Consider the following 115343-nt stretch of genomic DNA (forward strand, 5'->3'; position numbering starts at 1 on the left):
GCCTGTATCGAATCATTTCACAGTATTCTTAAGAAGGAATATGTTTACTGCACGACATTTAAGACCAAGAAGCAAGCATATGATGGAATCTTTCAGTATATTGAATTCTTTTATAACCGTAAACGAATCCACAGTAAACTTGGTTATTTATCGCCGGTTCGCTTTGCTGCGCTCTTTCAAAAGAAGAAGAATGCATAATAAATTTCTTAACGGAGTGTCTACTTTCTTGACGGTGGTCCAAATTCCAGTTAATTGCTCAACTATACGTGTACAAGTCACAATTAACAGGAGGATTTCCTGTTAATTGTCTTCCATTACGTCCGTTACCTTCACTTGTTCATACCCGATGACGATCCATTACATTACATTCCTTCACTCGTTCATACTCGATTACGTTCCACCTGCATTCCATTACCTTCACTCGTTCATATCCGATTACATTCCGTCACCTCTGCTTCTTCATCTTCCATTTCACACCGCCACCTTTCGCACCACACGTAGCTCCTAGCGCGGCTGTGGCGTAACAATATGGCTGGCAATCACATCGTTTCTTCCTCATTCCTCTTTGTTTTCTGTGAGCACTGATGATGACTTAGAGCTAAAAATACTTCACTGTATTATCAGCACTAGCCCATACCCTATATTAACTTCCATCATACGTTATAGGGAACCTGCCTAATCTGTTCGTGTTAAGCAATGGAAGTTAATCTCATTAATTCATAAGGAGTGGATAGATCGGTGAAATCAGATGTTAAACTAACAGGGCGAGTCATTTTTAAGGGTGATCCAGGCTATGATGCCGCGCGTAAGAATTGGGACCCACATACAGATAGATTTCCTAAAGTTTTTGTATTCGCGCAGAAAACACAGGATGTTGCAAATGCCATAAGATGGGCCCGCAAAAATAATGTCCCTATTCGTCCGAGAAGCGGGAGGCACGCTCTTGAGGGTAACCTTTCACAAGTCAATGGAGGCATTGTCATCGACGTTAGTGAAATGAAGAACATTAAGTTGAATAAGACTAATGGAACGGTTGTTGTGGAGACAGGTAATCGGGTAGGAAGAATCGTAGATGCGCTTGCTCGCCAAGGATTTATTGCTCCATTTGGCGACAGTCCAACGGTTGGGATCGGCGGGATTACGCTTGGCGGAGGAATAGGGCCATTGCAAAGGACGATTGGCCTCATCAGTGATAATCTTCTTGAGCTTGAAATGGTTGATGCTAAGGGGAGAATCATTAAGGCGAACAAAAAGCAAAATTCCGATCTCCTGTGGGCTTCCCGCGGTGGAGGTGGCGGTAACTTTGGCGTATATACCAAATATAAATTCAAAGTACTTCGCGCTCCAGCCAGAGCAACCGTATTCCGCATTACCTGGCCATGGGCTCAGTTCGAAAAAGTCGTGAAAAAATGGCAAGTATGGGCCCCACATGCTAGCACCAAATTAGGTAGCGAATTAAGCGTTGGACCCAAAAAAGGTGGGAATGTAAGTATGTTGGGTATGTTCCTTGGAACTAAAAGCGATGCCCTCCGCCAGTTGGAACCTATCCTTAGTGTGGGTACACCTACTCAAAAAATCATCCGCTCCCTGCCATACACAGAAGCTACGAAGTTTATGTTAGCTCCCGATCCAATACTTCCGCAAAAGTTCAGTAACCAGTTCTCCAGCGGCTTTGGCAGACAACCATTCCCGGATAAAGCATTCAAACCCATGCGTGAATTTCTGGAAAAAGCAGAAGGAGGCACTCCAGCCGGATTCTATTTCCTTAACTGGGGTGGTGCCATAAGTCGTATCGCACCTACAGCCACCGCATTCTACTGGCGGAAAGCTCAATTTTATGTCGAATGGAACACTTCATGGGTGAAACCTTCTAATGCCGCGAGAAATATTGCCTTAACTCGAAATACTAGGAAGAAGCTTCAACCATATATTGTAGGCTCCTATATTAACGTACCAGACCAAGGCATTAAACCTTCAGGTCCGGTTTATTACGGAAAGAACTACGCTAGATTGAAGAAAGTAAAAGCGAAATACGATCCACAAAATGTGTTTAACAATCCGCAAAGTATTCCTCCTGCTTAATGGAAAAGAAGTAGCAACCATTGCATCTCGGTAATGGTCATTCTGACAATGAATAACATGTAAACCATTCTGTATAGTTGTCATTGACTGAGCAACGTAGAAGTCGCGGAAATCGCGACTTTTTTTTTTGAAAAGCACCGTAAGTTTCTGCACGGGTTCGTAAGTTTTTAATTGTAATACACTAGACAAACAAATTGTTTTAAACATATTGATTAACACCTTTGGCAAGGTTAAACTAGCTTTGTTATATTTTTCACAAATACAAGTTGAAAAGTTCTTTATCGAAAATCTTGCAACCATACATGTATGGAATTTGGGGGGATTTGTATGAAATCATTACAGCCTATTCGTATTGGACATTTAACGCTTAAAAACAGATTTATTATGGCAGCTATAGGACCCGAGTTAGGTGATTTTGATGAAAGAACGGTCGATTATTATGTTCGAAGAGCTCAAGGTGGTGCATCCATGATCTTAACGAATGTCATCGCGACTGAAGCGATTGATGGACATGGCCCTTCCGCTACGTTAACAGAAGAAAGTTTCGAAGGATTTAAGAGTCTCGTAGAACAAGCACATCAACATGATTGCAAGATATGTATTCAGATCATGCCGGGTGTTGGACTAGGTGGAAAAGCTCCAGATCGTACCATGCCTGCAAGCGTATCTGCAACTCCCTTTGTATCCAGAATCTGAAAACAATTATGATGAATTAACAAAAGAGGAAATCAAGTTTATTCAGGCTGAAGTGTTTAAGACTGTTAATCTTGCTAAAAAGGCAGGAGCAGATGCGGTTGAAGTTCATGCCTATGGTGGATATTTAACTGATAAATTTATGTCTCACAAGTGGAACACACGTACAGATGAATATGGGGGAAGCTTTGAGAATAGAATGCGATTTTTGAATGAGATTATTGCAGGAATACAAGGTAAATTGGGAAGGGATTTTCCACTGATTGTTAAATTTACACCTTCACATTTCCTACCAACAGAACTCGGATACAGGGGAATGGATGAGGGGCTTGATTCTGTGATCACTAATGGTAGATTGGGAGATATCGGGAAGGCTGAGGTAGCACTTCAAAACGGATGGATTGATATTGTTGGGGTGGCCAGAGCCTTTCTTGCCGATCCGGATTTCCCTAATAAAGTCATGAATAACAAAACGGATGAGATTCGCTCCTGCATATACTGTAATGAAGGTTGCATCAAAAGCGTCGTAGAAGGTGAAAGCATCAAATGTGCCGTAAATCCACTTGCAGGTTACGAGAGAATTAAAAACGTGAAGAAGGCCGTTAAAGCGAAAAAAGTCCTCGTCATCGGTGCGGGTCCAGGCGGATGTCAGGCCGCAATTACAGCCTTCCTCTATTCTTATTTCTTCCTCATCTTAGTTGATAATAGTTAAGTGATAGAATATAGTCAAAATAGAAAATTATTCATATCCTAGCTCAAGCTTACTGTGATGAACGGAGAGTGAACAGAATTGAAAATAAAGGTCATAATTGCCGATGACAATTCCTTTATCCGAGAAGGCATGAGGATCATATTGACCACCTTCGATGAATTTGAGGTGATGGCAACCGTTCAGGATGGTCTAGAAGCCGTGGATTTCTGCTTGCGGAATGAAGTAGATGTAGCTCTGCTCGATGTGCAGATGCCCAATATGAATGGTGTGGAAGCGACCAAGCAGATCTCCGAGCAGACAGGAACCAAAGCGCTGATTCTGACCACATTCGATGATGAGTCTTTTATTATCGATGCGATCCGTAACGGGGCAAAAGGGTATCTGCTCAAGAATAACGATCCGGAGCGGATCCGGGATGCCATCATTACCGTCTACAACGGACATAATGTGCTGCAAGATGCTGTACTAGATAAGCTGAAATCTAATTTGCTAGCGGACAAGGATGTAGATAAGAAAGAAGATAGAGTAAGTAAGATCGATAGAAACTTGTTCACTGATAGGGAGCACGACATTATGTCACTGATCGCGAAGGGGCTTTCCAATCGTGAAATCTCCAAGAAACTGTTCATATCAGAAGGCACTATTGCCAACCATATAACTTCTATTCTAAGCAAGACGGGTCATACGCACCGAACGCAAATTGCGATTTATTTTCTGACCGGGGAAGTGAATAAATGAGGAAGAGAGAAACCCCTTTAGAATTCTGGAGAATGGGCTTCAAAGCGGTTCTCTTGAGCTATGTTGTCATCCAATCCTATTTATCTGGAGCTGTGATATCACCATGGTATATGCTGTCCATCCTCCTCTACCTGTGTTTGAATATAGCTATCCATATCGCTAAGAAGGTTAGTATCACTTCGATCCTACTTCTGTTGTCCGTACTGATTATTGCTGCTTCTTCGTTATACACACAACCTTTGTTTATACTCCTGCTCCCTCAGAACATATATGAACTGTTCACGATACACCTGCGTAAACGTGGTATCATTCTACTTCTCATGCTGGCTCCGTTCTTGGTGCTGTCTCAAGGACCTCAAGCTATCTCGGTGACATACGGTCTTATTGCTATGCTTAGCTTCCTTTACTACCTCTTGCTTAACACTTACATACATAGAATTAGAGGTCTCAAAGAGGACATAGAAAATAGGCATGAGCATATCCAGCAACTGACTAAGAGTCTGAATGAAAATAAAGAATACATAAGACAGTCCGAATATACGTTTAAGCTGGAGGAGCGTAATCGGCTGTCCCAGGAAATTCATGATAAGATCGGACATTCGATGACGGGTGCATTAATTCAGATGGAAGCATCAAAACGCTTGCTCACCTACGATCCGGACAAGTCGGCAGAGTTATTACAGAATGCAATCCATATCTCCAAGGACGGAATCGAGAGTATTCGCCTTGTACTTAAGAATATGAAGCCACCAATCGAGCAGCTTGGGATTAATCGGATGAAACTATTCGTTGATGAATTTTCCGCTAAGCGTTCGGTTAGAACTTCGCTCACCCATGAAGGAAATGTAGATATTATTTCGCCAATTCAGTGGAAAGTCATTCAGGAAAACACCCAGGAAGCACTGACCAATGCCATGAAACACTCAAATGCGACCTACATCTCCATACATATCGAAGTGCTGAGAACTTTGATCAAGGTCGAGGTGTCGGACAACGGTAAAGGGGAGCATAAGGTGATAAAAGGCTTGGGATTAATCGGATTAGAAGAGCGGGCAGCAAGTGTGAATGGAACGATTATCGTTGATGGCTCAAAAGGTTTTAAAGTCACGACATTAATTCCTCATGGTCCATAATGAGAATTACAAAGCTGAATCAGGAGGATTCTCAGGGGTTAAGGGTGAACTTGTGCACTGTCACAGGGGCATCCTTTTTTAATACAATTACATTATCCTAAAAACGAAATGGAAGTGTGACGAATGAATGTCCTAGAAATGAAGCAGCTAACGAAGAAATTCGGGGATTTTATAGCGGTCGACAATATCACGATGTCTGTGAAGGAAGGCGAGATCTTCGGATTTCTAGGTGCTAATGGGGCAGGTAAGAGCACGGCCATTAACATGATTGCCTCACTGCTTCGGGTTACTAAGGGAGAGATCGAAGTGCTGGGTAAGAACATCGCTAAGCACGGTAAATTTGCTAAGATGAACATCGGGATTGTTCCGCAGGAAATGGCCATCTATGAAGACATGACCACCTACGAGAATGTTCATTTCTTCGCGGGATTGTATGGACTCCGGGGAGCGGAGTTAAAGGAGCGGGTAATTGAGGCATTAGCGTTCGTAGGGCTAGACGACAAGCACAAGAGCTATCCGAAAAATTTCTCGGGCGGTATGAAACGAAGATTGAACATTGCCTGTGCGATCGCACATCGGCCTAAGTTACTTATCATGGATGAGCCAACAGTAGGGATTGATCCGCAATCTCGCAATTATATTCTGGGATCCGTGAAGAAGCTGAATGAGATGGGATGTACGATCATTTACACCAGTCATTATATGGAGGAAGTCGAGGAGATTTGTACAAGAATCGCCATTATCGATCACGGTAAGATCATCGCAGAAGGGACCAAAGGTCAATTGAAATCCATCATTACGAATCAGAAAAATATAGGAATAGAGGTCCGTTCGGCAGAAAACCTGGATCGGAGTAAGCTTGCGGGAATCGTTGGTGTAAACCAGGTTGAAGTGGAGGAGCATATCATTAAAATCACCTCCGATTCCGAGGTTAATAATCTGAGCAGGATCATCCAGCAACTGATGGCCGACGATATTGAGATTCGTTCCGTAGAAGAGCATGAGCCTAGCCTGGAAACGGTGTTCCTGACACTGACAGGCAGAAGCTTGCGAGACTAATAGGGGCAGAAGGAAAAAGGAGGTCAACGAATCATGAATATAATCAGAATAGCGCTCAAAGAAATAAGGGTCATTCGTGACCCCAAGATGCTCTTATTCTTGTTAGTATCACCATTGTTAACCATGCTCATTCTGGGAACGGCACTTACGAATGCTTTTAACGGCAGTTTAACGGTTGGAGAGATTAATGTTCTCTATAAGAATACCAGTACATCAAGTGAGCTCTCTAAGTACTGGGACGATTTCACAGGGCAGATGCATCAAGTTGGCATTCATCTTGAGGGAGCGATTGATAACACAGACGGAAAACTCGCGGTGCAGAACAACCTGTATACGGGTTACGTTGAGCTTACGGATAGCGGCCTTACCTATTATGCCAACAGTCAGAGTCTCATTGAAAGTGATATTGCACAAAGTGTGATTACAGCGTTTACCGATCGATATCGCTTGGCGACTGAAGTGAATAAGACGGACTCCATGCAAGCGGATGCAGTCATGACGGGAAACGGCGGTGCAAGCTATGTAGTGGAGGAGTCACTGAATGCGACAAGGAAACCTGGTGCTATGGACTATTTCGCTATAGCAATGACGACCATGATTATTCTATATAGTGCCATGACGGCAGCTGATTTAATAGACGGTGAACGCAAGAGAAGAACGGTTGTCCGACTGCTTGCAGCGCCGGTGACAAAGCTAGAGATTTTCATAGGGAAAATAGCAGGTCTTGTCGTGCTTAACGCTATACTCACCCTTGTTGTAGTGCTCACTAGTAAATACATGTTTAACGCCTATTGGGGAGAACACTTAGGTCTAGCGTTTCTGGTGCTGTTTACTGAAATTCTGTTCGCTGTAAGCTTGGGAATTGGGTTCAGCTATGTGTTAAAAGGGAATGCGGCGGGCACTGTTGTTATGATTATTATCCAAATAGCAGCATTTCTTGGCGGCTCCTACTTCCCAGTCGCGGAAGCTACAGGAGTCATGGCGACCCTGTCATCTCTCTCTCCGCTGCAATGGTCCAACGCTGCACTTCTTGAAATAATCTATGCAGGCAGTTTTACTGCGGCGGCTAACGCGATGATATTAAATATAGGCTTCTCGGTCGTATTGCTTGGTATCGCAATAATTATGATGCGCAGAAGGGAGGGGCTATAAGGATGAAAGACACGTTATGGCTGATCCGGAAGACATTCCTAACTACCTTAAAGAAGCCGATGAATCTCTTGTTATATTTCGTCTTTCCTGTATTGGGGATTCTGCTCGCGACCTTGGTCCAAGGCGGTTCCGGCGATACTGAATTGAGAATGGGCATCGTTAATCAAGATAGAGGTCAGAAGATTACCCAGGGTGTTATCGATTCAGTTGGTAGACTGGAATCCATGCTTGTAAATGAGATTGAGGAGAATGAGGTAAAGGATCTAATCGCCTCAGGAGAGCTGGATGCCGCGATTATTCTTCCTGCCGGTTTCGCACAGAGCTTGATTGCTGGTAATCCTTCTAGTGTTCAGATCATATCCATTAAAGGCGCTCAGGTCACCGGACAATTGAAAGCTTACTTGGATCAGCATATTAACAATCTGGTCTCGGTGGGCCGGGCAGCTCAAGGGAATGAAGTTAAGTTTAATACCCTTTATGAGAATTATCAAAAGAATAGCTTCGGATTTGCAACAGAGAAAATTGATGACCAATCTATCAATCACAACAAGACAAATCAGTCGATAGGCTACCTGCTCATTCTCATGCTGGTGTCCGCCTCGAGTTTATCGGGAATCCTTATTAAGGAGAGAGAGAACAGGACCTATTATCGCCTATTATCCTCACCGGTAAATGCAAGAACCTATGTCCTATCTAATGTCATTGTTAATTTGACTATGATGATACTGCAGATCGCAGTGACTCTATGGATAATGATTGGTATTTTCCATGTTGATCCGGGTATTCCCTATTGGAGCATGTTCTTAATACTAGTGTTATTTGCCCTCGTGGCGATAAGTCTTTCCCTGGCAATCGTGGCATTCTCCAGTAGCTCTTCCACGGCGAGTGGAATACAAAATATGATCCTTATTCCTACTAGCCTACTCGCGGGGTGTATGTTCCCGCTTGCCTTAATGCCAGCAACAATGCAGCAGATCGCACACTTTCTTCCGCAATATTGGCTACTGAATACCTTGGACCATCTGCAACAAGGGGTATCCATGGGAGAATTATCCTTGAACCTGATCATTCTAATTGTTTTTGCCGTGGTTTTTTCTTTAATCGCTATCTATAAGTTTGGCAGGAACAATGATACTAGAAGCTACATTTAAGGAAATAATCTGGTTCTAATGAGATTTTGGAATTTTCGTTGAGGTTTCCAAGAAATATGGTAATTATAAATGATCAATCAATCTTACGAGACGGATGAGACTATTGAGCAATACCTAAGCAGATTATCCCTTTTTTAGGAGCGGGATTTACCGTGCCGTACTTGAGATCATTGGCAATTAAATAAGCAATATCTGAATAGCCTAATTTATTAGGCTATTTTTTTATACTAGAAGTCGCCATATTGGCGGCTTATTTATTTATTATCATTTGTCTGAAGTTTTAGAGGGACCAGATAAAGGAAAAGGCACAACTTAATTGAATTTAGATTAATTGAATCTTTTACAATCTTTATTAAGGAGTGATTATTGCTTGATCAGTTCAGGGACAAAAGAAATCATTGATAACTATGTTAACGCCTATAATTCGTTCGATATCCAGGGGATGATTAGACTCTTGCATAAGGACATACTGTTCAGAAATTATACGAATGGTGAAGTTGATATGGAGACCAAGGGTATTCAAGAGTTTAGTGAGCTTGCGGAAAAGTCTATTAATATTTTCTCTAGTCGTTGTCAGACAATAATTGAATGTAGTTTTAGAGGCGACAATATAGAAGTCATAATTGATTACGAAGGGATCCTAGGTGTTGATTTGCCAAACGGATTGAAAACAGGAGATAAGTTAGAACTAAAAGGGAAATCAGTATTCAGAATTGAAGATGGGAAAATATCACTCATTGAAGATTTCGGTTAATGAATAAGGACGTGGCTATTGTTGTGGAAGGAAATAGAGAACGAATCCAACAAACAATATAGCATTGGCTGCTGGCTTCGTTCTCTGAAAGATTAAATTCTGATTCACTGCGGATGACCAAATCAATTGTCAGTTATCCAGTAAATTCTTGGACCCATGCATTGTTATAAAAAGAAATACCTATATGGGTATAACCATTATTCAAAATATTGGCTTTATGACCTGGGCTGTTCATCCAATCTTTCATAACCTGGGTAGGGGATGTTTGCCCCTTAGCAATATTTTCTCCAGCAGTATTATATGTGATTCCGAATTCCTTCATCATATCGAAGGGAGATCCATGTGTCGGGGAATTATGATCAAAATAATTGTTGTTATACATGTCTTGTGCCTTAACCATCGCCATGTTTGACAATTCATCACTCATACTCAGGGAACTTAATCCCGCTTTGGATCTTTCTTGATTTACTAAATCCAGAACCTGCTCCGCGAATTGGGATGAATCTTTCTCAATCTCTTGTGTCTGATTTGTTGGCGTTGTCGGGAATTTTTCTCCGGAAGTTTTGTCTTGTGATGGGTTCGATGGATTTGCGGTCGGTGTTTGAATTAGATCCAACAAATTCGAAGGTAATCCGTATTGTGTATCTTTGGTTGTAATCCTTGATGCAGTTGTTGATGATGCCTGTGTTATGACAGGAGTTGGTGCAGCAGTATGAGCATGATTTGAAATTGTTGTTTGTTTAGAATTCACTTGCTTTTGTGTCACTGTATTATCGCTCGTACAACCTGTCACGATTAATAATAATGCTAGTACGATAAACTTTACCATAAGCCAACCTCCATGGTCCGTCAGTTAGTGAAGTTACCGATTTAAGATTTCCTGATCATCCTATATTTATTCACTATTCTTTAGCCTTATTTTTTTAAAATACCAACTATAGTTGTCTATATTTAAAAAGATTCTAAGTGATAGACTAATTTTTATATTTAGTTTTCAAATATCGAATAACAACAATAATATCTCATATAGAGTTAGCACCAGGTAAGATAGTTCAAAGAACCGCTATTTTAGCAAAGGTAATTTTGCAATAATGTTGAATATCAATAATAAGAAATCATCAATTAGGGGGGATAAGGTTCAAGACATCTTCATTTAAGCAGAGTAATTAGAGAGGTTGAGGAAGTGCCATGAATCATGTTCCATTTGATCAACCCATCCGAGAACAACAACAAGTAAAATATACAAGAACAAAATGGGTAAACAGAGTCGTTATACCAATCATCATAGTTGGCGCTATTGTAATAGGCCTAATGCAAATTAAAGCTCCAGAGCCTGCGGATTTAAATGAACCGCTAGATTCGTTCTCGTCGGCACGTGCGATGGAGAAGCTCCAAGTGATCGCTAAGGAACCACATCCTATTGAGACACCTGAGCATGATAAAGTGCGGGATTATCTCATATCAGAGCTTGAAGGGCTTGGCTTAAGTCCTGAAGTTCAGAAGTCCTCTGTAACAAATGAATGGTTTGGGCGAGTGTTTACAGGAAATGTCGAAAATATCATTGCGAGAATTCCAGGGACCGATAACAGTAAAGCGATCATGATTGCAGGTCACTATGATTCTGTACCTACTAGTCCGGGAGCGGCAGATGATGGTGCAGCGATTGCTGCTATGTTGGAGACGGTGCGTATTTTACAAATGTCTGGGCCGTTAAAGAATGATGTCATTTTGCTCATGTCAGATGGTGAAGAAGCAGGATTACTAGGATCAAGAGCCTTTACGGATGAACATCCATGGGCTAAAGATGTTGGACTCGTTCTTAATTTTGAAGCGCGCGGGAACAAAGGTGAGTCATTTATGTTTGAGACGAGTGAGCAGAATGGCTGGATCGTAAAGGAGTTTTTGAATGCAGCTCCACAACCACTGGCGTATTCACTACTGTATAATCTGTATAAACTAATGCCTAACGACACAGACCTGACGATTTTCCGTGAAGGAGGATTAGCAGGACTGAACTTTGCCTTTGGTTCGGGGTTAGACGCTTATCACGATCCAATCGATACACCGGAAAATCTGGATCAAGCCAGCCTGCAACACCATGGGGAATATATGCTTAGCTTGACTCAACACTTTGGTAATTTGGATCTGACTCAAGTGGAACAAGAAGATCGGGTGTATTTTAACGTTATCGGTTGGAATGTGGTTAGTTATCCAGAATCTTTGGCGACATGGTTCATGATCTTTGGTGTATTATTATTTGCCATAACCGTGTGGCACGGCATACGCAGAGGTCGTATTCATCTTAAAGGGATGACAGGTGGATTCCTAATTACATTGCTGAATTTAGGGATTATATACGGTGTTATTACACTTTTATGGAACGGATTAAAGGCAATAATATCCGAAGATGAATACTTCTCGTTACTGTTAGATCCTCAAATTAGTTTGTACTATCTTCTTGGATTATTGATCTTGACGATCACTATTTCTTTCCTCTTCATACGATTACTTTCACGCTATATTCGTACAGAGAATCTTTGGATGGGCTCATTACTTCTATGGCTTATACTCTGTATTGCGACTACACTGTATCTGACTGGCGGTAGCTATTTATTCACATGGCCTCTTATATTTAGCTTGATCGGCATGAACCTGTCCTTCCTGAATCGTGAGGGTTCATGGACATGGATTTCGGCAGTATTTGCGACAGCTGGTTTCATTTTATTAACACCGATGATTCGGCTCGTGAATGATATGATGACGCTAGATTTAGCAGGAATACTAATGACAGTTTCAGCGTTAGCATTCACTTTAATATATCCTGTGTTTTGTAGAAGGAACTCAGTGTTGAATTGTCAGTTTAACGTTTGATGCATTGAAGTAGCAAAATAAACAGAGTAGCGAGTCTCCACAGGGGAGAAACGCTACTCTGTTTATTTTGATAGCTATTAACCACCCAAATTACCCGAAGAAGCGATGCCTGCCTTGTCAAAAATTTGTTTCAACTGTTGCTCTTTCATGTCATCCCAAGGGTTTGACGGTGTATGGCTGAAGGTTGGGACGGAGAGACCGGCCAAGCGAACCGCTTCCTTGATCGTGGGAATGAACGGCTCATCGAGTGCATAAAGTGGCGGAATCTGAATTAGCTTCCGGTGGTACTCAAGCACCTCCTGGAGGTTATTGTTCTGATAACTCTTATATAAACCCAGCATAAGTTGCGGGGCAAAATTGGCACTGGCTGCAATGGCACCAGCTCCGCCTGCCGCTAGGGTAGGCAGTAAGTATTCATCGAAGCCGCAGAATACCGCGAACGCCGGATTAACTTCCTTAACCATCAGAATCATCTGACGGATGTGACTAAGTTGGTCTACTGTTTCTTTGATGCCGACCACATGGGCGTAACGTTCCGCAAGACGTCTAACAAAAGAAGGGCTTAAATCTTGTCCAGTAAGCGCCGGGAAATTATAGAGCATAAGGGGTAACTCTGACGCTTCGGCGATAGCTGCATAATGTGCGAACAGGCTTTCTTCACTTAGCTTGCAGTAGTAAGGGTTAATGACGACAACGCCGATTGCCCCGCTGTGTGCGGCATGCTTAGTAAGACGAATGGCCTCTGCCGTTGTGTTACTGCCTGTTCCAATCCAGACTGGAAGACGTCCATCCGTGCAGCGAATACAGAACTCCGCAATCTCTTCCCGCTCTTCTGCATTGAACTGGTTGAATTCCCCAGCGGTTCCCAGGAAGAACAGGCCGTGAACGCCTTTGTCAATCAAGTTGTTGATTAGAAGTTCCATCCCAGTACGATCAAATTTTTGCTCCTCATTCAAAATAGTAGGGACAGGGGGGATAATGCCTGCATTTGTATGAATAATTTTATTTTTCATTTGTTTTTACCTCCTAGTTTGATATTATAAACTTGTGATTATTATATTGAACCTTATAAAGTTTATCAATTGTTGTTTTTAAGAGAGGGGATTGAAGGGGTGGACCGTAAATATTGGGTTCCCGCGTTAGAACGAGCCGATATGATACTGACGGCGATTGCCCGGAAGCCGGGGGAATATAAAATGACCGATCTGTGCGAGGCCACAGCGATCAACAAAAGCTCAATGTTTTCCTTGTTACGGACGATGGAGGCTTTGAACTGGGTGAGTAAGGATGAAAGGGAAGCCTATGCCCTCGGAGCGGGAATGGCTTATCTTAATTCGGTGTTTATTGAATCGAATAAACAGAATTACAATTTGGTTGAGCAATTTTTGCAGGCTTCAATGGAGAGTGTCAAAAGCATCGGGGAGACCTTCCAGTTGTCCGTTCTGGACAGGAATGAAATCATATATCTAGCTAAACAGGAAGGGCCATCGCTGGTGAAGTTGGAATCAAGTCCAGGCATGCGGTTTCCGGCCCATGCGACAGCGATGGGTAAGATGTTGCTTGCACTGCTACCGCCTGAAGAACTGGAGAAGCGGTATCCAGACAAGATTTTATCTCCTGTAACATCTCATACCGTGACAGACTGGAAGGAATTCATGGTGAAAATGGCTGAAATCCGCTCCAATGGGTATGCGGTAGATGATGAAGAGATTATTCAGGGAATTTGCTGTGTAGCTGCTCCCGTTTTCGATGCTTCCGGGAAAGCCGTTGCGGCAGTGAGCACTTCCATGATGCGACATGCCTACTTGGACAAACAGGACGAAGCACTTAAGGAAGTCATCCAGTTGGGGATTGGCCTATCTCTTGCTTAATATTTCGATGCTTGCTCTACATTACAAGGTAGAAAGAAGGGTTAACAATGGAACTTAGCTTGCCAGAAATTATGAGGGAGAATTCAGGACAGTTCATACCGGTCGATACCGTTGCCGAAGGACCATCCGGCAGCCTCCCGATTACAGGAGATATGCTGCGGAGTGCGCCGAGTGGTGAAATCTTCGGCATGACCCAGAATACGGGGATGGGCTGGAATCCGCTACTTTTAAATGGGTCGCAATATCTCATCTTGGGTACGATGGGGGGGATCCGACGTGAGGACGGCAGTCCGATTGCTCTTGGATACCATACAGGCCATTGGGAAATCGGCTTGATGATGGAAGAGGTTGCTCAGGAGATCACCGCACATCAAGGGATTCCGTTTGCTGGCTATGTCAGCGATCCCTGTGACGGCCGCTCCCAGGGGACAACGGGAATGTTCGATTCCCTACCTTACCGGAACGATGCTGCTATGGTGTTTCGTCGCTTAATCCGCTCTCTGCCTACACGCAAAGGAGTGATTGGCGTAGCTACCTGCGATAAAGGGCTACCCGCGATGATGCTGGCCTTGGCTGGCATGCGTGATCTTCCGGGAATTATTGTGCCAGGAGGTGTTTCTCTGCCGCCTATACACGGGGAAGATGCAGGTAAAGTGCAGAGCATCGGGGCGAGATTCAGTAATGGGGAACTTTCCTTGGAAGAAGCAGCAGATCTCGGGTGCCGTGCTTGCGCAACGCCAGGCGGCGGTTGCCAATTTCTAGGCACGGCTGCTACGGCCCAGGTGGTCGCCGAAGCGCTAGGCATGTCGGTTCCCCATTCCGCTCTGGCCCCTTCGGGACAGCCTGTATGGAAGAACATGGGACGACAGTCTGCCCGCGCACTACTGCAAATGGAGCGCAGTGGAATGGTCATGAAGGATATTCTGACAGACCGAGCAATACGCAATGCCATGGTGGTTCATGCTGCATTCGGAGGATCTACAAATCTGTTGCTTCATTTGCCCGCCATTGCCCATGCCGCAGGACTACGCATTCCGACCGTCGAAGACTGGAATGACGTCAACCGCAAGGTACCTCGTCTGGTCAGCGTGTTGCCGAACGGGCCGGTTCCGCACCCGACGATTCGCGTGTTTCTTGCGGGAGGCGTCCCCGAAGTCATGCTGCATTTGCGCCGACTGGGACTGATTGATGATTCCGTTCTTACGGTAACAGGGAGGACCCTTGGAGAAAACCTCGATTGGTGGGAAACCTCGGAAAGACGTCAGGACATGCGGAACCGCCTGATAGAGGCTGATGGCATCGATCCAGATACCGTCATTATGAGTCCCCAAGAGGCGAAGAAACAGGGAATGGCTTCCACAATGACCTTTCCAACCGGAAATCTGGCTCCGCAGGGCTCAGTCATCAAGTCGGCAGCGATTGATCCCTCTGTCCTGGACAGTGAAGGCATCTATCGGCATACAGGAAGAGTTAAAGTATTTACTGCGGAAAAAGATGCAATCCGAAGCATTAAGCTTGGACTTATCCAGGCGGGAGATATCCTTGCTGTCATCGGTCGTGGACCCAGCGGTACCGGAATGGAAGAAACGTACCAGTTAACATCCGCGTTGAAGCACCTTCCCTTCGGCAAGTACGTTACTCTGATTACGGATGCCCGCTTCTCTGGGGTCTCTACAGGAGCATGCATTGGGCATATCGGTCCGGAAGCACTAGCCGGAGGCCCTCTTGGTAGACTAAGAGACGGTGATTGGATAGAGATTATTGTCGATACAGTTAAGCTTGAAGGAAGTGTGAATCTAGTTGGTGACGGGGAGCAACCGGGCAGTTCGCAAGACGGAGCTGAACTTCTGGCTGTCCGCAGTGAGCATCCGTTCTTGGCCGTTGATCCGGGATTGCCGGACGATACCAGATTATGGGCTGCACTACAGTCCGTGAGTGGCGGAACATGGCAGGGCTGTGTCTATGATACCGATAAAATTATTGCCGCCATAGATGCGGGCCGGCAAGCATTGGGGTGGAAATAATGAATAGAAATATAATTCATAATCCGATTCTCCGCGGCTTTCATCCGGACCCATCGATCTGCAGAGTGGGAGAAGATTATTACATTGCCACATCCACATTCGAATGGTTTCCCGGCGTCCGCATTCACCATTCCCGCGATCTAGTTCATTGGCGTCCACTTACGCATGCGCTTACACGACAATCACAATTGGATATGGAAGGGGATCTGGACTCCGGTGGTGTGTGGGCCCCGTGCCTCAGCTATGACAATGGAACCTTCTACCTCATCTATACGGATGTCAAAAGCAGACAGGGGGCATTCAAAGATACACCGAATTATCTGGTCACCGCTCCGAGTATCGAGGGTCCTTGGTCTGAACCGCTCTATCTGAACAGTAGCGGCTTTGACCCTTCTCTGTTCCACGATACCGATGGGCGTAAATGGCTGATCAATATGTTATGGGATCACCGGACGTACAAGAACAGCTTCGCTGGGATAGTGCTACAAGAATATTCTACAGAGCTGGGGCAACTGGTGGGTCCAGTGCTTCCTATCTATAGAGGGACAGAACTAAGGCTGACGGAAGGCCCTCATTTATACCATAAAGACGGCTGGTATTACCTCATTACAGCAGAAGGAGGCACTCAGTATGACCATGCAGTGACGGTAGCTCGGTCGCGGAATATTGAGGGTCCTTATGAAACTGATCCAAGCAATCCGGTCCTGACCTCTGCCGGCGATAGAGGGTTAGAACTGCAAAAGGCGGGGCATGCCTGTCTTGTTCAGACCCATACCGATGAGTGGTACATGGTCCATTTGTGCGGTCGACCGGTAAAGGACAAGTATTGCAACTTGGGCAGAGAGACTGCGATTCAGCGTTGTCGATTCACGGAGGATGAATGGCTAACACTTGAGGATGGAAGCAACCGACCCTCCATTACCGTACAAGGTCCGAATATTCCAGCCCAGCCTTTTGAGCTACCTGCTGAGAGAGATGACTTTGACTCGCCGGAGTTGGATATTCGCTGGAGCACCCTGCGTATTCCAGCTGATGAAGCCTGGCTCTCACTGAAGGAACGGCAAGGTTTCTTGCGTTTAAGAGGGAGAGATTCAATGAGTTCCTTGCACCGCCAAAGTTTAGTCGCATTACGTCAGCAGGCTTTTAACTGTAGCGCTGAGACTGTTGTTGAATTCGAGCCAGAGCATTTTCAGCAGATGGCTGGACTTATTGTTTATTATGATACGAAGGATTATGTCTATTTGCGGATTACTCATGATGAGGAATTGGGTAAATGCCTGGGCATTGTCCGCTCTAAAGACGGTGTATATGAGGATACTCTGTGTGCCGAGGTTCCCTTACGCTCTGGTGCAAGCTGCAAGTTGAAAGCGCTGATAGAACGGGAGTACATCCAGTTTTATTACAGTGCTTCAGATTCAGATTGGGAGAAGATTGGCCCACGCCTAGACATTTGTCATTTATCTGATGATTATCCGGCTTGTATCAGGTTTACGGGGACGTTTATCGGTATGTGCGTTCAGGACCTCGCTGGAACATACCGTACAGCAGACTTTGCTCATTTTGAGTACAGTGAGATTCCTTATTGAATACTAACATTCACAAAATGAAACTCTTGTTCCCATAAACTGAATGAAGCCATTGATTCGATTATCTTCCACATAGGAATGGAAGATGGTGACAAGAAAGATATCCTTTGGAAAATGGGCAATTACAAGGTTGGTGACGGAACTTTAGACGTTATTGAGTATCGGCCCGTGCTGGCGTCATAGCTTTTTTCAATCTGTCCACTTGAGAGGTATTCCCAAATAGAAAACTTAGTTTTGTGAATAGACTTGATTTTTTATAAATAAAGTTTTATCATTGACCCATCAACTATTGATGGGTCAATGATTTAAAGGAGGTCTTTATTATCTCTACATGTCATACAGAAGATCTATTATACTTGCTAATGCATTTAAACAAGCATATTGCGACCCGGTTTGAACAATGTGCTGGAGTTAGTCCCAATCGGCTCGAACTCCTTTGCAAACTAATGGGTGGGCAAATAAGTCAGTCGGATCTGCAGAAAGCAGTATCTATTGATCCAGCTGCGGTGACCCGTCATGTTCAGCAATTGGAAGCAGAAGGAATACTTCTGCGAACTAGGTCTGAGAGCGACAATCGGGTTACCTTAGTTCAGCTGACCGAAGAAGGCAAACGTAAAGTAGTAATGTTTAAAGCGGAGAAAGATCGTTTTCTTGAGGAAATGCAGGAAGACCTCACGGAATCAGAACGACTTGGGTTTATTCAAGCTCTACAGAAGCTGAACAGCCAGATTCAACGAATGAAAGAAACAAGTAAGACCAATTAATGATAGAGAATAGGAGAGAAATAACATGACTGAAACAACCCTAAACAATGATTATAAAGATATTATCACTTCTCGGCACTCTGTGCGTGTGTACGATCCAACGGTCACAATCAGCCGTGAGGAAATGACTGAAATTTTGGAAGAAGCGACTTTGGCTCCGTCATCCGTTAATCTTCAGCCTTGGAGATTTCTTGTCATTGATAGCCCAGAAGGTAAATTGACGCTTGAAGAGCTAGCACCAGGTAACAAAAACCAAGTTACAACTTCCTCTGCAGTCGTTGCCGTTTTCGGAGATATGAACGCATTTGATAATGCTGACGAAATTATGAGTACTGATGTGGAAAGAGGGTATATGCCGCAAGAGATTAAAGATCAAGTAATGGCTAACTATACGGATCTTTTTGGACGTATACCAGCACAAGCTTTTCGTGAAATGATTCTGATTGATGGCGGTCTAGTATCCATGCAACTTATGCTTTCTGCTCGTGCCCGTGGATATGATACAAATCCGATTGGTGGATATGACAAATCCCGTATTGCGGAAGCGTTTGGTATGGAGAAGGAACGTTATGTACCGGTTATGCTTATTTCTGTAGGCAAAGCTACTAAAGAGCCACGTAGGACTAGCCGTCTTCCTATTGACCGTATTGCAGAGTGGAAGTGAGACTATCTATGATCATTATTCATGCAGAAATGAAGATTAATCGTGAAGTAGAAGCAGAATTTCTGGAGTGCGTACAAGAACTTATTGAATTATCTCGCTCGGAAGCAGGGAATGTGTCATATAAGCTCCTGAAGGATACAGATAAGGATGACACATATCTCATGGTCGAACAGTGGAAAGACCAAGAAGCAGTAGGAGCTCACAATGCAAGTAGCCATTTTCAGGCGTTCGTAGCAAAAGCACCAAAATACTTGACAGCACCGTTACATGCTCAAGCTTTCATAGGTGAACCCATCAGCAAATAATTAAAGATCTAAAGGAAATTAATTGATTTAAAGAAGAAGCCTTAAAAGAGTTTATCCTCTTTTAAGGCTTCTTTATGAGGGATGGATCGGTTATATATATTTATAAGTTCTTGTGCTTTAATCAAGTGAGTTGTCAATAAGAATGATTAAATGTAAGAGAATAAATCGTAATTTTTCCTGTTAATGATGATCCGTCTATTGATCACAATGGTCTGATTAATAAAAAACTTGGAGCTTTTTTATATATCAAATGGAATAATGATGAATTATATATGTATTCGATATCCTATCGAGTATACTATGCTCATATCTCGTTAAATAATAGACATCGTTTGTTTTTACCGCCTTTATTGGTGCTTTTTCAATCGCGACCCTCGTAATCACTTCTCCATCCACACGGTATAAAATAAATTCCTGCGTGTTATAGGCATAATCCAAATAAAAATGGCCAATATCTGTATTAATCCATATATCCCCAAGTTTTATCTCGTATTTATTCTCAATCCATTCCTTTTATCTTTCATTTCGAATCCTCTCAATAATTGATTCTCCAATATATGTATTGTTCATATTGTATACTTTTCCTTCAGATCTTACTATCCCTAATAGGTCATTGTTCTATCGTTACTTCACTAATGAGCAGGGCAAGGTGCTAAACAAGCTGTGCAAATTAATTCGGTTCTGGGCAGTAGATGACGAACGAAAACTAAAAAGCCATCGCATCTCTGTTGAAGAACTGGAATTGCTTCATCTTGATAGCTTAAAGAATGAGGAATACATACGTGTCGTTTTTGTATAGCTAGTTAAAGTTCTGAATAATAAGAACTTCTTACGGAATCGGAATGGATATAACTGAAAATTCAATAGCGTATCCTAATGTGTAATTAATCACTGCAAAAGAGACAACAGTAAACCCTTAACAAAAATATAACCTTATGTTCAAGAGTCAAAAGTACATCCAGATGTGAATCTAGGTGTATAGCTCGCAACGGACATGAGAATCAAACTATAAAAAACACAAAAACGAAAAACACATTGTCTGTGACAATGCGTTATTCGTTTTTGTGTTTCTGTTATAGATAATGTTTTACCGCATTACCAAAGATAGTAACGAACCATTAGGGGTTCGTCGTAGGTATCTCTTAACTACAGCCAAGTTGTTTTCGAATAGATGAAAGCCACAACGAAAGTAATCAAAGTTCCGATGGAAGCAATTGTACGCATATGGTTCCAAGTAGTCCAGTCCACGACATACTTGTTCCAAATTTGGACACCCACGTCACTCCCGGCAGTCACCGCTGCCAAATCGTTATTCATTGGTACGTTAAACGTCACAGTGACAAGGAAAACCCCTATAATGTATAATAAACTCCCTGCCAAAAGCCATTTCGATTCGGTTTGACTCCATCTCATGACGGAGTAAATCGTTGTGATCACACAGCACAAAGTTGTACCCATAAAGAATAATGTGAAGAGTGGAGTTAATATATTCACGTTAATTGATTGCATTGCCTTAATGCCCATTTCATGAGGTATATCTGAAAGCGATTTCATTACAAAATTTGAGAATGCGAAAAAAATACCCGCCATTAAAGCAGAGCCAACAATAACAAAAATTTCGATAGCCCAAACAACACGCATCATTATACCCGTTCACCCCATACTTCTGTAGTAGCAGTAATTTGGGTGTATAGTGAGAAGTCCCGAGGTTCTCTATTAAGTACTTTCTGCACTCCATCGCCCAGGTATGCGTTTCTGCCATCGAGGACTTCTGTGAATAATTCCGTCATTAAGTCGATCGCATCTTCCGGGTAGTTTTGCTCACGCATTCCTGCAACGAAGTCTTCGATCGAGATAGGGATATAGGCGATGTCGCGATTTATGACTTTGGAGATTTCTGAAGTCGCTTCTGCGAAGGTCATTAGTCGTGGGCCGGTAATATCGTAAATTCGGCCAGTGTGACCCTGCTCCGTTAATACTTTAAATGCAACATCCGCAATATCATCAACATCGACAAACGGCTCTTTCACATCGGTAACCGGCAATACAACTGCCCCATCCATCACTTGATCAAGTAAGAAATTTTCACTGAAGTTTTGGCAAAACCAACTGACGCGCAAGACCGTCCAATCAGCACCGGAGTTTCGCAATGCTTCTTCAGCTCGTTCGGCGCCTTCTTCGCCACGTCCCGAAAGCAGCACAAGGCGTTTTACACCTAACTCGACAGCGAGTTTCGAGAATTCCCCTATGTCGTGGGCGGCGCCTGGGACAGCAAGGTCTGGCGAATACGTAATATATGCGACTTCTGTGTTCTGCAATGCATCATGCCATGTTGATGGATCGGTCCAGTCAAACCGAATAGGAGTCGAACGCGCGACGGATCGAAAAGGTAAGCCGGTGTCTTGAAATCTTTTTACTAAGCGTCGTCCAGTTTTACCTGTTCCTCCAATCACCAAATACAGGGTTTCAGTCATAGTTATTCCTCCATAGTTTTAATTAAATAGAAAACCATTAACCCCAATATTTGTATGTGAAAACAAACTATAGCATGCTAAAGTGTTGAAGTCACTATTTAATTATCTACAAAATAGAAAGAATCAAAAGAATTAATAACCGTAAAAATACGTACAATCATGGCTAAAATGGAACTAAACGCAGTGAATGAGGATCAGAATACAACTGCCATTCGTATCAGTGGAAAGATTATACGTGGTTCGGATAATTTTGAAAGAATCGTAGCTTATGTTATTTTTTGGGAGGAACTAGTAATTATTGATAGAATAAATATGAATATGATCAAGTTATAAATTTGTATACATAAGGAGATAAAACTATGGCAACAAACAAATTATTGAGAATGGACAATGTTGGTATCGTTGTAGAATCCCTTGATGACGCAATTTCTTTCTTTGAGGAGATTGGCTTGAAGCTCGAAGGGCGATCTATTGTCGAAGGTGAATGGGCTGGTCGCGTAACTGGGCTGGGTTCACAACGTGTAGAGATTGCTATGATGGTTACCCCAGATGGACTCAGCCGACTTGAACTTTCGCGATTTCTTAACCCACCTACTATCACAGATCACCGAACTGCTCCTGTTAATGCCATAGGTTATCTACGAGTCATGTTCACCGTTGAAGACATTGACGAAATGGTATCCAGACTCACTAAGTATGGTGCTCAACTCGTTGGCGAAGTGGTTCAGTACGAGAACTCATATCGGCTCTGTTACATTCGTGGCCATGAAGGACTTCTAATCGGTTTGGCAGAACAACTAGGTAATAAATAAGTTTTAGCAACGTATTACATAATAAAGGCTATGATAGGCGTTTTATTATGTACTAACCTTCTTTTATCTGAATTAGAAAAGAGGTTCTGAATCAATGAATAACCGTATTATCTGGGGGATAGTATTATTAGCACTGAGTTTGTTTCTTAAGCCAATTTTGGCGATTGTGGGGCTGAATGAAAGGTTGTTCGGATTGCACTGGCAAGGTGAAACAGTGTTTTCATTGAGTCCATTCTTAGTTCGGATTATTATGGCGGTAATTGGGATTGTCATGCTTATCATCGGTGGTATGCAAGTTGTAAAACAGAAGACTAATTAGGAGAAGAATCTGATCTAGAGAACATGGTCGAAGTGAAACGCACCTACTCATTGGGCAATTCTGACATTGACATCTGATAGCTTTTCTAAAATAATAGAGAGTAATTAAATACTGGTACCTTTAATTCAGCCCAGAGAGGCTGGCAAGGACAGCGGATTTTTTATAATCACGCGTGAATCAGGGCATATTCCGTATGGGATGCTCCATGTCTTCACGCGGGTTATGATGAAGAAAAAAGGCTACTTGTCAGTTTTACTAGACGAGTAGCCTTTTTTTCTGCTTTTTTTGGTATCAGAACACTATACTGGAGGTATTCTGATGAGCAAACAAGATCAAGAGTTTTCGTGGCAAGCCGTACCAAAAACGCAGAGGAATCATTTTGGGAAGACATTTTCCGTAATGCTGGCATTCACATTCTTTTCGGCAAGCATGCTAGCAGGGGGGACGCTCGGAGTCAGCTTAAATTTCATGGAGTTTATTGGAATTGTGCTTGCAGGTAATCTAGCGCTTGGTATCTATACGGGAGCACTGGCACATATCGCTTCCAAAACAGGTCTTTCCACCCATTTGCTTGCAAAATATTCGTTCGGCGAGAAGGGATCATACCTTCCTTCTTTCCTGCTGGGTTTCACACAGGTTGGATGGTTCGGAGTAGGGGTGTCTATGTTCGCGATACCCGTCGCCAAAGCGATGGACTGGAATGTATACTTGTTAATCTTCGTGTTTGGTCTCGCAATGACGGCATCAGCAATCTTCGGCATGAAGTCGCTCGTCATTCTGGGTTATATAGCGGTTCCGGCTATTGCCATTCTCGGTGGTTACTCCGTATTTGAAGGAGTACATACGATGGGAGGGCTGCAAGGATTGCTCGATTACACACCGTCACAGTCACTCAGCGCGGCAGCCGCATTGACCATTTGTATTGGATCATTTATTAGCGGGGGAACGTTGACACCCGATTTTGCCCGGTTTGCCAAAACGTCTAAGCAGGCAGTTACCGCAACGGTTATATCGTTCTTTCTAGGGAATTCACTCATGTTCCTGTTCGGTGCAGTCGGCGCAATGGCTTATAAACTAGCAGATATTTCGGAGGTCATGTTCCTTCAAGGTTTGATCGTTCCTGCGATCATCGTTCTGGGATTGAATATTTGGACGACTAACGATAACGCACTTTACGCTTCCGGGCTGGGTTTTGCCAACATCACTAAAATTCCGAAAAAATTCTTTGTCATTGTTAACGGGATCGTTGGTACCCTATTTGCCATGTGGATGTACAACAATTTCGTTGGTTTCCTGAATGTGCTGGGCGCGGCGATCCCGTCCATCGGGGCCATTATCATCGCGGACTACTTCTTCGTGAATCGTAGAAACTATCAACCTTTTGCTCAAATGACCTTTAAGAAGGTAAACTGGATAGCAATGATTGCTTGGGCGATTGGTGTTGCCTTCGCTCAACTGGCTCCAGGTATAACGCCACTCAACGCACTAATAGGAACAGCAGTAGTCTATAGCACATTGATGTTAATCATATCTGCCAAAGAATCCAAAGAAAAGGGGAACATAAATGATTATACAGAACGCAAAATTGCGAGGTAAAGAAGGTCTATGGAATATCGTCGTGAAAGATGGGAAGTTTGAGCAAATCACACAAACACTAGAAATAACTGCAAATGAGGAAGTAATTAACGTAAGGAGTTTGCTTGTATTACCGCCATTCATTGAACCTCATATTCACTTGGATACAACGTTAACGGCTGGAGAGCCGGAATGGAATATAAGCGGAACACTATTCGAGGGCATTCAGCGTTGGTCAGAACGTAAGGCATTCCTCACACATGAAGATGTCAAAACGCGCTCTAAAACGGCTCTAAAGTGGCAAATGGCACAAGGGATTCAGTATGTAAGAACACATGTCGATGTTACGGATCCAAGCTTGACCGCTGTTAAAGCAATGCTTGAAGTGAAGGAAGAAATGGCACCCTACATTGACATCCAGCTTGTCGCTTTTCCACAAGAAGGCATTCACTCCTATCCGAACGGCGTGGAATTACTAGAAGAGGCTTTGAAAATGGGCGTTGATGTGGTCGGTGGCATTCCGCATTTCGAATTCACGAGAGAATATGGCGTAGATTCGATGAAGGTCGCATTTGACCTAGCCGAGAAATACGACCGTCTCATCGACATCCATTGCGATGAAATTGATGACGAGCAGTCCCGTTTCTTGGAAGTGGTTGCTAAAGAAGCATACGAACGAGGGCTTGGTTCCCGAACAACGGCTAGCCACACGACAGCGATGGGATCATATAATGATGCATATACGTACAAATTGTTTAGATTACTGAAAATGGCTGACCTGAACTTCGTCTCTAATCCTCTGGTCAACATCCACCTGCAGGGACGGTTCGATACGTATCCGAAAAGAAGAGGGCTGACCCGCGTCAAAGAGCTACAGGAAGCTGGACTAAATGTGTGCTTCGGTCATGATGACATCTTTGATCCATGGTATCCGCTAGGCACAGGGAATATGCTTCAGGTGCTGCACATGGGAATTCATGCTTCACAGTTGCTCGGTTACGATCAAATTGTGAATTCAATTGATCTCATTACGAAAAATAGCGCGAGAACGTTGCATATCGAGGATGTGTACGGCATTGAAGTAGGTAAGCCTGCGAACTTCATCGTTCTTGAAGCAGAGAACGAGTATGAGTTAATTCGCAAACAGAGCGCAGTGCTTTATTCGTTCAGAGGTGGTCGCAAAATCGCCGAAACCAAGCCACGGAACACTTCTATTATTCTGGAGACCGGTTCGGAGAAGGTCACATTCAATAAATAATGAAATGAAGCGTGCGATGCATCACGTAAAGCTAGTATTTTAGACAAAATATCCCCACATGGTAGACAGGGCAATAAGAGATCACGTGATCGTGAACTCTTCCTGTACATGAGGGGAACTTTGCTATACTTAATTTACGTCGCCTGCCAAATCTATCTCAGAGATGGTCTAGATTCGAGACACTGGACGTAGAGTCCAGAAGGAAAGGATTTAAATAATGGACATTTTCGATGAAATAAAATTAATTGGGAAACATGCTTATATTGCAAGAATAGGAGGATTTCGACCGAAAGATACAGATCGTAATTGGTTTGGCGGGAATTTCTTGTTTGATCCTTCGAAAGAGTGTCCGGAAAATAATGGATCTGTATTTGTGCCACTTATCCAAATCTATGTTCCAGATATTAAAGATGGTCATACAACTTTTGGAGACAATATTTTAGTGCAATATATTAATAGAGAGCATCTACCTACTGATATAAATAGAAATGGAGATGGTTGGAAGCCAATATTATTCAAAAGGTATCATTACCTGGGATAAACACGGAGAGGAAAAAGGTGGATTGTATGAGTACTTATTCGAAGTAGATAAGATTTTAGGAAATGAACCCATACAAAAAACGAGAGAAGGTATTCTCAATTAGAAACAAATGGATTGGATATTGAACCCAAATAACTTAGGAATTGCTGAAATGGTAACTCAGTATTTACCTATTCTCTTAGAAAAAGAGGGTGATTATTTATTTGAGTATAAAGACGGAATAGTAAACATGGTGGTATATGAAAATGGTCTTGTTGGAATTTATAATTCAAATTTCGAAAAATACTATCAAATTGATGTGGTTGTTGAATTGTTTGAGAATAGAATATTGTTTACTGAATTCACTTATTCTTAGGTGTTACTATCGCAGAATTATGTAAAGAAGAAGAGATCCTAGATCAATACGGATTAGAGCCTGATATTAAATATAGGGGGGTAATAAAATATGGCTGAACGATTTCCATGCAAGATGGAAGGCTGCAGCGCAACAATTCTGCCGAACACCGCAGCCAAAACAGACGGTATATGCATGCCCTGCCATCAAGAGCAGGAACGAAAAAAACAACAAGCTTATATTGAGCAGCACCGCAAAACAGTTAATCTGTATGCGCAATTAACAGATCATGTAGACATTCTTAAGGTGATGCATGGACCAAGAAAGCATGACCCACTTATTCAATACGTTCCTTTTCCGTTAAACATGGAGCAGATGTACATATCTTTATCAGATCAGGAAGCTGACCGTATGCTGAAATATGCGATGGAGTTACTTGCTGGTAACAATGAAAGTGAAGCAGAAGAAATTCTTTTGTCTCTGGTATGCTATCGTGATGATAATATATCGGACGTTTTGCCTGAGCTTATTGAGTGCGAGTTATTTTACAATCCGATTCTTTTAAAAAATGCATCACAAGACATTCGAGATCAGATTCTGGAGCGGGTGGAGTGGGATGAGGACAACCGTAACCACCTTCTCCTTGTACTCGGATGGATCGGTGATGCGGTGGTCATAGACCAGGTTCGGGAATGGCAAACGCAGCAACCCAAATGGGCGGAACAGTTATTTGTACCTCCTGAACATTACACTCTTGATGGAGGATGGGAACTTACTCCGGACGGAGTGAGGCGTGACCTAGTTAACCATATATGTTATGCGATCAGGCAAGCAGAACAACAGAATGATGATTTATATGAAGAACATTATGCCCGTTTTCTAGAGACAAGCCTTTCTACATGTCCATGGTGTAAAAGAAAATTAACAAAACTGATGGATGTCGTTACTACTCATCCGGCCTTGCAATATCTCGCTCTGCCGATGGAGAACCTGCAGTTAGTAACCTGTGACTCTTGTGGAGGTTATAACAAGATTTACATGGAGCTGGACAATCTTGGCGTGCCTGTCTGGAGCCGCTATAATCAGGAACCCGAGTATCTCCCGGACTTGGATGACGTAAACAGTACGGAAACCCTAGCTAGTTTAGTCCTTTCAAGTGAACCGCAATCGCCTTTTTATGCTGCAGTTTGGACGTTGTCACAATTGGATTCGCAGATCGGCGGCCATCCAAGTTGGGTGCAGGATCCGGAGTATCCCGTTTGTCCTTGTTGTGAACGAAGAATGCAGTTTATAGGGCAGATCGATTATGCTGATTTCGACGAGTATGGTGAAGGCATTTTTTATATGTTTATATGTCCCAAAGATAGGATTACAGCAACCTTGTATCAGCAAAGCTGAAAAAGGAGCCCGCTTCGAAAGTGGAAGCGAGCTCTTTGTCATTACCTGATCTGCAACTTGCTCTTCAATTAGCCTTCTTTTAACTTATGAATTACTTCTTCTGCAAACCCATCGGTAAAGCGAATAATTCCTTGATCTTGTATGATCCGCCCTTCCTTAATGAGGTGATCAAGCCAATCTGTAATATAAGAGGGCCCATAGCCTCCTATACCAAATTCCCCACCAAAAGCGATTATGTTCATATAGGATGCCAAATATTGATCCCGACTTGTATCCGTATACGACTTGGTATATAACCAAAACTGCACATCATACATGACATATGATAATTCATCTGCATGAAAATGAAAGTAGCCTTTCTCTTCGACAATCCGTGTACAAATGCTGCGAATTTTCTGATCAACCTGCTCCACTTCGGTTACTCGAGAGCAAAGCTCCCCCAGTAGAGTGGAAAACTTGCCGTGTGCTACTTTAGCCAGAGCTTCTTCCTTGTCTTCTTCAGAAGTATCATATTGTTCTTCGCTCACTAAGCCCCTGATAAACGCTTCAAAATTGTCGGCAAGGAAGGTAATCTCATAATCATCTTCTTGATCGACATGAACAACTTCAGGTTCACCATCTTTACCGCATGCTTGATAGTCTAACATCACGACATCATGACCAGCTGAAGGACAATCACAGATCACCACGCCAATGTCTGGATATCCCCATTCCTCAATCATAAACGGACTGCCCAGATCTCCGCACAGGGAATAGCTTTTCTCGCGCCCAATACCCATAATACCCGTTATGGCAATATGACCCTCAGACCATGAAGTTGGCTCCTCTATTGGAAAGCAAGTGTTCCTCGGTACTCCGCCATTCTGCTGTTTCATAAGATAAATATAAGAAGAGGGAAGCTTATAACCAAGCTCTTTCTCTATAGAATCGATTAGTTCATCCGTGGGTGGCTCAGATTGATAAGATGTTCTTGCATACTAGCTATCCTCCCAAATATCAGTTAGAGGTATATCTGAAAATGGAGCCTTTTCCCCTTCAGGATTGGCAAACTCCAGGGACGCTTTCTTCTTGCAGAGCCGGAGTTCTTCTCTTTTCTGCTTGTCCGCTTTTTGAATGCTCCGTCTTAAAAAGAACGCAGTTCTTTGATCAGTACCCTCTAATTGGTCAGACCTGCGGAAAGCCTGAATAGCTTCCTCATATCGATTTAAATGATAAAGAGCAAAACCTACCCGAAAATGCCATAGGGAATCCTGTTCTCCGGCACGGACTATTTTCTCAAATTGATCGAGCGCTTCTTCATAAAGCCCTAAATTATTATAGGCTCTGCCCAAGAGGCTAATCACTTCATAGTCTCGTTCTTCATCAGGAATCGCTGTCAGTGAATCGACAATTTGCTGATGCTCGTCTCTTTCATGCCACTCGTTTAGTTGATTAATAAGCTCTCGTTTCATTTCTACCTCCAAAAGTTTATTTAGAATATAGCTTTATATGTTTTTGGAACCTTCTACCTTAAAAATAGTAACATCTATAATTGAGGGTTTCTACAACGTTTCAATATGTTACTATGAAACTGTATTTATAGTTTGTTCATTTGAGTTTTCACAGATTATCGAAATACATACATTGTGAACAGTACGAAGAGTTATGTTTCGAGTTGAATGATAATAACTCAAGTGATCTGGCTGTGATGTTTGGTTATCCATCTACGCAGCATGGGGATTGTGAATATGAAGCATCTCTTCATCTGTTGACAGGCCAACAATATAACTATTCAACGGATTCAGCGTTGGAACAGATATCAGATTACTTCAAAGGTGATTCTGATAGAGCGAAGCAGGAAGTGCAGGATATGCTATTGTTGCTCGCGCTAGACTCCGATCAGGATGTAGGATTCTGCTGGTGGGACGCTGGAGAATTGCAGTTTTATATTCGAAAGGAAGATCTGCTCGCAGGCAACTTCGCAAATACGTATTGCTCCCTATATTCGAGTTAATTCAGAGAAGTTGAGTACTTCTTAGCTGATTGGAGTGACTGTTTTGAAATATTTAAAAGATGTACAGGAGCCGGGAATGGGAACATGGTATTTTGAAATTGATAACAACAGTGTGGCATACAGACAGATGGTTTATCATGGTGACGGCATCTGGATCACATCGAATCGAAAGCATGATCTATATCATTATATGCTGGCAGAACATCCACTCGATGCGAAGGAATCCTATTACAAGGAAATTAGTCAGGCGGAATTCGAGTATCTCTGGCACGATCAGCTTCAACTTGGTATAGAATACTGGCATCGAACCCAAAGTCTGTTCCCTGTCGGTACTCGAGTGAAAGGGTATATAGAAGGTTTTTTTCCACAAGGTACCTTGATAAACTTACTGGAACCTCAGGCCGTAGGTATAACGGACACTTCCGCTCTGATAACAGAAACCCCTGCTGAATGGATGTACCCACGCTATTGGGTGATCGCCGAAGTATCTGGATACGATGAAGTTAATCAGTGGGTACTCCTTACCCGTGCTGAAGTTATAGGAAGTACGTACGATGAGGAAAGTAATAAAAATTCAGTAAGTTAAGATTGAACAGAATGAGGGATTGGAATGGACAATAAGTTAATGGACCGCATCAAGGGTGGAATGTATGGTGTGGCTGTAGGAGACGCTCTTGGCGGTACAACTGAGTTTATGACGGAGCGGGAGATTAAGGCAAAGTACGGTTATTTGACGGAAATCATCGGCGGCGGGGTATGGAACCTGGAACCGGGAGAAGTAACCGACGATACGATGATGACGCTTAGTGTAGCTGATGGGATACTCGAAAATACGGAGGAGCCTATGGAAGGGATCGGGCGCTTTTTTATGGAATGGTATCTGGAAGTGAATACGAAGAAAATATAGAAGCGCCGCCGGATTGTCCGCCAAGTGGTTTTATCGTACATACTTTCCGATGGGTTCTACATATTTTACTTCATACATCCAATTTTGAAAGCGTCGTACAGAAGGCGGCAAATCTAGGGGTGACTCTGATACGATTGGTGCCATTGCCGGAGGGTAGGCAGGTATTTATTATGGCTATGAAGGCATTCCTGCTCAATATGCAAATGCGATTCTCATTAAAGAAAGACTTAGCACTAGCGAAAGGACTTCACAACGGCAATGTAGTGATGAACCTGCGAGACTGTGCGAACTGGCTGTACAATGGGTAATCAGCAATCCGAATCCAATTGCGCTGGAACAGCCTGATTATAAGACGATAACTTATGTTCAACCCACGAAATAAAATTCTGTGTGGTCTAATAAGGAGGAATTTACTTGCCCTGCGTTTGTTTTTCTGTTAATTTTGATAGTAACATTATGATATTAACACAAAACTACTAACTAGTTCTCGTGATTTTAGTCTATGCATGAGTGAAAAAACGGAGGGATACAAGATGACAAAGGTTGTGGGAGGCTGGAGGCTGTTCGAAATAGCGTGGTTGATGCTGTTTACTTCAATCGCTGTCGGGTTTACGGTTATTTCAAAGGACTCATTATTCGGATTTACGGTATTTATTACTGGGGTGCTTTGCGTGGTTCTTGCGGCGAAGGGTAACCTGATGAGCTATGTCTTTGGTATGTACAATACCATCGGTTATGCTTATTTAGCCTATATCAACGGTTTGTTTGGAGAGGTAATGTTGAATCTGCTATTCTTCGTTCCTATGAATGTCATTGGCTACTACATGTGGAAAAATAACCGCCAAGAAGATGGTAAGCTTACCATGCGACAGATGGATCTAAAAGGACTGCTCCTCGTTGGGGTCGTCTGTGTAATCGGATGTTTACTGCTGGGATATGGGCTTTCATTCATTCCAGAACAGAACTCGCCATACATCGATGCTACTACGACGGTGCTGTCTGTTGTGGCGACCTTCTTAATGGTTCGTAGATTCAAGGAACAATGGTTGGTCTATATCGTGCTAAATCTCTTCACGGTGCTGTTGTGGGTGATTCGTATGTTGGAGGGTAGCGGTGTAGGCTTGCTGATGATCGTGATGTGGAGTGCGTATCTGGTCAACGCGGTTTACGGGTACTATATTTGGAATAAAGGGGTCAAGGAGGTGGTGGCATGAGTACACTTGGACTAACACTGGGGAAGTTTGCCCCGCTGCATAAAGGCCATCAGTTCATGATTGAAACGGCGCTGCAAGAGGTCGATGAGTTGATCGTAGTCATTTATGAGACCACGGTCACTCCGATCACGCTTCATGTTCGGGCAAATTGGATTCGTAGGCTCTATCCAGCCGTCCGGGTAATCGAAGCTTGGGACGGCCCGGATGGGTATTCGGATGACAGGGAGCATGAGATTCGGGAAGAACAGTATATACTCGGGTTGCTGAACGGCGAGCAAGTAACGTATTTTTACTCGAGCGAGTTTTACGGCGGGCATATGAGTCTCGCTTTGGGTTCGGTAGACCGGCGTGTGGATGAAGCCCGCGAGCGGGTTCCGATCTCAGCAACAATGATCCGTTCCGATCCATTTAAGTATCGAGAGTTCGTCAGTGATATCGTGTACAGGGACTTGATCACGAAGGTGGTATTCGTGGGTGCAATGTCCACAGGAAAATCAACGATCACTGAAGCGCTGGCTCGGAGATATGACACGACCTTCGCGAGTGAATACGGACGCGATTATTGGACCGAGCATCAGGTGGACCGCAGAATTGGGCTGGAGGCGTTTAATGAAATCGCGGTAGGTCATATTGAGAGAGAAGAACAGGCATTGCTTGCGGCAAACCAGTATCTGTTCGTTGATACCAATGCAATTACGACGTATATGTTTGCACTGGATTACCACGGACTGGCGCCCGAGCTGTTAACCCGTATCGCTTTGGAGAATGCGCAGCGATACGACCTGTTCTTCCTATGCGACGATGATATTCCTTACGACGATACGTGGGATCGCAGTGGGGATCAGAAACGGCAAGTTTTTCATAAACAGATCACTGCGGACTTAAAGGCACGGCGGATTCCCTACATTACGCTGCGGGGTAGCCTCGAGGAACGCATGTGCAAGGTAGACGAAGTGTTGGCAAATTTCGAGCCCTACCGGAATTATTTCGGGGAGCTATGATGAAATTCGAGAACACTTTAGACTCAAAAATGAAGGAGCGAACACATGTGGATTTGTTGGATAAGGATGGACTTACGGAACGCGAGTTTTTAGAGCAGTACCGGGCAGGAGATTACGAGCGACCTTCGGTAGCGGCAGATATGGTTATTTTCACCGTGACGGATGCGGAGGTGGACAGTTATCGCAAACTACCGGAGAAAGAGCTCCGCGTTCTGCTCATTCGCCGGGGAGGTCATCCCTTCCTCGGCAAATGGGCGTTGCCTGGCGGATTTGTACTGCCGACCGAGACGACTGAGCAGGCCGCGGCAAGGGAACTGCGCGAGGAAACCGGCGTGAAGGATGTTTATCTGGAGCAGTTGTATACGTTCAGTGATATCTGGCGAGATCCCCGAACCTGGGTGATGAGTTGCAGCTATATGGCTCTAATCAACAGCGACAAGTTGGAGCTTAAGGCGGGAGATGATGCGGCCGACGCCACCTGGTTTAAGGTCTCCTATCGGCTGCTGCGGGAGCAGAAAGAGCTGGTTGAGGGTGGATATTTCAAGACGCTGGAGTACGAACTCAACCTAAGCAGTGAAGAAGAAGAGCTATCGGCGATCGTGGCGAGGACGGTGATAACCAACTCTACATCGACTGGCATGGATTTTAAGGTTGTATCAAATGACGGATTGGCCTTTGACCATGCAAAGATCATAGCATGCGCTATCGAGCGGCTACGGGGAAAAGTGAATTATACCGATATTGCACTTCACTTGATGCCAAAGCTATTTACCTTAACGGAACTACAACAGGTGTATGAGGTAATTATGGATAAAGAGCTGTTGAAGGCTGCCTTCCGGCGTAAAGTGGCGGATCTTGTAGTTGAGACCGATCATTATACCGAAAATGCGGGGCATAGGCCATCCCGTTTGTATCGGAGAAATTTGGAGTATTCACTATGATTTACAATCTAGATGAGTTAAGAAAAGATGCAAATAATACATATGGAGGTAATTAAATTTGAACACTCACTACTATCTCAGTTGGTTTAATGATTTTTTTCCAGAGAAGCTGGTCCAATGGTTGCATGAGGATATAAAAGACAGAAAATCACTTGTTATGATTAGCGCTCAACCCTCTAGTTATACAGGTGAACAAATTGACATTGATGATGTTTTTGAAAGGACATGGTTTAATCAGGCCAACATTATGTTTGATGAATATCATTTAATTGATCACCGCATGCAGAAGGAAGATGCTCAGCGATTCATTCAAAACGGTTCTGTCGTTTTTTTGTGCGGTGGCAATCCTGTTTTTATGAACGATTTTTTGGTTGAATATGAGTTGTCGGATGCGATTAAGAACAGTAATGCCCTTATAATGGGTGCCAGCGCCGGTGCGATGAATATGGCTGCAAAATGGTTATGCTCGAAAAACGGTGGCCATAACGTTGAAACAAGTATTATTTATGATGGTATAGGCTTTGATCGTTTTGCCTACGAATCTCATTCTAGACTCGACTACGCAGCGCTCGTTCAAGGTTACCTGTTCCCCCTGTCTGAAGAGATTGATGTTTATGCGGCAGATCAGAAGAGTACTATACGCGTAAAGGACGGCAAACTAGATATCATGGGTGATGTATATTTGATTTCCCACTCAAAGATTCAGAAGTTGGTTGAGACGCTCTAATTAAGGTGAGTGGCGGTGACTTAACAGAATTAATTATTTTTAATGTGTAAAATCATGGATTACAGCAAATCAGTTCAGGGTTCCTCTCTATGATTTGGGCAGAAATGATAAACTTTTTAGACCGCCTTCAATGGTGGTCTTTCTATGTTGGGCGGATGCTAGCTGCTCATTTTATTAAACTAACAGGCAGTTGAGTTCAATTATAGTTCTTAAATTAAGCTTAATTATGTGATCCTAATTATAAAAGTGTATGGTAAAATATAGGCATTAAACTATTTTACAACAAACCATCAATTCGAGGGAGAGGGCAAATGTTAGTACCACAACTATATTTAAATGGTGCTTGTTCTGAAGCTATCGAACTTTATAAAAAGGCATTTAAGTCTGAGATAGATTCAATTATGTACGATTCTGGGAAAGAACCTGAAAAATTTGTTATTCATGCGGAAATGCACATTCTTGGAACTAGGTTCATGCTTAGTGATTTTGGTGGAACTAATGAGTCATCTGTGGATTCCACTATGGAAATGGTCGCCGTATTTGATAATGAAAATGTATTAAGAGAGGCATACCAAGTAATACATAATGGCAGCAAAACAATTACCCCAATGGGTCCAATATTCTTCAGTGATTGTTTAGTCTCATTTGTTGATAAGTTTGGCGTTCGATGGTGTTTCATGGTATAGCCGAGTCCGCTAACAAGAACGGGCCCCTGCTAGGATGAACTTGTCGTGAAAAACAAAGCGATATCTGGGTGAAAGCTCAGCAACATACGCCCCAGTCTAGGATAAAAGCACCTAAGGTTGGGGCTTTTTATTTACACTCTCTGATCCCTTCTGAAAAAGAGTTTGCCAAATTGTCATGGCCTAATCGTGCAGTACCCGGTGAATATTATTTTGAGCTACTTGCCTCAGGGAAGCCTCAAGGGACAGATCACGAGGTTTATAAAGGGAAAGTTGTGATACTAATTATTAGTAATGGTGAGTTTACAACGATGTTGCTAAGAAAAACAGAAAATTCAATAGTTATTGGGAGGCCAACTGCTGGAGCAGATGGTAATGTATTTAGAATAAATCTTCCAGGAAATATAAGAACAAAAATAAGTGGAGTCGGTGTATTTGATCCCGAGAAAAACCAACGCAAAGAATAGGAGTGCTGCCAGATCTTCGTCTTGATCCAACCATTGAAGGAATTATGGAAGGCAAAGACGAGTATGTTGAGAAAGCTGTTAAATTAATTAAAGATGGTTATTAATCTATCTCTTAACGCATCTAGATCGAACATAACAAGACAATCACTTGAGATATGAGAGTGTATTTGATATATAAATGAACAGAGAAGAGCTTGTTAAATCAGGCATTTTTATATAGGCATCGTTGTGTCAAAGAAAATGGCACAACTGTACCTACAATATCCTTAACTAACACAGAGGTTCGAAGCCTATGTATGTTGTTAGCGGACAAATTGTTTTGTGAGTGGATACTAATATATCGTCTCCATTGTTCTAACGGACGGGTTACGTTAACAAAGAAATAAAACCGAGCTGGTAGTGTAGCGTAATGGAATAACTTTTAGAATAATGTAACCTTTATCGTGTGACAACGTTAAAATATTAGCAACATTCAGGGTTATTTCAAAAGAAATTATTAGAAAAGTGGTGTTAAATTTGGTGAGAAGGTTTTCCTTCATTATTATTGTAATAATTATTATTACAGGATGTTCTGTTTCGAACGAAGATGAACTTAACAAGTTAATAGAGAAAACACAGTCCGAAACGTTTGAGTTACTTTATCAAGAAGATGTGGAAAAAGGAATGATCGTTCTGTATAAAGACGAATCGGGATTTCGCCATGCATTCTTCTCTAATAAAAAAGAATACTGGAACACTAGTGGGAATGCCGAACTAAATCCAAAGGATGGTTTTACTTGGGGAATGACTAATGATCCTAACATTCCAATACTGACGTTTGCAGGGTTAATTAATGATGACGAAATACAAAATGTGATGGTAAGACAAAACACATTAAATCAAGAAGTAAAAATTATTTCAACAGAGCAAGGACGATATTGGTTTACCTATTTCGATTATTTGGAAGAAGCCCCTGGACAACCAGATTCCCTCAAAATTGAAGCTCTATCAGGTGATGGTGAGATAGTATGGAAAGATGGTGTATATGATGGGGAATTATATAGAGGGAAAGTTAAAAAATAAAGTAGCAAGTAGAGCTAACAGGACACGAGTTGAATAACTTTAAGAAGACCCCAGCTAGCTAGTGCAAACGGACACCTTTGTTAGTTGTGCAAGAGGATGGTATTTCTTGTTAGCATTAAACAAAATGGAGGGGATGACCGTGGATAAGAAGAAGTATTTTATGCTAATGCCACCAATGTTAATCATTGGGATGTTTATATTTTACTTAATTCCAGCAAATCAGAGACATTAAGGAAAAAATATAATTGGTTGTCATTGAACTCCCTAACGGGGAAACGATAGTTCAATAATGAGCGGGTTACCGAAAGGTATCCTTTTGATTCGACTAGCAGTCAGGATTGCTTAAATGAATATGGAATTACAATTATAATTGGGATTCATTAGGAGGGTATGAATGAAAGTAAGACTAAGCGATTTTAATGAGAATTGGGCAAAATTGTATCAAGATGAAGTTGATTTTCTAAGAACTATATTTACGGATGAAATCGTAAGTTTCGAGCATTTTGGAAGTACTTCAGTACCAGGCTTACAAGCGAAGCCTGTAATTGACATGATGTGTATTGTAAAAGACATTAACCATGTTGATACATATAACGACAAAATGAATCAGCTCGGATATGATGTGGCTGGAGATTGGGGGATCCCTGGAAGAAGGTTATTCCGAAAGGGCGGTGAAGAAAGAACCCATCACATTCATTTTTATCAAACAGATCACCCACAGATTGAACGGCATCTTATATTTAGAGACTATCTGAGATGTCATCCTGAAGAAGTAGCTAGATACAGTCGGTTTAAAGAAAAATTAGCTGAACGTTTTGAAAACACAAGTGAATATAGCCCAGCCAAAAAAACATTTGTTATGGAAATGGAACAACTTGCACTATCTTGGTACAGTAATAACCAAGAAAATGACTAACAGGAAACTTTAGTGAATAAAACACATTGATGTGCAGGAGCTACAGTAGCCTGTTGTGTTCATTGAATTAACGGGTAGGTTAGTTACGTAGGATGATATCTTCATGCGAACCATAATGGTGATCCACTAAAAAAAGGAGGGCAATGCAGAATGGAATTAAAATTTGGGGACGGTGCCATTGTTATCCCCCCTTTTTACATTACGATTATGACAATAATTATTATTTTCTTTTTAGTAAGGTGGAGCAAGCAATTAGAAACCAGACGTTTTACAGTTTTTTTTTACTTTCTGATTAGCACTTTCATTACTCCAATCTATTCTCGTAATACAACAGAAGGTGTCTTTCAGTTATGGATTCCATTGGGATTTATAGTGGTTTTCTTGTACTTGTTTCGCAGAAATCATCCATCTAAAATGAAAGCGAGTATTTTAGGACTTTCCATAGCATTATATCAGTTAATTTTACAATATGTAGGGTAGATTTTGATATTCCACCTAACGGGTGCGTTTGCTTAACAAGAGCAATCACTGCTTATCAAATACAATATATCGATACGTAAAGTAATGAAAAAAAGGATTGTGGGTGGACTTGGACTTATTGCAACTTTAATTGTGTTAATTCTATTACAAGTTCCCAATCACTTGAGATATGAGATATGAGATATGAGATAGAAGATATAATTGGAAATCCCCAAACTTATTTTTATGATGTAAAAATGGGTGTAATGCTTGATGATGTGGAAGGAGAATATGATGAAGAGATAAATTTAGATGAACATGATAATGTTAGTATCAATCTAGCTAAATATAATAAGGACAAAGTGAATGTTTTTCTCTACGGTAGATATGTAAATAATGCGGATCCTCTCGTAGTAGTTTTGAATGAAGTTGCTTATAATGGTCAACCAGAAGGTGAAATATCTAATTTTTATTCCAGTAATTATATTAACAAGCATTTTGTTATTAATATAACTAAGTTCATAAAAAAAGGCGAGAATAGGTTAGAGATCTCAACAGGTAATGTAACAGAAAGATATGATCTGCACTTTGTAAAGTGATCCAATTACGTATCTGTCCAGATTGCCGTTTGAGGCTTCACTCAATCATCTGTCGCTTAATTGGATACCTCAATAGATATCCGGATTTTTTCTGCATATAGTTAAGTAAATCCAATCCACACACATTTCAACTTAATGAACGAAAAGTAGTAAATACACCTGTAAACACACACGCAGAAAATAAGTATATCCCTGTTACGAGACAGGAATATACTTATTTTTGTTCAGGATAAAATATACTTAAACTTATCTTAAGCATTCAACTGTTGCAGGAAATCGTCTGTCGAAATTACATTGGCATACATACCGTTAAGTGCACCAACAAATGCATAATGAACCTGTTCAGCTGGAACGACTTTATCTTGAAACGGTAAGTCTCGTGTCGCACATGCATCTTCAATAAGTGTAGTTTCATAGCCAAGATCTACTGCAGCTCTGACTGTGGCATCAATACACATATGTGTCATCATACCTACAATCACTAACTTAGTTATTCCTTTTTTCTTTTAATTTGCTTTCTAACTCAGTTTTTAAAAAGCTGTTAGCGAAATTTTTGATGATAATGCTTTCTGTTTCTAATGGTTGAACAGTTGCATGTATTTCAGCCCCTACCGTGTCTGGAAGGAAGAATCCTAATGCTGGATCACTTGCGATATGCTGTATATGGCAAATATTATCCTTATAATTCTGTCTAAACCATTCAAGGACTCTCGTAGCATTAACGGCCGCTTTTTCAGGGTTCCTTAATTCCATCTTGCCATTTGGGAAATAGTCATTTTGTATATCTACGATAATTTGATGAAACACTTTTAGCTAAATAAATTCATGGTGAAAGGAATTAATAATGGAATTTGATAATATTGATTTTCAGATACTTCGGTTACTATCCAAAAACTCACGCATTCAATGGAAACACTTGGGTGAACAAATTCATATGACAGGACAAGCAGTTGGGAACCGTATAAAAAAACTAGAGGAAAGTGGCGTAATTAAGGCCTATTCTCTAATAGTTGATGAAATGAAATTAGGGCTTACTTATACAGCGTTTATCATTATTTACATGGAGACAACAAACCATGATTCATTTATACGATTAATGAACGATCGAAATGAGGTAGTGGAGGTTCACCGAGTATCCGGAGAAGGATGTTACCATTTAAAAATTAAAGTAAACTCGCAAGAAAAATTGAATAATTTACTGGATGTAATTCTGGAGTATGGGAATTATAGTGTACATTTATCGATACAAGAGATTAAACAGCAAAATCCGATGACTGCTATTGATGATAAATGATTTTCGCAAGGTCTGACCAAATAATATGAAATGCACCACCAAAAACCATAAATTACACCAGATCGCTAGTGAACCTGACGGAATCATGAATTTCGTCAGGTTCTATTCTATGTGATCTTAATTAGCTAAAAACAGTCAAGATTATTCTTGACTGTTTTTTTATGAACATGACGAATTTGTCATCTACCTATTCAACTCGTCACCCAGAACGTGCGACAAGACGGAGAGTGCAACGTACACTTAAGCTAACTCAAATTTGGGAGGTTCAACATGAATGTGGAATGAACAAGAAACAATTCATAATAAGTCTAGTAATTCCTATGGAGGTAATCAATGAGAAATTTTAATAATACATATAGTGCCATGCTAGTAGGCTCCCTTGTCATTTCGCAGTTACCCGGATACACGGCATCTGCTACATCTGGAGTCTCCGGCTATCCAAGTCCCGCGATTTCGGCTGTGACAGCTAGTACAACAAGTAATTTAGGTTCGATTAAGCTAGGTTCCAATTTTCAAGCTACACTCGAGGATGTCAATATTTGGCCACAAGCGGGGGGCAATATTCTGACATACACGCTTAACTATAACGGAGTCGTTACAAATATACGAATATAACGGTAAGGTATATGCCAAGGTTGGCATAAGTCTGACCAATAAAGGCGATAAAATACTGATAGACCCAGGATATATGGTCTATTTGTTATCTGCAGGTGGGACATCGTTTGAAATGGCACTAGATAACGCTCAAGCGATCTACAAGATTCAGCCCCAAGAGAAAAAGGTAGTCTACTATATAACAGAGATTCCTGCCTATCTCAATACGAATGATATGAAGCTACAATTTGTTCAAAAGGATGAGACATTGAAGATTGCTCTTCCCAAGTCCTCATATAACCTGCCAAGGGCAACGACTCCTGATGTAATCGTTGAGAAGGATGTTGTCAAAAAAATCATGATCAACAACAATATGATCGAAACGCAATTGAACAATGCGACCTTCGAATGAGCAAATGGAACCAATGGATATTCCTCAAACCATCCCTTTTGAAGTGACTCAAGAAACGATAACCAGTTCGGTGCAGATAAAAGGGAAGTCAGAGTACGAGCAGGAAACTCTCGTATATGCCCCCTTCGCTTCCAAGGTAACGGAATGGAAAGTTGACAATGGAGGTCAGGTAAAGAAAGGTGATGTGTTGTATATACTAGATCAATCAACGCTAAAGAATGAAATTGCCATACAAGAAGCAACGAATCGCAAGACGAAGTTGGAAGCGGAACTGAATGAATTCGTAAGCCAACAGAACGATGAGGATGCAGCTCTTGGAGTGACAGAGGCGGAACACTTAAAAGCACTTGCCGCCCAAGAGACAGGACGGTTAAATGATGAGTTAAATAAGCTGAACGCGGATATCCAGAAGCGGGAGATTGCAGAGAAGAAGGATAAGCTAAAAACAGCGGTCTACAAAGCCCCGTCAACCGGTATTTTTCTATATGACAGTACGAGTGAGCGTCCACAATCTGTTACAGACAACCAATATATTGGTAAAATTGTAGATCTAAATAAGCTTGAATTCATTGCGCTTGTGGGGGAACAAGATATTTTTCGTATTAAAGAAGGTTGATGTAACAATGAGCGCGTTGAAAGAATTAGAACTGTCTGGAGAGGTGGGTAAGGTATCTAAATTTGCTGTGACCGCTTCAGGCGAGAATAATCCAAATGCAGTTGCCCAATTTGAAGTCATTATCACCCTTCAACCTAACGAGCATCTTATGGGTGGACTTAGCTTAAATGGTGAAATTGAGACCGTCCGAAAAGAGAAGGCCACCGTTGTATCTAATATTCCAATTATACGTGAGGGAGACTTAACTTACGTTATGCTGGACATGGGCAACGGTCAATATGAGCGTAGAGATATTGAGATTGGACTAGAAACAGCAGACAAGACAGAGATACTCTCAGGTCTAAACGTTGGGGATACGATTGTGTTGCAATAAGTAATCAATCTACATAAAAGAAGAATCTGCACTTATTGCGGGTTCTTCTTGGTTCAATAAGTACTTCCTTATGAAACGCACCTACTAATCAGTAAACAAAATCAAGAGTTTTCGTGGGTTTTGTTTTAACGAAACATATTTATAACCCTCGAAACATGTTCAACATCGGCAAAAGGAACCCATGTAGAACCTTCCTTCGTTCTGATCTTCGCACGACTAGAAGCGGTGAATGCTTCTGCCACTCCAGTTATTATCTCTCCATTATAGAGCTTAACAGCGACTTTCTGATTACTTGCTACAGCTAAAAGCAATTCACCTTTCACATTCATCTAATCCCTCCACTCGTTTATTCATTATCTTATTCTCCATTCCATTAGAATAGCCTTCCTAAGTTAGTATAGTTGTGGAGGTGATTATTATATTGAGTTAGAAGTACTATTAAAGAAAGCAGTTTATACTTTTACTTAAGTGATTTCAGAAATGGGGAATTCTGTGATGGGGTACATTATTAAATACGATGACAGTGATGACAATTTTGAAAGCAAGGAACTTAGATTCAGCATAAGATCCTCTGCTGAGGATGAAGCAGAAAAACTTCGTGAGTATGGACATGCGAATGTAGTCGTAGACAGTAGTTCCGAAGGTAACACTATAGGGTCAATTATACATGTACTTGGTATTTTAGTTATTTTTGTAGGAGTAGTGGTTGGGCTCGTACAAGGTATTACTAGTTCTGAATACACTTTGCTTTTCACTCTGTATTGGTGGATTAGTGCATTGATAGCAGGGATGATGCTGATTGGATTTGCTGAAATCATCAAACTATTAGATCAAATCAATAAGAAGATGAAAAAATATAAGTAAATATTATCCACTTGATCTAATGGGACACGATAGTTCAAGCAATCAAGGAGTAGTTTGCCACGGCACCATCTCGTTAAGCTAACATTGTGGTGGTAATTTCGCTAAATAACGTTTTCAATTCTCATATCATTTCAATTGATTTGAACTACATAGATCATATGGGTTATTCTAATATATGGAATTCATTATTTGATTAAAGATAGAGGAGAGGATACAAAGATGGATATGACTCTTTTGAAACAGCTCACTCTTTGGCATAATAAGAGCCAGTATAAGAAAATTGTTAACAAAATTATGGAAATACCCGAAGCAGACAGGGACTATGACTTAGTTTGCCATTTGGCAAGAGCATTGAATAATCAAGACAGTTATGATGAAGCTATCAAATATTTTTTATCGGTGCATGAGCAAGGCAAGCACGACCCTCTTTGGCATTTCCGAATAGGATATGCTTATTATTACCTTAAACAGTATAAGGAAGCGATCGTTGCTTTTGAACACACGGTAGCATTAGATCCTGAAGATTCACATGGCAGGACGTTTTTAGAAATGAGCCTCAACGCCGCTTCTAGATCAGGAAATGACACCATCCAGTTAGTGAATGTTGAAAAGGAGATGAGGATTGGGACTGACCCCCGCTTGTTAGAAATTGAAGAAAAAATAAACCCATTTGGGCTAGTTGCGCATAATAATGGAAGCATATCTATGATTTTAGGTGTCGGTAAATATAAGCATGAAATTTTTCAAACACGAGCTGAAGAAGGAGTTGAGGGCAATGGCTATGATTGGGGTTCATTAGCAGCCGTGTTTCTTGAAGAAAAAATGCCTCACTTAGTTGATATCATACGATTTGACCCGGAAGCTGATACGTTCTGCATTTATACAGACAATAAAGAAGCCCTATTTAGTTTTGCAATCGCCTTTAAGGAAGCATGTGAAGATGACTCATTAATGAAAGATCTATTTTCACGAGCTGTATTAGATTGATTGGAAATATTAAGGTACAACAGTTTCCTTTGTTGCATCGAAATGACATAACTTCATAAGGAGAGGTCACTGAATAAAATGAGGAATAAATCAAAAATAACTCGGGTAGTATGGATTTTTGCAGTATTTATTATAGTGACTTTAGTTAGTTTGTTAATACATAGATTTGAATCCAATTTAGGCTCTTATACGATATCCTATGGAAATACTATACATGTAGAAATCAATATAGATGGACTTCATAAAGAAAATAGTGTAAACCTTTTGATAATCAACGGTAGTACAATAAGTAAATATCCATTTGATAAAGGAAACAAAGAATACACGTATTCAAAAAACTTGGATATAGGATCAATAGATTTAAAACAATATGAGATATTAGTAGAATGGACTTCAAACAATAAAAGACATATTGAATATCTAAGAACAAAAACAGATTAAAATATATATTAGGTCGTCGGTAATGTGCGAACGTTAGAGGAAGTACTGGCAAACATTTTGAATGGAGAGATAAGATGAATAGATGTTCCATCTGTGATGATCAATTAGCTTTTATTAATTCAAACGATCCGCTTAATTGGCTACTCTTGATAAGATGTAACTTTTGTGGATTTATGAATAACTGATACTGCAATTGGTAATTTAAACAATCCAGAGTATGCTTTTCAAAAACCAAAGATATCAGTATTTATTAGGAGTAGAATGTTACTTGATTTGCCTGTTCTGAGGATCCAATCTAAGAGTATAACAATATAATAACCTTGCAATTAAGTGAGGGATATTTGACTGAAGCGACTTGTAAGTTCAATGAGCCATTGACAGATAAAGAAATTGAGCAATATATACAGAAATTAGGTTATGATCTTCCGAGTGACTACAAAGCTTTCTTAAGAATTTGCAATGGTTGTTATTTGTTTGACCATCCAATCTATGGGGGAGAATCATATTTATATAAACTTGATGACATTATGTCATTTACGTATGAGGAACCATCTGAAGGATATTTGAAAATTGGCTACTTTTATCAAGATAATATAGTTATAGATTTAAAGAAGTATAGGGAAGGACAGAAAAACTATTTATTAGTTAAAGGACATATTGAACATTTTAATGAAGCAAGAGAGTTAAACATGAATTTTGAATTATGGTTCGATAGGTTTATCGTGAGTCAAGGTTCAAAGTTTTGGACATGGTCCATATATACAACTAATTAAGATAGGACTGTTTTTCGAAGAAGCCTGCCACATCTGATAACAAAACATTTCTACTTCCTCGCTAACGCTCCTTGGTCATGATTTTGGAGTTATATAAGTGTAAGGGGATGATTATGTGACTATAGAGATTTCAGTGGAAAAAGCTCACTCGCAAGGAATTGAGACCAGACATGACCTGACCTGGTGGAAAATGGAAAACGAAGATATAGTTTAATATGTAACGACGACGGTAGTGCTTCAATCTGGTTGGATCGCATATGCAGAGTACAGGGAAGGTCAACCGCATGTAGAGATTATTAGGCAGGGTAAAAGCATCAATGTTGTTAAACATCACATTTTTATGCCTTCCAATAGCTTAATACATACGATATACGAAAGGCAGGATAGTTGAGCATTTATATTGAATTTTAATACGGAAGAAAACACTTAGTGAGGTGAAAATATGAATAGCGAAGTGATATTGCGAGACGTGAATAAAGATGACTTGCCGATATTTTTTGAGCAACAATTGGACAACACCTCCAACTATATGGTGCCTTTACTGCCAAAGATCCAACGGACATGATTGCCTTTATGACTCACTGGCAAAAGATATTAGACGACGATCGAATTATAAAAAAGACCGTACTCTTTAACGATCAAGTAGCGTCCTTTATTTGCTCGTGCAGTGAAAGATAATACAGCTTCTATTCGGGTATTGGAAAACTGCGGGTTTAAGATTTGTGGTGAAGACAAGGGGTTTTCCAATGCACGTGCTGAGGAAGTCGAAGAATATGTTTTAAAGTTGAATAGAGACAATCTTTTATGATATTCCAGACACTAGGGACAGAGAAAAGGAATTTGAACGTGGACTCAAATATTCTAAAGAGCAAGTCTACAACATGATAAAAGAAGCATTTGATATAATCATTCAATATCTCGAACACCTTAAATCAAACCCTGAATTGTTGTTATCACAACCGTTTATCAATCGTCCACCTTTTACATATAGCCAAGTAAACAATGAGACAACGGTTCTTAATCTAATGATAGCAATGATCAGAGAAATACATTATCACACCGGGCAAATAATATATGAAGCAAAGATTAGAAAGGGACAACTTGTATGGAATTATGACTAATATAAAAGTGCTTAAATGTGAAAGTGTTTCCAAGAAGGCAGTAACATCCTATAACATCATATCTACACTGCGGGCCATTCGACCCTTGTTCTAAGAATAGAAGTGACTCAGTGCACAACCCTGCGAGGCTAAGTCCGTCGGGTCCGGAGCGTTTGCGCCTTAGTTATAGGATATCGCCGAAAATAATAGAGGTGAAGGTATCCCCATGAAGCGAATAATTGTTATAGGTTCTACTGGATCAGGGAAAACGACCCTGTCTCAATTTTTAAGTCAAAATCTTAATTTGCCAATTTATCATCTGGATTTTTTGTATTGGAAAACGAATTGGTCTCCAACTGATACGGATGAATGGAAAGACATTATTACTAATCTTGTTAAAGAAGAAGAGTGGATCATTGATGGCAACTATACAAGTACATTAGAGATAAGAATCAAAAGAGCAGATACTATTATCCTGCTTAACTTGCCTAGATTACAGAGGGTGTTTCGTGTAATAAAAAGAAGAATAACTAACATCGGTAACCAACGGACTGATATAAGAAATAAAGAGCAGATAAATATTAGTTTATTAAAATCATTATGGATTTTTGATAAGAAGAGGAAACCTGAAAAAATGCAAATTTTGGATAAATATAAAGATGAAAAGGAAATTATAATTATTGAGAACAGTGGTCAACTCAGAGAGTATTATAGAAAATTGGATTGATAACACAAGAAGTCGGCGACATCTTATAACACGGCATATCAAAAAAAGTAGTACAGTAAAACAGCTTCGTGTTTTTCTTCCGGCAATCTGTGCAGGGCTTCGGCAAGCAGCTTGCCGTGATTTCCTTTCCTGCCACACAAAAGGTAGGTTCAGCTTCATCATCAGCAAAGTAGCTGTCATAGGTAGTAAAGCTACTTTTCCTCTTGCGGGGACAGGTCGAATATATTTCCTATCGTGTATCATTCAAACAAATAATTTTACTACCTTTACTTTCATAATAACGTAGCATTTCGTCAATTTTCCTTTTATCATAACTGGTAATGCAATCTGATAGGACATTAACGCCATAAGTTGCTTTGCGTAAGTTGTAACAGGTTGATTTAACACAAGCAACAGCATCTGCCCCTGCAATATAGAAATCACATATTTCATTTTTACTAATAAAGTCTGTAAATTCTTCACAGCTTAATGCGTTTCCTTTGTATTTTGTAAAAACATTTTTTGATACTATTTTCAAGTCTGAAGCTAATTCAGACCCATATGTATTGGGTTTAAGAGTCCTCGTGCCGGTTGATAGATTTTCATGCCTTATATAAATAACATGAATATTATTATTGACTGCCCAATCAATAGCTTCATTGATATTGCCAATAACATCCTTGTAATTCTTTGTTATGTCATTTTGAATATCAATTATTACTAAGGCTTTTTTCTGCATAGTGTTTCCTCCTGATAAGTAGATTGATTTGTTTTCTTTTTTATATTACCTTGTAATTGTTGACAACAGTATGGCAACAATCTAGGATGATAACAAGAATTTTTGGAAGGCGGCTATTAGATGAAAGTTGACAGGCTTGTTAGCATTATTATGATACTCCTTGATAAAAAGCGTATAGGTGCACAGGAGTTAGCAGATATGTTTGAAGTTTCACCCCGCACAATCTATCGAGACATAGACACTATCAACATGGCGGGTATTCCTGTTCGCTCAACATCGGGAGTGGGCGGCGGCTTTGAAATCATGCAGAAATACAAGATTGATAGAAAGGTTTTTTCGGCTACCGACCTTTCAGCGATCTTGATGGGGCTTTCCACTCTTTCCAACATGATACGAGGTGATGAACTGGTAAACGCCCTTGCGAAAGTCAAGAGTTTTATCCCCGCAGACAGGGCGAAAGACATTGAATTAAATGCAAATCAAATACATATAGATTTAAGTCCCTGGATGGGCAACAGAAACATACAACCATATTTAGAAATTATCAAAACAGCTTTACAGGAAAGCAAGCTACTTTCGTTTGAATATGCAGACCGCTATAGAAATAAAACTGCACGAACAGCAGAGCCGTATCAGCTTGTATTGAAAAGTAATCATTGGTATTGGCAAGGGTATTGCCATAAAAGGAATGATTTTCGTTTATTTAAACTATCCCGCACATCAAATCTACAAATACAGGAGGAATTTTTTACGCCACGAGATTATCAAAAACCGGAGTTAGATTTTACTGATATTTTGGCAAATATGCAAACAAAAATCAAAATTCGAATTCATCAATCTGTCATGGACAGGGTACTTGATTATTGCACTTATGAACACTTTTCGCCAGACGGTGATGAGCATTGCATTGTTAGTTTTCCTTTCATAGAGAACGAATACTACTACAATATTCTTATCAGTTTTGGGGATAAATGCGAGTGTTTAGAGCCGTTACATATCCGCACAGAAATGAAGCGTAGAATACATGATATAGCTACCATATACGAAAGTTAATAGATGGAGTAAGCCGAATACATTCAACTAGCTAAGTCTTGACCACATATTTCTCTCCCTCGGAGAGTATGTCGGCTAATTATGGGGAATTTTCAACTGCTGATATTAGGTATTGTACAATTGATGTTCAAAGCTTATGCTATGTACTATGGGATCTTGTTGCTAATGGTAGAACAGGTTAGACTGTCTCGATTATTTATGGAACACTCCCCTTGACAATTTCTTGGTTATGCACTGCGTAGGATCCTTCGTCACTGGTATAGCACCTTCTTCATTATTTATGTAGTCGAGATGAAACTAGCTTCGCAAAAGATAGTTAATGCGGATCTCATATATATTCGCTCCCAAATGTGCAGTGTTAGTGTGGTGAAACAACTAGACTCTATAGATTACTAAATATGATATCCAACAACTAAACCCTTATTGATAAGGGTTTTTCTTATTTCTAGTGTGAAATCCTATAATTAAGAGTTACAAATTTTTAGTAATTAATCATAATATATGTAAAATTATAATTGACCAACATTCAAGCCGAATGGTACGATATGTATAAAAAGGATATAGAAAGGAATCTTACTTTGGGAGATTTAGATCTGAAAGATATTGACAATCTTGACTCACTAACAAAGATGCTTAAAGGGGCATTTGCGATTGATGCTTATAAACACATGATTGAGATAGCTGACAAGCTCTATACTCAGGCTTACAAAGCATTACAAGTGTTAAACGATAAGAGCGTACCACATCTGCACATATTTGAACGAAACATTGTATATTACATTGGTTTTAGTCAGTTGTCGAAAGGGATCGCTCTACAAAAAACTAATAAACTAGAAGAGTCAAAAAGGTGTATTGAGAAGTACAATAATTTAGACTTGGTCAATGGTGTGGAACAGGAAGGACAACAAACGATTGATTATTTCAAGGTACTTGCTAGAGCAAATACATACACAATAGATTTATTGCAGGGAAAAGAAGAGGTGATGGAAGAGTACGTCAACTTTATCAAAGAAGGCAAGAATGATGAGTTGCTCCCAGGCCTTATCACTATTTTAGAATCTGCGATAATGCACAACTTTAATATCTCTCACATTTTAACTGAACTAGGGGAGAAGATCGATAAGAGTATAGACGCTAAGGAAACACGAGAGAATAAACGTTATTATGTAGATTACCTGTATCTCTTATCATTGTACAAGTTTAAAGAAGGAGATCACAAAACTGCCATTAACATCATTCTAGATATTTTGGTAACTTCTGATAGGGTTAAGGATGACACAGGATTCAAAAAAATATGCGTTCTGTTTGAAAATTTTAGATTGCATGCTTCACAAAGTCAGCTACAAGACTATTCATCAATACTAAGACAAATTTTGAAAGGGGATTTTGAAAATGAAAAAAGTATTCAAGGCATTATGTTTGATGGTAGTCGCATTGTTAGTATCTGTCCCTAATCCTGATTTAATTATTACGTTATTAAACCATGGAATGAACTTTTAGAATACTATTACTGCTTAATGAACAATAGTCGCCCTACGGAACCCTTATGTTTTGGAAGGGCGATTTGTGTCACTTATGAGGTGTAAGAGGAAAAGAATATAGCCCGATTAATATCCGCGTTAATCGCGGTTTTTTTGTTTTAATCGCCGTTTGAGGCCAATAATATAGTCCGAATGTCGATAGAGATAAAATGTACTATTACGCTTTATATTTAGAGGCTCCTTCTAGGAAAGCAATTATATTGATCTTTTTATAGCTCATTGCATAAAACCAAAAAAATATTATAGCTATGTCGGATGATAAAACTATGTACCGCTAAACGAATTAGGTCAAGAATGAGTTCCAGTGGTCGTTGATAATTAAGTTAACGGGCAATTTACCTTAATAGTAATGTCCATAGTATGGATTATATGGTAAGTTAAATAGAGATGTTTAGGCGGTAATTTTTTTCCAATTGTAATAAAGTCTGTCGTGAATATAGATACGGTAATAGGGATCTGCGACATGTGTCGCAGATATTACGTTACAAGAAATCAGCGTAAGAGAGTGTCAAAACTAATAACAAATGCTGAAAATTACTCTGAGCATAAGTTGACCAGGCTTAGATAAATTACGAATTGCATTGCATAAACAAGATTGCGATAAAAAATTTATAAGGAGAATAAATTTATGGAAAAAGTCGACTCAATTGAATTAGTTCATTACTCGGAAGAGCATTTAGAAATACTTAATAATTTTGAACTTCCAGAAGAACAAATTCTATTTACTGCTCTCCCTAAAGAGGTTTTAAATATTACGGAAGGACAGTATCCAATAGTTATTCTTAGCGAAGAAGTGCCAGTGGGATTTTTTTTATTGCATTCGACAGATAGAGTGAAAAACTACACAATTAATCCTAATGCAATGTTATTAACTACGTTATCTACTGATCACAAACAACAAGGAAAGGGATATGCAAAAACGGGTATGCTCAAATTATCTCATTTGATTAGAAATGAATTTATATTTTGTGATGAAGTTATTTTGGCTGTAAATCATAAAAATGTCGTAGCTCAAAATCTATACTTGAATGTTAGTTTCATTGATACGGGTGAGAGAAGGATAGGATCGAATGGGGAACAAATTGTAATGAGTTTGAAAATCAAGTGAATAGGATCACTTATTTATACATAGTACATATGTACAAAATACGGGTTTTGTGAATAAGTAGTATGATTTGAAAGGATCCTCTAACCAAATCCTTACTTTTAGGCCTATTTTCTCTTTATAGCTATCTATCATCTTTTGATCATAAATACTTCTTTCTTCTCTTCAAATATTAATAATATTCAATTCATCTGTTTCAATAATAATCTTCAACATTTCAAATTTCTTCTTGAACATAACTCATGAACTTAAACTCTATAAAGAATTACTATTGTAAGTCTCTTTCAGAATTCTACTTTTAATGTCATTAACTATTATAGGGATTTCATTACCTATTTAAACCTACTTATTATATGTCACACACCTCCAAATTTAGTTCGAGTCGCTCTTTAATATGTTGCAGCACCCATTGGATGATTTCATAGATGCTGCTGCAGATGTTGATTTCATTTCGATGTTGATTTCATTTCGTTGATTTCTCAATATCATTTGGATATTTTTTGAAATAATGCTGTCCATAATCCGGATATACCAAAACATTCATTTGGCTGTTCTAGATCCTGCATTCTACGAATTTCAACAACTTCAAAATCTTTGAAAATCAATGTTAATTTTTCAGGAGTATAGCCAAGTCCACCTTTTAGACTACGGTCACGATACACTTCCCAATCCGTCATAACGGATCCACCTTGAATACCATTTTCAATAAAACAGGTAATACCAAAAAATCCACCAGGTTTTAAAGCTTGATTTAGCAAGTTCACATAATCCATTCTTCGATGTGGAGCAGTATGGTGAAAGCATCCGGAATCGTATATTACATCGTATCCTGCATTCTGAATTTCCATTTCAAAAATATTTTTCAAACAAAAATTGATACGGACTCCCTGTTCTTTAGCTCTATCTATCCCCCACTGTAAAGCTTCTTGGGATGAATCTACGGCATCAACATCATACCCTTGCTTGGCAAAATATATAGCATTTCTACCCGGTCCACAACCTAAGTCTAGGACCCTTCCTCCTGATGAGAGTATATTATGCTTAAAATATTGGACCAGGTTTTCATCCGGAGCATTGACGAAAAAGGGAATTGGCTTATCTCTTTCAGAATAGAACGTATTCCAATTAAATTTAGATTGTTCCTTTAATAAGGAATCAAGCATCTTAAGGATATCCTCATTAGAATGAATCATCTCCGTCATAACTCTACCTCCTCCTTCATCAATGTAAACATACAGTGAAGCTTGGATATGACAATGCTAATCTCTCTAATTGTTGCGTAATGGTATCTCTGTCAAAGCCTTTACCGAATAATTCAGGGTCAGGTTTAAAAGTTATACTGGTACCCCTTAATTGTGTAACGCCGACAGTTATTAGATCGGATTGTGGTATACCATGTTTATAATCTTGGCGATAGATATAACCTTCTCTTTGGACCTCAACAGCGAGACTGTAGGTAAGAGCGTTGACGATCGCAATACTTATCCCTTTTTCCGCACCAGGTACTTGGTACGGGGCTTCACTGTTAAATCTTTCGATATCCGTTAATACCGTTTGAACCGTTGATTTATTACTGTTTTCAAATGCTTTTACAGGTATACCTCTACCATTATCGCTAACGGTTGCACCACCATTCGGATGTAAGAAAATATGGACCTCATTGGCATAACCGGCAACGTGTTCGATAACTGAATTCTCTACTACTGCCCACAACAGCAAATTAGCATCATAGCCATCCTTGGCTTTATTTCCTAGGTATGATCCTGCTGAATTTCTTACCTCAACCATATCTAAATAATCGCTAGTGTCTAACATATCTACCACAGCTGATAACAACAAAATGAGAGGTAATTTGCGATGATCAGGTAATGTATAGCGTCCACTTGTGTCCTGAGTCAACAAATCAGCACCTTGTAATGCCTTTAAATGATGATATAACTGCCCAGTAGTTCCTAGACTTAACTTCTCGACGATTTCGGTGCCAGTAAGGGATTCGATAAGAATGGATGTTATGATATCAAGACGCGGTTTACTGCCTAGAGCGGAAAGTATTTTCGAAATTTTCTCGGTGCCAATACTAAGTAACTGCTTTAATTCTCTTTCTTTTGGTTCCCAACGTAATATTTGTCCATTGGATTGATACTGACCTGCGTAATAAACGTAACCCGATGAACCCTCATCATGACCTGCATGAACTTCATTCATCTCGTCAGAGAACCCGACATAGGGACGACCGGTCCCAATACTACGAACAAGTTTTTCAAGTTCTGTCATCTGTGATTTCAAAGCGTTAATCTCCATACGCCAATCTTCATCACTCACCATTTCAGCCTCCAATATTTACGTAATTACGTATTATTTATTTACATAATTACTATACCAATATTCCTGCCATGTGTAAACAATTACCATAAATGCAACTGCAATATTCCCCACCAACCATGAATCATTCTGAATCGATTTTATGATCTTAGAGTCTCTTTTTACAAAAATATACGCCAAGCGTATGATGTCTACGGCTTGGCGTTTCCCATTAAACAATATCTAATTTTTAGTTATATCATTGGAATAGAAAACGCAGCAGATAACCTGATAGTATAGTTCTAAATCGCAGCTTCCTTTTTAGCTAATTTACAACCTCCTTTTATACACCCTCATCGCAAAGAAGTAGGCTATGAGCATAATCCCAATGCACCATGCAAGCGCGACCCATATTTCATTGCCCACCGGCTGACCAGATAGCAACGCACGGATGGCTTCCACGATCGAGGTTACTGGCTGGTTATTGGCAAAGGCGCGAACGATCGATGGCATTGATTCGGTAGGCACAAATGCGGAACTGATGAACGGTAGGAAGATAAGCGGATAGGAAAACGCGCTTGCACCTTCTACCGATTTAGCGGATAGTCCAGCAATCGCTGCGATCCAAGTCAAAGCCAGTGTAAATAGTACGAGTATACCGGCTACAGCAAGCCAAGGCAGTACCCCCGCCGACGAGCGAAAGCCCATTATGAGCGCTACAAGAATGATTACGACGACCGATATAATATTGGATACTACCGAGGTCAGGACATGCCCCCACAGCACAGCGGAACGTGAGATCGGCATGGTGTGGAACCGCTCAAGGATGCCCCGTTGCTTATCCAGAAATAGGCGGTAAGCTGTATAGGATATTCCGCTTGCAATCGCAATCAGCAGGATACCGGGCAACAGGTAGTTCACATAGTTATCTGTACCGGTTTGGATAGCACCGCCAAACACATAGACGAATAGTAGCATCATTGCAATCGGAGTGATGCAGACCGTGACGATGGTGTCCATACTGCGGAAAATATGACGCATGGAACGTCCGAGCATAACACCCATATCGCTGAAAAAGTGGTTCTTTGCTGTCTCCATTTACATAGCCTCCTTTTTGCCGATGATTGAGAGGAAAATCTCTTCCAATGTCGGCTGTTTTTCAACATATTCCACCTTTGCAGATGGGAACAGCTTTTTTAGATCCGCGAGCGTACCACTTGCGATAATTCTACCCTCATGCAGAATAGCAATTCGGTCGGCTAGCTGCTCAGCCTCCTCCAAATACTGCGTGGTCAGGAATACCGTCGTTCCACCGTCGGCAAGCTCCTTGACAATCTTCCAAGTCTCAATGCGAGCCTCGGGGTCAAGCCCAGTGGTTGGCTCGTCGAGGAAAATAAGCTGCGGTTTCCCTACAAGACTCAAGGCGATGTCAAGCCTGCGGCGCATACCGCCCGAATAAGTAGACGCCCTACGATCGGCAGCGTCAGTCAGGCCGAAGCGTTTAAGCAAGTCGTCCGCAACCTGACGTGGATTGTTGAGGTGTCGCAGTTTGGCAATCATGATCAGATTTTCTCGTCCGGTCAGCATTTCGTCCACTGCGGCAAATTGCCCGGTCAGGCTGATCGCCTGACGTACACGGTCGGGCTGTAACGCAACATCGAATCCGTTTACAGTGGCAGTTCCGCTGTCTTGTCTGAGCAGCGTGGTGAGGATTTTGACAACTGTTGTCTTGCCCGCCCCGTTGGAGCCGAGCAGTGCGAAAATACTACCCTTTTCCACCTCGAAATCTACGCCTTTTAGGACTTGTAGCTGTTTGTAGGATTTTTGCAACCCGTTCACCTGAATGGCTATGTTTTTCATATTCATTCCTCCTCATATTGGATTTAAATAACAGTAACCCCCGACAAATCGGCACCCATGCCTTTAAGAGAGGCATATGTCAACTTATCCATCATCGCTCCGTCAAAGCAGACGGTTTTGATGACACGGTAATACTTTTTAGACCACGAAGATGTCGGAAAAGACACGTTCTTGAGTGTCGCACCCTTAAACGAAACTTCATTCAATGCGGATTTGTCAAACTTAACACCGATAAAGGTTTGCCCGTCAAAACACAGCCCTCCCAGAGCGGAAGAATTGAACTCCACGCCGTCAAAGATACAGTTTTCAAAGATTGTTTTACTGAGTAAGGTTGTGTTCAATTTGACGTCGGTCAGTTTTACACCTATGAATTTTGCACCGTCTAGCATCGACGAGCTGAAGTTGGTGCGTACAAGAATCGATTTATGGAAGCTTGCATTCGAAAGATCAAGACCGGACAGGCTGCAATCTGTCAGATTCGCGCCATCAAAGTTTGCTTCGCGAACATCGCTGCTCGCAAACGTGCTGCCGGTCAAATCAGCACCCGAAAAGTCTGAACCATGAAGTGCACTCCCTTTAAACTGTCCTTTATGGGCCGTAACGCCTGCAAAGTCGCTCTTAGCTAGATTGCTTCCGATAAAGTTCGTCACCACCTGCCGCTCCAGCGAGCGGGAAAGGTTGGCGACTTCCTGTACCGTTTGCTCAATGTCGCCGATGCTGTCAATGGTCATCTCAAAGGCGGTTTCATCATCCTTGCCCTCGGCCTTGAGTTCATTAAAGCGCTCCTGCAAATCGGAATGCAAGTCAGTCTTCAATTCGGTGACGCTCTTTACCCCATCGTAAGGTGCGAAAACACCGTTCAAATAGTTGGTTAATTTCTCATTCATAGCTTCAACTCTCCTTATAATAAGTCTTCAAGCACGCGCTTAGCGTATTCCCAGTTGCTTTTGTTACGAGCGTAAGCAGTCTTTCCCTTTTCGGTAATTCTGAAATATTTACGCCGTCCACCCTGAGACTCATCGCCCCAATACCACTCGATATCACCATCCGCCTCAAGCCGTCGGACGCTAGAGTACATCGTGGCTTCCTTCAACTCATACTCGCCACCAGAACGCTCGGCAATCAGCTTGACAATCTCGTACCCGTAGCGATCTGATTCGGATAAGAGCCGTAAAATCATCGTATCGGTATGTCCTCGAAGCAGGTCGGATGTAATTTTGTTGTCGCTCATGTAATCACCCCCGCATTCACATGATACGACACATTACTGTGACTGTCAAGGTAGTATATTAATTATATTACTTTTATGTTCCTACTTCGAATTTAATTTTATAACTTCATCACTGGAACGACCCAAATAAAGTAGGCAACCAAATGTGAATACGGTGGCCTACTCTACACAATTTATTATATTTATTCATCTTTAATGACACTTCACTTGGTATACATAACCTTCCTTAATCGTTAGTAAGATTCACCTTCACATACGCAACTTCTATTCCGTTTACGAGTAGAGAAATTCGATGTTCGCCAGGATAATGACGACGTGTGGTTAGGTCCTTCCAACTATGCTTCCGTAACGCCTTGAGATGTGTTCCACCAGCTACTGTTTTGTCAGATAAAAGGAATGATTTGCGTGATGTATGTCCCTTAGACTTTACGAAGTCGATTGCGTATTCGATACGAATATGTGCTGCTGGTTCACCTTCCTGGACGCGAAGTTCATAGCGTAACTCACTTATCTCGCCGATAGTTAGCACACTTGGTTCTACTGACAATGAGGCATGCGTTGTAATGGATTTGCTACCTGCTGTAGGTTCTGCATATCCGAACAACGACATAATCTCAGGATTAGCCTTACGGATTAACGTTCGACAGCCATGTCTCACGATCCAATCGGTATCTGGATGATACCCTTTCCAGCGTCGAGCAATATCTATCACGACTGAAGGGTTATCCTTCACGATATCATTTAGGTTGTTTGCGACACTTTTGCGTACATACAATGATGAATCAGCCTTCAGTAACTCCAATACAGGGAGAATTGGTGCCGGTTCACGCTTAAACATCGGAAGTGCTTGTCCCCATGGCAGGCGTGGCCGGCATCCCTCAGAAGCAAGTCTCCGAACATGTTCATCTGAATGATCCGCCCACGTTAGCATTTGACACATCATTCGCTCGGGATCACTTATAAGAAATGACCTCACGGCAAATTCAGCGGATGACTTTTGTGTAAATCGCTCTAGTGCCTTCATTGAAATTTCCCAATCTTCTTCTTTCTGTCCATATACCTCAACAAAATCGGGGAAGAACAAATACGGAAATCCAATACAACTCTCATCAATTGCGTACAGTATATCCAGTGCCTCTTCGTAAGAATCCGGCAGATATTGCCCAAGCGTTACGGTGATTCGTCTCATCCGAGCTTTTAGTTCAAGTGCGTGCCATGTATCGTCTATAGCAGTTGCCACAAACCCCTCTGTTTCAAAATCACCATAAACAGTGCGTATTTTCTCTCCAAATCCACGTAGAAATTCTTCATTGTACATATCCTTCAACGGTTCTGCCACTATTTTTCTCCTTGTTGCCATCTGTCATGTTAAAAACATAACATACCGAACTAGACATCTATATGTCTTGTATAATCAGATTAAAAAAAGAAACCTCCATAATTACAAGGTTTCTTCGTTTTGAGACGTATTCTTTTGCCCAGTGTAATTCATCATCCTCCCAAATAGGACATTTCAGGTTTGTTAACATGGCTAATGGTATTAGATAACCGTTCCTCTGAATAGTGATCATCTCGTTTGCTCCACACCTTGCTAATTAGCTCCATCAATTGCTCATCACTAAAGCCCTCTCTCAGCGGTGTCCGAAGATCAGTGCCTTTAGATCCGAATAAACAAGTGAATAGGCGTCCTTCAGCAGATAAACGAGCTCGTGTACAAGTCGAACAGAAAGCTTGAGTTACTGAAGAAATAAGGCCAATCTCTGTATCCGTTCCTACATAACGGTAACGGCTGGCGACTTCTCCATAATAATTAGGTTCAATCGGTTCCAGTGGCATGACTGCATGGATTTGATCAATTATGAATTGATTAGGTACGACTTGATCAAGTTTCCAACCGTTACTATTTCCTACATCCATATATTCGATGAACCGCAGCGTGTGACCTTTTTCTTTGAAGTATTGCGCCATCGGGATAATATCGCTATCATTGGTTCCTTTTTTGACAACCATATTGATCTTAACAGACATACCCGCGCTAGATGCAGCATCTATCCCTTCGAGAATGGGTTTCACTTGGTATCCAACACCATTCATTGCCGCAAATCTATCATGATCTAAACTATCTAAGCTTACCGAGACTCTGTGTAGTCCTGATTCATAAAGGTTCCCTGCTAGCTTAGATAATAAGGACCCATTCGTAGTTAAGGCAATATCTTTGACTCCATCTATCTCGTTAATCATAGATACAAGCTTCGGAATATCTTTTCTAAGCAGTGGTTCTCCTCCGGTAATACGAATTTTCTCCACACCCAGTTGCGTAAAGATGCTAGTTAATCGAGTCAGTTCTTCAAACGTAAGCAATTGCTCATGATCTAAAAATGCATAACCTGAACCAAAAATTTCTGCTGGCATGCAGTATCTGCAACGAAAATTACAACGATCCGTCACCGATATTCTTAAGTCTCGAAGTGGCCTTTGGAGCCGATCCTTAACAGTAATATGCTGGTTCATGTAATATGGCCTCCTCTCCAAGGTGCCTATCCTTCTTTTCTCTATTGTGAGTATTATATCATGTTAGTTTCTTTTTTTATAACGAGATCTTGATCGGTATTGTAATGGCGCTCGTGCTGGGTAACGCGCAGGAAAGGAAAACATATGCACCAACATCGTAAAGGGAATTGACGCGAACAATAGAAAGGCAACAATAATGTGTATTTGGAAAAGGAGCGGAACTTCACTCATCAATTGGTATTCTGGCTGAAAGATGAACAAGCTCCTAAACCATGGACCTATCGTAGTTCGATACTCGTAGGAGGACACGGTGGTGTTATAAATTAGAGTCATATATGTTCCCATCCCAGCAATGATTAGAAGCATGATCACTGCGAAGTAATCGGCAAAACTGGCATGCATGCGAACACGGTTGTTCGTTATTTTCCGAATGAGTAGGAAAATAAGTCCTGCAACAACCATTAAGCCAGCTAGTCCGCCACCTATTATCGCGAACAGGTGATAGAGCTCATCAGATACACCAAGGGCTTGATACACACCGCGGGGGATTAACACTCCCATGACATGACCACCAAAAGCAAATATAATTCCCCAATGGAACATCCTTGAACCGATTCGCAGCCACTTTTTCTCAAAAATCTCTGTGGATGGTGCAGTCCAAGTCATCTGGCGAAAGGCGAATTTGTACAGTAGCCCTACGATCATAATGGCTAAAGTGATATATGGAAAAATGACCCACCAAAAGATATCGGCCATGATAAAGCTCCTTTCATTGACACATTTTCATGTTAGACATAGGATTATTAGGGTTATCCGTTTTGGCCATACCATCCATACCATACAAGATAGGATAAGGCATATCCTCTATATCTGTATGTTCCCTCGATTGCTCCAGCTTCTGTATGTCTTCGGCTGTGGGTTCCCCTAGTACATCACTAACAATTAACTTGTAGGTTGGTGCATAAGGATGATCCTGAGGTAGATTCTTCGCAATCCGATGGGATGCGACGGAGAGGCGAAGCTGAATCGCCTTTAAATGAACATTCTCAGGAGCAACAGCAATTAATTCATAGAGAGCTGGCATATAATCAGCCAACTCTCCAGCAGCTAATTCGAATCCAGCATCAGCGATGATGTGTTGTAGAAGAATGAGGGCCGCTCCTCGATCTCTACTGTCTCCAAGTTCATGTGCCGTTAAGTAAAGTCCTGTACTTTCCGTCCAATCAAATGTCGTTACATATGCTTCTCTAAGCGCTTGGAGAGATAATGTATACAGAGGTTCTAAAGCTTCCAGCAACCGATCTTTGACATCTTCCTGCTGAATTTCATCATGGATCATTTGAAGTAGATCGTCCTTTTCGTCAAAGAAGGAATCGTCTGGGTATCCGACAACTCGCGATACAATGGCTAAGATCAAGCGTTGTTCTTCATTCAAAGGTTACACCCCTCTCTTAAATGGATTAGTGACCAAACCTTCAGGTGGTGCAATGCCCTCGATGCTACAAGCGCCCTGCTTATAATGTAGGTTGTCATCCATTTCTCTTCTTCCAGTTGGAATAACGAACCGTTCATTATATTTAGCAACCGCAAATAAACGGGCCATATCTTCAATGTCTTCGACACTCATACCGGATTCTTCTAGTAACTTGCTGTGCTCAAGTTCATCCATTCCCCCAACGGATTTTTGCCGCATATGCACACGCATGGCCGTCATCTTCAATAAGACTTGACGAATAACTTGGGTATCTCCAGCTGATAACAATGAGGCTAGATATTCCATAGGAATGCGCATTTGATCGACTGCCGGAATATAATGGTCCGTTTGAAGTTCATCTTCTTCGATATGATTCATAATCGGGCTTAACGGTGGCACATACCATACCATCGGAAGTGTCCGATATTCGGGATGTAGCGGGAGTGCAACTTTCCATTTCATAGCTAATTTATATACAGGTGATTGTTGTGCTGCTTCGATCCAGGGATCAGTAATACCAGCTTGTCTTGCAGCTTCGATTACTTTGGGATCGAAGGGATCCTGGAATACAGATAGCTGAGATTCATATAAATCTTTCGGATCTTCCACAGAGGCTGCACTTTTCACTTTATCTGCATCGTAGAGAACGACTCCGATATAGCGAATGCGCCCTACACATGTTTCAGAACATATCGTTGCTAGACCTGCTTCCGTCCGAGGATAACAGAAATTACATTTCTCAGCTTTATGGGTGTTCCAGTTGTAATACACCTTATGATAAGGACAACCATTCATACAGAAACGCCAACCACGACAAGCATCTTGATCTACAAGAACGATACCGTCCTCATCACGTTTATAAAGAGCTCCTGATGGACAGGACGCGACGCAAGATGGATTCAAGCAATGCTCACAAATTCGTGGCAAGTACATCATGAATGTCTTCTCGTATTCCATCGCGATATGTTCATGAAGATTCTTAATATTGGGGTCAAGCGGTACAATTTCACTACCGCCTGCTAAGTCATCGTCCCAGTTCGGGCCCCATGTCGGTTTATCAATAAACTCTCCTGTAATCATCGATTTAGGACGAGCAACAGGAAGGTTCTTCTTTTTTGGACTATTAATTAAATGTTCATAATCATAAGTCCACGGTTCGTAGAAATTATCCAATTGTGCCATGTCAGGATTGTAGAAGAGATTCGCTAACTTCGTAATCGGTCCCCCTGCGCGAAGAGTTAGTTTACCATTACGTAGTACCCAGCCCCCCTTATACTTTTGAGTATCTTCCCATTGCTTCGGGTAACCAGGTCCAGGACGTGTCTCCACATTGTTAAACCACATATATTCTGCTCCGGGTCTATTGGTCCAAGTATTCTTACAGGTGACAGAGCAAGTATGACAACCTATACATTTGTCGAGGTTCATCACCATAGCGACTTGTGCTTTAATCCTCAAGCCAGTCTACCTCCTTCAGTGGTCTGATAATCGTAATGGTATCTCTCTGATTACCTGTAGGCCCATAATAATTAAACCCATAACTAAGTTGTGAATATCCACCAATCATATGCGTTGGTTTCACCGTAATTCTGGTCACACTGTTATGCGTACCGCCTCGCTTCTTATTGATCGCAGTACCGGGAACACCCATGGTTCGATCCTGTGCATGATACATATAAGCAATACCTTCGGGTATGCGATAAGTGGTAACCGCTCTTGCTACGACAACACCATTGCGGTTGTATAATTCGATCCAATCATTATCTTTGATGTCAATCGAAGCTGCATCTTTCTCATTCATCCAGACAACCTGCCAGCCTCGAAATAGTGTAGACATTTGGTTGGTTTCCGTGAACATGGTATGAATTCCCCATTTCTGATGAGGAGTCAAATATCTTATAGCAATTGATTTACCCGTGTTTGGTACTTCGGTTTCTCCTCGGAGGAAAGGTACATGTTCCAAAGGTGGTAAATATAGTGGAAGAGCTTCACCGAAGTCCAACATCATCTCGTGATCTAGATAGAAACTTTGTCTACCCGTTAATGTTCTCCAAGGAATACCATATTCCGTGTTGAGTGTAAATGGAGAATATCGCCGATTATCCTTTTCTAATCCACTCCATACGGGGGTAGATATGGCGTGACGTGGCTGAACCGTTATATCTTGGAGTGTATAAGCTTCTTCTTCGCGTGGCTCTGCAATTTCGGTTAATTTCTTACCCGTCTTTGCCTCCATAGACTTCCATCCTTCAACAGCTCTTTGACCATTCGTGGCACCGGACATGAGTAGAATCGCTTCGATCGCCTGTTTATCCGTATACAAATTAGGATATCCTTTACCAACCCCATCATTTCTTGAGACACCCAACTGTTCAACAAGTTGACCATATACCTTCTCGCCAGGAATGGTAACACCTTTGACGGTATATCCGTTCTTGATGTTCGGACCGATTGTAATCATCTTCTGATAGACGTTTGGATAATCCCGCTGGACAATTTGAAACGTTGGCATCGTTTTTCCTGGAATAGCAGGCGTTTCACCTTTGCGCCAATCCTTTATTTTACCGTTTACTTGTGCTATTTCATTAGGTGTATCATGTGCGAGTGGTGACATGACGACATCCTCTGTTGCGGGTAGATGCTTCTCAGCCATTTCAGTGAATACCTTGGCAATTTCTCGGAAAGTATCCCAATCACTTTTCGCCTGCCATGGAGGAGATATGGCTGGGTTAAAGGGATGAACGAATGGATGCATATCCGTGCTACTCAGATCGAATTTTTCATACCATGTCGCAGCAGGTAATACGATATCCGAGAAGAGTCCAGAACTCGTCATGCGGAAATCCATGCTTACGAAGAGATCTGTTTTCCCTTCTGGCGGAACCTCATCCGTGTGGACATCTTTCGGTTTCCATGAATGTGTCGTATCCGTCATGACTTGGTTATCGGCACCAATTAAATGTTTGGCGAAATATTCATGACCTTTTCCACTGTCACCTAAGAGATTAGAACGCCAGTTAAAGAAGACACGTGGAAAATTGCGCGGGTCATTTGGATGCTCAATAGCCCATTGTATTTCATCCTTCGCAGCCTGATTCGCAATATATTGGGTGGCTTCCTCATCCGTCTTCGCACCATTCTCTCTTGCTTCACGTACGAGATCGATCGAGTTCTGTGAGAATTGAGGGAATGACGGTAACCAACCTAACCGCACTGACATCGCATTGACATCAGCAGGATGCATATGGTTATAACGTCCACCCCATGGTGTCTGTTCTTCCTCATTAACATGTGCTTCGTAACGGAACTGTTCGGTTGCGAAGTAGAAAAATGATGTACCATTCATTAATCTTGATGGTTTAGTCCAATCCCCAGCAAAAGCCACCTGTTGCCAGCCTTCGAGTGGTCGAACCTTCTCTTGTCCAACATAATGGGCCCAACCACCACCATTGACACCTTGTGATCCAGTCAACAGAACCAGATTTAGAATAGAACGGTAAATTTGATCACTGTGGTACCAGTGATTCGTTCCTCCACCCATGGCAATCATGGATTTCCCACCTGTTTTGGCCGCATTCTCGGCAAACTCTCTAGCAACCTGAATAACATGTGCCTTCTTTACACCAGTGATACCTTCTTGCCAAGCAGGTGTGTATGGTTTGACGTCATTATAATCGATTGGATAATCTCCGATTAAGTCTCGGTTTACACCTACATGAGCCAACATTAAATCGTACACAGTAGCTACCTTAAGAATTTCACCTGATTCACTTTGAATATATTTAACTGGAACGCCACGTTGGACGATCTCTCCCTCTTGTTCAGCGAAATATGGGAAATCTACCAACAGGACTTCTTGCGAAGCATCAATAAATGTTAATTCAGGTTGAATAACCGTACCATCATCTTTTTCTAGATCAAGATTCCAATTACTTCCGTTATCCCAGCGAAAACCCTGACTTCCGTTAGGAACATAAGGTGCTTCTGTTACCGAGTCCCACACAAGTGTTTTCCACTCTGCTAAATCCAGATCATCATTAAGATCGGAGGCGCGTAAGAAACGATCTGAACGAATGCTTCCGTTTTCCTCCTTAAGAAGAACTAAGAAGGGGAGATCGGTAAACTTTTTGACATAATCCTGAAAGTAAGGGGTCTGCTGATCTACATAGAATTCCTTAAGAACGACATGGGTCATAGCCATCGCTAATGCTCCATCCGTTCCTGCTTTTGCCGGAAGCCAAATATCAGCGAATTTCTCATATTCCGCATAGTCAGGGCTGACACCTACTACTTTTGTTCCGTTATAACGTGCCTCTACCATGAAATGGGCATCCGGTGTACGCGTTTGAGGTAAATTGGTTCCCCATATGATGAAATACTTAGCATTATACCAGTCCCCACTCTCAGGAACGTCGGTCTGTTCTCCCCATATTTGCGGTGAAGCAGGTGGTAAATCGGCATACCAATCATAGAAACTCAGAATGGTACCCCCGATCAGTGATAAAAAGCGTGTACCTGCAGCATAACTCACCATGGACATAGCAGGGATTGGACTGAATCCAACAATACGGTCAGGGCCATATTTCTTGATCGTATGAATGCTAGACGCGGCAATGATCTGACACGCTTCTTCCCAACTTGCTCTCACAAGTCCTCCTCTACCTCTAGCCTTCACATAAAGCTCTCTCTTACTAGGATTGTTCACAATATTCGACCAAGCTGTTACGGGATCATGACCTTGTTTCATTTCAGATCTCCATAATTCCAAGAGATCTCCACGGATGTAGGGATATTTCACTCTTATAGGACTGTAGGTATACCAAGAAAAGCTGGCACCACGTGGACAGCCACGGGGTTCATACTCGGGGAAGTTAGGGCCTGTTGTTGGATAATCCGTTTGTTGAGTTTCCCAAGTGATAATGCCATCTTTCACAAAAACCTTCCAGCTGCAGGATCCCGTACAGTTAACACCATGAGTTGAGCGAACAACTTTATCATGTTGCCAACGTCCACGATAAAGATCTTCCCATTCTCTTGGTTTAACGGTCTCCTCAGACCAGCCGTCGTTAAATTTCTCTCCACGTTTTAGATGCTTTAAGGATTGCAGTAATTTATTCTGTTTGCTGCTCACTTATTTCACCCTTTCATCGAAGTAATTCCCATAGGATTGAAACGTTCACCTACTAGCTTATTAGCCTGATCATCCTGATACAGTTCCTCCAGAAAGACATTCCATTCAGGGGCGTTACAAGCTACAATGATAAGTCTTTGCAACTGATTAAGGTCTTGTATACTATCGACTTTTTGTGCGATTTGTAATGGGATTTCACCAAACCGCATATCAAGAATGGCGTTCAAATCCTCTCGATCTAAATCAAGATACTGTTCATCATGTGTTATAGACATACGTTACCCCTCCTTCAATCTTCTCATGGTTTCATCATCTTGAAGTAATCCGCAATTAATGCTTTCTTAATATCTTCTCCAGTAGAATGAAAGGTTTCTTTGACCTCTATCTGATTCTCTTTAATCGTCTTCCAAACCCAATAATGTTCCTTCATATGAGAGAGATTCTCTCCGTATCGAAGAAAGACTGTGATTCCATCCTGATTAGAAATAGCCCCAGCTTTTACATCATAGGGGTGCAAATTAAAGTAGTCTAATTCCTTTGTAAGTATAAGATATAGCTCTGGATGAATATATTGGAGTGGCTTCTCTAGCAAATTATCCTTAGAACTAGACAGCTTCATCAGATTCATGTGACGATTCCTCCAGTTCTTCTCCGATCATCTGTAGCTCATCTCGGTTATGAATTAAATCAATTAGCATTAAAGCATGAAATCGTTGAAGGATTTTATCACTAACACCTTCACTAACCAGTAATTCCCTAATCTCACCAGCTAGGTCTCTCATAAGATTATGATCTCTTGTCAAGCTGGTGATCAAATCCCTTAATTCTGGCTTGGCTTCTACCGTTTCTTTATATAAACCTTCCTCTTCACTTGTTGCGTGTTGAAGTGTTCTCGTCTCCCAATGTTCAATGATGATATAGGCGACATCCAAAGCTTTATCCAGTTCATCCTTCATAAGGAATTGACCCAATAACCCGGTTAATTCTTTGGCTTCTTCGAGAGCCGCTTCATGGATCGAAGAATGACTATCTACATTTCTCAAAGCAGGTCCTGACATTGTATATCACTCCTTTTTCTTTGAAATATCACTGAATATGGCTACATAGTTTTTTACCACATCTTGATCATCTTTGATTGCACTAACCGTTAGCCATTCTTGAAATAGATGTCCATCAGCTTGCTTATTTGTGATCTCACCCTGCCACTGCCCTTTCTCTAATAATTCCTTCCAAAAGGATTCATAGAAAGTGTGATCATGTTGACCCGAACTGAGAATCTTAGGTGTCTTTCCCAAGACTTCATCTTGCGAATAACCTGTAACTTGCGTGAAAGCATGGTTCACCGAAACGATGATGCTCTTGTTATTTGTCACCATCACGGCATCAGCAGTTGAATCAATTATGTCATTAGATAATTGTAATTTGTCTTGGAAGGACATCCAGAATACGATCACCAGACTAGCAAGAGCAGCCTCAGAAAGAGCCATGAAGCCAATAGAATAATGTCCAGTTAATCCGTATAGTGAAGTCAACATTAATGGTGGAAAGAACCCACCTAAACCTCCGGCTGCAGCTACAATCCCGTTGACTATACCCATCTGTTTGGAAAAGTATTGTGGGACAAGCTTAAATACGGCTCCATTTCCAATCCCACTAAACACCGCTACAGCCAAGCATCCAATCGTGAATAGCACCATATTCAAGTTGAAAGATAGTAAAATACCAGATAAGGTTAGCCCACCGAACACAACCATGAGCACCTTGAAAGGGTTCAACTTGTCGGAAAGAATGCCTCCCACAGGTCTTAGTAGTGTTGCTAGAACAATAAATCCAGCTGTTCGTAATCCTGCATCCACTTTATCCAGAGCAAATTGATTAACAAAAAAATTCGGTAAATAGACCGTAAAGGCGACAAACGATCCAAATGTGATGAAATAGAACAAACTCAGAAACCACAATTTTTCATTGTGAGACACTTTACTAAACTGTTCCCTGATAGATATATTGACCTTGGTTTCTTGTTTGTCTCCTAACAAAAAATTCAATATTGCAAATACAGCAACAAGTACCAAATAACAGTAGATGGCTGCTCTCCAACCCATTGTATTCGCTAGAATTGGAGCACCGAAGGTAGTGAACGCTGTGCCCATATTTCCTACGCCATAAATTCCGTTAATTGTTCCATGTTTCTCTTTAGGATAATACTTTGGAAGGGAAGTAACACCAATAGTGAATGTCGCTCCACCAATTCCCAAAAATAAGCCACTAATCATCAAATCTAAAAATGAGTCGGAAATCGAAAGATACCAAATCGGAACTAAAAGAGCTATAAAGCTAATAACAAATAACACTCGAGCACCAAATCGATTCGTTAAAAAGCCTATCGGAATACGCAAAATTGAACCCAAAATAACCGGAATAGCGGTAGCCCATGTGGATTGATTAGGGGTTAGTGGTATATCTGTTTGGATGTATGTCATTAATGAAGATATCAGCACCCAGCACATGAATGAGGCTACTAGACTACCCGTCTGTAAGGTTAATTGAATTTTGCGAATCAAACCATTCCCTCCCTCTATAAATAATTTGAAAAAAAGTGTTACTTTATGTATAGCCGAAATCAACCAATTTTAAACATTTTAAATTACTTGTTTTATTCTAATAATAGGTTATTAACCGAGATAGTTTTTACCTGATTATTCGAAAAAAAAAATCTTCCTGAGACAACAGGCAGATTCTTTCTTTGGTAATATTTAATTAATGCTAATATACTTTCACCTTATTCTAATGCTTAACGCTCCCTATTAAACTTACGGGTAGAGTTCCCTCAGCCTTACTTTCCCCTGTTAAAATACTAGCTAGAGCTTCTATAAAGTATGGGGTATTCTCGTAGCAACATACGTATGCAGGAATGTCGGGGATATCGTTTAGATCATAGGGATTACGCGTTGATGCGGCAATTAGGCGCTTATGATGCTGCTGCATCAATTGTTCTACGATTCGACGCTGACCTTCCGGCAAGTCACTTCCAGATGTATACGTCACGATGACCACTTGATCGACCATTCCTGCGGCTTGAACAACGTGGTTAATCTCTACTTGAGAAGGCTCTGCACTAATCCGTATTTCTTCAACCTCTTGCATGTATTGCGATAACGTCTGTCCTAATGTTTTAACATCTGTCCAAGGTTCATCCACTTGTGTCTCCTGTCTTACTTCTGGCCAGATGACTAGAACGGATTCGCTAGTATTCAGAGGAAGCTGACCTTCATCTTTGACAATCGTAATACTTTTACAGGCGACCTCATTTAGTAAGCTGTCAATTTGCGGTTTATGACCTCTTTCCAAAAATAGAGTCGTATCGCCAGATGCTATATGATGTAGACGTTTTTCTTTCAATTTCAATATACGCTCAACGGCTCGATCAATCACACTTTCGTCAATTCGGCCGGTGAGCACGGCTTCTTTAACAGCTTCAATCGCATTTGTCTGATCGTCCCATGTATGACTAACAAGAATGCAATCCGCACCTGCCTCCACTGCTTTAACCGAACCCTCCGCAATTCCAAAGAACTTAGTGATCGCATGCATTTCTAAACAGTCCGTAATAATAACGCCCTCGAATCCTAATTCCTCACGTAGTAAGCCAGTCAATACTGCGTTGGATAAAGTAGCTGGAATAGGCTCTGTTTCAATCGCTGGAAATATAACATGTGCGGTCATGATCATATCTACGCCATCTTGAATGGCCCTAACGAATGGCTTTAGTTCAATAGTATCTAGACGATTCCTATCATGTGAGACTTCTGCTAGCCCATAATGTGAATCGACGCTTGTATCTCCATGCCCAGGGAAATGTTTCGCTCCTGCTGATACGCCTTTCTCTTGAAATGCTCTTATCGCAGCAGAACCGTGCTCAGAAACCTGATCTGCATCCTCTCCGAATGACCGAACCCCTATGATGGGATTACGTGCATTATTATTTATATCAAGACAGGGTGCAAAATTCAGATTGATCCCTAATGAAGTCATCTCGTCAGCACTAATAGCTGATACTTTGTATGTATATTCCGGGTTAGCGGTTGCACCTAAGGCCATATTTCCTGGAATCCGACTCATCCTCTTATGATCAATCCGTGTAACCATTCCGCCTTCCTGGTCAATGGCAATCCACAGCGGTAAATTCTGACTGCTCTTAGCCACTTCCTGAAGTGATGCCGACAGCTTAGCAACCTGTTCCATTTCATCGATGTTACGACGGAAATAAATAACACCACCAATGTGATATTCCTCAATCAGATTGTTAATATGATCATCGGGTACCAAGTCATGAAATCCACAGATAAACATTTGTCCGATTTTCTGTTCCAATGTCAGGTTAGACACTTTCATTTATGATCACACACCTTTGCTCAGGAATTGGGAATTGGGAATAGATAGGCATAATCGAGATTAATTAACAGAGATCTTAACTTGTTCACGATAGTCTGAAGGAGTCATCCCTGTATAACGTTGGAATACTTTCGTGAAATAACGTCTTTCATGATATCCGAGACTAATTCCTATCTGAGTAACACTCTTATCACTATGTGTTAACAGATATTTAGCAGCTTCAATTCGCTGATTGGTTACATATTCAACAAATGTGATACCCAGGTGGTTTTTGAATAGAAGGCAGAAATAACTAGAACTTATCCCTAAATGTCCAGCAAGTTCTTCAATACCTAAATCCTTATCTAACCTGCTCGTTATATATGTAATGGCCTCTGCCATCAGATGTTGTGAAGATTTCTTGGTTGGCTCGCTAAGTTCTTGATTGTGCATATGGGTTGCCGCAAATTGAAGTGGATCTAACTTTCGACTATGGATCAATTGTTCACCAATAAGACGAAGTGTAGTTTCCAAATCCTTATAGTGTATAGGCTTACAAATGTAATCACGTACTTTATATTTAATGGCAAGTCGTGCATATTCAAACTCTTGATACCCGGTAAGAAGAAGCACCTCAGCAGAGCAACCTCTTTTTCTCAATTCTCCAACGAATGTTAGTCCATCCATAAGGGGCATGAGAATATCACTTAAAACAATATCCGGAACTTGCTCCTCATAAAGTGCTAAGGCTTCCTGGCCATTACGAGCAGTACCCATGACTTCCATCCCTAACTCAGACCAAGGAATGACCTTTTTTAGATTATTCAGAATTGGAGCTTCATCATCGACTAGCAGAACTTTAAGCATCCGAGTTCCCCCATTCATCATCGGGTACAATACAGCGAATGATTGTACCTGTGTTATTTGAAGAACAAATGAACAAACCATACATATCACCATAATGAATTCTGATTCGATCAGCGACACTCCGTACGCCTAGCCCTCTACGTTCATGCTCAATTGGACTACGTGGATATGCCATTTCTATCTCTTCACTCTGATCGGAGCGCATATATTCAAAGGCGAGAAGCTGCTCCTGACTAATCCCAACTCCGTTATCCTCAATTTGGAGAATCAATTTTCCTTGTTCAGTCCAACAACTTATGCGTATCATTCCTGTATATGAAATACCTGCAAACCCATGTTGAATACTATTTTCTACCAACGGTTGAAGTGTTAACTTGAGTATACTTCTTTTTAGCAGATCATTGGGAACATCTATTTCATAATCAAAAATATCCTCAAAACGAAATTTCTGTATTTCTAAATAACTTCGTAAATGTTCAATTTCTGTCTCTAAAGGAATAACTTCCTTCCCTTGAATGCTAATTCTAAGAATACTGCCTAGGCGATAGACCATTTCACTGACTTTGGCCCCTTCATTCTGAATGGCTAGCACATTGATCGATTCCAGCGTATTAAATAGAAAATGAGGTTTGATCTGCGCTTGAAGTACACGTAGTTCAGCTTGGTTCTTCTGTTTCTGTTCCTTTTTCACCTGTGTGAACAAAAGATTGATTTTATCTACAAGATCATTAAACCCCTTGGACAACACATGTAATTCATCTTTCCCCTTGTCTTCAACACGAACTTTGAAATCGCCACCCTCTACCCTACGCATAAAGCGCACAATCACAGCAATAGTACCGGTAATTCGATTCATAAATACGACGTTAAAAGTAATAGCAGTCAATAGGCACAGCAATGTTATACCAATAAACCAGCGGGCAAAAACCCACGTTTCCTTAGATAAGGAATTCCATGACGTAACAGATACAATACTCCAAGGGTATTCTTTAAGATGGTACATAGACACGATACTATTATGTTGATTGAAAGATGCCTTAAAACTCTGATACCCATCTCCGAAATGAACAGGTTGATTCATAAGGTTCTGAACTTTCTGACCATCTAACAACTGCATGGGGTCGAATAAGATTAAGCCATCATCGTTCACTAGCATGAAATGTGTGAATCCAACGGTCTGATTTAACGATAGATTTCGAAAAATAGATTCAATATCCCAGCTCTTAATTTGTACAACGAGAATGCCAATGTTCTTGAGCGTACTAACTTCTTTAATAAGTCTGATCTGGGTAAACACCGGCTCCGTACCTGTAATTTCCGGATATTCATGAGGGGCAAGCCATTTAGGCACCGCATTGAGATCCATTACTTCTTTAAATAGAGGTTGTTGTTTGAATTTATCGAATGTCATAGCTTTGAAATCTTCTTTATTAAAAATAGAAACAATATTATTATCTCGATGTAAATTGTAAAGGAAAGCATAACTAATCGATGGATGATTATAGAGCAAATTCCGGAAGCTACGCTGACTTGCATTTAAATGTAACTGTTCCGTAGCGCTGAGATCTTGTTTGTTCGGGTCCTTCCCACTTAATGCCATATGAAAAACAGAAGTACCAATGCCGCTATCCGTAACGTTATCCATCTGTTTAAAAACACTTGATATGCTATAACTGATGGCTTTGAGTGAATATTCCGTCTGGCGGCTGTACTTCTCTTCTATAGAATTAGAGGTTACCATGAAGGTGACAACACCCAAGATACACATAGGAACGATAATGAGTATTACGAATGCTAGTAATAACTTAACGCGCAAATTCATACGCAACTTCCATTCTCTAGAGGATTATCCCTTTACACTTCCTGCTGTAACACCTTCAATAATTTTTTCCTGAAGAATAGCATAGATTACAATGACTGGAACAACACTGAATACGATACCAGCGGACATTTGTGCGTAGTTCATTTGATATTGATCACGGAACTGAACCATCCCCACGGGGAGCGTTCGGAGCGCATCGTCTGATAGAAAATAATTAGCCAACAAGAATTCATTCCAGTTGTCGAGGAAGTTTACGATAAACACAGTAACCATTGCTGGAATGGTAAGAGGAACTATAATCCTACCAAAAATTCCCTTAGCAGACAAGCCATCCATCACTGCAGCTTCTTCAATTTCACTAGGCAAAGACTTCATAAATGCGGACAGAATAATCACAGAGAATGGAAGTGCGTTGGCTATATAAGGAATAATCAGCGCCCAGTGTGTATTAAGAATACCGATTTTTTTGACAAGCAAGTAAATAGGAAGCATCAAGGCATTATTAGGGATCAGCATCCCTACTAGAATCATCGCCGCTAGAATCTGACTAATCTTGAAATGACGCATCCTTGTCACGGCGAAAGCAAACATGGAAGCAATCAGAATGGATACGATAGCAGACACAATAGAGATATACATACTGTTGAAAAAATAAGTGCTAATCTTCGCATTAACCCATGCTTCTACATAATTACCAAATTCAAATTGTTTGGGTATACCAAACGGATTAAGAGCGATCGAGTTATTATCCTTTTTGACCGATGAGAAAACTACAAAGAGGAATGGAAAAAGAATAACTAACAAGTAGGACATAAGAATGAAATGGGGCAACAACCTTTTAGTTAGCCTAAACATTAGTATTCAATCCTTTCAGTACGACGTGCAACAATCAGTTGGTATACAGCAGTTAAGATAAGTGTAAAGATGAAGATTAGAACCGCGATGGTATTCCCGTAGCCATACTTAAAGTTTGTAATCGCATATTTAATCATATACGTTGCTAATACATCGGTAGATCCTGCGGGTCCACCTTTCGTCATAACGATAACAATATCTGCTGCTTTCATAGCACCGGCCATGGAGAGCATAACGACTACCGATATAATAGGTTTGATTAAAGGTAACGTAATCGAAAAAGCACGTTGTATACCGGATGCTCCATCGATTGCTGCAGCCTCATCAAGCTCCCTAGGGATCGAGAGAATAGCTGCCAGAACCATTACGATATAGAATCCTGTCCATTGCCAGGCGTTTGTAATGAGGATAGAGAGCATGGCGTATCTCTCATCGGATAACCAATACAAGGGTTCTATTCCAAAGACGCCTATAACCTTATTCAGAAGTCCAATGTTTGGTTCATAGATGAACCCCCAAAGAATACCGATGACAGCCGTAGACATGATGGATGGTAAAAAGACCGCCGTCTTATATAAACCTTTGAATTTCTTCACATTAGCGATAAGGAGGGAGAAGAAAACAATTAATGGAACCTGAATACACACGGAAAAGAGGATAAAGAATCCGTTATTTCTCGCTGCACTCCAGAATCTCTCCTCTGTTAATGCTTTGGTGAAATTATCAAATCCGATGTATTTCGGAGCCTCTGATACCCCATTCCAATTCGTAAAACTATATTTGACTGCACTAAAGATCGGGTATAAGAAGAACATAAAGAATAAGATTAGACAGGGAAGTATAAACAGAAGGTATAATACAGGACTTCGTAACGCTTTGTTCATGAGGTGCCTCCCAACCCGGAGTTCATCCGGAAAGATGTCATTATATTGGTTATGAGATGATTTCCATTATGTAGAAAGCGTGTGCCCCAGTTCTATCCTGGGGCACACAGATGATTACTATATTTCTATTGTTCAGAAGCGTTAGCTTCTTCTTGAATCTTTTGTAAAGCTTCTCCCATTTTCTCAGGTGTTGTTTGTTGACCAATCAGCTTCTGAATTTGAATATTACTGATTTCAGTCGTTACATCGGCTTGAACTAGAGAGTCAAATGCAGGAAATGAAGTCTCTGCAGCATTCAGAACATCTACAATTTGTTTCATTAAATCATCTTCAATACTTGCAGAAAGTACAGCTGCATCGATCTTCATAGCAGGTAATACGCCATCTTCAACCACACCACGAATTTGCATCTCTTCATTATATAGATTCTTAATAAAGGACTTTACAGCTTCTAACTTACGTGGATCCTTCTCTACTTCTGCAGAGAAACCATAACCATTGTTCACGTCACGCATAAGTGATGTCTGATCCCCAGTACCTCCGTCAACTGGAGGAAGATTGAAGAATCCAACCTTTCCAATCATTTTCTCACCGGACTCCCCTGCTTTGAATACAGACGATTTCCATGTTCCGTCATATAGAAGAATCGCTTCACCACTAGTAAATTGAGTTGTATATTCTGCATATTCAAATCCGAGCTCACCTTTTTTGAAGTAACCTTTGTCTACCCATTCCTTATACTTAGCAAACCCTTGAACGACATTGGGATCGCTCCACTTGGCTTCGCCTGTTGTGAATTTGGATGTTACATCTGCTCCCGCATATCGAGACCATAACTGATTGGCCAGCATTAGTGGTACCCATCCAGCTTTAGAGGCACCTGCCATTGGAACTTTACCATCTGCTTTGATCGTCTCTAGGATCTGATCTAATTCAGCTAATGTTGTAGGTACTTTCAGCTCCTTACTATCAAAGTATTCTTTGTTATAGAAGAATCCCTCACCCGAACCACCGATCGGTAATCCATATATTTTGCCTTCATACGTAAACGGATCCAATGAGCTGAATTTATCCTTAATTCCGAGTTCTTCTAGGATAGGGGTTAGATCAAGCAATTTGCCTTCTTTAGCATAGACCTTGGAATCAGGGCTACCAAATAAATCGAAGATGTCTGGTGGATTGCCTGCTGCCATTTCACCACGAAGTTTCTCCTTACGGTTCACATCCGACTCAACACCGTCTGGTTTAAATTTCAGTCCTTCCACGTCTGCTTCAACCTTTGACAGAACATCTTTAAGTATCGCATAACGTTTTTGTTTGTCTGCACCTACTTGTGTATGCCGAATTGTCATTTCAAGGGGTTCAATCTTCTTCGTCTCTTCCTTTTTCGCCTCTGTTGTTGGCGTTGTACTGGCACTTTCTTCTGCAGTCTTATTGTTACTGTTCCCACAACCGGACACTGTAAGCGATACCACAAAACACAATGACATTAACATCATTAAATTTCTTTTCTTCTTCATTGTCTTATCCCCCCTAGATCATTTCTTAACTACCTCTTTATTCTATAGCACCTCCTAGCGATCTAGGAAGGACGCTATTCTGCTAAACACAGGGATAAATTCATCTAATCATGACAGAGTAGAGAATCCATACACACTTCTACAAGCATAAACGGCATCGCCGTCCTTTAGCGGCGATGAAACGTTTAGCGGTGAAATATAATCCTATTTATAAGCAGAAATACTTATAAATTCTTATATTTTAAAGAAAAGGACCCTTATCTAATAAGGGTCCTTACTTTTGCAAATACTATGAATAGAACAAAACCATATTACTTATGATCGCCTTCAACATCAAGAACGTCTTGAAGTTCAATCTTCGTTAGATCTGCGTTAGCAAATTCTTTTGATTGTGGAAGTTCTACTTCGAATTGACTAATAGAATCGAATTGTACATCCGCAGTATCAAACGCTAGGTTAAGGATATGACCACCAAGGGTTTTATCATCACTGATGAAATGGAAATGGAATCCTGGGACATTGATTGTTGCTGCATAGTTAGGCGTATAGAATCCAACAAAGGTTCCTTTTACATTCTTATATTCAAACTCTGATTGATTCGCTAATACATCTTTAAGTAGAGGGTAAGGACGCTCTTGCTTAGCTTCTGAACGAGTTTTTAGATATGATAACGTTACTGGCATTTTGAATGCATAGAAATTATTCTTATTATCCAATTGCGCCGATAGTTTTTCAGATAAATCTGTTGCATTCGTTACGTTAGTGATCGTTGCAGTCTTATCAATATCGAAGTTTGTACTAACAACAAAAGGAGACTTCGTAGTACCACTCACTTCAGACATTACACCATTATTATCGAAACGATAGAATTTGTTGTCCAGAATGGTTAACTCACCATCTACACCATTAAGAGTACCTAGACCAAGATCTCCGTGTTCAGCAACTTCATTAAGTGTAATGTCTCCATCAAATATACCACTCATAAGCGCATTAATTGTAGAGTACTGGAATAAACTATCTGATTTCACAACGTCCTTATCATGCTTGTGATTCTTATCTTTCTTATCTTTCTTGTCGTTCTTGTTGTTCTTGTCAGAAACAGCTTGCCCTGGTTTCTTATCATCCTGTGTGTTGTAGGAACTGGCGAATACCGTTGCTCCTATGGAACCAACTAGAACTAGTGATGCGAGTGATGCTACTACTGCCTTTTTCTTCATGTGTAAAACCTCCATTGAATTATTTATAGTAAAGGCTTTCGCCGTACTAACTAGTACTAGATTTTAAACTGTTGTACGTCATGTTTTACCTTCTCGGCTGTTTGAATCACCATGTTAACTTGTTCGTTAATACGTGTAATGGAGTTCTTCTGTGTCTGAGTATCTATAAGTGCATTTTGTGAGTTAGATGAGTTAGAACTAGATATACTGGACAATTGCTCTGCTGATGAACTAATCTCTTCAGAGCTAGCTGCAATCTCTTCAGATGTTGCACTTAGCCCTTGGATCTCATGATTTAGTTTGGACATATTCTCCATAATCCCTGAGAATAGTGTGTTTACACTTGTACTCATTGTGATACCACTACTTACTTCTGTTTTCATTTTTATTAGAGAATCAACGGTTATCCTTGTTTTATCGTTTATCTCAGTAATCAATCCACTGATCTGTTTGGATGCCTCTGCGGATTGACCTGATAGTTTCTTAACTTCATTAGCTACGACAGAGAATCCTCTTCCTGACTCACCAGCCCTAGCCGCTTCTATGCTAGCATTTAAGGATAGTAAGTTAGTCTCTGTTGAAATACTATTTATAATAGCTGCTATTGTTCCAATTTCCTTCGCCTTATCCATTAATGACTGGACCGCTTCAGAAGAGCTTTTTAGGGATTCGTCAATAGAATTCATCTGGTACATGGTTTGTACAATGCTTGAGTTTCCCTTATCTGCAGTTCTGAATGTTTGGTCCGATATGTCACTGATTTCAGAAGCACTACAAGCAATGTTATTTATTCCGATCGCACTCTCTTGTACAGCACGTGATATCTCTTTAGTGCTCTCTGCTTGAATAATCGAACCGTCTGTAACTTGCTTATTCATATCATAGATACGAGAAGAAGCACTAGCTGTGGACGTAATTTCTTCATTCAGTACATCAGCAGCGTGGTACAGACCCTGTGTACTTTCCGTTAAATTACTTACGAGTTGTCTGAACTGTACAGTCATCTTTTGAAACGCTCTAGACAAGTCACCGATTTCATCTTTCGTTGTTAGTGGAATGATATTCTGTGAAATATCCCCAGTCGCTAAATTCTCAGCAGTCCGTGTAATGATTTGAATAGGACGAATGATGTGTCTATTTGTAACATTGATTACTATGATTAATAGCACCAACGATCCGATAATAACAATTACGGTGTTCTTGATGATAGGAACCTTCAGTTCATCTAATTCACTATCAAATAGAACACCGATAACTTTCCAACCCGTTAATTCATTCGTTTTGTAGATTAATCTTGCATCTTCACCATCTACTTTAGTCTTTATTGTTCCCGTGGTAGATGTAGACGAAAATATTAATTTATTATTTACATCTTCTGTTAAATCAGTTCCAGCCTCAATTGTTGGATGTGTAAGAATTCTCTCTGTACTATCTACTACGTATGCGTAACCGTGTTGCCCTATTTTCTGCGAATTAATCGTATCCGTTAAATATTTCTTTAGCGATAAATTAACAGCAACAACATTCTTATTATCATTCGTAGTTTTACCTAGAGTAATAACGATGTTGCCCGAGCCGGCAGAAACATAAGGATCAGAAATAATAACTTCCCCTTTATGCTCCATAGCTTTCGTAAACCAGACCCTAGTACGTGTATCGAAATCATCGGCCAACTTAGATTGCGGTTCTAATGCAAATAGCCCTGCAGAAGTTCCGATCCCTATGACCTCTGTATCATCGTTATGTACAGCTTTAAATTCTTTTAAAATAGCTTGTACTTCAGCATTTGTAGCATAATTCATTCCCTGAACTGGAGTCATGTTAGCTGCCGTTGGAGTTGACAACGTTCTGGCCAGTATATCCGTATCTTTCATAACAGGAATTACAACTCTATCTACAATCATGGTTAATTGTTCTAGCTGAGTATCAGATGATGCTAATAATTGAGTTTCCAAAGAACTTACAGAAGTTTTATAAGAAAAAACACCTCCTACTACACTTGATAACAACACCAAGAGTAAAAATACAGCGAATAACTTCTGGCCAATCTTAAATTTAAACTTGAATAGCTCTTTGTTCTTCATCTAGTAACTTCTCCTCTTTTTATATAAATAAAAAAGAGCTACCCAATTTTTAGAGCAGCCCATTAAAAACCGTATCCTATAGTGATGTCTACGTGCTAGTCTGCTAATCTAAAATTACTATCGGCACTATGACCTATATAATAATCTAAAATTATTATCGGCACTATGACCTATATAATTTAGCTTTTTTCTTAAAAGAGTCTACATATCCTAAATATTTCTGTTCTCAATTTAATTCTTTTTTTAAAAAAACCTGCTAAAATAGTGGTTTTGGTCAATTAAAAAACCAAAAATAGTATCTAGTGCAATTAATTACTTTCACAAAACTGTTGATAATTCATTCAGGAACTTTTTCCTATGTATTTGTAAATTATTAATGTCATCCATATTATTACTATCAAGACTGGATCACATGACCTATGCAGTTAGAGATGAATTATGGTAAAAGATATAAATTCAATTAGTCACTCTGAAACCGTCGCGTATCACCATGAAAGAAAAAATACTGATTACAGAAATAATAGCTAAACATAGAGAAAAAGCCGTGAATGAACAATGTTCATTCACGGCTTCTCCAAATCGCTATTCACTAGTAAAAGATTTAACCTATACGTACTCCACCCAGACTAGCTCCTTTAACAAACAACCTCTCGATGTTTCTCTCCACTGTTGGATCCGGTATTAATGGTGGGGCTTGATGTGGCTTAACGCGTGCATCAATAATGACATTATCACAAGCCCAGTGTTTGTTCTCGTAATGACTATTCACACCATACATGTCATGCGAAGGATTACTACGCGTAAATGTTGCCCATAAGAAATTCGCTATTGAGGCACTCAAGAAGGAGCTGTCATCACATAGAATGATCATTGGACAAGAAGAGATCGGTCCATTGGATTGAATCGCTTCACATAACCCTTGAAGCTCCTCTTGCGCTTCAGCATATGTGTTAAATTTAGAGCCTTGAAGTGCTATAATCCCTGGCATCACTAATTGTGCATTGGAATAACCGCGTAACGATTTCAAATGCTTAGGTACTTCTATGCATAGATCCCTTTTCTTATCTCCATAAGCTGCAAAAACAACTTTACTACCACTGTTTAATCCAGTACCTGAATAATCAAGGGTGTCAATCGTCGTATTTGTATGAAAATGAATATCGCGATGTAGATCGATCCGCTCTAATATATACGTTAAGAACTCTACTTCCTTATGCGTATCTAAGGGTTGATTCTCTTCAGCCGTAATAAATAAATACTTAGCCAAACTAAGTTGACCAGTTCCTAAGATCCGATTAGCAATCGTGAGTAGTTCTGTTGGCTGTTTGACTTTCTGGTAAGGCGTATACCTTTCGCTCCCAATAGCAAAAAGGAGCGGGTGTACACCTGCAGCATCTACAGCGTGAACTTCTTTGACACCAGGAACCTCTTGTTTAATCGCATCCCCTGTTAACTCATGAATGAGTTCACCAAATGAAGTATCTTCCTGTGGAGGACGACCTACAACAGTAAATGGCCAGATGGCGTTAGGCTTCGCATATACTTTATGTACTTTCATCACTGGAAACGGATGGGTAAGACTGTAATAGCCCAAATGATCACCAAAAGGACCCTCCGGTTTCGTATCTTCAGGAAAGATTTCTCCAGTGATAACAAAATCAGCATCATTACTTATACAATAGCCATCGACATAGTTATACCGAAAATTACGTCCTGCAAGTAAGCCGGCAACCGTCATCTCACTTAGCCCCTCAGGTAAAGGCATGATCGCAGATAATGTGTGTGCGGGTGGACCACCTATGAAACAACTTACTTTTAAAGGCATACCTAGCTTGTTCGCCTTCTCTTGATGAATTCCGATCCCACGATGGATCTGGTAGTGTACACCAATTTCTTTATTCATTTCATATTCATTGCCACTCAGCTGTATACGGTACATCCCTAGATTAGAGTTCATAATTCCCGGTTTCTCTGGATCTTCGCTATACACTTGAGGTAATGTGACGAAAGCTCCACCATCCATTGGCCAATGTTGTATTTGTGGCAGATCGGATATTTGAATTTCTTGTGCAGTAACATCGAGACTACCCAACTTCTTCAAAGGAAGTGCTTTCACCGCAGCAAGTCCATTACCAATATTTCTAAAAGGTTGCTTCAATGCTTTCATGGGGTCATCACGTATGGCCATAACATTCTGAACCGATTTCCATGTATCTCGGAACATAAACATGCTGCGTTCTAAAGTTCCAAAGAGGTTGGATACTGCTCGAAATTTAGAACCTTTAACATTCTCAAATAACAACGCCGGACCACCGGCTTCATAAACCTTCATATGAATTGCTGCCATTTCAAGATAGGGATCCACTTCTTCTTTAATTCGGACTAAGTGCCCATTCTTCTCCAAATCGATGACACACTCTTCTAAATTACGATACATTATTCTTTAACTCCATTCTCTAGTTATTAAACCTATTAGGATTCATGATAAATTCCATGAAGCTATTGCTATCTTCTAACATAATGGTAACACATTTAGTTGTAATAGACGTATTCTATTCAACTTTCACACAATATACATCATTACCTTTAATACAAAAAAAGCAACCCAGGATCTAGCCTGGATTGCTTCTTATAATAATCTTCACTTAGGGTAGCATATTTAGGTACTTGCTATACACATACGCATCTTTACCTTCAAAACGCACTTTTACCCAACCATACTTCTCAACATTCAACACTTCTAGAATTGAACCCTTCGGAATGGCCTTATAGATCTTAGATGTTGAATACGCATTAGCGCGTACATTCAAGAAATAAGCTGTAACTTTAGCTTGTTTCACCTTCGTAACTACTGGTTCTTTAACCGCTGTAGTTGGTTCTTTGACAGTCGGACTTGGTTGTTCAACCGTCGGACTTGGCTTAGGCTGTTCTTCTTCAACCTCGACTTCAGTCGTTTTTCTTGCTTGATTCAACTTCTGGTAGAATTCACCTTTGGTTGTTAGACCCGAGAACAATGCTGAACTTACATTTGCCTTCTTGGAGAGTTCAGCAACCTCACTGTCTACAATCGGATCTAAAATATTTATAGACGCTATATTTGTATATTTACCATCTTCGGTTGTTGGAACAACAAGAATACCATCATTGATAAGATCTACAACATCCTTACGAGCCGCTGATGTAGTATCCACACCCGTCACTTTCCAATGTTGATTGATTTGAGGTTCATATACGCCATTTTTTTCTTCCTTTAAATATTTAATCGCTAGATTGCGGATCGTACCCCCTACTTCACCAAATACAGTAGCATCTTTAGAAGACCATAGTTGCTCGAACTTACGTCCTTCTAATGCTCCACCTTTAGCTTTCAAGGCATCCATTCGATAAGCATTCATACCTAATTTAATACTATCTTCTGCCTTCACAGCCGTTCCATTCATATACTTTAGATTCGTAATTCTACTACCATACGGTTTAGTTAGATCAATCTCATAGGTTACACCACCGAAGAAATCATCGGTACTATATTTAGAAGCACGTCTTTTCTTATCAAAACTCACCGTCACATCTCCTGGACGGGTAGAATTGAAATAACCTGCTGACCATTCCATATAATCCTTCAGATCTTTCCCTGTAACTTTATAAACCGTAACCTCACCTAATGCGAACTGATAGTTATAAGCGATATCTTTTTTCTTAATAGGTCCAATATCCAACCGTGCTTTATCATTATCAATCTGGTGTGAGACCACATCTGCCTTACTATAATGCAACATCACTTCACTGAAAAAGTCCGATAACGGCGTCTCCTGAATTTGTACCGCAGGAATTCCAGCGATTTCATTATCAGGAACTAGATTCATTCCTTTCAGTGTTGCAACTTCAACGTTAGCATCTGCACGTGCAAATTCATGGTAAGGTTTCAGCGTATCTTCCAATCCAGAATCAGATTTGACGATATTACCATCAGCATCTTTTACAGCTAATACCGATGCTTCTTTACTCTTCAATACCATCTGATCGCCTTGCTTTGTGAATGCAAGATCAATGCGAGATATATGTGAACCGTATTTATTAGGCTCAGAGATAATCACACCATTAACTGTCTCGGATTCAACCAATGTATGCATATGACCTGCAAAAATTGCCGTTAGTTCCGGATTCGCATTCGCAATATCCGTCACACCAGTACCTGGTTTTCCATTCTCGTTATCCAAGCCCATATGCATAAGTCCTACAATAACATCAACTTTGCCTTCTAATTCAGCAATAGCCTTCTTTGTTTCTTCAACAGGATCTTTTACGACAATACCGTCCAAATGATCCGTGCCTTTCTCGAATTCCGTAATCATGGGTGTATTCATCCCGATGACTCCAACCTTAACTCCTGCTTTTTCAATAATGGTATACGCCGGTTTAAACCGATCACCATTCTCTTTATAAATATTGCCTACTAAAGCTTGTCCTTTAAATTGTGATGAAATCTTATCCAATGTATCTAGTCCAAAATTAAATTCATGATTACCCATAACCCATGCATCATATTTCATTTCATTCATTGCAACCATCATAGGAGACTGAGGTTGATCATTGAATAATTCTGCTGAATTATCTTGGATCATATCTCCCGCATCAAGCAGAATCGTATTCGGATTCTCTGCACGTACTTTTTTTATGATCGTGTACAACTGAGACAGACTTCCTGTCGTATTAGGACCATCAAGGGCATAATCCCAAGGCATAAATCGACCATGGATATCAGATGTTCCTAGCAAAGAAATATTAACCTCTGTGTCAGCTTCTGCTGCGTAGACCTTGCTACTCGGGAGAGGACTGATGAGCATAGTTGCCATCATTGTCAATGATAACATTGATCCAACATATCCCTTTAAACCTAATTTTGATTTTCGTTTCATGTGGCGTTTTGCTCCTATTCTATAATTAATGTTATGATATTAAATATAACATTGAGGTTAAATCTATGTAAACGGTAATATTACCATCGTAAGATATAATTGGTTAAAACGCATATGAAATGAATGAATTTTGTATGATCCGAGAGTGATCAAGTGGATTTCAGTACGTAAATATCGCACATATCACTATTTATATTATATAATGTATCATATCTATAATAGAGTGAATCATTAACCAGTACTAAGCTTTGTGCGGCGAACGCTACTCCTTGAGTATTACCATAAAAAAATAAATGCCCTGTATGAGAAAAGGCATTTATTGTTTTGAATTTCATTTATATTCTCTATTGATTAGAAATAGCTTTTAATGATTGAAGCATTAAAGTTTCGATATTATGTTCTCCATAATACTATTGAAATTGATTTTATCTGAAATATGGATTCTTCCCCAAGGTATACTATTAAAAATAGTTTTATAGCTCTGATCTAATACTCTTAAATTATCCAGACTTTCTAGCTGATGTATTGGAGGAACCAACCTAACGGTTAATCTTTCATAGGCATTTTCAGGACTAATATCTATAAAGAAACTTATATCTGGCTCAGGGAAGAATCTTATCATTTCAATCATGGGTTGAATATTAGCCTTATAGTGAAGTCCTTGAGCTAAAATATCATAAACATAACGGTCAAACACAAGGATCTTACCAGTATTATCACGTAATTTTTTATTTAACGTATCTATCCAATCAATCAATATCCCATAAATATATAAGCTGCCGTTTAGATTGGGTATATATGAGAATTCATCACCAAATTCCTCATGGCAAAAGGTTTTAATGATCTCATTAACTACATAATCTGGTTTACAGTATTCAGCAGCATAGCCTCTTTCATTTAATTCAACAGCTACCTTATGTGCTAGAGATGTCTTACCCGAACCGTCGATTCCCGAAAACGATATAATTATGTTATTCACCCCCTATAGAAGCTACTTCCACTGTATTAATCATTAATCGATTGTATCAGCGTCATTTATTCAAATCTTGTTAATACCACTCAAGGAATACTTCAGAAACATCCTTTCCTGCTGTACCGTTAGGATGGGGATCATATGTCGAACTCATATATTCAGATTTAACTAAATGTTCATTAGGTGCCTCTTGAGACAGCACTTCAGCGATATCAAACACACGATCTACGCCTATAATGGATTCATTACGAATAGATGTGTTGACCTCTCGCCAAGCACACTCTTGATCACCAGTGAAGTTAAACGGCGGTACGGTACATAATATAATTTCGATTGAAGGATTGTTGTTCTTGAGAGTAGAGACAATCATGGTTAAATCACCAATAAGTTGCTCAGCTGTACGTTTACCAATATCAAGATCATTGACACCTAATGCGATGACAACTTCATTCGCTTGTTGCGCTTTATACAGCCAAGGACCCTGACCAGCTGCATCATATGCTCTCGCCCACCCTGAACCGAGATTCCATACCCCTACGGACGTACCTAGACCTTCTGCAATTCTTGCAACCCAATATTCATAGCCATCTACCCCAGTTCGCACACCTTGCGTAATTGAATCCCCAAAGAATAGGAGTTTTTTATTTACCTGCTTTTTATAACCTATATAGCTAGGTAAGACTAATTGATTCTCTGACTTTTGAAAAAGAATGGATGATTCCTGATCAGCTACATTTCCAGGAGCATCATATGCCGTGACTAGCATCTGTTCAGTGTTATACGGTATGGTTTTGCCAGATATAGTTGTGGAAATGGTCCATGTAAATGATAGATAGTGTCCATCGGGTATATCTATATGAACCTCATCACTCCAAAATTTCTCATCTGGTAGAACGGTTTTGGTTAATTTTCCGTCAAAAGTAAGAGCAACCTGAGTGCCTTCAACTACATCGCCATTTAACTGGCTGCCCCCGTCACCAATATAAGCCGCTTCTACTCTCCATTCTCCTCCTAGATCACTAGCAGAAGCAATTAATCCAGTATCCCATGTGGAGTCAACAGCATTGCTGTGCCAGAACTTAAAGCTCTGCTGGCCACATTCTCGAATTCGGATATATGTTCGATACGTGTGAGTAAAGGGTTCCGTTCGGTTCATGATAAAATTAGCTGCTGAAGACACAACTGTGGCAGAGGCATAGTCCTCCTGTAGTAATATCTCACTGCTATGATTCATCTCTTTATTTTCCTCTAGATTCATTATTCTTCACGCTCCGATGACAATCATTTTATGTATTTTGGATACCTGTCCCAAAAGTTCAACAATCCTATTTTACCTGAGAAGGTTGAAAGTTTCACATTTTTTTTGTATATGGAATGTTAAAGTCACAAAAAAAACCGACTGGTTATCACCAATCGGTCGCTACTTCTTATATCTTCTGTACGGCAAATGTAATCGATTGACTACGGAACTGCGTTGGTGTATCGTACTTCTCTTCATCAACCGACTGAATGACTGTTTTACGTTCAAGAACATTCCAGCCATCATACACTTTTTCAAGAATGGCATAAGCATTCTCCGTCGGTAAATTGAGTTCGATTAAGGATTCTAGCTTACGTCCCGTATCTTGCTCAACTTCCTCTATCTCTGTGTTCATCGAAATACAATGGATTCCTCCCAATTGCGTACCACGCTTCATTCGCTCTAGAACCTGTATCAAAGCCTCCTCAGAAGACACGTGCTCAAGACAGCCGCAAGCTAGAATATAATCATAATAGTCATTGGACATATCCGCATGTTCAACATCAACTTCTTGTGCTTCAATGATATCAGTAACGCCATATTCTTTCGCATTCTCACGAAGTTTATCGATGGCTCCGTTCAATAGATCTAGACCGACAACCTTACTATCCGTCTCTTTAAGTCGCACAGCCACGGGAATCGTATTTCGACCAGCACCACACCCTAAATCGAGCACATGAAGGTTTTGTTTGTGTTCCATCAGACGATCCAATAGCTCCATGACAATAAGATTAGGTTCAGACATCCATGTTCCTGGTTCTAAGATCTCAAATTCACTATATAGTTCATTATGATAGCTGGCTTCAGCCTCACGAGCTTCCTCAAAATCTGCTTGATTCATAGGATCACCTCCGATGTAAATGACATGTTATTACTCAAATCCTGTCTTATATTTACTTGCAGTTGAAGAGGAATTTTTAGATTCTCCGTTTTTCTGTTTCTCTTCTTGCTTTTCCATATTTAAATCTTCCATAGGTATGGATCAACATATTGCTCATCTTCAAACTTATCGAATAGACTCTCAATCTCTTATGAAGTATTACCTCTGAATGAGTTATTCCAAACCTCACACATATATAATAAAAAAACCTATGGAATACAGATGTAGTGAGTCTGCCTCACTACATCTGTATTCCATAGGTTTGTATCTATTGCCCAATACACCTTATACGCCTCCCTTTGAATTGAATCTATATTATATATAAACATAATATAGGCTCTCTACTCAGCAAGGCTGATATTTACAATCCTGATCATCTTAAGCTTGATCAATAACTGTAATTAGATCCGCAGCTGGAATTCTTGGTTGAGCTGCTGGCATTTGACTAGCGTAACCAACATGAACACTACCAACGACTCTTTCGCCAGGTTGAATTCCTAATGCATTTCGGTATGCTGCTTCATGCATGTGACCATAACTTTTCCATACCGTACCTAACCCTTGTTCCCAAGCAAGTAAACTGAAATTTTGAATGATGCAACTCGCCGAGGAATAATCTTCTTCGCGAATACTGATAACAGGGTTCTCTTGTATGACAAAAGCAATGTACATTGGAACGCTCATCATTTTATTGTAGAAATTCTCGTTAAATGAAGCATCACCAGGTTTTCCTTTTATTTCTGCAATACGCTTACGTGCTTCTCCATGAACAATAATGAAGCGCCATGGTTGAGTCATTCTATGGTTAGGAACCCATACAGCAGTATCCAAAAGATCCTTCACAAGATCAAGTGAAACCTCGCGGTCATCAAAAACTTGTATAGATCTTCTTTCTTTAATCAATTGTGATAATTCCATGGAATGATCCTCCTTAAAATTTAAACTACTATGTTATATATTTATGATTTTGTTCATTATAAATGATAATCTTTATCATTTAATTAGTTTAAATTGTGAGTACTCTCTTGTCAACAGTCTCGTTACTAATTAGTTTCTAAGTTTTATTAACCGTTTATTGGAACTATTCAACATCATCGAGCGTCTTAATAGCGATAAAATTGTATGGAGGAGACTATGAAGCTATGAAGAAAATGTATTACTTACCGAAAACTAAAACGCTGTTGCTAGCACTTGCTATTACAGCTGTACTCGGGACATCTCCGGGACAAGTGAATGCAGAGGTTACCGCTCCTATCTCTGCCGCTACTACAATAAATACTCTACCTACGGTTGAGATTATGCCCGCTCTATGGGAATTTGACACAAAGCATACGAATAACAATTTTTTTATCAAAAACGGCACCAATTATCTGTCGTATAAACAAGCTTCAGTTATGTTTCAAGACTTAGTATGGTCCTATAATCAGAAGTCCGGTATATTGAATGTAAGTGGTCCGAACCGCACTTTAAGCTGGAAAATCAACAGCAAGACTGCTATTCTAAATGGCCATCGCCGCCAGATGTCTTCCCCTTTACTTCAAAGAAATGGTGATATCCATTTGCCACTAAGAGACCTATTGAACTGGGCCGGTGGGACTTTGAAATCAAGTAAGAACAACAAGATCACAGTATCTTATACGATACTTAATGCAGTATCTGGTGATGCGAAAGGCGGCTGGTACTGGGTGCGGAAAGATAATGGGATTGTGTATACGGCTATCGGTTCTGAGATGCCACATAACATTGGGCAGTCAGCCGTAAGGGCTAATGATCTTGCTTACTTGTCTGTGACCCAAGCGGATGTTCACTCAGTAGTCTTACAAGTGAATTATATCCACGGTGAGCCTCACTTTGGTGATGATATTTATAAACTGTATATATATAATGGGAAGATGCTCCCATAACTTTATACAAGGAACTTCTATCTAATGAGGATCAAAATTATTTTGAACAATGGGAACAAACGGTTTTTATGCCGTCTAGCGACGGACTCCAATATGTGAAACGCGACGGCAATCTATTTACGTTCAAACATACCAATCCGACAACTCTTGTATCTGAGGAATTAACATATCGTTTAAATCATTAATATAAGTTCTTTTACTAGAATATAAGCGGAATATTGAACGCTTATACTAGCTGTTCATAAATTCTGTATTCCTCGAAACACGATTCGTCTAACCAAACAAAACCAGACTGCCGACATGGCAATCTGGTTTTGTTTGGTCTATTATACTTTCTCAACCTAGCGATGTTCTTTATACAGAGAGCCTTTACTAAACTCACGAATGGTTGCTATTTCATTTTCGGTTAGTGGTGCTACATCTCCAGCTGCTATATTGTGGCGGATCTGTTCTAGTGAACTTGCACCTGGTATGGTAACCGCGACAGCTGGGTCTGACAACACATATCTTATCGCAGTTTGAGCCATGCTTCTATCATCATGAACGAAAGATTCTAACTTCTCTCTAACTTTTTGTAATTCTTCTGAGTTGTAGTCTAGATAACCCTTAGCTACCTTCTGATCACCACGATCAGAGAGTATACCCTTGGCTACAGGACCTCTAACAATCATGCTAATATCATTCTCAGTTAGTGAGGGAAGTATCTCTTCTTCAGGACGGCGGTCTAGAATACTATATTGGCTCATCACACTTACAATGTTAGCACGAGAGATGTACTCTCTAATCACATTGGGTCTAATAGATGAAATTCCATAATATCGAATAACACCCTCTTGCTTTAATTGTTCAAAAGCTTCAATCGTTTCATCGATTGGATCTTCTAATGTCCCACCATGAAGTTGATATAGATCAATATAATCTGTTTGAAGTCGTCTTAAACTTTCTTTTACAGCCGATAAAATATGTTTCTTGGAAGGATCCCACATCCAACCATCCTGGCCAGGAGCACGACGATTCCCAACTTTCGTTGATAAAATAACTTGATCACGGCGTCCTTGAATCGCCTTACCTACGATTTCTTCATTCAGACCATCATCGTAAAGATCCGATGTATCCAGAAAGTTAACGCCCCGCTCCAAAGCTTCATGAACCAATGAGATGGCTAAAGTCTCTTCCGTCCCTAAAGACATACAACCAAGTCCAATTTCACTTACCCATAAGTCAGATGATCCTAATTTTGATGTCTTCATTGATCGTTTCCCCATTTCATTGATTTAATAGGTCATTCCTAAATTAGACAAGCATATGAAGCACTGTAAGGAGTAGTCCAATGATAAATCCACATAGAGCACCATTTACACGGATCCATTGTAAGTCATTACCCACTTTTTCCTCTAACATCTGCACAAGAGTCTGATCATCCATCTGATCCAAATTATCCTTAACCAATAGACCTAATCTATAATAATTCGTCTCCACAATATCCACAATGAGACTTAATATATTTTGCTCCCATTTCTGCACCAATTGTTCTTGTTTACCTAAGGTTGTCGTAACCCAGCGGAATCCTTTTAAAATAAGATGACCGCCATTATCGTATTCATTATCTAATGTACGAAGGAATTGAACACGTAGCTCTTCCAATTGATTCATAATGAACACTTGTGTACTTGAGCTTGTGAGTTTCGTATCTAACCATGATTTCAGTTGGATCGTTACGTTAGGATTCAGAGCAGCTGTCGTTAGTTGCATTCGTATTTCTTGAAGGATACGCCCCCTATATTCACTATCCGGCTTCTCAAGATCATCCATAGAAGAAATCAATAAATTAGTAAGTAATGAACCTAGCTTCTCTTCACTCATAAATCCTAGAAAAGCCTGAACAGCGAACCCCTTCATTCCACCAAGCTGAATCTCTTGCAGTTTACTATGAACCAAATTGCCAAGTAACACTTCAGTCTCGGGTTTAGATGCCCACCGTTTACCATATCCCAAGGCGTAATCAAATACCTTCTCGTCCGTTCGACTTTCTACAATAGAGACAGCTGTCTGAGCTATCATAGGCTCTAGTTCTTTGTTTCTTACATACCCTGCAAGCATGCTCTGGAGTGAAGTGGCAACTTTATCGAGAGGTAAAGTCACAACAACTGATTTGACGGACGTAATCATCGTTTTTCTGATCTCACGCTTACGAATCAATTTGAACACACCTGTAGCAAGCGCCTTAAATATTTTAGTTTGACTCAATTTGCGCTTTATACTCTCTTTATTTAAGAGTTCCGTTTCCATAGCAGATATCAATGAATTCACAATTTTATCTCGGTTGCTTATGAGCAACGACGTGTGAGGAATCGGAATGCCCATCGGATGACGAAATAATGCCGTGACCGCAAACCAATCGGCGAATCCACCAACAAGCCCGGCTTCAAATCCACCCTGAAGCAGTCGCACCGCGATATTTTGTGGCATGAATAAAGTAATTATGAAGCCAATTCCCATCACGATCAAGGAAGAGCTCGCTATGTATTTTGTTCTCATGATTGTACATTCCCCCAATATATTTTGTCTGTCACTAAGTAGAAATAACTATCTAAACATCGAAAAACAGGAAGTCAGATGACTCCTGCTCTTCTCTAGGATAAAACGGATTCAACCATAAAAGTAAAGTTAACTCTATTTATTATCAATATAGTTAACGAGTTTTAATAAGAAGCTGTACCGCTGATTGAATGCGTTCACGCGATTCTGCCCCTTGTTCTATATCTTCTAATATACAATGTTCAAGGTTCATAGCCACGATATAAGCAAGTGCTGTATCCGACGCATTACGAACTGCAGATAACTGTGCAACTACTTCCTTACAGTCTTTCCCTTCATCCATCATTTTTAACACACCACGAATCTGCCCTTCTAATCTTTTTAAGCGACGGGTAACGTTCTCATCATAAATCATTGGTTTATCCTCCAGTCAATCCTACATACACATATGATGTTCAGTGTCATAGCAACACCTAATTGGCTTAATACAGATGTATATATGCTGGAATCCTTTCTTCTTTAGGATCCGAGCTGCCCTTTTACTCTTCCTATCTTTCTTACCCATAATAATAACCGCTTGTTCAGGAGCTAAATCCACATTCGCTACATAGGGCAGTCTACCGAGGGAGATATTAACACTTCCTGGTACGTGACCCGCTTCGAAATCTAGTGCATCTCTTATATCAAGCAACTTATATGTTGAGTTACTATCCGTTAATGTGTTACATGAGATTTCATGCAAATCTTCTGTATGCCATATGCTTCGAATAACTACCACGACTACCATGAAAATAACGACACTGACCCACCACATATTTCTATCTCCTATCACAATGAATTAACAACATCGAGGATACCCCCATAGGTATTATAGAATTGGGATATTCAACTGTCAAACACGTATAAAACAGCCTCGCCATCCTCTTTAGCGGTGAAGAACGTTTAGCATTGAAATATAAGCCTATTTATAAGCATTAATGCTTATAAATAGGCTTATATTAAAAACAACCGTGTATATGCACGGTTGTTACGTTGCGTGAGTTATTCTTCATCGATTGGTTCTGAATCAACCTCTTCTGTATCAGCTACTTCTGAACCCGCTGGATACATGGTATCAAGAGCCGCATCTAACAAGTGGTCGAATAATGTTTCATCTTCCATCAGAAGAGTATCTACTCTAATTAATTCTTCTTCACTTCCGGGTTCTTTGGCGAAATTAATGCTATAGTCCCAGTTAGTTCCTCTCTTACTGAGAAACGTAACTTCGAATAAATCTTTATTCTCGTCAAGTCTAAATGTCGTGTGACCGATATAATGATCTTCATCATTTTTCATCATATCTACATCTTCAATATGTACATTCATGAATGGTGATCTCCTTTGAGCTTAAATATATTTATACAGTATACCATACAGATGAATAAACCAGAGAATCGAGATAAACTTTTGTTTCAAACTTTACATGTATTTTCATTATGGTAACCAATTTAGTACAATATAAAATGAAGTCACTAATTATATTTGGAGGAATACATATGACAGATTTTCAACAACAGTTGATCAAATATGCCGATTTGGCTGTGAGAATTGGAGTAAACGTACAAAAAGGTCAAACACTCGTTGTGAATGCGCCTATAACTTCAGCTGAATTCGTAAGATTGATTGTAAAACAAGCTTATGAAGCGGGAGCTAAACTTGTTAAGGTGAACTGGAGCGATGAAGTTGTTACTCGTCTACAGTATGAATTGGCTGCAGATGAAGCTTTTACAATATCACCAAAATGGTATGCAGGTGAAATTATTGAACTTGTAGAGAATGGAGCAGCTGTTCTTAGCGTTCTTGCAGAGAATCCTGACCTTCTAAAAGGAATCCCACAAGAGCGAATTGCGACTGCCCAAAAAACTAGAGGGGAAGCCTTAGCAAAATATCGCCAATACGTTCAATCTGACAAATTCAGCTGGAGTATAGTTGCTGTACCTTCCGTAGAATGGGCTGATTCTGTATTCCCTGACGTCGCACCTGAAGAACGAATTCAGAAGTTATGGGATGCTATATTCCACACAGTTCGTGTCGACCAAGAGAATCCTGTGGAAGCATGGCACACCCACTTGGAAGTTCTGGATACTAAATCATCCATTCTTAATTCCAAGAAATATAAAAAACTTCATTACATAGCTCCTGGTACGGATCTCACCATTGAACTACCTAAAGGTCATATCTGGGCTGCAGGTGAAAGCATTAATGAGCAGGGTCATCGTTTCGTGGCCAACATGCCAACTGAAGAAGTCTTCACAGCTCCTCTAAAAACAGGTGTTAATGGTACGGTAAGTAGTACGAAGCCGTTAAGTTATGGCGGTAATATTATTGATAACTTCTCGGTCACTTTTGAGAATGGACGAATTATTAGCGTAAGTGCTGAACAAGGCCAGGAGACACTTGAACATTTAGTTGCTATGGATGAAGGATCTCATTATTTAGGCGAAGTTGCACTTGTGCCACATCAGTCCCCGATCTCTGAATCGAACATTCTTTACTACAATACCTTGTTTGATGAGAATGCATCGAACCATTTAGCTATTGGTAGCGCATATGCTTTCTGTCTTGAAGGTGGCAAAAATATGACCCAAGAACAACTGTCCGAACGTGGTTTGAATACGAGCGTAACACATGTCGATTTCATGATCGGATCTGCACTGATGGATATTAACGGAATTACAGAAGATGGTCAGGAAGAACCAGTCTTCCGCAATGGGAACTGGGCACTTTAAAAATAGAATACACACTGGAGGATTTACATCATGCTAAGTTTTGAACAAAAATTAGATAATTATGCTACTTTAGCGGTAAAGATTGGTGTCAATGTCCAACCAGGACAGACACTTGTCGTTAGCGCTATGATTGACTCAGCTGAGCTGGTACAGCTAATTGTTCGAAAAGCGTATGAAGCGGGTGCTAAGCTTGTTAAAGTAAATTACACGGATGAGGCCGTATCACGGATGCGTTACGATCTAGCATCTGACGAATGTTTCCTTGAACCTCCAACATGGTTCGCTGGGGAAATGATAGAACTTGCTGAGAATAATGCCGCATTCCTTACGGTTATTTCCTCAAATCCTGATCTCTTTAAAGGTGTAAATCCTGAGCGAATCGCTAATCATCAACGTACTTACGGTCAAGCGATGGCTAAATACCGTCAATATCAACAAGCTGATAAGGTGAGTTGGAATGGTCTAGCTGCTCCCTCTCCAGAGTGGGCTGCTAAAGTGTTCCCTGATGCGGTGCCTGAGGCCCAAGTGAATATGCTATGGGATGCTATTTTCGCTGCCGTTCGTGCGGATCAACCTGACCCGATTCAGGCGTGGCATGATCATATTCAGACGCTACAACTCAAGTCAGATGAACTCAACAATCATAAATTACAGAGTCTTCACTTTACTGCCCCAGGTACAGATCTTACGGTTGAATTGCCTGTTGGACATATTTGGGCACAGGCTGGTAGCGTGAATGAACAAGGAACTTCATTCGTAGCTAATATCCCTACGGAAGAAGTATTCACAGCTCCACTAAAGAATGGTGTAAACGGTAAAGTAAGTAGCACGAAACCACTAAGTTATGGTGGAAATATTATTGATCGTTTCTCTCTTACCTTCGAGAACGGTCGCATCATCGATTTCAGTGCTGAAGAAGGTTATGAGACTCTTGAGCGCTTAGTGAACATGGATGAAGGTTCACATTATTTAGGAGAAGTCGCTTTGGTTCCCTTCCACTCTCCTATTTCACAAAGTAATATTCTATATTACACAACCTTGTTCGACGAGAATGCGTCATGTCACCTTGCAATAGGAAGTTCTTACGCATTTAACATCGAAGGTGGAAAAACGATGAGTTCGGAAGATCTCGCTGCCAAAGGGATGAATCAGAGTATTACTCACGTTGACTTTATGATGGGTTCACCAGAGATGAACATCACGGGTCTAACTCATGATGGAGCTAAAGTACAAATCTTCACCAATGGAGACTGGGCAAACTAATAAACGGTTCAATCTAAATAGATAAGCTCTTTGAGAGGAGTTAACAGGATGTTGAACATTGACTTAACGGGAAAGACAGCCCTAATCACTGGGGCTACGGGACAACTTGGAAGAGTGATGGCTCGTACGTTAGCGGAATGTGGAGCAAATATCATTGTCCATTATCATGGTAATGAGGCAAAAGCAAATGAGTTACAACAAGAAATAGAGTCTATCGGAAGACGTTCTATGACTGTTCGAGCAGATATCACCCAATTCGATGATGTGTTGAATATGAAGAGTCGTGTATTAGAGCAATTTAAGACTGTTGATATTGTAGTCGCTAATGCTGTTGTTCAATATGAGTGGAAGTCTATCCTCGAACAACCTCTTGAAGATTATGCTAGCCAGATCGATACTTGTGTCATGCAAAGTGTGTATTTGGCTAAAGCATTCGTGCCTTCTATGATCGATCGCAAAGCTGGACGGTTCATAGGAATTAATACGGAATGTTCTATGCAAAATGCTCCGGGTCAATCAGCTTACGTAGCTGGTAAAAGAGGTATGGACGGCGTATACCGTGTTCTTGCCAAAGAAATAGGCGAACATCAGATTACCGTCAATCAGATTGCGCCTGGATGGACGATTAGTGAGAATGACAGACTCAATAACACGGAGGTTAGCGAGGGTTATAACCAATCTGTTCCGTTGAAACGCCGTGGAACTGATCAGGAAATTGCTAATGTCGTAGCTTTTGTGGCATCAGATCTAGCCAGCTTCATCACAGGTGCATACATTCCTGTGAATGGTGGAAATGTGATGCCTGCGATTTAATTGAAATTCGTCCAGCAGATGGACACGAGCTTCTTCTGAGATCATAAATGAAGACATCATTTCGTGTCGCTTACAGCATCTACGTTAAAAAGGCTGAGTTCTCCCACATCGGGTGACTCAGCCTTTTCATGTGACACAGTCCTATTTTATTCTCGAAGCGTTAGTAACCGATCCACCGTAATCGAACCTCGCCACTCAGCTTCATTCCCTGGACTGATGGCTGCCCATCTGATCGGCCACCCTCCATCCTCTTGTTGCTCATTAGTTAATGCGATTAAATGCTGTGTGACGATGGCTGGCGAGATCCATTTACGACAATAGCTGTTCGATAACGGTGCATAGTCCAATACCTTATGTACATATCCCTCCGCATGAGGATCTAGTTCGATGGTTCCTTCTTGTTGCAGTTGTTCATCTAGCCAGCGTATCAAGGGAGCAGCTTGATCTCGATCAGGCGTATTCACCAAAAATGTAATACATTGAATTAGATCATGATAGTCTTTCGTATTAATCTGTGTCATTGAATCCCATACGAATTGAAGGGATTGTTCGAACCATGGTTCCTTGTAGAAGGAAGTTAGAACCGTTTGTTTATACAATAAGCCTAGTATACTTCCAGTTGGATTCATCGAAGCGATGTGGTCCTCCTTTGTTGTCCACCATGGGGCATGAGGGTCTGTGTTCAGACTACGGAGCGCTCTGGGTAATCCACCGGTATCAGGAATTGTTATTTTAGAAAGATAGGATACGATCCCCTCTATTATGTCCTTATCGAAGACGCCGATTTCATTCATGATCAGGAGAGCCATTTCGGTAGGTATTGGCTGACTACCAGCTGTGCGAATATCTGGTTCCAAAGCATTTCCGAATCCACCATCGACGTTCTGATACATCTTTAATACGTTCAACACAGCAGCAGCTGATCCCGCTTCGAAATGAAATTCATATCTTTTACGATCTAACAACCTAGCATTTGAATATATAAACGTTCTAGCAAGCTCCAATTGATCTGTTGTCAACAATGAACTCAACCCCATTCCTTTTTTAAGATAAATGAAATTGCTTATGAAGATAAGTAAATGCCTCTGGGCTACATACACCTTCTAGTTTAGCTTTCAATTCAGCAGCAGCTTCTTCACGACTAATGGATAGCTCCTTAACCCCTTCATAGGTCATCCAATGTTCTACCGTTTCATAAGAGGTACTATTCCATCCATTGGCTTCTCCCAGCTCATTTACCCTTTGTTTAACCCCCGAGATGACAATATCCAGATTACCTTGTAATTCCATTAGGGCTTGATCAAACGTCGATTTCATTTCTTTCGCTTTCATGCCAGCTTGAGCTCGTAATTCCCGTGTATCAATACCTTCGTTATTCTGAATGCATTGGTATACATCTAATGCCGATTTAGATATTAAACCATCCCTGTAACGAGTTTCTAGCGTGTCTGGATGACCAAGAACCTTAAGTACATATGGAAACCAGTCCCGTGATACCAGAATCGCTTTCTTTTTCAGCATTTTACCGTAGGCGGCTATACCATCTCCCGGAAATCTTACTCTCCACGACCAAGGATCTTGGTCTGTTCCTGAATGCCATTGACTCAGTTCAGTTACACTTGTAAGAGAGGGATGTCCTGGGATCAGCGGTGCAAGCGGGAGAATGCCCACACGCTTTATAAGCTGTGTTGCTTCTTCATACGTATGAATTATTTCATAATCTGTGTTTGGTTCTACCTTCATCTACAATCCCATCTCCTTTAATCTAGGTTAACTCCTATAACGATCGTGTACCTCTTTCGACTTGGCATAGATTTCGTGTCTGAGCGAGGTAGGTTCAATGACTTCTGCATCCATCCCTATGGAATAAAATAATTGAATGACCCAAGGAAACTCTGACGCTGGAAGATCGAATTCAGCAAGCCACTCATCTTCCCCAATAGATGTAATACATTCACCGATATGCTCGTCCTTCTCAACTTGAAGCATTCCTTTGTAAGTCAATTTGACACGTATATGTATATCTGCTAGTTGTTTCTGAACCTCTTGCTGGGTTTGTGAACATGATGGATTGATATCCGATAATTCTAATACCTCTGGAGGCTCCTCCTCCGTTACCTCTTCCATACGATCCACTCTAAAGGTACGGGTCACTCCATGGGTGTGAGAGTACGCTTCACAATACCAGAATCCATGTGCTGCATAAATCTTATGAGGTTGAAGGAGTAATCTTCTGTGATGATTCATGGACTTATAGCGCGTAGAGATCCACTTAGACTCTGCCGTTAATTGAATTAATGATGATAAGTATGGTGTTGAGTATTTTCTAGAGGGAACGTTCATTTCCAAGGTTTGAAGTAAGGGTTGAAGCTGGTCGACCATACTCTTCGGAAGAAGATTATTAATTTTATCTCTTACCGTCCATCGTTCACTGTTAAAAGGTGTATCTGGATATTGAATTAGACCTTCTAACGCGAATAAGACAGTTAGTGCCTCTTGCGAAGTAAGTTGAAGCGGTGAGAGCTGGTATCCCTCCATAAGACGAATTCCACCCTGAGGGCCACTTATTGCATATAGAGGAACACCCATCTCAGACAGAGATTGAATATCTCGCAAAATCGTTCGTCGTGATACCTCCATTTTATCTGCCAAAGATGAAGCCGTCTCTCCACGTTGCTGTAACGCCATAATGATGGCCATTAATCGGTCCATTCGTTTCATTCTTGCCCATCCCTTCAACAAGCTATGCCATGATTATAGCAAAGGATTAGTGACATCTTGTATGTCACCATTATTTAACCAACCAAACGATTCATCTAAGGAATCTTACAAGGTCATACAAGACAAACCAAAGCCATACAATAGAACAACAACCGTAAATTTAAGCTGTTTAAGGGGATTCATACGTATACCCCTAAAAGGAGGATTAGGATGTCACAGTTCTTCAATAAAATGAAACAAGGTGTCTCTGATGCAGGCAAAAAAGCACACAATACCGTTGAAGCAGCTACACTAAAAATTCAAATGACATCGAAGGAAAAAGAAATAGATAAGAATTTTATAGCGATTGGTCGAATAATTCATCAATCCGTAGCTCGCAAAGAAACGATCATCCCAGTCTTGGATATTCAGAAATATCAACAAATCATCGTGAAATTGGAACACGAAATAGCGCATATGCAACGGAAGATGCAGCAGATTCAGAGTCAAAAAGAGTGTGGTTGTGGCAAAATGTTACCTTCTGATGCTACCTATTGCCCTTTTTGCGGACAACAATTTAATATTGTAAAAGTTAGAACAGTCCCTTTGAGTGGGCAGACCCCTTCTAACGCTAACCAATCTCATTGCACACAGTGTGGTTCATCCGTTACCACGTTGGATCATTTCTGTAAAAGTTGTGGACATCAATTATTATCATGATTGGTGGATCATATCGTAACGATGTATACAATTAGACACGGGTGCCGTCTTAGTATTAAGACGGCACCCGTTTTAGTTGAATATATATTATATTAAGCCTCAATGTAATACAAACGGCTTGTTTCTTCCCAACTCTCACCAGGAGCAAGTCCAATTAGGCCGATCTCTTCAGCATCTCTTCCCTGAATGTTTGGAGCATTCACTAGGTTCATCTGAGGTTCAGGGCAGAAGTATTGTCCGCATGCACCATTATTCCAGATCATCCAGTGCTTATAGGATGTACCTACATCATAAATGAGCTTATCCCCTGTTCTTGTATCTGTAAGTTCCATCATATTGCGACCATTCTGAGGAGTGGCTGTATAGTGATTATCCATACCAGCAAAGTAAGGACTAACACCTTCACCCTTCATTAATTCCTCATCGTGGCTTAAAGGTTGAATATGACCTGTTGGTAAGTTACGATCATTCAATTCTTGACGTTCCCCGATCGTAATCTTCACTCGATAATCTGATGCACTACTCTCGGGTACAAAAGGAGCGTTAATTGCAGTATGGAAAGCAAGTAAATTCGGCATCCGTTCCTTACCTTCATTCTTCACCGTCACCTGTTGCTGAAGTCCAGCATCACTAAGCGTATAACGAAGGGTAATGGTGAATTCAAAAGGGAAATATTTTTTATATAAATGGCCTTCACTAACTTTCTGTGTTAGGACCACTTTACTCTCATAATCATCTGAAGAGAAATGCACAACATTCCAAGGTAAAGTATGCATATAGCCATGTAAATGATTGCCCATAGCTTCCTCATTGATCGGTAATATGTATTCCTTCCCTTCCCATAAGAACTTGCCATCCTCAAAGCGATTCGGTGGGAATAACACTGGAATTCCATAAATGCCTGGACTTGCTTTGAAATCTTCCATTTCATTCTCTTTAGGCTCACGTAAAAAATGATACCCTTTCTCTGTGTCACGGAACAAAATTAGATTTCCACCTATCTCAGGTAACACAGCAGCTTCAAAACGACCGTGTTTAAGCCATATCGCTTTTTCTCCCTGGAAGTCGGTTTCGTATGCGGAATATTGAGTAGTCATGATTTCCTCCTAAGATATTGGTTGTAGTAATAAGGTATATCATACCATGTAATAAAGCGTTAACAAAAGAGTATCTATCACATCAGATCATGAAATAAAATAGGCATTTTTCCTGTGAATCATGTAAAATGGATATCATGATGATGTAAATATTACCACTTTTACCTTAGTTAAGGTCTTTGTATAGGGAGGGAAGTATCATGTCGAACAATTTAAGCCTTTTGGTAGCTGCAGAATTCAATCAAATTAGTGAGCTACTTCAAGAAAAAATATACTATGAATACTACGACTATGTGTATGGTATGATCTATTGTATTGTGAAGGACCATGCAACTACAGAAGATATTATACAGGATGCCTTTGTGAAAATTATTACGAAGAAGCCACCTTTTGAGAATGAAATTAAACTCAGAGCTTGGTTAAAGGTAGTTACCCGAAATACTTCTATAAGTTATTTAAGAAAAAATAAAAAACATCGTAACCAAGTTGACATTGACAGCGTTTATACATATATAGATGAGGTATTACAATCTCCAGTCTCAGTTGAAAATTCTGTGGAAAGTAAGATGATGGAGGATTCCATACTTTCCTATATCAATGCATTAAAACCTGAGTTCCGTGTATTAATTGAATACCGCTGGAAACAAGGGTTATCGTATAAAGAAATGTCTGACCTTCTTGATCTTCGGGAAGATGTTATCAAACAAAGACTCTTCCGAGCACGGGAGAACATTAAGAAAATGTTGCATAAGGAATGGGGTGTAAAAGATGAACAACGAAAAATTTGATCAGTGGTTTGATGATGCTTTTGACAACTCGGTTACTTCATCTTCCCTTTCTTCTGATGAATCGAAGCAACAATCATGGAAAAAGGTTCAAGGCCAAATTAACAAACACAATACCTTCAAGAAGAGAATGCGCCATTTCCAACTTGCTGCTGTCGTGGCAGCGTCGGTTGCGGCTGGTGCAATTATATTCAATCCCCCTACGTTAACTCAAGCCGTGTCTCCAATGTACTCTTCCATCAAAGAGTGGGGAGATGGCGTAGTAGAAATTATATTTAGTTCCAATGTTCAAGGATCCAAAGAGAATGCAAAGACTTCTGCACCACCAAATGTTTATCCAGAAGACGAGGATAATCCTTCTGCTGTATTGGATAGAGTAGTTGAGTTTCAATCAAAACTATTAACAATAGAGGAAGTACAGAATGAAATCTCTTTCTCTTATCCAAACATACAACATATTCCCGATCGCTTGAAGTTAGTAAGTTCTGAACTCCCACCGAACACCAGCGTTGAGAAATCGGATCAGGTTACGATGACCTATAGAACGGATAACGAAGAAAGCATGAGAATTATCTTACAGTCGACCCATAATCTGATACGAACGACTTCTCATGGTTCACCGGATACAGAAATCCTAACATTAGATAATGATATAGAGGCCTACTTTACTCCAGGTCGATTTAATGATATACAATTCCTATATAATGGACTGCAGATTCGGATGTATGGTAATGTAACCAAGGAAGAGCTCTTACAAATGGTAGATAGCCTGCCTAAATAGGTCATTATGTAAAATAAATAAAGGGTAGAACCAGTTATACTGGTTCTACCCTTTTGTTTATTCATTCTTATTTTGTAACCAATAAGGAACCTGTGTATGCAACCTGTTCTTCTTTTACAGTTCCTTTTTTGACCCAATGGTTACTTCTACCTCGATAATAGAATCCTTCTGTCGCTGTCCATGTCACACTACCGCTATAATAGTCTGTTAGAGTAGACGATAACGTTGTACTTTGAACGGTAATCCAAGTGGATCCTGTCCAGCGTTCTAGACTAACATCAGCACCTATAGAGTTTACAGTCTCATAAGCCATAGTCATCGCTTGAAGTTTCACCTTCAAGCTACCTACATCCGAAATAGAAAAACTAGCATCATATAGGTATTTGAAATTAGGATTAATTGTTTTGATCTGCATATCTGATTTAGGAGGTGCTGTTGTGAGTGCGCCTGCCTCTTTCACTTCTTTATTAACTACCGCTTTACTCTGAGATTCCAATTGTGGAGGTGGTGTTGTTAGAGCACCTGTCCCTTGCGCATCCGTACTATCAGCGCTCACCTGAATTGAAAACATCATGCTTGCTAACGCGACTAACACAGTTAAAGTTAAGACTTTCTTCGGCTTCATCTTTTTCATACATTAAGTATCCTCTCTGGGTTATCCTGGAATATAATATAAACGCTTCCTATCAGAGAGAAGTTACACATTACCGCGAAATTTTTGTACTTTTTTTATTAAATACAACTAATCGCCATAATTCTTAAATTATTAGTCCGAGAATACCGGTAGAATAGACTTTTTATGCGCCTTCTTCTTCTTGCATCGGTTGTTTTCTAAGCAATTGAATCCGGGAGATACGTTTGTTATCCGTTTCATCCACGATATATATATAATTATCGAATTCCACGGATTGACCTTTCTGAGGAGGTATAGCTTCAAGTCTTGAGTAGAGCCAGCCACCGATCGTATCATAATCGGCCGTATCCATCTCCAGTCCGAAACGTTCATTGATCTCATCAATTAGCATTAAGCCATCAATAGAGAATTCATCTTCTCTTATCATCTCAATCCCTGGTCGCTCTTCATCAAATTCGTCTTGAATTTCGCCTACGATTTCTTCCATGATATCTTCCATTGTGACAAGGCCTGAAGTCCCACCGTACTCATCAATTAATATGGCAATTTGCGACTTACTCCGTTGCATTAATTTCAGCAATGCACTGATCTGGATAGACTCTGGTACAGTAATAATAGGTCGAACAATATTCGGGTATTCTATATCGTTAGCTCTAATTAAATCTTTGATATGAATAAAACCGATGATGTTATCTTTATCTCCATCGCATAGTGGATAACGAGTTCTCATTCCGTCATATGCAATTTCTAAATTTTCTTCTCTTGGAACATGTTTGTACAGGCAGATCATTTCCGTTCTAGGAATCATGATCTCACGCGCGGTCGTCTCCGCAAATCCGAAGATGTTATCTACAAGTGCGAGTTCAGTGTTGTTAATTAATCCACTTTTATTACTTTCTTTCAACAAGATCCGTATTTCTTGCTCCGTGTGAGCAGAATCTTGTTCGGATTCAGGCGCAATGTGTAAAATTCTCAATATTAGATTTGCTAATCCGTTGATCAGCCATATAAACGGTGACATGATTTTATAGAATAGGGTTATAGGCGCCGCGGATAATAAGGTCACTGAATCTGACTTCCGAAGTGCTACTGTCTTGGGTGCTAATTCACCTAATACGATATGAAGGACGGTAACAATAATAAATGCGATAGCTACAGAAATACCACTTACTACAGGATCACTGTACCCCAGTAAGTTAAATAGTGGATATAATAATCGTGCAATAGCTGGCGCACCAATCCATCCAAGACCTAATGATGCTACTGTAATTCCAAGTTGACAGGCTGATAAGTATACATCTACGTTATTCGTAATGTTTCTTGCTAATATCGCACCTTTACGTCCATCTGCTACCATTGTATCTATTCGGCTAATTTTTGCTTTCACCATGGCATATTCAGCAGATACAAAAAAACCATTTAATATAATTAAAACAAAAACCCAAATTAAATTTATCTCACTCGGTAATGGGTTCAATCGTTATCCTATTCGTCGTAATCCTTCACTGACGAATAGGTACACCTCCTTCGTTTTTCTAAAATGTGTTGCTGATTCATTAACCTGTTCTCTCCACATAGCATCAATTTCCCAAGCGACTCTCCTCCGTTCATTCGAAAGTTAAACCTATAATTAATTATATAGTTATACATTACACAGTCAAACAACAAGGTATGACTGAATTTTACAGAAACCATGAGTTTTGATGTAAAAACAGCGATTTACCACGCTAAAAGGGGTGCCTTCGTCAATTGCGACGATAAGGCACCCCTTTTTGATGTTTAAGACCGATTTTAACGTCTTCCTTGGCCCGGATTCCCAATAACTCCAGGATATTGATAGTTAATTGGTTCATCAAATGTAATGTAATCTAAGTAGATCGTTAACAAGATCACTCTACGACCTGTTGCAGGCTCACTAATAATGATATGATCACGTCCCGCAGCTTCAACAATCCCTTTAAATATCTTCGCATTCCATTCTTTATTATTCTCGTAGGTCATATAGAATGTTCCGCATTTTCCCAAATTCATTCTCAAAATATTCTCTACATACGATTGCTCATACACAGGAGCATTGGTTGACACCACATTTCCCGTTGGCGTCATAGGGTTGCCACTGGCTACTTGCGGAGGCATCATATATGATCCTCCCATCATTCCTTGGTTCAACTGAGCGTTCGCCTGTGGACTCATCTGAGCATTCATTTGAGAATTCATCTGAGGACTCATCTGTGAATTCATTTGTGGGCTTACTTGTGATCCATAAGATCCACGTTCATTACCAATTTGATAATTTACCGGTTGAAAGGGTTGCATTAACATAATTAAAATTCCTCCTTATATTGAAAAACATTAAATATTACATGGATGATGTTATTAGCTTACGCTCATTCTAGTAGACTGTCGGACAGTCTTCTGCGGTTGGTGTGAAGAAGCAATGTGCTTTAAATCTTCCTGTATTTTGTTGGTTGTACCATGTGGCAGGACAATCTCCTGTTGGTCTGAAGAACCAAAGCGCGTTACTTGCAGGCCAAGTACGTTCGCCTCTTATAGCTCTTTCAGCAAGTCTGATATCTTTTTCTCGTGCTCGTTGATAAAAATAACCCTTCTGAGGAGCTTCAAATCCTCCTGGACTTTGGTAAACCATATCGTTAATGTTACGAACATTATTGAAATCCAAACAATCCCCTAATATTCGGTTCACACCAACATTGCCTACCATAAGCATGCCTAGTTCTCCATCTTCTTCCGCTTCCGCCCTCATGAGTCGTGCTAACACCTTAATATCTTCCGAATTTGCCTTAACTACTGGCATCCAATACACCTCCTTGCTCGTGAACTTTCTAACTTCACAGTATCTTATGTACATTCGCCTAGATGGTGACAACTAAAAAATAAACAATTATTTTACACCCTCATGACATTCTCCTAATATCCAAGCTTTATGCTCATTGTAGAAATAAGACTATTAGAGAGAGAGGTACTGCCGTTTATGGAAAAAGAAGTCGTCATCCAACCTACACTGAAGCATAATGTTTTCCTATCTACATTCAATACCCGCTCCTTACGTACAAATCGCTTCCTTGAACGCATACTTGCGTTTTTATTCCTTGCACCATCATTATTATTGTTTAGTACTTTTCTCTTTTACCCTCTTATCAAATCCGTATATTTAAGTATGTATTTAACTGATCCACGAGGTCGTATTGCTCAATATGTAGGTCTTCGTAATTTTACAGACTTGCTGACATCGGATCTTTTTTACAAAAGCATGACCGTTACAATAAGCTTCATCCTTTTAACTGTACCCACAGGAATCATTATTGCCCTGGTCCTTGCATGGCTAGCACAGACGCGATTACGGGGAATGTATGTTTTCCGTTTTATTTTCTCACTGCCTATGGCAATCTCCGTAGGAACAGGATCCATCATCTGGATGATTCTTTATCACCCTACGCTAGGAACGCTGAACTACTTCCTTAGCCTACTACATATCGCACCCATTAACTGGCTTACCGATCCTAGCTGGGCGCTCTTATCGATTGCAATCATGACCGTATGGATGAACTTGGGCTTTCAATTCATTGTATTACTAAGTGGTATGCAAGGCGTCTCAGATGATATCTATGATAGTGCACAGATCGATGGAGCGGGTCCACTTAAAACCTTCTTTAGCTTAACGCTTCCTCTAATCACACCTTCCATATTCTTCGTAACGGTTGTGTCTATGATTGGCGCTTTTCAATCGTTCGGGCAGATCAATATTCTAACCAAGGGAGGACCCGTGAACAGTACCAATGTCATGGTGTTCAATATCTATCAAGATGCATTTGTGAATTACCGATTTGGGATAGGTAGCGCACAAGCCCTGATTCTATTCTGTATTGTACTCATCCTCACATTGATTCAGTTCAAGTTCTTAGAGAAGAAGGTGCATTATCAATGATCATGAATCGAACGAATCGAATTCTACTTTATATTGCACTGCTCATGGCATCCTGTCTCATTTTATTTCCGATGCTATATACACTGTCCTCTTCACTTATGACCAATAGTGAATCCGCAACCTATCCACCTAGATTGTTACCAAGTCATCTTAATTGGGAGAATTATATCCAGGTCGTGCAGACGATTCCCGTTTTACGATTCATTGAGAACAGCTTCATTGTGTCCACACTTATTATGCTTGGACAGATCATTACTGCAAGTACGGCTGCCTATGCTTTTGCATTCCTTCGCTTTCCTGGTAAGACTTGTCTATTTGCCTTGTTCCTTGCTACGATGATGATCCCATGGGAGGTCATTATGATTCCCAATTATCTGACTATTAAAAGTTGGAACCTACTTGATAGTTATACAGGGTTAATTCTTCCCTTTGTTGCTTCTGCTTTCGGTACGTTTTTATTAAGACAATCCTTCTTACAGTTGCCTCGGGAATTGTTCGAAGCTGCACGTATAGATGGTTGTGGACATATTCGAATCTTTCTTTCACTGGTACTACCTCTCTCTACACCAGCAATCGCTACACTTGGCGTATATTCATTTTTGAATCATTGGAATATGTACTTATGGCCACTGCTTATTACGAACAAAGAAGAAATGCGGACGGTTCAGATCGGGATCAGCATGCTCCAGTTTGAAGAAATGACGTCGTGGAATCTGGTCTTAGCAGGTGTAGTTACTGTTCTCATCCCTTCTCTATTGCTACTGGTTGTTGGTCTAAAGCCCCTTGTACGAGGCATTACGGCTGGAGCACTTAAGGGCTAGATTCTGTAAATAACTTCAATGAGATTCTTCTTCACGCGATCCGGTATTAGATTATTCCATTTGAGGGATAGTTCTAATTTCAGATAAAAATATGATCCAATAAGGGAGAGAACAAAGAACTCATGAAATCAAAAGCAATGCGTAGACGACCCATGGCACTACTTATCATCGTATGGATGATGTTGCTGACTTCTGCATGCGGATCGACAGTAAGTAATAATGCATCAAAGGAAACCGCATTAGCTACTTCAAGTAGTGAAACTCCGACTGAAACGGTAAAGAAAACAGCACCTGTTAAAGTTGTATGGTGGCATTCCATGAGTGGAGAATTAGGACAGACATTGGATCAACTGGTCTCAGATTTCAACAACGCACAACAAGATGTTCAAGTCGAAGCGGTGTACCAAGGAACCTACGATGAGAGCTTAAATAAGTTAAAAGCAGCTATGGATTCAGATAGTAGTCCAACGTTAATGCAGGTATATGAGATTGGTAGTCGGTTCATGATCGATACCAAAGCAGTAACTCCAATGCAAACATTCATCGATAAAGAAAACTATGACACGACTTCATTAGAACCTAATATTTTGAACTATTACACGTTTGATAATCAATTGTATTCGATGCCATTTAACACTTCTAACCCTATTCTTTATTACAATAGGGATGCTTTCAAAGCTGCCGGATTGGATCCTAAGAAACCTCCAACCACATATGCAGAATTCGAAAAAACGGCAAAATTATTAACTAGTGACGGACAAACAGGAGCCTCCTTTGCCATCTATGGTTGGTTTCTGGAACAATTGCTTGCGAATCAAGGAAAAGAGCTCATCGATAATGGTAATGGCCGTACATCACCAGCGACTTCATCCTTATTAAATAGTGAAGCAAGTATCTCAACGCTAACGTGGTGGAAACAAATGTTGGATGACAAGTCGATCATAAATCTTGGCCGTAAGACAGACGATACCAAGAAAGCATTCGCTGCAGGACAAATTGCCATGACGCTTGATTCTACAGCTTCTCTTCGTGGGATCGTTAGTTCAACAGAAGGGAAATTCGAAGTGGGTACAGCCTTCTTACCTACACCTGAAGGAGCGAAGGATGGTGGTGTTGTCGTAGGTGGTGCAAGCTTATGGATTATGAATAATCGTTCGGACGAAGAACAACAAGGCGCATGGGAATTCATTAAATTCCTAGCACAACCAGCAACGCAAGCATTCTGGCATATCAACACAGGATACTTCCCGATCACTCAGAAGGCCTATGACGAGCAGACAGTTAAAGATAATTTATCTAAATATCCTCAGTTCCAAACAGCTGTCGACCAGCTTCATCAGACGAAGGCAAATCTAGCTACACAAGGGGCAGTTATGGGTGTATTCCCTGAAGCGCGTCAGTTAACGGAGACTGCCATTGAGGAAGTATTAAATAATAATAAGTCACCTCAACAAGCACTAGACGATGCAGCTAAGTCCATTACTAGCAAGATACAGGAGTATAATCAAACAGTCAGTCAATAGGTTTAGTAATGAAGAAGACAGCACTCATTCACCTCTATTAGCGAGGAACGGAGTGCTGTCTTCTTCAGTTCATTCTTCATACATCATTTTTCGTGTCATGCCACCATCTAATACAACATTGGTACCTGTTATGAAGGAGTTATCTGGATCCGTTAAGTAAAGACAGGTGCGAGCAACATCTTCAGGGGTTCCCACACGTCCAGCAGGATGTTGTTCGTGATCTAAGGCGCTGAGTGCTTTGTAATCCTGTGTCTCGATCCAGCCAGGGCTGATACTATTCACTCGAATCCCTTCTTTTCCAAGAGAGATAGCCATCGCATGAGACAATGCAAGAATTGCCCCCTTAGATGCTGCGTATGCTTCAGAATCAGGTTCAGACATTATGGAGCGTGTTGAAGAAATGTTTACGATTGCACCTCTCGTCCCTTGACTCTTCATGATCTTCGCAGCTTCACGTGTCGCTAGAAAACAGCTTCGAGCATTTGTGTTTAATACATCATCCCATTCATCCACGGTTAATTCAAAAGGAGACTTGAAGCGGGAAACACCCGCATTATTGATCAAAATATCGATCGTTCCGAATTCCTCCATAGTTAATGCCATGAGCCGCTGAATATCTTCTTCTAACCTCACATCACAGGGAATGAATATGGCTGTTCCACCCTCTTGGCGAATTGTTGCTGCGGTTGTTTCACCTTTTACAGCATCTAGATCTGCTACGACGACTCGTGCGCCTCTCGTGGCATACATGTTGGCGATACCTTGTCCAATGCCTTGTGCTGCACCAGTTATTACGACTACTTTATTTTCAAAAGACATGATTAACTAGCCTCCTCTTCTAATCAATAAAAAAATTTAGATTTATTATGACATCTTTAATGCTACTACAGAAATAACTAATCTTCTAATCCAATCAGGATATATACAAAACAGAAAAAACCGCCTTATGATTAAGGCAGTTGTAGGTATTACTCTATTACTCATATCCCCTTCGTCCAGAACGTGCATCATCCTGTGTGGTGAACCTAGGATTACGATGGAATCCCATATAACGAGTTCCCTGAAACGTTAGTTGCCCCTGATCACCTTCCGCACAAAGACCATACTCATCCCCATTGACAGTGAACTCTATCCGATCTCCACTACCCACTTCAAAGGTTATATAATAACTAGTACGAGTGTAACTTGTTACCTGATCATTCTGTTGGTTATTGTGTTGCTTCACTTCAATACGCTTACTCACAATACAAGAGTCTACAGTAAGTAAAGGCTGTCTATTGTTGTTATTCCATTGTAATATGCTCTTTCCAACACTCAATAACAGAATAGCTACAATTACAATGATAAAGATCGGCATGACGGTTCCTACAAAATCGAACATCCAAAAAGAGTCTAATCCCATCCTTCTCCCCCTTTCATACTAACGCCAACTTGGGTTTAACTTCCCGTATAAATGGATACTTCAAAGTTGTGCATTATCCTAACAATCTTCGAAAGTATTGGCGTGGAGAGGGAATGCAACTTATGTAACGTATGATCTCCATAATTTACTGACATCGTTATACACTATTGGACTCTCCACTAACATGTATATGCGATGTACTTGCCAAGCATATCAATTATTGATCAATTCTTCGCAAATCTTATTAAACATATCTAGACACAAAAAAGATGAGTATCACAAAGCTCAAATGCACACTTCGTGTTACTCATCACGTTACTATCCTATTTATAAATATATTATGCATGAACCATTTGTAACAAAACTTGTGTTTCGTTCATTTCTTCTTGATCAGCCAACATTCCTTGTTCTGACCAACAAGCTTGGCATTTTTCTTCAGAATCACATAAATGAGCATCCTCACATGTATAGCAGAATTGAAGTAATTTTTTACTAGTTACGTCGGTTTCATTATTGAAATTTGTCATCTTGCCCACTCCATTCTCTTATCTATCTTGTTTACAAACTAAAGATACCATAAATATAAAGTATTTATTGTGATTAATTTCACATACTTGCATTAAATTTAAAACTTTATTATTTTCATCTTAATATGACCTCATAAATAACGCTTAGCACCCCGTAGCTGACATAAGCCAGTCCATCGCTGCCCTAAGAATAACAACCAGTAGAGCGTAATCCACTGTACGGAGAGATTCATTTAAATAGTTTACTTGATGCATCTGAAAACGTACTGGTGATATGGGATCTACGATGTAACAGGAGTTTTTCCTGCTAATATGACTGTGTAGACCCATAAGAGTTCCTCCAACTGGAGATTCTCCTGCTAACTGAAATACGTAACCACCCATCGATCGTAACTCCAATTTATGGACTAATATCTCTGTACTCTGGTAACCGGGGTTGATCACCATCATCACTCCCTCCGTGTTTCCGGTATCTACACCATTCCCGCTCCCGTTAACTATTCCACTAAGTTACCTTCACCGTTCAAAGTCACTGTTTCCGTTACAATAACTATTCACCGTTACTATGAAATTCACCGCTCCCACTAACTATTTCTGATCCTTCGGACCTTTCTATGCTCCCACTCATTCATCAGCCTCAGTTCTCCTAGTCCCCATATCTAACCAATTTCAGTATATAAGAATCAGAGTTGTTACAATATTCAATCCTCAAGAGCCAGTTGGCCTGGGTTCGATTGAGTTAAATTTGGTTAGATTGAGTTAGAGCTCGGTTAGATTTAGGTTGTATTTGATTGTATTTACCTAGGTTTGGCTGTGCTTATTTTGGTTGTCTTGTTTAGGTTCGATTGTACTTCCTTGGGTTTAACTGTGTGCTTATTTGGTTGTACTTGCTTTACATCGGTTGTACTTGGAAATAATCCTCTATTACTTAGCATCTCTTTATCTTATAGTACTTTCCAAGTTATGCCCCCGTCCAAAGTCTGTAACAACAGTGAACGCTTATTATCCGTATTCTCTAACAATATCCAGCCTGACTTAGATGAGATGAATTCGAATTTAACGACACTTGGATACATCTTGATATAATCTTGTAGTGTTCTACTAGTAGCTAACGCTTCCCAAGTCTTTCCTTGATTTAACGTGTGATAGACAACCGAATCCTGTAAATACCAACCTTCATTTTGATTCAAAAAGACAGGAGGCAACATTTGATTCAATCCTTGTGACCAATTCAGGTTAAATGATTTCAACTGCCATGTCACACCTTGATCCGACGTGAAATATCCGTTGAATTTTGTCTTATCCCCTACTGTACATGCCAGAGGTATAAACCCATTATCTCCTGATTTTTCTTTGAATTGAGGATTACCCAACTCCAATGTACTACAAGTACTCATTTTAGTGGTATCCACGAAATTGGGCACTGATAACCACGAACTCCCTCCGTCATCAGTGGTATATAACGAGGAACTCCCTAATTCTTGAAGCGTGACAAATCCACGAAGCGGATCAATAAATGTCATACCCTCTAAGTAACCATCATAAGAAATGGACTTCTCCGTATCTTTTGAAGCGTTGGGTGACCCTGTATTCTGCATTACCTTTTTCCAAGTTCCGCCACCATCATCCGTTCTAAATAGATATTTCTCCTCTTGCCCCATCGAAGCAGCCGAAGAAGTTAGAATCCATCCCCGAGCCATTGATATGAAGGAAATTCCCTTTATCGTATCTGATTTAGGTAAGGAGGATATCCTCCATTGTTTACCAGAATTTGTTGTCCGTAGAACTACGGTTTCATTCTTTCCTTCGCCATTACGAACAACCCAGCCATTATTTTCATCTAAGAAGAATACATCTGTTCCGTAGCTAGGATTCTTTGTAAACTGCACATTCGCTGCAGGAGAAATATTAATCCAGGTTTCGCCCCGATCCTCTGTAAGATAGAGCCTCAACGAGTTTCTCGTTAATCCCCACGCTAGCCCAGTAGTATCGTTTATAAGGTGAAAGTCCACTAACCGAGTCTGAATCTGATATTGTTCTTGTTCTTTGGTGACAGTTTCCACATTGGACACATCTGGGGTAACTACATTTAAAGTCTGTCCCAGCTCACTGGTATCTTCTTGTTCTTGCGCAGGTTGTGTATCTATAACAGCATTATTATTGGAGCAAGCCGTAAGTAGCAGACCCAATAGGATGACAATTTGAGCGTATTTATGTCGTTGTAATTTCATTAGTTTTGCCTCCATCCATTACCGATTCTGAAAAATCATGATTCAGCTTAACCTCTCAGAATACCCTTCGTTTTAAAACAGAAGGTTTATTGATGCTTAATCTAAGTGAATATTATATCATATTAAGTGAAATGCATAGTTGATTACTAGAAAAAAACAAGATCCAGTCAACCTTATAGTTAACACTATAAACTAATCATTCAATAAATTATAGATTATGGTTAACATAATCTTTCTATACACAAAAGCAGCTCTTAACATCGAGCTGCTTCTGGAATGATATGCTGTAATCTCAGAAAATCACTTATTCAACTTACTATGTCTATATCCGTACAAGAAATATATGATCATACCAATAATTAACCATATTAAGAATCCCTGCCATGTTTCTTTACTTAAATTGAACATTAAATAGAAACATGCCGCAGCACTCAATAGTGGGATAAAGGGTACCCATGGCACTTTAAAACCTCTAGGTAAGTCTGGATTGGAAATTCGCATAAAGATGATTCCTAATGAAACAACTGCAAATGCGAATAACGTTCCAATACTCGTTAGACTAGCCAGCTTGTCCAATGGAATTAACCCAGCAAGTATAGCAATCAGAATACCTGTTATCCATGTACTTACAACCGGAACTTGTGTCTTCGTATTAATACGGGAGATCACCTGTGGCAGCATCCCATCACGAGAAATAGCAAACAACAAACGCGATTGACCATATAGTAGTACTAAGAGTACGGTGGTCATACCTGCTATCGCACCTAATGATATGAGTCCAGCCACCAAGTTCTGATCAACAAATCGTAATGCGAAAGCAACAGGATCTGTCACGTTAAGTTGTCCAAAGGGAACA

General features: G+C 40.4%; 118 protein-coding genes and 4 pseudogenes (1 of these 122 running past the window's edge). 63 read left to right on the forward strand and 59 right to left on the reverse strand.

All coding sequences use genetic code 11. From position 1 onward, the window contains the following. The 10 genes from AC1D69_RS17080 to AC1D69_RS17125 all read left to right on the forward strand — a co-directional run. On the forward strand, nt 1-198 hold a 198-nt coding region (locus AC1D69_RS17080), incomplete at its 5' end, for an IS3 family transposase (RefSeq protein WP_495457355.1). Nucleotides 199-738: 540 nt separating this feature from the next. Next, on the forward strand, nt 739-2082 hold the full coding sequence (locus AC1D69_RS17085; protein WP_495457356.1) for an FAD-binding oxidoreductase: 1344 nt from the start codon (nt 739-741) through the stop codon (nt 2080-2082). Nucleotides 2083-2409: 327 nt separating this feature from the next. After that, nucleotides 2410-2778, forward strand: coding sequence for an oxidoreductase (locus AC1D69_RS17090; protein ID WP_495457357.1), 369 nt, complete (start codon nt 2410-2412; stop codon nt 2776-2778). Continuing rightward, nucleotides 2711-3487 (forward strand): oxidoreductase, encoded by a 777-nt coding sequence (locus tag AC1D69_RS17095; RefSeq protein ID WP_495457358.1) that lies wholly within the window; start codon nt 2711-2713, stop codon nt 3485-3487. Before AC1D69_RS17090 ends, AC1D69_RS17095 begins: the two co-directional genes overlap by 68 nt. A gap of 78 nt (nt 3488-3565) precedes the next feature. Then, complete coding sequence (locus AC1D69_RS17100; protein WP_495457359.1) at nt 3566-4225, forward strand: response regulator; 660 nt, start codon at nt 3566-3568, stop codon at nt 4223-4225. Then, complete coding sequence (locus tag AC1D69_RS17105) at nt 4222-5358, forward strand: sensor histidine kinase (RefSeq protein WP_495457360.1); 1137 nt, start codon at nt 4222-4224, stop codon at nt 5356-5358. Before AC1D69_RS17100 ends, AC1D69_RS17105 begins: the two co-directional genes overlap by 4 nt. Before the next feature lie 123 nt (nt 5359-5481). After that, nucleotides 5482-6417, forward strand: a complete 936-nt coding sequence (locus AC1D69_RS17110) for an ABC transporter ATP-binding protein (protein WP_495457361.1) — start codon at nt 5482-5484, stop codon at nt 6415-6417. Nucleotides 6418-6450: 33 nt separating this feature from the next. Next, nucleotides 6451-7569 carry an ABC transporter permease gene (locus AC1D69_RS17115; protein WP_495457362.1) on the forward strand — a complete coding sequence of 373 codons (1119 nt, stop codon included), beginning with the start codon at nt 6451-6453 and terminating at the stop codon, nt 7567-7569. 2 nt (nt 7570-7571) lie between these two features. Beyond that, nucleotides 7572-8720, forward strand: a complete 1149-nt coding sequence (locus AC1D69_RS17120; RefSeq protein WP_495457363.1) for an ABC transporter permease — start codon at nt 7572-7574, stop codon at nt 8718-8720. Between the two features lie 370 nt (nt 8721-9090). After that, nucleotides 9091-9474, forward strand: coding sequence for a nuclear transport factor 2 family protein (locus AC1D69_RS17125; RefSeq protein ID WP_495457364.1), 384 nt, complete (start codon nt 9091-9093; stop codon nt 9472-9474). A gap of 133 nt (nt 9475-9607) precedes the next feature. Here the strand turns inward: AC1D69_RS17125 and AC1D69_RS17130 are convergent, their stop codons facing one another. Then, entirely contained in the window at nt 9608-10303 is a 696-nt protein-coding gene (locus tag AC1D69_RS17130) for a CAP domain-containing protein (protein WP_495457365.1), read from the reverse strand. 359 nt (nt 10304-10662) lie between these two features. Here AC1D69_RS17130 and AC1D69_RS17135 point away from each other — a divergent pair, with 359 nt between their 5' ends. Continuing rightward, on the forward strand, nt 10663-12345 hold the full coding sequence (locus AC1D69_RS17135; protein WP_495457366.1) for a M20/M25/M40 family metallo-hydrolase: 1683 nt from the start codon (nt 10663-10665) through the stop codon (nt 12343-12345). A gap of 77 nt (nt 12346-12422) precedes the next feature. Here AC1D69_RS17135 and AC1D69_RS17140 read toward each other — a convergent pair whose 3' ends face one another. Continuing rightward, on the reverse strand, nt 12423-13358 hold the full coding sequence (locus AC1D69_RS17140; protein ID WP_495457367.1) for a dihydrodipicolinate synthase family protein: 936 nt from the start codon (nt 13356-13358) through the stop codon (nt 12423-12425). A gap of 99 nt (nt 13359-13457) precedes the next feature. Between AC1D69_RS17140 and AC1D69_RS17145 the strand changes: the two genes are divergently transcribed. The 6 genes from AC1D69_RS17145 (at nt 13458) to AC1D69_RS17170 (ending at nt 19559) form a co-directional block, all read left to right on the forward strand. Next, nucleotides 13458-14216, forward strand: a complete 759-nt coding sequence (locus tag AC1D69_RS17145) for an IclR family transcriptional regulator (protein ID WP_495457368.1) — start codon at nt 13458-13460, stop codon at nt 14214-14216. A gap of 47 nt (nt 14217-14263) precedes the next feature. Further along, entirely contained in the window at nt 14264-16240 is a 1977-nt protein-coding gene (locus AC1D69_RS17150; RefSeq protein WP_495457369.1) for a YjhG/YagF family D-xylonate dehydratase, read from the forward strand. Next, nucleotides 16240-17826 carry a glycoside hydrolase family 43 protein gene (locus tag AC1D69_RS17155; RefSeq protein WP_495457370.1) on the forward strand — a complete coding sequence of 529 codons (1587 nt, stop codon included), beginning with the start codon at nt 16240-16242 and terminating at the stop codon, nt 17824-17826. The genes AC1D69_RS17150 and AC1D69_RS17155 overlap by 1 nt, the downstream gene beginning before the upstream one ends. A 362-nt stretch (nt 17827-18188) precedes the next feature. Continuing rightward, on the forward strand, nt 18189-18590 hold the full coding sequence (locus AC1D69_RS17160) for a MarR family winged helix-turn-helix transcriptional regulator (protein WP_495457518.1): 402 nt from the start codon (nt 18189-18191) through the stop codon (nt 18588-18590). A 25-nt stretch (nt 18591-18615) separates the two neighbouring features. Continuing rightward, nucleotides 18616-19254, forward strand: a complete 639-nt coding sequence (locus AC1D69_RS17165; protein WP_495457371.1) for a nitroreductase family protein — start codon at nt 18616-18618, stop codon at nt 19252-19254. A gap of 8 nt (nt 19255-19262) precedes the next feature. Continuing rightward, nucleotides 19263-19559 (forward strand): putative quinol monooxygenase, encoded by a 297-nt coding sequence (locus tag AC1D69_RS17170; RefSeq protein WP_495457372.1) that lies wholly within the window; start codon nt 19263-19265, stop codon nt 19557-19559. 1146 nt (nt 19560-20705) lie between these two features. Here the strand turns inward: AC1D69_RS17170 and AC1D69_RS17175 are convergent. After that, nucleotides 20706-21203, reverse strand: a complete 498-nt coding sequence (locus AC1D69_RS17175) for an anthrone oxygenase family protein (protein ID WP_495457373.1) — start codon at nt 21201-21203, stop codon at nt 20706-20708. Then, complete coding sequence (locus AC1D69_RS17180) at nt 21203-22033, reverse strand: NAD(P)H-binding protein (protein ID WP_495457374.1); 831 nt, start codon at nt 22031-22033, stop codon at nt 21203-21205. The genes AC1D69_RS17175 and AC1D69_RS17180 overlap by 1 nt, the downstream gene beginning before the upstream one ends. A gap of 159 nt (nt 22034-22192) precedes the next feature. Between AC1D69_RS17180 and AC1D69_RS17185 the strand changes: the two genes are divergently transcribed. From AC1D69_RS17185 to AC1D69_RS17220, 8 genes are all read left to right on the forward strand, one after another. Beyond that, nucleotides 22193-22366 carry a hypothetical protein gene (locus AC1D69_RS17185; RefSeq protein WP_495457375.1) on the forward strand — a complete coding sequence of 58 codons (174 nt, stop codon included), beginning with the start codon at nt 22193-22195 and terminating at the stop codon, nt 22364-22366. Between the two features lie 26 nt (nt 22367-22392). Beyond that, the gene (locus AC1D69_RS17190) at nt 22393-22845 is read left to right on the forward strand and encodes a VOC family protein (RefSeq protein ID WP_495457376.1); all 453 of its coding nucleotides are present in this window, start codon (nt 22393-22395) and stop codon (nt 22843-22845) included. 94 nt (nt 22846-22939) lie between these two features. Next, nucleotides 22940-23164: a hypothetical protein gene (locus AC1D69_RS17195; RefSeq protein ID WP_495457377.1), complete on the forward strand. Its 225-nt coding sequence runs from the start codon at nt 22940-22942 to the stop codon at nt 23162-23164. Between the two features lie 318 nt (nt 23165-23482). Next, on the forward strand, nt 23483-24760 hold the full coding sequence (gene codB / locus AC1D69_RS17200) for a cytosine permease (protein WP_495457378.1): 1278 nt from the start codon (nt 23483-23485) through the stop codon (nt 24758-24760). Continuing rightward, a complete protein-coding gene (locus AC1D69_RS17205) occupies nt 24729-25997 on the forward strand; it encodes a cytosine deaminase (RefSeq protein WP_495457379.1) in 1269 nt (422 codons plus the stop codon). Before codB ends, AC1D69_RS17205 begins: the two co-directional genes overlap by 32 nt. Before the next feature lie 217 nt (nt 25998-26214). Next, nucleotides 26215-26538: a hypothetical protein gene (locus tag AC1D69_RS17210; RefSeq protein ID WP_495457380.1), complete on the forward strand. Its 324-nt coding sequence runs from the start codon at nt 26215-26217 to the stop codon at nt 26536-26538. A 109-nt stretch (nt 26539-26647) separates the two neighbouring features. Beyond that, a complete protein-coding gene (locus AC1D69_RS17215; protein ID WP_495457381.1) occupies nt 26648-26893 on the forward strand; it encodes a hypothetical protein in 246 nt (81 codons plus the stop codon). Between the two features lie 174 nt (nt 26894-27067). After that, nucleotides 27068-28270 carry a DUF1963 domain-containing protein gene (locus AC1D69_RS17220; protein ID WP_495457382.1) on the forward strand — a complete coding sequence of 401 codons (1203 nt, stop codon included), beginning with the start codon at nt 27068-27070 and terminating at the stop codon, nt 28268-28270. Nucleotides 28271-28338: 68 nt separating this feature from the next. Here the strand turns inward: AC1D69_RS17220 and AC1D69_RS17225 are convergent. Then, a pseudogene (locus AC1D69_RS17225) lies at nt 28339-29208 on the reverse strand (SMI1/KNR4 family protein); the annotation flags it as partial. A gap of 39 nt (nt 29209-29247) precedes the next feature. Beyond that, complete coding sequence (locus AC1D69_RS17230) at nt 29248-29721, reverse strand: tetratricopeptide repeat protein (protein WP_495457383.1); 474 nt, start codon at nt 29719-29721, stop codon at nt 29248-29250. Between the two features lie 140 nt (nt 29722-29861). Between AC1D69_RS17230 and AC1D69_RS17235 the strand changes: the two genes are divergently transcribed. From AC1D69_RS17235 to AC1D69_RS17300, 14 genes and pseudogenes are all read left to right on the forward strand, one after another. Beyond that, nucleotides 29862-30263 (forward strand): DUF1963 domain-containing protein, encoded by a 402-nt coding sequence (locus AC1D69_RS17235; protein WP_495457384.1) that lies wholly within the window; start codon nt 29862-29864, stop codon nt 30261-30263. Nucleotides 30264-30306: 43 nt separating this feature from the next. Beyond that, nucleotides 30307-30849 carry a hypothetical protein gene (locus AC1D69_RS17240; protein ID WP_495457385.1) on the forward strand — a complete coding sequence of 181 codons (543 nt, stop codon included), beginning with the start codon at nt 30307-30309 and terminating at the stop codon, nt 30847-30849. A 24-nt stretch (nt 30850-30873) separates the two neighbouring features. Then, nucleotides 30874-31399 (forward strand): annotated as a pseudogene (locus AC1D69_RS17245) (ADP-ribosylglycohydrolase family protein); the annotation flags it as partial. Between the two features lie 352 nt (nt 31400-31751). Then, the gene (gene pnuC, locus AC1D69_RS17250) at nt 31752-32384 is read left to right on the forward strand and encodes a nicotinamide riboside transporter PnuC (RefSeq protein WP_495457386.1); all 633 of its coding nucleotides are present in this window, start codon (nt 31752-31754) and stop codon (nt 32382-32384) included. Beyond that, nucleotides 32381-33385 (forward strand): AAA family ATPase, encoded by a 1005-nt coding sequence (locus AC1D69_RS17255; RefSeq protein WP_495457387.1) that lies wholly within the window; start codon nt 32381-32383, stop codon nt 33383-33385. Before pnuC ends, AC1D69_RS17255 begins: the two co-directional genes overlap by 4 nt. Nucleotides 33386-33432: 47 nt before the next feature. After that, a complete protein-coding gene (locus tag AC1D69_RS17260; protein ID WP_495457519.1) occupies nt 33433-34326 on the forward strand; it encodes an NUDIX hydrolase in 894 nt (297 codons plus the stop codon). 58 nt (nt 34327-34384) lie between these two features. Further along, nucleotides 34385-35053, forward strand: a complete 669-nt coding sequence (locus tag AC1D69_RS17265; RefSeq protein WP_495457388.1) for a Type 1 glutamine amidotransferase-like domain-containing protein — start codon at nt 34385-34387, stop codon at nt 35051-35053. A gap of 311 nt (nt 35054-35364) precedes the next feature. Continuing rightward, entirely contained in the window at nt 35365-35739 is a 375-nt protein-coding gene (locus AC1D69_RS17270; protein WP_495457389.1) for a VOC family protein, read from the forward strand. Between the two features lie 68 nt (nt 35740-35807). After that, on the forward strand, nt 35808-36203 hold the full coding sequence (locus AC1D69_RS17275) for a hypothetical protein (protein WP_495457390.1): 396 nt from the start codon (nt 35808-35810) through the stop codon (nt 36201-36203). 519 nt (nt 36204-36722) lie between these two features. Beyond that, complete coding sequence (locus tag AC1D69_RS17280; RefSeq protein WP_495457391.1) at nt 36723-37265, forward strand: hypothetical protein; 543 nt, start codon at nt 36723-36725, stop codon at nt 37263-37265. A gap of 106 nt (nt 37266-37371) precedes the next feature. Further along, a complete protein-coding gene (locus AC1D69_RS17285; protein ID WP_495457392.1) occupies nt 37372-37497 on the forward strand; it encodes a hypothetical protein in 126 nt (41 codons plus the stop codon). Nucleotides 37498-37659: 162 nt separating this feature from the next. Next, nucleotides 37660-38181: a GrpB family protein gene (locus tag AC1D69_RS17290; protein WP_495457393.1), complete on the forward strand. Its 522-nt coding sequence runs from the start codon at nt 37660-37662 to the stop codon at nt 38179-38181. Between the two features lie 150 nt (nt 38182-38331). Further along, nucleotides 38332-38661, forward strand: coding sequence for a hypothetical protein (locus AC1D69_RS17295; RefSeq protein ID WP_495457394.1), 330 nt, complete (start codon nt 38332-38334; stop codon nt 38659-38661). 176 nt (nt 38662-38837) lie between these two features. Next, nucleotides 38838-39239, forward strand: coding sequence for a hypothetical protein (locus AC1D69_RS17300; RefSeq protein ID WP_495457395.1), 402 nt, complete (start codon nt 38838-38840; stop codon nt 39237-39239). Nucleotides 39240-39490: 251 nt separating this feature from the next. Here the strand turns inward: AC1D69_RS17300 and AC1D69_RS17305 are convergent. Further along, nucleotides 39491-39992 (reverse strand): annotated as a pseudogene (locus AC1D69_RS17305) (cysteine hydrolase family protein). A 91-nt stretch (nt 39993-40083) separates the two neighbouring features. Between AC1D69_RS17305 and AC1D69_RS17310 the strand changes: the two are divergent. The 5 genes from AC1D69_RS17310 (at nt 40084) to AC1D69_RS17330 (ending at nt 42528) form a co-directional block, all read left to right on the forward strand. Next, entirely contained in the window at nt 40084-40533 is a 450-nt protein-coding gene (locus AC1D69_RS17310) for an Lrp/AsnC family transcriptional regulator (RefSeq protein ID WP_495457396.1), read from the forward strand. Between the two features lie 333 nt (nt 40534-40866). Beyond that, complete coding sequence (locus tag AC1D69_RS17315) at nt 40867-41148, forward strand: hypothetical protein (protein WP_495457397.1); 282 nt, start codon at nt 40867-40869, stop codon at nt 41146-41148. A gap of 73 nt (nt 41149-41221) precedes the next feature. Further along, the gene (locus tag AC1D69_RS17320) at nt 41222-41539 is read left to right on the forward strand and encodes a hypothetical protein (protein WP_495457398.1); all 318 of its coding nucleotides are present in this window, start codon (nt 41222-41224) and stop codon (nt 41537-41539) included. Further along, on the forward strand, nt 41523-42155 hold the full coding sequence (locus AC1D69_RS17325; protein ID WP_495457399.1) for an efflux RND transporter periplasmic adaptor subunit: 633 nt from the start codon (nt 41523-41525) through the stop codon (nt 42153-42155). Before AC1D69_RS17320 ends, AC1D69_RS17325 begins: the two co-directional genes overlap by 17 nt. A 7-nt stretch (nt 42156-42162) precedes the next feature. After that, on the forward strand, nt 42163-42528 hold the full coding sequence (locus AC1D69_RS17330; protein WP_495457400.1) for a permuted SH3 domain-containing protein: 366 nt from the start codon (nt 42163-42165) through the stop codon (nt 42526-42528). 125 nt (nt 42529-42653) lie between these two features. On the opposite strand, the gene AC1D69_RS17335 is transcribed toward AC1D69_RS17330, so the two are convergent. Then, nucleotides 42654-42857 carry a hypothetical protein gene (locus AC1D69_RS17335; RefSeq protein ID WP_495457401.1) on the reverse strand — a complete coding sequence of 68 codons (204 nt, stop codon included), beginning with the start codon at nt 42855-42857 and terminating at the stop codon, nt 42654-42656. Between the two features lie 166 nt (nt 42858-43023). Between AC1D69_RS17335 and AC1D69_RS17340 the strand changes: the two genes are divergently transcribed. The 6 genes and pseudogenes from AC1D69_RS17340 to AC1D69_RS17365 all read left to right on the forward strand — a co-directional run bounded on the left by AC1D69_RS17340 (nt 43024) and on the right by AC1D69_RS17365 (nt 47420). Beyond that, nucleotides 43024-43392, forward strand: coding sequence for a hypothetical protein (locus tag AC1D69_RS17340; RefSeq protein ID WP_495457402.1), 369 nt, complete (start codon nt 43024-43026; stop codon nt 43390-43392). Between the two features lie 219 nt (nt 43393-43611). Continuing rightward, on the forward strand, nt 43612-44379 hold the full coding sequence (locus tag AC1D69_RS17345) for an Imm51 family immunity protein (RefSeq protein ID WP_495457403.1): 768 nt from the start codon (nt 43612-43614) through the stop codon (nt 44377-44379). Nucleotides 44380-44457: 78 nt separating this feature from the next. Further along, on the forward strand, nt 44458-44820 hold the full coding sequence (locus AC1D69_RS17350) for a hypothetical protein (RefSeq protein WP_495457404.1): 363 nt from the start codon (nt 44458-44460) through the stop codon (nt 44818-44820). Nucleotides 44821-45140: 320 nt separating this feature from the next. Beyond that, nucleotides 45141-45593, forward strand: coding sequence for an SMI1/KNR4 family protein (locus AC1D69_RS17355; protein ID WP_495457405.1), 453 nt, complete (start codon nt 45141-45143; stop codon nt 45591-45593). A 442-nt stretch (nt 45594-46035) separates the two neighbouring features. Beyond that, nucleotides 46036-46401 (forward strand): annotated as a pseudogene (locus AC1D69_RS17360) (GNAT family N-acetyltransferase). A 518-nt stretch (nt 46402-46919) separates the two neighbouring features. Beyond that, the gene (locus AC1D69_RS17365; RefSeq protein ID WP_495457406.1) at nt 46920-47420 is read left to right on the forward strand and encodes a EutP/PduV family microcompartment system protein; all 501 of its coding nucleotides are present in this window, start codon (nt 46920-46922) and stop codon (nt 47418-47420) included. Nucleotides 47421-47649: 229 nt separating this feature from the next. Here the strand turns inward: AC1D69_RS17365 and AC1D69_RS17370 are convergent, their stop codons facing one another. Further along, nucleotides 47650-48138 carry a cysteine hydrolase family protein gene (locus AC1D69_RS17370; RefSeq protein ID WP_495457407.1) on the reverse strand — a complete coding sequence of 163 codons (489 nt, stop codon included), beginning with the start codon at nt 48136-48138 and terminating at the stop codon, nt 47650-47652. Nucleotides 48139-48258: 120 nt separating this feature from the next. On the opposite strand from AC1D69_RS17370, the gene AC1D69_RS17375 reads away from it, so the two are divergent. The 3 genes from AC1D69_RS17375 (at nt 48259) to AC1D69_RS17385 (ending at nt 51840) form a co-directional block, all read left to right on the forward strand. Beyond that, a complete protein-coding gene (locus tag AC1D69_RS17375) occupies nt 48259-49191 on the forward strand; it encodes a helix-turn-helix transcriptional regulator (protein WP_495457408.1) in 933 nt (310 codons plus the stop codon). A gap of 545 nt (nt 49192-49736) precedes the next feature. Next, a complete protein-coding gene (locus tag AC1D69_RS17380; RefSeq protein WP_495457409.1) occupies nt 49737-50645 on the forward strand; it encodes a DNA-binding protein in 909 nt (302 codons plus the stop codon). Nucleotides 50646-51360: 715 nt separating this feature from the next. Next, complete coding sequence (locus AC1D69_RS17385) at nt 51361-51840, forward strand: GNAT family N-acetyltransferase (protein WP_495457410.1); 480 nt, start codon at nt 51361-51363, stop codon at nt 51838-51840. A gap of 482 nt (nt 51841-52322) precedes the next feature. Here the strand turns inward: AC1D69_RS17385 and AC1D69_RS17390 are convergent, their stop codons facing one another. The 31 genes from AC1D69_RS17390 to AC1D69_RS17540 form a co-directional block, all read right to left on the reverse strand. Further along, nucleotides 52323-53039, reverse strand: coding sequence for a class I SAM-dependent methyltransferase (locus AC1D69_RS17390; protein ID WP_495457411.1), 717 nt, complete (start codon nt 53037-53039; stop codon nt 52323-52325). Nucleotides 53040-53058: 19 nt separating this feature from the next. After that, nucleotides 53059-54162 carry an ArsR family transcriptional regulator gene (locus AC1D69_RS17395; protein WP_495457412.1) on the reverse strand — a complete coding sequence of 368 codons (1104 nt, stop codon included), beginning with the start codon at nt 54160-54162 and terminating at the stop codon, nt 53059-53061. Between the two features lie 306 nt (nt 54163-54468). Beyond that, nucleotides 54469-55236 carry an ABC transporter permease gene (locus AC1D69_RS17400; RefSeq protein WP_495457413.1) on the reverse strand — a complete coding sequence of 256 codons (768 nt, stop codon included), beginning with the start codon at nt 55234-55236 and terminating at the stop codon, nt 54469-54471. Continuing rightward, nucleotides 55237-55998: an ABC transporter ATP-binding protein gene (locus AC1D69_RS17405; protein WP_495457414.1), complete on the reverse strand. Its 762-nt coding sequence runs from the start codon at nt 55996-55998 to the stop codon at nt 55237-55239. Between the two features lie 23 nt (nt 55999-56021). Further along, the gene (locus AC1D69_RS17410) at nt 56022-56885 is read right to left on the reverse strand and encodes a pentapeptide repeat-containing protein (protein WP_495457415.1); all 864 of its coding nucleotides are present in this window, start codon (nt 56883-56885) and stop codon (nt 56022-56024) included. Nucleotides 56886-56899: 14 nt separating this feature from the next. Beyond that, a complete protein-coding gene (locus AC1D69_RS17415; RefSeq protein ID WP_495457416.1) occupies nt 56900-57229 on the reverse strand; it encodes a PadR family transcriptional regulator in 330 nt (109 codons plus the stop codon). Nucleotides 57230-57455: 226 nt separating this feature from the next. Beyond that, nucleotides 57456-58568 carry a DNA alkylation repair protein gene (locus tag AC1D69_RS17420; RefSeq protein ID WP_495457417.1) on the reverse strand — a complete coding sequence of 371 codons (1113 nt, stop codon included), beginning with the start codon at nt 58566-58568 and terminating at the stop codon, nt 57456-57458. Between the two features lie 152 nt (nt 58569-58720). Next, nucleotides 58721-59740 (reverse strand): GTP 3',8-cyclase MoaA, encoded by a 1020-nt coding sequence (gene moaA, locus AC1D69_RS17425; protein ID WP_495457418.1) that lies wholly within the window; start codon nt 59738-59740, stop codon nt 58721-58723. A gap of 63 nt (nt 59741-59803) precedes the next feature. After that, complete coding sequence (narI, locus tag AC1D69_RS17430) at nt 59804-60496, reverse strand: respiratory nitrate reductase subunit gamma (protein ID WP_495457419.1); 693 nt, start codon at nt 60494-60496, stop codon at nt 59804-59806. A 13-nt stretch (nt 60497-60509) separates the two neighbouring features. Beyond that, entirely contained in the window at nt 60510-61175 is a 666-nt protein-coding gene (gene narJ, locus AC1D69_RS17435) for a nitrate reductase molybdenum cofactor assembly chaperone (RefSeq protein ID WP_495457420.1), read from the reverse strand. Nucleotides 61176-61178: 3 nt separating this feature from the next. Further along, nucleotides 61179-62672 carry a nitrate reductase subunit beta gene (gene narH, locus AC1D69_RS17440; RefSeq protein WP_495457421.1) on the reverse strand — a complete coding sequence of 498 codons (1494 nt, stop codon included), beginning with the start codon at nt 62670-62672 and terminating at the stop codon, nt 61179-61181. Continuing rightward, nucleotides 62662-66345: a nitrate reductase subunit alpha gene (locus AC1D69_RS17445; protein ID WP_495457422.1), complete on the reverse strand. Its 3684-nt coding sequence runs from the start codon at nt 66343-66345 to the stop codon at nt 62662-62664. Before AC1D69_RS17445 ends, narH begins: the two co-directional genes overlap by 11 nt. A 5-nt stretch (nt 66346-66350) precedes the next feature. Beyond that, the gene (locus tag AC1D69_RS17450) at nt 66351-66620 is read right to left on the reverse strand and encodes a hypothetical protein (protein ID WP_495457423.1); all 270 of its coding nucleotides are present in this window, start codon (nt 66618-66620) and stop codon (nt 66351-66353) included. A 23-nt stretch (nt 66621-66643) separates the two neighbouring features. Then, nucleotides 66644-66973 (reverse strand): hypothetical protein, encoded by a 330-nt coding sequence (locus AC1D69_RS17455; RefSeq protein ID WP_495457424.1) that lies wholly within the window; start codon nt 66971-66973, stop codon nt 66644-66646. Next, entirely contained in the window at nt 66951-67403 is a 453-nt protein-coding gene (locus AC1D69_RS17460; RefSeq protein ID WP_495457425.1) for a hypothetical protein, read from the reverse strand. The genes AC1D69_RS17455 and AC1D69_RS17460 overlap by 23 nt, the downstream gene beginning before the upstream one ends. Before the next feature lie 6 nt (nt 67404-67409). Next, on the reverse strand, nt 67410-68906 hold the full coding sequence (locus AC1D69_RS17465) for a nitrate/nitrite transporter (RefSeq protein ID WP_495457426.1): 1497 nt from the start codon (nt 68904-68906) through the stop codon (nt 67410-67412). A 223-nt stretch (nt 68907-69129) separates the two neighbouring features. Then, nucleotides 69130-70737 (reverse strand): glycoside hydrolase family 3 protein, encoded by a 1608-nt coding sequence (locus AC1D69_RS17470; RefSeq protein ID WP_495457427.1) that lies wholly within the window; start codon nt 70735-70737, stop codon nt 69130-69132. Nucleotides 70738-70797: 60 nt separating this feature from the next. Continuing rightward, nucleotides 70798-71583, reverse strand: a complete 786-nt coding sequence (locus AC1D69_RS17475; protein WP_495457428.1) for a response regulator transcription factor — start codon at nt 71581-71583, stop codon at nt 70798-70800. After that, complete coding sequence (locus AC1D69_RS17480) at nt 71576-73405, reverse strand: cache domain-containing sensor histidine kinase (protein WP_495457429.1); 1830 nt, start codon at nt 73403-73405, stop codon at nt 71576-71578. Before AC1D69_RS17480 ends, AC1D69_RS17475 begins: the two co-directional genes overlap by 8 nt. A 24-nt stretch (nt 73406-73429) precedes the next feature. After that, on the reverse strand, nt 73430-74260 hold the full coding sequence (locus AC1D69_RS17485) for a carbohydrate ABC transporter permease (RefSeq protein WP_495457430.1): 831 nt from the start codon (nt 74258-74260) through the stop codon (nt 73430-73432). Then, complete coding sequence (locus AC1D69_RS17490; RefSeq protein ID WP_495457431.1) at nt 74260-75144, reverse strand: carbohydrate ABC transporter permease; 885 nt, start codon at nt 75142-75144, stop codon at nt 74260-74262. The genes AC1D69_RS17485 and AC1D69_RS17490 overlap by 1 nt, the downstream gene beginning before the upstream one ends. Before the next feature lie 125 nt (nt 75145-75269). Beyond that, nucleotides 75270-76664, reverse strand: coding sequence for an extracellular solute-binding protein (locus AC1D69_RS17495; protein ID WP_495457432.1), 1395 nt, complete (start codon nt 76662-76664; stop codon nt 75270-75272). Nucleotides 76665-76975: 311 nt separating this feature from the next. Further along, on the reverse strand, nt 76976-77881 hold the full coding sequence (gene budA / locus AC1D69_RS17500) for an acetolactate decarboxylase (protein ID WP_495457433.1): 906 nt from the start codon (nt 77879-77881) through the stop codon (nt 76976-76978). A gap of 56 nt (nt 77882-77937) precedes the next feature. Further along, nucleotides 77938-79965 carry a methyl-accepting chemotaxis protein gene (locus tag AC1D69_RS17505; RefSeq protein ID WP_495457434.1) on the reverse strand — a complete coding sequence of 676 codons (2028 nt, stop codon included), beginning with the start codon at nt 79963-79965 and terminating at the stop codon, nt 77938-77940. Between the two features lie 601 nt (nt 79966-80566). After that, nucleotides 80567-82402, reverse strand: a complete 1836-nt coding sequence (locus AC1D69_RS17510; protein ID WP_495457435.1) for a UbiD family decarboxylase — start codon at nt 82400-82402, stop codon at nt 80567-80569. A gap of 208 nt (nt 82403-82610) precedes the next feature. Next, a complete protein-coding gene (locus AC1D69_RS17515; protein WP_495457520.1) occupies nt 82611-84809 on the reverse strand; it encodes a 5'-nucleotidase C-terminal domain-containing protein in 2199 nt (732 codons plus the stop codon). Between the two features lie 451 nt (nt 84810-85260). Next, nucleotides 85261-85860, reverse strand: a complete 600-nt coding sequence (locus AC1D69_RS17520) for a nucleoside/nucleotide kinase family protein (protein WP_495457436.1) — start codon at nt 85858-85860, stop codon at nt 85261-85263. Between the two features lie 70 nt (nt 85861-85930). Next, nucleotides 85931-87112 carry an SGNH/GDSL hydrolase family protein gene (locus AC1D69_RS17525; protein ID WP_495457437.1) on the reverse strand — a complete coding sequence of 394 codons (1182 nt, stop codon included), beginning with the start codon at nt 87110-87112 and terminating at the stop codon, nt 85931-85933. Between the two features lie 169 nt (nt 87113-87281). Then, complete coding sequence (locus AC1D69_RS17530) at nt 87282-87995, reverse strand: class I SAM-dependent methyltransferase (RefSeq protein ID WP_495457438.1); 714 nt, start codon at nt 87993-87995, stop codon at nt 87282-87284. Nucleotides 87996-88025: 30 nt separating this feature from the next. After that, nucleotides 88026-88127, reverse strand: a complete 102-nt coding sequence (locus tag AC1D69_RS17535; protein ID WP_495457439.1) for a hypothetical protein — start codon at nt 88125-88127, stop codon at nt 88026-88028. Between the two features lie 285 nt (nt 88128-88412). Further along, on the reverse strand, nt 88413-88952 hold the full coding sequence (locus AC1D69_RS17540; RefSeq protein WP_495457440.1) for a nitroreductase family protein: 540 nt from the start codon (nt 88950-88952) through the stop codon (nt 88413-88415). A 224-nt stretch (nt 88953-89176) separates the two neighbouring features. Here AC1D69_RS17540 and AC1D69_RS17545 point away from each other — a divergent pair, with 224 nt between their 5' ends. Further along, nucleotides 89177-89938 (forward strand): stalk domain-containing protein, encoded by a 762-nt coding sequence (locus tag AC1D69_RS17545; protein ID WP_495457441.1) that lies wholly within the window; start codon nt 89177-89179, stop codon nt 89936-89938. Nucleotides 89939-90279: 341 nt separating this feature from the next. Here the strand turns inward: AC1D69_RS17545 and AC1D69_RS17550 are convergent, their stop codons facing one another. The 5 genes from AC1D69_RS17550 to AC1D69_RS17570 all read right to left on the reverse strand — a co-directional run bounded on the left by AC1D69_RS17550 (nt 90280) and on the right by AC1D69_RS17570 (nt 93841). Next, a complete protein-coding gene (locus AC1D69_RS17550) occupies nt 90280-91188 on the reverse strand; it encodes an aldo/keto reductase (RefSeq protein WP_495457442.1) in 909 nt (302 codons plus the stop codon). Between the two features lie 43 nt (nt 91189-91231). Continuing rightward, on the reverse strand, nt 91232-92476 hold the full coding sequence (locus AC1D69_RS17555) for a DUF445 domain-containing protein (protein ID WP_495457443.1): 1245 nt from the start codon (nt 92474-92476) through the stop codon (nt 91232-91234). A 154-nt stretch (nt 92477-92630) separates the two neighbouring features. Beyond that, nucleotides 92631-92891: a metal-sensitive transcriptional regulator gene (locus AC1D69_RS17560; protein WP_495457444.1), complete on the reverse strand. Its 261-nt coding sequence runs from the start codon at nt 92889-92891 to the stop codon at nt 92631-92633. A gap of 21 nt (nt 92892-92912) precedes the next feature. After that, the gene (locus tag AC1D69_RS17565; RefSeq protein WP_495457445.1) at nt 92913-93290 is read right to left on the reverse strand and encodes a rhodanese-like domain-containing protein; all 378 of its coding nucleotides are present in this window, start codon (nt 93288-93290) and stop codon (nt 92913-92915) included. Between the two features lie 227 nt (nt 93291-93517). Continuing rightward, on the reverse strand, nt 93518-93841 hold the full coding sequence (locus AC1D69_RS17570) for a hypothetical protein (RefSeq protein ID WP_495457446.1): 324 nt from the start codon (nt 93839-93841) through the stop codon (nt 93518-93520). A 170-nt stretch (nt 93842-94011) separates the two neighbouring features. Between AC1D69_RS17570 and AC1D69_RS17575 the strand changes: the two genes are divergently transcribed. Genes AC1D69_RS17575 through AC1D69_RS17585 form a run of 3 tightly spaced genes read left to right on the forward strand, consistent with a single transcriptional unit; the run spans nt 94012 to nt 97320 of the window. Beyond that, nucleotides 94012-95244: an aminopeptidase gene (locus tag AC1D69_RS17575; RefSeq protein ID WP_495457447.1), complete on the forward strand. Its 1233-nt coding sequence runs from the start codon at nt 94012-94014 to the stop codon at nt 95242-95244. 30 nt (nt 95245-95274) lie between these two features. Beyond that, complete coding sequence (locus AC1D69_RS17580; protein ID WP_495457448.1) at nt 95275-96507, forward strand: aminopeptidase; 1233 nt, start codon at nt 95275-95277, stop codon at nt 96505-96507. 48 nt (nt 96508-96555) lie between these two features. After that, the gene (locus AC1D69_RS17585) at nt 96556-97320 is read left to right on the forward strand and encodes an SDR family NAD(P)-dependent oxidoreductase (protein ID WP_495457449.1); all 765 of its coding nucleotides are present in this window, start codon (nt 96556-96558) and stop codon (nt 97318-97320) included. Nucleotides 97321-97466: 146 nt separating this feature from the next. On the opposite strand, the gene AC1D69_RS17590 is transcribed toward AC1D69_RS17585, so the two are convergent. Genes AC1D69_RS17590 through AC1D69_RS17600 form a run of 3 tightly spaced genes read right to left on the reverse strand, consistent with a single transcriptional unit; the run spans nt 97467 to nt 100041 of the window. Beyond that, entirely contained in the window at nt 97467-98342 is an 876-nt protein-coding gene (locus tag AC1D69_RS17590) for a hypothetical protein (RefSeq protein ID WP_495457450.1), read from the reverse strand. 22 nt (nt 98343-98364) lie between these two features. Further along, complete coding sequence (locus AC1D69_RS17595; RefSeq protein ID WP_495457451.1) at nt 98365-99063, reverse strand: AlkZ-related protein; 699 nt, start codon at nt 99061-99063, stop codon at nt 98365-98367. Between the two features lie 27 nt (nt 99064-99090). Beyond that, nucleotides 99091-100041 carry a helix-turn-helix transcriptional regulator gene (locus AC1D69_RS17600; protein ID WP_495457452.1) on the reverse strand — a complete coding sequence of 317 codons (951 nt, stop codon included), beginning with the start codon at nt 100039-100041 and terminating at the stop codon, nt 99091-99093. 210 nt (nt 100042-100251) lie between these two features. Between AC1D69_RS17600 and AC1D69_RS17605 the strand changes: the two genes are divergently transcribed. After that, nucleotides 100252-100740, forward strand: coding sequence for a double zinc ribbon domain-containing protein (locus AC1D69_RS17605; RefSeq protein ID WP_495457453.1), 489 nt, complete (start codon nt 100252-100254; stop codon nt 100738-100740). Nucleotides 100741-100832: 92 nt separating this feature from the next. On the opposite strand, the gene AC1D69_RS17610 is transcribed toward AC1D69_RS17605, so the two are convergent. Continuing rightward, nucleotides 100833-101837 (reverse strand): aldose 1-epimerase, encoded by a 1005-nt coding sequence (locus AC1D69_RS17610; RefSeq protein WP_495457454.1) that lies wholly within the window; start codon nt 101835-101837, stop codon nt 100833-100835. A gap of 200 nt (nt 101838-102037) precedes the next feature. Here AC1D69_RS17610 and AC1D69_RS17615 point away from each other — a divergent pair, with 200 nt between their 5' ends. Both AC1D69_RS17615 and AC1D69_RS17620 read left to right on the forward strand, forming a co-directional pair. After that, a complete protein-coding gene (locus AC1D69_RS17615; protein ID WP_495457455.1) occupies nt 102038-102625 on the forward strand; it encodes an RNA polymerase sigma factor in 588 nt (195 codons plus the stop codon). Further along, nucleotides 102606-103403 carry a hypothetical protein gene (locus AC1D69_RS17620; protein WP_495457456.1) on the forward strand — a complete coding sequence of 266 codons (798 nt, stop codon included), beginning with the start codon at nt 102606-102608 and terminating at the stop codon, nt 103401-103403. Before AC1D69_RS17615 ends, AC1D69_RS17620 begins: the two co-directional genes overlap by 20 nt. A gap of 67 nt (nt 103404-103470) precedes the next feature. On the opposite strand, the gene AC1D69_RS17625 is transcribed toward AC1D69_RS17620, so the two are convergent. From AC1D69_RS17625 to AC1D69_RS17640, 4 genes are all read right to left on the reverse strand, one after another. Further along, nucleotides 103471-104028: a hypothetical protein gene (locus tag AC1D69_RS17625; RefSeq protein ID WP_495457457.1), complete on the reverse strand. Its 558-nt coding sequence runs from the start codon at nt 104026-104028 to the stop codon at nt 103471-103473. Between the two features lie 172 nt (nt 104029-104200). Continuing rightward, a complete protein-coding gene (locus AC1D69_RS17630) occupies nt 104201-105514 on the reverse strand; it encodes a hemolysin family protein (protein ID WP_495457458.1) in 1314 nt (437 codons plus the stop codon). Between the two features lie 314 nt (nt 105515-105828). Beyond that, entirely contained in the window at nt 105829-106362 is a 534-nt protein-coding gene (gene gerQ / locus AC1D69_RS17635) for a spore coat protein GerQ (RefSeq protein ID WP_495457521.1), read from the reverse strand. Nucleotides 106363-106429: 67 nt separating this feature from the next. Further along, entirely contained in the window at nt 106430-106852 is a 423-nt protein-coding gene (locus AC1D69_RS17640; protein WP_495457459.1) for a cell wall hydrolase, read from the reverse strand. A 129-nt stretch (nt 106853-106981) separates the two neighbouring features. Here AC1D69_RS17640 and AC1D69_RS17645 point away from each other — a divergent pair, with 129 nt between their 5' ends. The 3 genes from AC1D69_RS17645 to AC1D69_RS17655 all read left to right on the forward strand — a co-directional run bounded on the left by AC1D69_RS17645 (nt 106982) and on the right by AC1D69_RS17655 (nt 110327). Continuing rightward, a complete protein-coding gene (locus AC1D69_RS17645; protein ID WP_495457460.1) occupies nt 106982-107983 on the forward strand; it encodes a carbohydrate ABC transporter permease in 1002 nt (333 codons plus the stop codon). Then, nucleotides 107980-108804 carry a carbohydrate ABC transporter permease gene (locus AC1D69_RS17650; RefSeq protein ID WP_495457461.1) on the forward strand — a complete coding sequence of 275 codons (825 nt, stop codon included), beginning with the start codon at nt 107980-107982 and terminating at the stop codon, nt 108802-108804. Before AC1D69_RS17645 ends, AC1D69_RS17650 begins: the two co-directional genes overlap by 4 nt. A gap of 122 nt (nt 108805-108926) precedes the next feature. Next, nucleotides 108927-110327: an ABC transporter substrate-binding protein gene (locus tag AC1D69_RS17655; protein ID WP_495457462.1), complete on the forward strand. Its 1401-nt coding sequence runs from the start codon at nt 108927-108929 to the stop codon at nt 110325-110327. Between the two features lie 69 nt (nt 110328-110396). Here AC1D69_RS17655 and AC1D69_RS17660 read toward each other — a convergent pair whose 3' ends face one another. The 6 genes from AC1D69_RS17660 to bcaP all read right to left on the reverse strand — a co-directional run. After that, nucleotides 110397-111146: an SDR family NAD(P)-dependent oxidoreductase gene (locus tag AC1D69_RS17660; protein WP_495457463.1), complete on the reverse strand. Its 750-nt coding sequence runs from the start codon at nt 111144-111146 to the stop codon at nt 110397-110399. 157 nt (nt 111147-111303) lie between these two features. After that, complete coding sequence (locus AC1D69_RS17665) at nt 111304-111729, reverse strand: DUF2500 domain-containing protein (RefSeq protein WP_495457464.1); 426 nt, start codon at nt 111727-111729, stop codon at nt 111304-111306. A gap of 338 nt (nt 111730-112067) precedes the next feature. After that, complete coding sequence (locus tag AC1D69_RS17670; protein ID WP_495457465.1) at nt 112068-112256, reverse strand: hypothetical protein; 189 nt, start codon at nt 112254-112256, stop codon at nt 112068-112070. Between the two features lie 144 nt (nt 112257-112400). After that, the gene (locus AC1D69_RS17675) at nt 112401-112706 is read right to left on the reverse strand and encodes a hypothetical protein (RefSeq protein WP_495457466.1); all 306 of its coding nucleotides are present in this window, start codon (nt 112704-112706) and stop codon (nt 112401-112403) included. 494 nt (nt 112707-113200) lie between these two features. Further along, a complete protein-coding gene (locus tag AC1D69_RS17680) occupies nt 113201-114487 on the reverse strand; it encodes a WD40/YVTN/BNR-like repeat-containing protein (protein ID WP_495457467.1) in 1287 nt (428 codons plus the stop codon). A gap of 300 nt (nt 114488-114787) precedes the next feature. Next, a protein-coding gene (gene bcaP, locus AC1D69_RS17685; RefSeq protein ID WP_495457468.1) for a branched-chain amino acid transporter BcaP crosses the window boundary here: on the reverse strand, nt 114788-115343 show its final stretch. Its footprint extends 839 nt past the window's final position; 556 of the gene's 1395 nt are visible here — the last part of the coding sequence; its start codon lies off the right edge, out of view — the gene reads right to left on this strand; it ends in the stop codon at nt 114788-114790.

Source organism: Paenibacillus sp. Y301 (assembly GCF_059445505.1).

Coding starts and splice junctions, on each gene's coding strand:
- AC1D69_RS17325 (WP_495457399.1), top strand. CDS start 41,523: ATGCGACCTTCGAATGAGCAAATGGAACCAATGGATATTCCTCAAACC.
- AC1D69_RS17625 (WP_495457457.1), bottom strand. CDS start 104,028: ATGAAGCCGAAGAAAGTCTTAACTTTAACTGTGTTAGTCGCGTTAGCA.
- AC1D69_RS17595 (WP_495457451.1), bottom strand. CDS start 99,063: ATGAAGGTAGAACCAAACACAGATTATGAAATAATTCATACGTATGAA.
- AC1D69_RS17160 (WP_495457518.1), top strand. CDS start 18,189: ATGCATTTAAACAAGCATATTGCGACCCGGTTTGAACAATGTGCTGGA.
- AC1D69_RS17555 (WP_495457443.1), bottom strand. CDS start 92,476: ATGAGAACAAAATACATAGCGAGCTCTTCCTTGATCGTGATGGGAATT.
- AC1D69_RS17475 (WP_495457428.1), bottom strand. CDS start 71,583: ATGCTTAAAGTTCTGCTAGTCGATGATGAAGCTCCAATTCTGAATAAT.
- AC1D69_RS17610 (WP_495457454.1), bottom strand. CDS start 101,837: ATGACTACTCAATATTCCGCATACGAAACCGACTTCCAGGGAGAAAAA.
- AC1D69_RS17570 (WP_495457446.1), bottom strand. CDS start 93,841: ATGAATGTACATATTGAAGATGTAGATATGATGAAAAATGATGAAGAT.
- AC1D69_RS17130 (WP_495457365.1), bottom strand. CDS start 10,303: ATGGTAAAGTTTATCGTACTAGCATTATTATTAATCGTGACAGGTTGT.
- AC1D69_RS17540 (WP_495457440.1), bottom strand. CDS start 88,952: ATGGAATTATCACAATTGATTAAAGAAAGAAGATCTATACAAGTTTTT.
- moaA (WP_495457418.1), bottom strand. CDS start 59,740: ATGAACCAGCATATTACTGTTAAGGATCGGCTCCAAAGGCCACTTCGA.
- AC1D69_RS17105 (WP_495457360.1), top strand. CDS start 4,222: ATGAGGAAGAGAGAAACCCCTTTAGAATTCTGGAGAATGGGCTTCAAA.
- AC1D69_RS17190 (WP_495457376.1), top strand. CDS start 22,393: ATGGCAACAAACAAATTATTGAGAATGGACAATGTTGGTATCGTTGTA.
- AC1D69_RS17205 (WP_495457379.1), top strand. CDS start 24,729: ATGATTATACAGAACGCAAAATTGCGAGGTAAAGAAGGTCTATGGAAT.
- AC1D69_RS17115 (WP_495457362.1), top strand. CDS start 6,451: ATGAATATAATCAGAATAGCGCTCAAAGAAATAAGGGTCATTCGTGAC.
- budA (WP_495457433.1), bottom strand. CDS start 77,881: ATGAAGAAAAAGGCAGTAGTAGCATCACTCGCATCACTAGTTCTAGTT.
- AC1D69_RS17135 (WP_495457366.1), top strand. CDS start 10,663: ATGAATCATGTTCCATTTGATCAACCCATCCGAGAACAACAACAAGTA.
- AC1D69_RS17550 (WP_495457442.1), bottom strand. CDS start 91,188: ATGAAGACATCAAAATTAGGATCATCTGACTTATGGGTAAGTGAAATT.
- AC1D69_RS17185 (WP_495457375.1), top strand. CDS start 22,193: ATGGCTAAAATGGAACTAAACGCAGTGAATGAGGATCAGAATACAACT.
- AC1D69_RS17485 (WP_495457430.1), bottom strand. CDS start 74,260: ATGTTTAGGCTAACTAAAAGGTTGTTGCCCCATTTCATTCTTATGTCC.
- AC1D69_RS17510 (WP_495457435.1), bottom strand. CDS start 82,402: ATGTATCGTAATTTAGAAGAGTGTGTCATCGATTTGGAGAAGAATGGG.
- AC1D69_RS17175 (WP_495457373.1), bottom strand. CDS start 21,203: ATGATGCGTGTTGTTTGGGCTATCGAAATTTTTGTTATTGTTGGCTCT.
- AC1D69_RS17140 (WP_495457367.1), bottom strand. CDS start 13,358: ATGAAAAATAAAATTATTCATACAAATGCAGGCATTATCCCCCCTGTC.
- AC1D69_RS17370 (WP_495457407.1), bottom strand. CDS start 48,138: ATGCAGAAAAAAGCCTTAGTAATAATTGATATTCAAAATGACATAACA.
- AC1D69_RS17575 (WP_495457447.1), top strand. CDS start 94,012: ATGACAGATTTTCAACAACAGTTGATCAAATATGCCGATTTGGCTGTG.
- AC1D69_RS17645 (WP_495457460.1), top strand. CDS start 106,982: ATGCTCATTGTAGAAATAAGACTATTAGAGAGAGAGGTACTGCCGTTT.
- AC1D69_RS17670 (WP_495457465.1), bottom strand. CDS start 112,256: ATGACAAATTTCAATAATGAAACCGACGTAACTAGTAAAAAATTACTT.
- AC1D69_RS17455 (WP_495457424.1), bottom strand. CDS start 66,973: ATGAATCTGATGAAGCTGTCTAGTTCTAAGGATAATTTGCTAGAGAAG.
- AC1D69_RS17600 (WP_495457452.1), bottom strand. CDS start 100,041: ATGAAACGAATGGACCGATTAATGGCCATCATTATGGCGTTACAGCAA.
- AC1D69_RS17470 (WP_495457427.1), bottom strand. CDS start 70,737: ATGAAAGTGTCTAACCTGACATTGGAACAGAAAATCGGACAAATGTTT.
- AC1D69_RS17340 (WP_495457402.1), top strand. CDS start 43,024: ATGGGGTACATTATTAAATACGATGACAGTGATGACAATTTTGAAAGC.
- AC1D69_RS17560 (WP_495457444.1), bottom strand. CDS start 92,891: ATGATTTATGATGAGAACGTTACCCGTCGCTTAAAAAGATTAGAAGGG.
- AC1D69_RS17525 (WP_495457437.1), bottom strand. CDS start 87,112: ATGAATCTAGAGGAAAATAAAGAGATGAATCATAGCAGTGAGATATTA.
- AC1D69_RS17220 (WP_495457382.1), top strand. CDS start 27,068: ATGCCCTGCCATCAAGAGCAGGAACGAAAAAAACAACAAGCTTATATT.
- AC1D69_RS17450 (WP_495457423.1), bottom strand. CDS start 66,620: ATGTCTATAACACATGATGAACAGTATCTTGATTTAGATCGAGAGGAT.
- AC1D69_RS17395 (WP_495457412.1), bottom strand. CDS start 54,162: ATGGTGAGTGATGAAGATTGGCGTATGGAGATTAACGCTTTGAAATCA.
- AC1D69_RS17615 (WP_495457455.1), top strand. CDS start 102,038: ATGTCGAACAATTTAAGCCTTTTGGTAGCTGCAGAATTCAATCAAATT.
- AC1D69_RS17585 (WP_495457449.1), top strand. CDS start 96,556: ATGTTGAACATTGACTTAACGGGAAAGACAGCCCTAATCACTGGGGCT.
- AC1D69_RS17335 (WP_495457401.1), bottom strand. CDS start 42,857: ATGAATGTGAAAGGTGAATTGCTTTTAGCTGTAGCAAGTAATCAGAAA.
- AC1D69_RS17410 (WP_495457415.1), bottom strand. CDS start 56,885: ATGAATGAGAAATTAACCAACTATTTGAACGGTGTTTTCGCACCTTAC.
- AC1D69_RS17170 (WP_495457372.1), top strand. CDS start 19,263: ATGATCATTATTCATGCAGAAATGAAGATTAATCGTGAAGTAGAAGCA.
- AC1D69_RS17315 (WP_495457397.1), top strand. CDS start 40,867: ATGAGAAATTTTAATAATACATATAGTGCCATGCTAGTAGGCTCCCTT.
- AC1D69_RS17090 (WP_495457357.1), top strand. CDS start 2,410: ATGAAATCATTACAGCCTATTCGTATTGGACATTTAACGCTTAAAAAC.
- AC1D69_RS17680 (WP_495457467.1), bottom strand. CDS start 114,487: ATGAAATTACAACGACATAAATACGCTCAAATTGTCATCCTATTGGGT.
- AC1D69_RS17580 (WP_495457448.1), top strand. CDS start 95,275: ATGCTAAGTTTTGAACAAAAATTAGATAATTATGCTACTTTAGCGGTA.
- AC1D69_RS17460 (WP_495457425.1), bottom strand. CDS start 67,403: ATGTCAGGACCTGCTTTGAGAAATGTAGATAGTCATTCTTCGATCCAT.
- AC1D69_RS17380 (WP_495457409.1), top strand. CDS start 49,737: ATGTATAAAAAGGATATAGAAAGGAATCTTACTTTGGGAGATTTAGAT.
- AC1D69_RS17290 (WP_495457393.1), top strand. CDS start 37,660: ATGAAAGTAAGACTAAGCGATTTTAATGAGAATTGGGCAAAATTGTAT.
- AC1D69_RS17375 (WP_495457408.1), top strand. CDS start 48,259: ATGAAAGTTGACAGGCTTGTTAGCATTATTATGATACTCCTTGATAAA.
- narI (WP_495457419.1), bottom strand. CDS start 60,496: ATGGCCGATATCTTTTGGTGGGTCATTTTTCCATATATCACTTTAGCC.
- pnuC (WP_495457386.1), top strand. CDS start 31,752: ATGCTGTTTACTTCAATCGCTGTCGGGTTTACGGTTATTTCAAAGGAC.
- AC1D69_RS17155 (WP_495457370.1), top strand. CDS start 16,240: ATGAATAGAAATATAATTCATAATCCGATTCTCCGCGGCTTTCATCCG.
- AC1D69_RS17495 (WP_495457432.1), bottom strand. CDS start 76,664: ATGAAGAAGAAAAGAAATTTAATGATGTTAATGTCATTGTGTTTTGTG.
- AC1D69_RS17385 (WP_495457410.1), top strand. CDS start 51,361: ATGGAAAAAGTCGACTCAATTGAATTAGTTCATTACTCGGAAGAGCAT.
- AC1D69_RS17535 (WP_495457439.1), bottom strand. CDS start 88,127: ATGGAAGATTTAAATATGGAAAAGCAAGAAGAGAAACAGAAAAACGGA.
- AC1D69_RS17330 (WP_495457400.1), top strand. CDS start 42,163: ATGAGCGCGTTGAAAGAATTAGAACTGTCTGGAGAGGTGGGTAAGGTA.
- AC1D69_RS17415 (WP_495457416.1), bottom strand. CDS start 57,229: ATGAGCGACAACAAAATTACATCCGACCTGCTTCGAGGACATACCGAT.
- AC1D69_RS17530 (WP_495457438.1), bottom strand. CDS start 87,995: ATGAATCAAGCAGATTTTGAGGAAGCTCGTGAGGCTGAAGCCAGCTAT.
- AC1D69_RS17210 (WP_495457380.1), top strand. CDS start 26,215: ATGGACATTTTCGATGAAATAAAATTAATTGGGAAACATGCTTATATT.
- AC1D69_RS17150 (WP_495457369.1), top strand. CDS start 14,264: ATGGAACTTAGCTTGCCAGAAATTATGAGGGAGAATTCAGGACAGTTC.
- AC1D69_RS17110 (WP_495457361.1), top strand. CDS start 5,482: ATGAATGTCCTAGAAATGAAGCAGCTAACGAAGAAATTCGGGGATTTT.
- AC1D69_RS17350 (WP_495457404.1), top strand. CDS start 44,458: ATGAGGAATAAATCAAAAATAACTCGGGTAGTATGGATTTTTGCAGTA.
- AC1D69_RS17230 (WP_495457383.1), bottom strand. CDS start 29,721: ATGAAACGAGAGCTTATTAATCAACTAAACGAGTGGCATGAAAGAGAC.
- AC1D69_RS17300 (WP_495457395.1), top strand. CDS start 38,838: ATGAGATATGAGATAGAAGATATAATTGGAAATCCCCAAACTTATTTT.
- AC1D69_RS17310 (WP_495457396.1), top strand. CDS start 40,084: ATGGAATTTGATAATATTGATTTTCAGATACTTCGGTTACTATCCAAA.
- AC1D69_RS17665 (WP_495457464.1), bottom strand. CDS start 111,729: ATGGGATTAGACTCTTTTTGGATGTTCGATTTTGTAGGAACCGTCATG.
- AC1D69_RS17545 (WP_495457441.1), top strand. CDS start 89,177: ATGAAGAAAATGTATTACTTACCGAAAACTAAAACGCTGTTGCTAGCA.
- AC1D69_RS17345 (WP_495457403.1), top strand. CDS start 43,612: ATGGATATGACTCTTTTGAAACAGCTCACTCTTTGGCATAATAAGAGC.
- AC1D69_RS17400 (WP_495457413.1), bottom strand. CDS start 55,236: ATGGAGACAGCAAAGAACCACTTTTTCAGCGATATGGGTGTTATGCTC.
- AC1D69_RS17515 (WP_495457520.1), bottom strand. CDS start 84,809: ATGCTCATCAGTCCTCTCCCGAGTAGCAAGGTCTACGCAGCAGAAGCT.
- AC1D69_RS17180 (WP_495457374.1), bottom strand. CDS start 22,033: ATGACTGAAACCCTGTATTTGGTGATTGGAGGAACAGGTAAAACTGGA.
- AC1D69_RS17480 (WP_495457429.1), bottom strand. CDS start 73,405: ATGAATTTGCGCGTTAAGTTATTACTAGCATTCGTAATACTCATTATC.
- AC1D69_RS17505 (WP_495457434.1), bottom strand. CDS start 79,965: ATGAAGAACAAAGAGCTATTCAAGTTTAAATTTAAGATTGGCCAGAAG.
- AC1D69_RS17270 (WP_495457389.1), top strand. CDS start 35,365: ATGTTAGTACCACAACTATATTTAAATGGTGCTTGTTCTGAAGCTATC.
- AC1D69_RS17195 (WP_495457377.1), top strand. CDS start 22,940: ATGAATAACCGTATTATCTGGGGGATAGTATTATTAGCACTGAGTTTG.
- AC1D69_RS17650 (WP_495457461.1), top strand. CDS start 107,980: ATGATCATGAATCGAACGAATCGAATTCTACTTTATATTGCACTGCTC.
- AC1D69_RS17640 (WP_495457459.1), bottom strand. CDS start 106,852: ATGCCAGTAGTTAAGGCAAATTCGGAAGATATTAAGGTGTTAGCACGA.
- AC1D69_RS17490 (WP_495457431.1), bottom strand. CDS start 75,144: ATGAACAAAGCGTTACGAAGTCCTGTATTATACCTTCTGTTTATACTT.
- AC1D69_RS17165 (WP_495457371.1), top strand. CDS start 18,616: ATGACTGAAACAACCCTAAACAATGATTATAAAGATATTATCACTTCT.
- AC1D69_RS17390 (WP_495457411.1), bottom strand. CDS start 53,039: ATGACGGAGATGATTCATTCTAATGAGGATATCCTTAAGATGCTTGAT.
- codB (WP_495457378.1), top strand. CDS start 23,483: ATGAGCAAACAAGATCAAGAGTTTTCGTGGCAAGCCGTACCAAAAACG.
- AC1D69_RS17365 (WP_495457406.1), top strand. CDS start 46,920: ATGAAGCGAATAATTGTTATAGGTTCTACTGGATCAGGGAAAACGACC.
- AC1D69_RS17565 (WP_495457445.1), bottom strand. CDS start 93,290: ATGTGGTGGGTCAGTGTCGTTATTTTCATGGTAGTCGTGGTAGTTATT.
- AC1D69_RS17620 (WP_495457456.1), top strand. CDS start 102,606: ATGAACAACGAAAAATTTGATCAGTGGTTTGATGATGCTTTTGACAAC.
- AC1D69_RS17605 (WP_495457453.1), top strand. CDS start 100,252: ATGTCACAGTTCTTCAATAAAATGAAACAAGGTGTCTCTGATGCAGGC.
- AC1D69_RS17120 (WP_495457363.1), top strand. CDS start 7,572: ATGAAAGACACGTTATGGCTGATCCGGAAGACATTCCTAACTACCTTA.
- AC1D69_RS17295 (WP_495457394.1), top strand. CDS start 38,332: ATGGAATTAAAATTTGGGGACGGTGCCATTGTTATCCCCCCTTTTTAC.
- AC1D69_RS17255 (WP_495457387.1), top strand. CDS start 32,381: ATGAGTACACTTGGACTAACACTGGGGAAGTTTGCCCCGCTGCATAAA.
- AC1D69_RS17655 (WP_495457462.1), top strand. CDS start 108,927: ATGAAATCAAAAGCAATGCGTAGACGACCCATGGCACTACTTATCATC.
- AC1D69_RS17660 (WP_495457463.1), bottom strand. CDS start 111,146: ATGTCTTTTGAAAATAAAGTAGTCGTAATAACTGGTGCAGCACAAGGC.
- AC1D69_RS17215 (WP_495457381.1), top strand. CDS start 26,648: ATGGATTGGATATTGAACCCAAATAACTTAGGAATTGCTGAAATGGTA.
- AC1D69_RS17675 (WP_495457466.1), bottom strand. CDS start 112,706: ATGATGGTGATCAACCCCGGTTACCAGAGTACAGAGATATTAGTCCAT.
- AC1D69_RS17405 (WP_495457414.1), bottom strand. CDS start 55,998: ATGAAAAACATAGCCATTCAGGTGAACGGGTTGCAAAAATCCTACAAA.
- AC1D69_RS17320 (WP_495457398.1), top strand. CDS start 41,222: ATGGTCTATTTGTTATCTGCAGGTGGGACATCGTTTGAAATGGCACTA.